Origin of the sequence: Pseudomonas sp. PDM25 (assembly GCF_019219045.1) — a bacterium.
Lineage (GTDB): Bacteria > Pseudomonadota > Gammaproteobacteria > Pseudomonadales > Pseudomonadaceae > Aquipseudomonas.
Genome location: NZ_JAHUWL010000010.1, coordinates 57,121 through 169,470, shown reverse-complemented (window position 1 = coordinate 169,470; position 112,350 = coordinate 57,121). Strand labels below are relative to the sequence as shown.

At 59.4% G+C, this 112,350-nt stretch carries 113 protein-coding genes and 2 pseudogenes (2 of these 115 cut by a window edge); 63 read left to right on the top strand and 52 right to left on the bottom strand.

Annotated elements, in window-relative coordinates:
* From KW848_RS20165 to KW848_RS20150, 4 genes are all read left to right on the top strand, one after another.
* Positions 1 to 392, top strand: partial view of an OprD family porin gene (locus KW848_RS20165; protein ID WP_218537857.1) — the final stretch only. 907 nt of this gene lie to the left of the window's left edge; only the last 392 of its 1,299 coding nucleotides appear in the window; its start codon lies off the left edge, out of view; its stop codon occupies positions 390 to 392.
* A gap of 180 nt (positions 393 to 572) precedes the next feature.
* Positions 573 to 1,397, top strand: a complete 825-nt coding sequence (locus KW848_RS20160) for an NAD(P)-dependent oxidoreductase (protein ID WP_218537856.1) — start codon at positions 573 to 575, stop codon at positions 1,395 to 1,397.
* A gap of 53 nt (positions 1,398 to 1,450) precedes the next feature.
* Positions 1,451 to 2,338 (top strand): SMP-30/gluconolactonase/LRE family protein, encoded by an 888-nt coding sequence (locus KW848_RS20155; RefSeq protein WP_218537855.1) that lies wholly within the window; start codon positions 1,451 to 1,453, stop codon positions 2,336 to 2,338.
* 94 nt (positions 2,339 to 2,432) lie between these two features.
* Positions 2,433 to 3,308, top strand: coding sequence for an aldose 1-epimerase (locus KW848_RS20150; protein ID WP_218537854.1), 876 nt, complete (start codon positions 2,433 to 2,435; stop codon positions 3,306 to 3,308).
* Here the strand turns inward: KW848_RS20150 and KW848_RS20145 are convergent.
* The 14 genes from KW848_RS20145 to KW848_RS31885 form a co-directional block, all read right to left on the bottom strand.
* On the bottom strand, positions 3,293 to 5,020 hold the full coding sequence (locus KW848_RS20145; protein WP_111452231.1) for a NahK/ErcS family hybrid sensor histidine kinase/response regulator: 1,728 nt from the start codon (positions 5,018 to 5,020) through the stop codon (positions 3,293 to 3,295). The genes KW848_RS20150 and KW848_RS20145 overlap by 16 nt on opposite strands.
* The gene (ercA, locus tag KW848_RS20140) at positions 5,004 to 6,167 is read right to left on the bottom strand and encodes an alcohol dehydrogenase-like regulatory protein ErcA (protein ID WP_074876193.1); all 1,164 of its coding nucleotides are present in this window, start codon (positions 6,165 to 6,167) and stop codon (positions 5,004 to 5,006) included. Before ercA ends, KW848_RS20145 begins: the two co-directional genes overlap by 17 nt.
* Positions 6,168 to 6,391: 224 nt before the next feature.
* On the bottom strand, positions 6,392 to 7,534 hold the full coding sequence (gene pqqE, locus KW848_RS20135) for a pyrroloquinoline quinone biosynthesis protein PqqE (RefSeq protein WP_218537853.1): 1,143 nt from the start codon (positions 7,532 to 7,534) through the stop codon (positions 6,392 to 6,394).
* Positions 7,512 to 7,784 carry a pyrroloquinoline quinone biosynthesis peptide chaperone PqqD gene (pqqD, locus tag KW848_RS20130; protein WP_111452228.1) on the bottom strand — a complete coding sequence of 91 codons (273 nt, stop codon included), beginning with the start codon at positions 7,782 to 7,784 and terminating at the stop codon, positions 7,512 to 7,514. The genes pqqE and pqqD overlap by 23 nt, the downstream gene beginning before the upstream one ends.
* Positions 7,781 to 8,533 carry a pyrroloquinoline-quinone synthase PqqC gene (gene pqqC, locus KW848_RS20125; protein ID WP_218537852.1) on the bottom strand — a complete coding sequence of 251 codons (753 nt, stop codon included), beginning with the start codon at positions 8,531 to 8,533 and terminating at the stop codon, positions 7,781 to 7,783. Before pqqC ends, pqqD begins: the two co-directional genes overlap by 4 nt.
* Positions 8,534 to 8,659: 126 nt before the next feature.
* The gene (gene pqqB / locus KW848_RS20120) at positions 8,660 to 9,574 is read right to left on the bottom strand and encodes a pyrroloquinoline quinone biosynthesis protein PqqB (RefSeq protein WP_218537851.1); all 915 of its coding nucleotides are present in this window, start codon (positions 9,572 to 9,574) and stop codon (positions 8,660 to 8,662) included.
* Positions 9,575 to 9,629: 55 nt separating this feature from the next.
* On the bottom strand, positions 9,630 to 9,701 hold the full coding sequence (gene pqqA / locus KW848_RS20115) for a pyrroloquinoline quinone precursor peptide PqqA (protein WP_003253598.1): 72 nt from the start codon (positions 9,699 to 9,701) through the stop codon (positions 9,630 to 9,632).
* A 255-nt stretch (positions 9,702 to 9,956) separates the two neighbouring features.
* Positions 9,957 to 11,477: an aldehyde dehydrogenase family protein gene (locus KW848_RS20110; RefSeq protein WP_008149755.1), complete on the bottom strand. Its 1,521-nt coding sequence runs from the start codon at positions 11,475 to 11,477 to the stop codon at positions 9,957 to 9,959.
* A 357-nt stretch (positions 11,478 to 11,834) separates the two neighbouring features.
* Positions 11,835 to 13,610: a PQQ-dependent methanol/ethanol family dehydrogenase gene (locus KW848_RS20105; RefSeq protein ID WP_111452224.1), complete on the bottom strand. Its 1,776-nt coding sequence runs from the start codon at positions 13,608 to 13,610 to the stop codon at positions 11,835 to 11,837.
* 274 nt (positions 13,611 to 13,884) lie between these two features.
* Positions 13,885 to 14,823, bottom strand: a complete 939-nt coding sequence (locus KW848_RS20100) for a quinoprotein relay system zinc metallohydrolase 1 (protein ID WP_218537850.1) — start codon at positions 14,821 to 14,823, stop codon at positions 13,885 to 13,887.
* Positions 14,824 to 14,839: 16 nt separating this feature from the next.
* Positions 14,840 to 15,601: a quinoprotein dehydrogenase-associated SoxYZ-like carrier gene (locus KW848_RS20095; protein ID WP_218537849.1), complete on the bottom strand. Its 762-nt coding sequence runs from the start codon at positions 15,599 to 15,601 to the stop codon at positions 14,840 to 14,842.
* Entirely contained in the window at positions 15,598 to 16,476 is an 879-nt protein-coding gene (locus KW848_RS20090; protein ID WP_218537848.1) for an ABC transporter substrate-binding protein, read from the bottom strand. Before KW848_RS20090 ends, KW848_RS20095 begins: the two co-directional genes overlap by 4 nt.
* Positions 16,477 to 16,479: 3 nt before the next feature.
* Positions 16,480 to 16,941, bottom strand: a complete 462-nt coding sequence (gene pedF / locus KW848_RS20085) for a cytochrome c-550 PedF (RefSeq protein WP_218537847.1) — start codon at positions 16,939 to 16,941, stop codon at positions 16,480 to 16,482.
* Between the two features lie 346 nt (positions 16,942 to 17,287).
* The gene (locus KW848_RS31885; RefSeq protein ID WP_256365221.1) at positions 17,288 to 17,410 is read right to left on the bottom strand and encodes a hypothetical protein; all 123 of its coding nucleotides are present in this window, start codon (positions 17,408 to 17,410) and stop codon (positions 17,288 to 17,290) included.
* Between the two features lie 158 nt (positions 17,411 to 17,568).
* Between KW848_RS31885 and KW848_RS20080 the strand changes: the two genes are divergently transcribed.
* From KW848_RS20080 to KW848_RS20055, 6 genes are all read left to right on the top strand, one after another.
* Positions 17,569 to 18,753, top strand: coding sequence for an ABC transporter substrate-binding protein (locus KW848_RS20080; protein WP_218537846.1), 1,185 nt, complete (start codon positions 17,569 to 17,571; stop codon positions 18,751 to 18,753).
* Positions 18,754 to 18,783: 30 nt separating this feature from the next.
* A complete protein-coding gene (locus KW848_RS20075; RefSeq protein WP_218537845.1) occupies positions 18,784 to 19,758 on the top strand; it encodes a YVTN family beta-propeller repeat protein in 975 nt (324 codons plus the stop codon).
* Entirely contained in the window at positions 19,755 to 20,486 is a 732-nt protein-coding gene (locus KW848_RS20070) for an ABC transporter ATP-binding protein (RefSeq protein WP_192409540.1), read from the top strand. Before KW848_RS20075 ends, KW848_RS20070 begins: the two co-directional genes overlap by 4 nt.
* Positions 20,483 to 21,274: an ABC transporter permease gene (locus KW848_RS20065; RefSeq protein WP_111452215.1), complete on the top strand. Its 792-nt coding sequence runs from the start codon at positions 20,483 to 20,485 to the stop codon at positions 21,272 to 21,274. The genes KW848_RS20070 and KW848_RS20065 overlap by 4 nt, the downstream gene beginning before the upstream one ends.
* 227 nt (positions 21,275 to 21,501) lie before the next feature.
* Complete coding sequence (locus KW848_RS20060; protein ID WP_218537844.1) at positions 21,502 to 22,059, top strand: PQQ-dependent catabolism-associated CXXCW motif protein; 558 nt, start codon at positions 21,502 to 21,504, stop codon at positions 22,057 to 22,059.
* A 56-nt stretch (positions 22,060 to 22,115) separates the two neighbouring features.
* Entirely contained in the window at positions 22,116 to 22,778 is a 663-nt protein-coding gene (locus KW848_RS20055; RefSeq protein WP_074876021.1) for a response regulator transcription factor, read from the top strand.
* A gap of 128 nt (positions 22,779 to 22,906) precedes the next feature.
* On the opposite strand, the gene nahK is transcribed toward KW848_RS20055, so the two are convergent.
* From nahK to KW848_RS20035, 4 genes are all read right to left on the bottom strand, one after another.
* Positions 22,907 to 25,501 carry a hybrid sensor histidine kinase/response regulator NahK/ErcS' gene (gene nahK / locus KW848_RS20050; protein WP_218537909.1) on the bottom strand — a complete coding sequence of 865 codons (2,595 nt, stop codon included), beginning with the start codon at positions 25,499 to 25,501 and terminating at the stop codon, positions 22,907 to 22,909.
* Positions 25,470 to 26,633 (bottom strand): nitric oxide-sensing protein NosP, encoded by a 1,164-nt coding sequence (gene nosP, locus KW848_RS20045; protein WP_218537843.1) that lies wholly within the window; start codon positions 26,631 to 26,633, stop codon positions 25,470 to 25,472. Before nosP ends, nahK begins: the two co-directional genes overlap by 32 nt.
* A gap of 267 nt (positions 26,634 to 26,900) precedes the next feature.
* Positions 26,901 to 28,085, bottom strand: a complete 1,185-nt coding sequence (locus tag KW848_RS20040) for a porin (RefSeq protein ID WP_111452210.1) — start codon at positions 28,083 to 28,085, stop codon at positions 26,901 to 26,903.
* A gap of 209 nt (positions 28,086 to 28,294) precedes the next feature.
* Complete coding sequence (locus tag KW848_RS20035) at positions 28,295 to 29,101, bottom strand: sulfite exporter TauE/SafE family protein (RefSeq protein WP_134097263.1); 807 nt, start codon at positions 29,099 to 29,101, stop codon at positions 28,295 to 28,297.
* Between the two features lie 160 nt (positions 29,102 to 29,261).
* Here KW848_RS20035 and KW848_RS20030 point away from each other — a divergent pair, with 160 nt between their 5' ends.
* Positions 29,262 to 30,125 carry an MBL fold metallo-hydrolase gene (locus KW848_RS20030; RefSeq protein ID WP_218537842.1) on the top strand — a complete coding sequence of 288 codons (864 nt, stop codon included), beginning with the start codon at positions 29,262 to 29,264 and terminating at the stop codon, positions 30,123 to 30,125.
* Positions 30,126 to 30,217: 92 nt separating this feature from the next.
* Here the strand turns inward: KW848_RS20030 and bkdR are convergent, their stop codons facing one another.
* On the bottom strand, positions 30,218 to 30,706 hold the full coding sequence (bkdR, locus tag KW848_RS20025; RefSeq protein ID WP_218537841.1) for a Bkd operon transcriptional regulator BkdR: 489 nt from the start codon (positions 30,704 to 30,706) through the stop codon (positions 30,218 to 30,220).
* A gap of 185 nt (positions 30,707 to 30,891) precedes the next feature.
* Between bkdR and KW848_RS20020 the strand changes: the two genes are divergently transcribed.
* The 5 genes from KW848_RS20020 to KW848_RS20000 all read left to right on the top strand — a co-directional run bounded on the left by KW848_RS20020 (position 30,892) and on the right by KW848_RS20000 (position 37,108).
* Positions 30,892 to 32,127 (top strand): 3-methyl-2-oxobutanoate dehydrogenase (2-methylpropanoyl-transferring) subunit alpha, encoded by a 1,236-nt coding sequence (locus tag KW848_RS20020; RefSeq protein ID WP_008149726.1) that lies wholly within the window; start codon positions 30,892 to 30,894, stop codon positions 32,125 to 32,127.
* 1 nt (position 32,128) lies between these two features.
* A complete protein-coding gene (locus tag KW848_RS20015) occupies positions 32,129 to 33,187 on the top strand; it encodes an alpha-ketoacid dehydrogenase subunit beta (RefSeq protein ID WP_008149725.1) in 1,059 nt (352 codons plus the stop codon).
* Positions 33,188 to 34,459 (top strand): dihydrolipoamide acetyltransferase family protein, encoded by a 1,272-nt coding sequence (locus tag KW848_RS20010; RefSeq protein WP_192409546.1) that lies wholly within the window; start codon positions 33,188 to 33,190, stop codon positions 34,457 to 34,459.
* Positions 34,460 to 34,462: 3 nt separating this feature from the next.
* Positions 34,463 to 35,845 (top strand): dihydrolipoyl dehydrogenase, encoded by a 1,383-nt coding sequence (gene lpdA, locus KW848_RS20005; protein ID WP_218537840.1) that lies wholly within the window; start codon positions 34,463 to 34,465, stop codon positions 35,843 to 35,845.
* Positions 35,846 to 36,088: 243 nt separating this feature from the next.
* A complete protein-coding gene (locus tag KW848_RS20000) occupies positions 36,089 to 37,108 on the top strand; it encodes a branched-chain amino acid aminotransferase (RefSeq protein WP_218537839.1) in 1,020 nt (339 codons plus the stop codon).
* 72 nt (positions 37,109 to 37,180) lie between these two features.
* Here the strand turns inward: KW848_RS20000 and KW848_RS19995 are convergent, their stop codons facing one another.
* Positions 37,181 to 38,095 carry a hypothetical protein gene (locus KW848_RS19995; RefSeq protein WP_218537838.1) on the bottom strand — a complete coding sequence of 305 codons (915 nt, stop codon included), beginning with the start codon at positions 38,093 to 38,095 and terminating at the stop codon, positions 37,181 to 37,183.
* A 147-nt stretch (positions 38,096 to 38,242) separates the two neighbouring features.
* Positions 38,243 to 39,148 carry a LysR substrate-binding domain-containing protein gene (locus KW848_RS19990; protein WP_218537837.1) on the bottom strand — a complete coding sequence of 302 codons (906 nt, stop codon included), beginning with the start codon at positions 39,146 to 39,148 and terminating at the stop codon, positions 38,243 to 38,245.
* A 105-nt stretch (positions 39,149 to 39,253) separates the two neighbouring features.
* Between KW848_RS19990 and KW848_RS19985 the strand changes: the two genes are divergently transcribed.
* Positions 39,254 to 39,862, top strand: a complete 609-nt coding sequence (locus KW848_RS19985; RefSeq protein WP_111452203.1) for a LysE family translocator — start codon at positions 39,254 to 39,256, stop codon at positions 39,860 to 39,862.
* Here KW848_RS19985 and KW848_RS19980 read toward each other — a convergent pair.
* Positions 39,859 to 40,623, bottom strand: coding sequence for a helix-turn-helix transcriptional regulator (locus tag KW848_RS19980; protein WP_218537836.1), 765 nt, complete (start codon positions 40,621 to 40,623; stop codon positions 39,859 to 39,861). The genes KW848_RS19985 and KW848_RS19980 overlap by 4 nt on opposite strands.
* 82 nt (positions 40,624 to 40,705) lie before the next feature.
* On the opposite strand from KW848_RS19980, the gene KW848_RS19975 reads away from it, so the two are divergent.
* Complete coding sequence (locus KW848_RS19975; protein ID WP_218537835.1) at positions 40,706 to 41,827, top strand: cytochrome P450; 1,122 nt, start codon at positions 40,706 to 40,708, stop codon at positions 41,825 to 41,827.
* A gap of 4 nt (positions 41,828 to 41,831) precedes the next feature.
* Here KW848_RS19975 and KW848_RS19970 read toward each other — a convergent pair.
* Positions 41,832 to 41,942: pseudogene (locus KW848_RS19970) on the bottom strand (MEKHLA domain-containing protein); the annotation flags it as partial.
* A 36-nt stretch (positions 41,943 to 41,978) separates the two neighbouring features.
* Positions 41,979 to 42,860 (bottom strand): LysR substrate-binding domain-containing protein, encoded by an 882-nt coding sequence (locus tag KW848_RS19965; RefSeq protein ID WP_218537834.1) that lies wholly within the window; start codon positions 42,858 to 42,860, stop codon positions 41,979 to 41,981.
* Positions 42,861 to 43,000: 140 nt separating this feature from the next.
* Here KW848_RS19965 and KW848_RS19960 point away from each other — a divergent pair, with 140 nt between their 5' ends.
* From KW848_RS19960 to KW848_RS19950, 3 genes are all read left to right on the top strand, one after another.
* Positions 43,001 to 44,032, top strand: coding sequence for a D-cysteine desulfhydrase family protein (locus KW848_RS19960; RefSeq protein WP_218537833.1), 1,032 nt, complete (start codon positions 43,001 to 43,003; stop codon positions 44,030 to 44,032).
* Between the two features lie 122 nt (positions 44,033 to 44,154).
* Entirely contained in the window at positions 44,155 to 45,393 is a 1,239-nt protein-coding gene (locus tag KW848_RS19955) for an S-type pyocin domain-containing protein (protein WP_218537832.1), read from the top strand.
* A gap of 23 nt (positions 45,394 to 45,416) precedes the next feature.
* Positions 45,417 to 45,725 (top strand): hypothetical protein, encoded by a 309-nt coding sequence (locus KW848_RS19950; RefSeq protein ID WP_223526475.1) that lies wholly within the window; start codon positions 45,417 to 45,419, stop codon positions 45,723 to 45,725.
* A gap of 77 nt (positions 45,726 to 45,802) precedes the next feature.
* On the opposite strand, the gene KW848_RS19945 is transcribed toward KW848_RS19950, so the two are convergent.
* The gene (locus tag KW848_RS19945; RefSeq protein WP_074875989.1) at positions 45,803 to 46,141 is read right to left on the bottom strand and encodes an FKBP-type peptidyl-prolyl cis-trans isomerase; all 339 of its coding nucleotides are present in this window, start codon (positions 46,139 to 46,141) and stop codon (positions 45,803 to 45,805) included.
* A gap of 251 nt (positions 46,142 to 46,392) precedes the next feature.
* On the opposite strand from KW848_RS19945, the gene KW848_RS19940 reads away from it, so the two are divergent.
* Positions 46,393 to 46,716 (top strand): protealysin inhibitor emfourin, encoded by a 324-nt coding sequence (locus tag KW848_RS19940; RefSeq protein WP_218537830.1) that lies wholly within the window; start codon positions 46,393 to 46,395, stop codon positions 46,714 to 46,716.
* Positions 46,717 to 46,819: 103 nt separating this feature from the next.
* Positions 46,820 to 47,893: a sensor domain-containing diguanylate cyclase gene (locus tag KW848_RS19935; RefSeq protein ID WP_218537829.1), complete on the top strand. Its 1,074-nt coding sequence runs from the start codon at positions 46,820 to 46,822 to the stop codon at positions 47,891 to 47,893.
* 5 nt (positions 47,894 to 47,898) lie between these two features.
* Here the strand turns inward: KW848_RS19935 and KW848_RS19930 are convergent, their stop codons facing one another.
* On the bottom strand, positions 47,899 to 48,363 hold the full coding sequence (locus KW848_RS19930) for a hypothetical protein (RefSeq protein WP_218537828.1): 465 nt from the start codon (positions 48,361 to 48,363) through the stop codon (positions 47,899 to 47,901).
* 100 nt (positions 48,364 to 48,463) lie between these two features.
* Positions 48,464 to 48,772, bottom strand: coding sequence for an RcnB family protein (locus KW848_RS19925; RefSeq protein ID WP_218537827.1), 309 nt, complete (start codon positions 48,770 to 48,772; stop codon positions 48,464 to 48,466).
* A gap of 230 nt (positions 48,773 to 49,002) precedes the next feature.
* Between KW848_RS19925 and KW848_RS19920 the strand changes: the two genes are divergently transcribed.
* The 4 genes from KW848_RS19920 to KW848_RS19905 all read left to right on the top strand — a co-directional run bounded on the left by KW848_RS19920 (position 49,003) and on the right by KW848_RS19905 (position 53,807).
* Positions 49,003 to 49,599: a LemA family protein gene (locus tag KW848_RS19920; protein ID WP_218537826.1), complete on the top strand. Its 597-nt coding sequence runs from the start codon at positions 49,003 to 49,005 to the stop codon at positions 49,597 to 49,599.
* A 24-nt stretch (positions 49,600 to 49,623) separates the two neighbouring features.
* Positions 49,624 to 51,546, top strand: a complete 1,923-nt coding sequence (locus KW848_RS19915; RefSeq protein ID WP_218537825.1) for a M48 family metallopeptidase — start codon at positions 49,624 to 49,626, stop codon at positions 51,544 to 51,546.
* Between the two features lie 158 nt (positions 51,547 to 51,704).
* Positions 51,705 to 53,009 carry an MFS transporter gene (locus tag KW848_RS19910; RefSeq protein WP_218537824.1) on the top strand — a complete coding sequence of 435 codons (1,305 nt, stop codon included), beginning with the start codon at positions 51,705 to 51,707 and terminating at the stop codon, positions 53,007 to 53,009.
* 21 nt (positions 53,010 to 53,030) lie between these two features.
* Positions 53,031 to 53,807, top strand: coding sequence for a substrate-binding domain-containing protein (locus KW848_RS19905; protein ID WP_218537823.1), 777 nt, complete (start codon positions 53,031 to 53,033; stop codon positions 53,805 to 53,807).
* On the opposite strand, the gene KW848_RS19900 is transcribed toward KW848_RS19905, so the two are convergent.
* Complete coding sequence (locus KW848_RS19900; protein ID WP_218537822.1) at positions 53,797 to 54,702, bottom strand: LysR family transcriptional regulator; 906 nt, start codon at positions 54,700 to 54,702, stop codon at positions 53,797 to 53,799. The two genes, KW848_RS19905 and KW848_RS19900, sit on opposite strands and share 11 nt — an antisense overlap.
* 294 nt (positions 54,703 to 54,996) lie before the next feature.
* On the opposite strand from KW848_RS19900, the gene KW848_RS19895 reads away from it, so the two are divergent.
* Positions 54,997 to 56,805 (top strand): monovalent cation:proton antiporter-2 (CPA2) family protein, encoded by a 1,809-nt coding sequence (locus tag KW848_RS19895; RefSeq protein ID WP_218537821.1) that lies wholly within the window; start codon positions 54,997 to 54,999, stop codon positions 56,803 to 56,805.
* Positions 56,806 to 56,960: 155 nt separating this feature from the next.
* Entirely contained in the window at positions 56,961 to 58,070 is a 1,110-nt protein-coding gene (locus KW848_RS19890; protein WP_218537820.1) for a DNA alkylation repair protein, read from the top strand.
* On the opposite strand, the gene KW848_RS19885 is transcribed toward KW848_RS19890, so the two are convergent.
* A complete protein-coding gene (locus tag KW848_RS19885) occupies positions 58,051 to 58,623 on the bottom strand; it encodes a cytochrome b (RefSeq protein WP_218537819.1) in 573 nt (190 codons plus the stop codon). The two genes, KW848_RS19890 and KW848_RS19885, sit on opposite strands and share 20 nt — an antisense overlap.
* A 181-nt stretch (positions 58,624 to 58,804) precedes the next feature.
* Between KW848_RS19885 and KW848_RS19880 the strand changes: the two genes are divergently transcribed.
* The 8 genes from KW848_RS19880 (at position 58,805) to KW848_RS19845 (ending at position 65,734) form a co-directional block, all read left to right on the top strand.
* The gene (locus KW848_RS19880; RefSeq protein WP_111452539.1) at positions 58,805 to 59,482 is read left to right on the top strand and encodes a thermostable hemolysin; all 678 of its coding nucleotides are present in this window, start codon (positions 58,805 to 58,807) and stop codon (positions 59,480 to 59,482) included.
* Positions 59,472 to 60,953, top strand: coding sequence for an AMP-binding protein (locus KW848_RS19875; RefSeq protein ID WP_218537818.1), 1,482 nt, complete (start codon positions 59,472 to 59,474; stop codon positions 60,951 to 60,953). The genes KW848_RS19880 and KW848_RS19875 overlap by 11 nt, the downstream gene beginning before the upstream one ends.
* Positions 60,950 to 61,624, top strand: coding sequence for a TenA family transcriptional regulator (locus KW848_RS19870; protein WP_218537817.1), 675 nt, complete (start codon positions 60,950 to 60,952; stop codon positions 61,622 to 61,624). Before KW848_RS19875 ends, KW848_RS19870 begins: the two co-directional genes overlap by 4 nt.
* Positions 61,611 to 62,420, top strand: coding sequence for an SDR family oxidoreductase (locus tag KW848_RS19865; protein ID WP_218537816.1), 810 nt, complete (start codon positions 61,611 to 61,613; stop codon positions 62,418 to 62,420). The genes KW848_RS19870 and KW848_RS19865 overlap by 14 nt, the downstream gene beginning before the upstream one ends.
* Positions 62,417 to 63,061 (top strand): tetratricopeptide repeat protein, encoded by a 645-nt coding sequence (locus KW848_RS19860; protein WP_218537815.1) that lies wholly within the window; start codon positions 62,417 to 62,419, stop codon positions 63,059 to 63,061. The genes KW848_RS19865 and KW848_RS19860 overlap by 4 nt, the downstream gene beginning before the upstream one ends.
* Positions 63,062 to 63,072: 11 nt before the next feature.
* Complete coding sequence (locus KW848_RS19855; protein WP_218537814.1) at positions 63,073 to 63,735, top strand: response regulator; 663 nt, start codon at positions 63,073 to 63,075, stop codon at positions 63,733 to 63,735.
* Positions 63,732 to 65,150, top strand: a complete 1,419-nt coding sequence (locus KW848_RS19850; RefSeq protein ID WP_218537813.1) for an ATP-binding protein — start codon at positions 63,732 to 63,734, stop codon at positions 65,148 to 65,150. The genes KW848_RS19855 and KW848_RS19850 overlap by 4 nt, the downstream gene beginning before the upstream one ends.
* A gap of 179 nt (positions 65,151 to 65,329) precedes the next feature.
* A complete protein-coding gene (locus tag KW848_RS19845; protein WP_256365220.1) occupies positions 65,330 to 65,734 on the top strand; it encodes a carbohydrate-binding module family 20 domain-containing protein in 405 nt (134 codons plus the stop codon).
* Between the two features lie 82 nt (positions 65,735 to 65,816).
* On the opposite strand, the gene KW848_RS19840 is transcribed toward KW848_RS19845, so the two are convergent.
* Positions 65,817 to 66,701, bottom strand: a complete 885-nt coding sequence (locus KW848_RS19840; RefSeq protein WP_192409569.1) for a LysR family transcriptional regulator — start codon at positions 66,699 to 66,701, stop codon at positions 65,817 to 65,819.
* 121 nt (positions 66,702 to 66,822) lie between these two features.
* Between KW848_RS19840 and KW848_RS19835 the strand changes: the two genes are divergently transcribed.
* The 3 genes from KW848_RS19835 (at position 66,823) to lldD (ending at position 71,487) form a co-directional block, all read left to right on the top strand.
* Complete coding sequence (locus KW848_RS19835; RefSeq protein WP_218537812.1) at positions 66,823 to 68,484, top strand: GMC family oxidoreductase; 1,662 nt, start codon at positions 66,823 to 66,825, stop codon at positions 68,482 to 68,484.
* 143 nt (positions 68,485 to 68,627) lie between these two features.
* On the top strand, positions 68,628 to 70,250 hold the full coding sequence (locus KW848_RS19830) for an MFS transporter (RefSeq protein ID WP_218537811.1): 1,623 nt from the start codon (positions 68,628 to 68,630) through the stop codon (positions 70,248 to 70,250).
* Positions 70,251 to 70,344: 94 nt separating this feature from the next.
* Positions 70,345 to 71,487, top strand: a complete 1,143-nt coding sequence (gene lldD, locus KW848_RS19825; protein WP_218537810.1) for an FMN-dependent L-lactate dehydrogenase LldD — start codon at positions 70,345 to 70,347, stop codon at positions 71,485 to 71,487.
* 57 nt (positions 71,488 to 71,544) lie between these two features.
* Here the strand turns inward: lldD and KW848_RS19820 are convergent, their stop codons facing one another.
* Positions 71,545 to 71,913, bottom strand: coding sequence for a DUF427 domain-containing protein (locus KW848_RS19820; protein WP_008151451.1), 369 nt, complete (start codon positions 71,911 to 71,913; stop codon positions 71,545 to 71,547).
* A 367-nt stretch (positions 71,914 to 72,280) separates the two neighbouring features.
* On the opposite strand from KW848_RS19820, the gene KW848_RS19815 reads away from it, so the two are divergent.
* The 6 genes from KW848_RS19815 to KW848_RS19790 all read left to right on the top strand — a co-directional run bounded on the left by KW848_RS19815 (position 72,281) and on the right by KW848_RS19790 (position 78,769).
* Entirely contained in the window at positions 72,281 to 74,512 is a 2,232-nt protein-coding gene (locus tag KW848_RS19815; protein WP_218537809.1) for a C1 family peptidase, read from the top strand.
* Between the two features lie 118 nt (positions 74,513 to 74,630).
* On the top strand, positions 74,631 to 76,580 hold the full coding sequence (locus KW848_RS19810) for a DNA topoisomerase III (protein WP_218537808.1): 1,950 nt from the start codon (positions 74,631 to 74,633) through the stop codon (positions 76,578 to 76,580).
* Positions 76,581 to 76,969: 389 nt separating this feature from the next.
* The gene (locus KW848_RS19805; RefSeq protein ID WP_218537807.1) at positions 76,970 to 77,491 is read left to right on the top strand and encodes a GNAT family N-acetyltransferase; all 522 of its coding nucleotides are present in this window, start codon (positions 76,970 to 76,972) and stop codon (positions 77,489 to 77,491) included.
* Entirely contained in the window at positions 77,449 to 77,790 is a 342-nt protein-coding gene (locus tag KW848_RS19800) for a hypothetical protein (RefSeq protein ID WP_218537806.1), read from the top strand. Before KW848_RS19805 ends, KW848_RS19800 begins: the two co-directional genes overlap by 43 nt.
* Positions 77,791 to 78,011: 221 nt before the next feature.
* Positions 78,012 to 78,341, top strand: coding sequence for a hypothetical protein (locus tag KW848_RS19795; RefSeq protein ID WP_008151464.1), 330 nt, complete (start codon positions 78,012 to 78,014; stop codon positions 78,339 to 78,341).
* Positions 78,342 to 78,466: 125 nt separating this feature from the next.
* Positions 78,467 to 78,769 (top strand): hypothetical protein, encoded by a 303-nt coding sequence (locus tag KW848_RS19790; RefSeq protein WP_111452523.1) that lies wholly within the window; start codon positions 78,467 to 78,469, stop codon positions 78,767 to 78,769.
* Here KW848_RS19790 and cynR read toward each other — a convergent pair.
* Positions 78,755 to 79,660, bottom strand: coding sequence for a transcriptional regulator CynR (gene cynR / locus KW848_RS19785; protein ID WP_218537805.1), 906 nt, complete (start codon positions 79,658 to 79,660; stop codon positions 78,755 to 78,757). The two genes, KW848_RS19790 and cynR, sit on opposite strands and share 15 nt — an antisense overlap.
* Positions 79,661 to 79,784: 124 nt before the next feature.
* On the opposite strand from cynR, the gene cynS reads away from it, so the two are divergent.
* Together cynS and KW848_RS19775 are read left to right on the top strand one after the other, a co-directional pair.
* Positions 79,785 to 80,252: a cyanase gene (gene cynS, locus KW848_RS19780; protein ID WP_218537804.1), complete on the top strand. Its 468-nt coding sequence runs from the start codon at positions 79,785 to 79,787 to the stop codon at positions 80,250 to 80,252.
* Positions 80,253 to 80,312: 60 nt separating this feature from the next.
* Positions 80,313 to 80,975, top strand: coding sequence for a carbonic anhydrase (locus tag KW848_RS19775; protein WP_192409576.1), 663 nt, complete (start codon positions 80,313 to 80,315; stop codon positions 80,973 to 80,975).
* A 65-nt stretch (positions 80,976 to 81,040) separates the two neighbouring features.
* Here KW848_RS19775 and KW848_RS19770 read toward each other — a convergent pair whose 3' ends face one another.
* The 3 genes from KW848_RS19770 to glsB form a co-directional block, all read right to left on the bottom strand.
* The gene (locus KW848_RS19770) at positions 81,041 to 81,391 is read right to left on the bottom strand and encodes a BON domain-containing protein (RefSeq protein WP_111452520.1); all 351 of its coding nucleotides are present in this window, start codon (positions 81,389 to 81,391) and stop codon (positions 81,041 to 81,043) included.
* A gap of 167 nt (positions 81,392 to 81,558) precedes the next feature.
* Positions 81,559 to 83,061, bottom strand: coding sequence for an aldehyde dehydrogenase family protein (locus KW848_RS19765; RefSeq protein WP_218537803.1), 1,503 nt, complete (start codon positions 83,059 to 83,061; stop codon positions 81,559 to 81,561).
* Positions 83,062 to 83,246: 185 nt separating this feature from the next.
* Positions 83,247 to 84,155 carry a glutaminase B gene (glsB, locus tag KW848_RS19760; RefSeq protein ID WP_008151482.1) on the bottom strand — a complete coding sequence of 303 codons (909 nt, stop codon included), beginning with the start codon at positions 84,153 to 84,155 and terminating at the stop codon, positions 83,247 to 83,249.
* A 388-nt stretch (positions 84,156 to 84,543) separates the two neighbouring features.
* On the opposite strand from glsB, the gene KW848_RS19755 reads away from it, so the two are divergent.
* From KW848_RS19755 to KW848_RS19745, 3 genes are all read left to right on the top strand, one after another.
* Entirely contained in the window at positions 84,544 to 84,747 is a 204-nt protein-coding gene (locus tag KW848_RS19755) for a hypothetical protein (RefSeq protein ID WP_008151484.1), read from the top strand.
* A gap of 57 nt (positions 84,748 to 84,804) precedes the next feature.
* Positions 84,805 to 85,320, top strand: a complete 516-nt coding sequence (locus tag KW848_RS19750; RefSeq protein ID WP_008151486.1) for a DoxX family protein — start codon at positions 84,805 to 84,807, stop codon at positions 85,318 to 85,320.
* A 120-nt stretch (positions 85,321 to 85,440) separates the two neighbouring features.
* The gene (locus KW848_RS19745) at positions 85,441 to 86,139 is read left to right on the top strand and encodes a dienelactone hydrolase family protein (protein WP_218537802.1); all 699 of its coding nucleotides are present in this window, start codon (positions 85,441 to 85,443) and stop codon (positions 86,137 to 86,139) included.
* 161 nt (positions 86,140 to 86,300) lie between these two features.
* Here KW848_RS19745 and KW848_RS19740 read toward each other — a convergent pair whose 3' ends face one another.
* The 3 genes from KW848_RS19740 to KW848_RS19730 all read right to left on the bottom strand — a co-directional run bounded on the left by KW848_RS19740 (position 86,301) and on the right by KW848_RS19730 (position 88,825).
* Positions 86,301 to 87,275: a nitrilase-related carbon-nitrogen hydrolase gene (locus KW848_RS19740; protein WP_218537801.1), complete on the bottom strand. Its 975-nt coding sequence runs from the start codon at positions 87,273 to 87,275 to the stop codon at positions 86,301 to 86,303.
* A 263-nt stretch (positions 87,276 to 87,538) separates the two neighbouring features.
* The gene (locus tag KW848_RS19735) at positions 87,539 to 88,471 is read right to left on the bottom strand and encodes a GlxA family transcriptional regulator (protein ID WP_218537800.1); all 933 of its coding nucleotides are present in this window, start codon (positions 88,469 to 88,471) and stop codon (positions 87,539 to 87,541) included.
* A 153-nt stretch (positions 88,472 to 88,624) separates the two neighbouring features.
* Entirely contained in the window at positions 88,625 to 88,825 is a 201-nt protein-coding gene (locus KW848_RS19730) for a YbdD/YjiX family protein (protein ID WP_111452512.1), read from the bottom strand.
* A 174-nt stretch (positions 88,826 to 88,999) separates the two neighbouring features.
* Here KW848_RS19730 and KW848_RS19725 point away from each other — a divergent pair, with 174 nt between their 5' ends.
* A complete protein-coding gene (locus KW848_RS19725; protein ID WP_111452511.1) occupies positions 89,000 to 89,485 on the top strand; it encodes an adenosine-specific kinase in 486 nt (161 codons plus the stop codon).
* 40 nt (positions 89,486 to 89,525) lie between these two features.
* Here KW848_RS19725 and KW848_RS19720 read toward each other — a convergent pair whose 3' ends face one another.
* Together KW848_RS19720 and KW848_RS19715 are read right to left on the bottom strand one after the other, a co-directional pair.
* Positions 89,526 to 90,866 (bottom strand): dicarboxylate/amino acid:cation symporter, encoded by a 1,341-nt coding sequence (locus KW848_RS19720; RefSeq protein ID WP_218537799.1) that lies wholly within the window; start codon positions 90,864 to 90,866, stop codon positions 89,526 to 89,528.
* A gap of 88 nt (positions 90,867 to 90,954) precedes the next feature.
* Positions 90,955 to 92,010, bottom strand: coding sequence for a tartrate dehydrogenase (locus KW848_RS19715; RefSeq protein WP_218537798.1), 1,056 nt, complete (start codon positions 92,008 to 92,010; stop codon positions 90,955 to 90,957).
* Between the two features lie 138 nt (positions 92,011 to 92,148).
* On the opposite strand from KW848_RS19715, the gene KW848_RS19710 reads away from it, so the two are divergent.
* Positions 92,149 to 93,072 (top strand): LysR family transcriptional regulator, encoded by a 924-nt coding sequence (locus KW848_RS19710; protein WP_218537797.1) that lies wholly within the window; start codon positions 92,149 to 92,151, stop codon positions 93,070 to 93,072.
* An 83-nt stretch (positions 93,073 to 93,155) separates the two neighbouring features.
* Here KW848_RS19710 and KW848_RS19705 read toward each other — a convergent pair.
* The 6 genes and pseudogenes from KW848_RS19705 to KW848_RS19680 all read right to left on the bottom strand — a co-directional run.
* Positions 93,156 to 93,389: pseudogene (locus KW848_RS19705) on the bottom strand (glutamine amidotransferase); the annotation flags it as partial.
* A gap of 185 nt (positions 93,390 to 93,574) precedes the next feature.
* Entirely contained in the window at positions 93,575 to 94,249 is a 675-nt protein-coding gene (locus KW848_RS19700; RefSeq protein WP_192409587.1) for a MarC family NAAT transporter, read from the bottom strand.
* A gap of 49 nt (positions 94,250 to 94,298) precedes the next feature.
* On the bottom strand, positions 94,299 to 94,877 hold the full coding sequence (locus KW848_RS19695; RefSeq protein WP_218537796.1) for a hypothetical protein: 579 nt from the start codon (positions 94,875 to 94,877) through the stop codon (positions 94,299 to 94,301).
* A 364-nt stretch (positions 94,878 to 95,241) separates the two neighbouring features.
* The gene (locus KW848_RS19690) at positions 95,242 to 96,072 is read right to left on the bottom strand and encodes a type 1 glutamine amidotransferase domain-containing protein (RefSeq protein WP_218537795.1); all 831 of its coding nucleotides are present in this window, start codon (positions 96,070 to 96,072) and stop codon (positions 95,242 to 95,244) included.
* 373 nt (positions 96,073 to 96,445) lie between these two features.
* On the bottom strand, positions 96,446 to 97,195 hold the full coding sequence (locus KW848_RS19685) for a creatininase family protein (protein WP_074877481.1): 750 nt from the start codon (positions 97,193 to 97,195) through the stop codon (positions 96,446 to 96,448).
* A gap of 62 nt (positions 97,196 to 97,257) precedes the next feature.
* Positions 97,258 to 98,571 (bottom strand): MFS transporter, encoded by a 1,314-nt coding sequence (locus KW848_RS19680; protein WP_074877483.1) that lies wholly within the window; start codon positions 98,569 to 98,571, stop codon positions 97,258 to 97,260.
* Between the two features lie 138 nt (positions 98,572 to 98,709).
* Between KW848_RS19680 and KW848_RS19675 the strand changes: the two genes are divergently transcribed.
* A complete protein-coding gene (locus tag KW848_RS19675) occupies positions 98,710 to 99,642 on the top strand; it encodes a LysR family transcriptional regulator (protein WP_218537794.1) in 933 nt (310 codons plus the stop codon).
* Between the two features lie 197 nt (positions 99,643 to 99,839).
* Here KW848_RS19675 and KW848_RS19670 read toward each other — a convergent pair whose 3' ends face one another.
* Positions 99,840 to 100,574, bottom strand: a complete 735-nt coding sequence (locus tag KW848_RS19670) for a FadR/GntR family transcriptional regulator (protein ID WP_218537793.1) — start codon at positions 100,572 to 100,574, stop codon at positions 99,840 to 99,842.
* A 259-nt stretch (positions 100,575 to 100,833) separates the two neighbouring features.
* Between KW848_RS19670 and KW848_RS19665 the strand changes: the two genes are divergently transcribed.
* Positions 100,834 to 101,940 carry a mandelate racemase/muconate lactonizing enzyme family protein gene (locus KW848_RS19665; protein WP_111452502.1) on the top strand — a complete coding sequence of 369 codons (1,107 nt, stop codon included), beginning with the start codon at positions 100,834 to 100,836 and terminating at the stop codon, positions 101,938 to 101,940.
* A gap of 62 nt (positions 101,941 to 102,002) precedes the next feature.
* Positions 102,003 to 102,986 carry an AEC family transporter gene (locus KW848_RS19660; protein WP_309140075.1) on the top strand — a complete coding sequence of 328 codons (984 nt, stop codon included), beginning with the start codon at positions 102,003 to 102,005 and terminating at the stop codon, positions 102,984 to 102,986.
* 250 nt (positions 102,987 to 103,236) lie between these two features.
* On the opposite strand, the gene KW848_RS19655 is transcribed toward KW848_RS19660, so the two are convergent.
* Positions 103,237 to 103,476: a DUF6124 family protein gene (locus tag KW848_RS19655; RefSeq protein WP_375154724.1), complete on the bottom strand. Its 240-nt coding sequence runs from the start codon at positions 103,474 to 103,476 to the stop codon at positions 103,237 to 103,239.
* A gap of 162 nt (positions 103,477 to 103,638) precedes the next feature.
* Here KW848_RS19655 and KW848_RS19650 point away from each other — a divergent pair, with 162 nt between their 5' ends.
* Positions 103,639 to 104,121: a GNAT family N-acetyltransferase gene (locus KW848_RS19650; RefSeq protein ID WP_218537791.1), complete on the top strand. Its 483-nt coding sequence runs from the start codon at positions 103,639 to 103,641 to the stop codon at positions 104,119 to 104,121.
* A gap of 186 nt (positions 104,122 to 104,307) precedes the next feature.
* Here KW848_RS19650 and KW848_RS19645 read toward each other — a convergent pair whose 3' ends face one another.
* Positions 104,308 to 104,976, bottom strand: coding sequence for a polysaccharide lyase family 7 protein (locus tag KW848_RS19645; RefSeq protein WP_111452497.1), 669 nt, complete (start codon positions 104,974 to 104,976; stop codon positions 104,308 to 104,310).
* A gap of 189 nt (positions 104,977 to 105,165) precedes the next feature.
* Complete coding sequence (locus KW848_RS32480; protein ID WP_375154725.1) at positions 105,166 to 105,459, bottom strand: DUF3616 domain-containing protein; 294 nt, start codon at positions 105,457 to 105,459, stop codon at positions 105,166 to 105,168.
* Positions 105,460 to 105,704: 245 nt separating this feature from the next.
* Here KW848_RS32480 and gfa point away from each other — a divergent pair, with 245 nt between their 5' ends.
* The 3 genes from gfa to KW848_RS19625 all read left to right on the top strand — a co-directional run bounded on the left by gfa (position 105,705) and on the right by KW848_RS19625 (position 106,927).
* Complete coding sequence (gene gfa / locus KW848_RS19635; RefSeq protein WP_111452496.1) at positions 105,705 to 106,283, top strand: S-(hydroxymethyl)glutathione synthase; 579 nt, start codon at positions 105,705 to 105,707, stop codon at positions 106,281 to 106,283.
* Between the two features lie 114 nt (positions 106,284 to 106,397).
* On the top strand, positions 106,398 to 106,553 hold the full coding sequence (locus KW848_RS19630) for a hypothetical protein (RefSeq protein ID WP_218537790.1): 156 nt from the start codon (positions 106,398 to 106,400) through the stop codon (positions 106,551 to 106,553).
* Positions 106,554 to 106,666: 113 nt separating this feature from the next.
* The gene (locus KW848_RS19625; RefSeq protein WP_223526500.1) at positions 106,667 to 106,927 is read left to right on the top strand and encodes a glycogen debranching N-terminal domain-containing protein; all 261 of its coding nucleotides are present in this window, start codon (positions 106,667 to 106,669) and stop codon (positions 106,925 to 106,927) included.
* 49 nt (positions 106,928 to 106,976) lie between these two features.
* Here KW848_RS19625 and KW848_RS19620 read toward each other — a convergent pair whose 3' ends face one another.
* On the bottom strand, positions 106,977 to 107,216 hold the full coding sequence (locus tag KW848_RS19620; RefSeq protein WP_218537789.1) for a DUF1652 domain-containing protein: 240 nt from the start codon (positions 107,214 to 107,216) through the stop codon (positions 106,977 to 106,979).
* A gap of 368 nt (positions 107,217 to 107,584) precedes the next feature.
* Between KW848_RS19620 and KW848_RS19615 the strand changes: the two genes are divergently transcribed.
* The 3 genes from KW848_RS19615 (at position 107,585) to KW848_RS19605 (ending at position 111,577) form a co-directional block, all read left to right on the top strand.
* A complete protein-coding gene (locus tag KW848_RS19615; protein WP_218537788.1) occupies positions 107,585 to 109,009 on the top strand; it encodes a GGDEF domain-containing protein in 1,425 nt (474 codons plus the stop codon).
* Positions 109,010 to 109,178: 169 nt separating this feature from the next.
* A complete protein-coding gene (locus KW848_RS19610) occupies positions 109,179 to 110,678 on the top strand; it encodes a DUF3300 domain-containing protein (protein WP_218537787.1) in 1,500 nt (499 codons plus the stop codon).
* 68 nt (positions 110,679 to 110,746) lie between these two features.
* Positions 110,747 to 111,577: a DUF2950 domain-containing protein gene (locus KW848_RS19605; protein WP_218537908.1), complete on the top strand. Its 831-nt coding sequence runs from the start codon at positions 110,747 to 110,749 to the stop codon at positions 111,575 to 111,577.
* A 161-nt stretch (positions 111,578 to 111,738) separates the two neighbouring features.
* On the opposite strand, the gene KW848_RS19600 is transcribed toward KW848_RS19605, so the two are convergent.
* Positions 111,739 to 112,350: the 3' portion of a cell wall hydrolase gene (locus tag KW848_RS19600; protein ID WP_192409745.1), read on the bottom strand. It continues 9 nt past the right edge of the window; only the last 612 of its 621 coding nucleotides appear in the window; the start codon falls outside the window, past its right edge; its stop codon occupies positions 111,739 to 111,741.

Sequence of the window (112,350 nt, the reverse complement as noted above, 5' to 3'; positions counted from 1 at the left end):
TTGTCGGCCTGCAAAAACTCACCGGCGACGATGTCTGGATGCGGGTCAACGGCACCAGCGGCGGCACCCTGGCCAACGACAGCTACAACTCCAGCTACGACAACGCCAAGGAACGATCCTGGCAGCTGCGCCACGACTACAATTTTGTGGCACTTGGAATTCCCGGCCTGACAATGATGAACCGCTACATCAGCGGCGATAACGTACACACAGGCAACATCACCGACGGCAAGGAATGGGGCCGCGAGTCAGAACTGGCTTACACCGTGCAGAGCGGCGTGCTGAAGAACCTCAACGTCAAATGGCGTAATGCGTCGATCCGTAAGGACTTCAGCACCAACGAATTCGACGAAAACCGCATTATCATCAACTACCCGATCTCGTTGCTCTAAAGGCGAACATCTTTTGCAAGGCTGACTCAACCACTGTGGCTAGGGGGTAAGGGATGACCCTCCGTCAATTTCAACCGATGCCGCGTTGACAACGGCCTGAGACCCTAACGATACTTCGATCTAGTCGTACGACAACCTACAACAAATTCAATAACAATGACTGCTTGTTCAGGGACTTCCATGACCATCAAAACTAACGCCCGCGCCCCTTTCAATCGTCTCCTCCTGACCGGTGCCGCCGGCGGCCTCGGCAAAGTCCTGCGCGAACGCCTGCGCCCCTACGCCAATGTGATTCGCCTGTCGGACATCGCCGACATCGCCCCGGCCATCGATGACCGTGAAGAAGTCGTGCCCTGCGACCTGGCAGACAAGCAAGCAGTCCATCAGCTGGTTGAAGGCGTGGACGCGATCCTGCACTTTGGTGGCGTGTCGACGGAGCACTCTTTCGAAGAGATCCTCGGCGCCAATATATGCGGTGTGTTCCACATTTATGAAGCCGCTCGCCGCCATGGTGTGAAGCGGGTGATTTTCGCCAGTTCCAACCACGTGATCGGCTTCTATAAGCAGGATGAAGTCATCGACGCCCACTCCCCTCGCCGCCCGGACAGCTACTACGGCTTGTCCAAGTCCTATGGCGAAGACATGGCCAGTTTCTACTTCGATCGCTACGGCATCGAAACCGTCAGCGTGCGCATCGGCTCCTCGTTCGCGGAACCGCTGAACCGCCGAATGATGAGCACCTGGTTGAGCTTCGGCGATCTGACTCAATTGCTCGAATGTGCGCTGTATGCCCCTGATGTCGGTCACACCGTGGTCTACGGCATGTCCGACAACAAGAACGTCTGGTGGGACAACCGTTTCGCCACCTGCCTGGGTTATGAACCTCAGGACAGCTCCGAAGTGTTCCGCGAAAAAGTCGAAGCCCAACCGATGCCAGCTGCTGATGACCCGGCACGGGTCTATCAGGGTGGAGCGTTTGTCGCGTCCGGCCCGTTCGGCGACTGAACCCGCGTACCTCACTTGATCCCGACAACAAAAACCCGAGGGGATGAGCTGTCATGCAAGCCGAATTGATTGTCGATGCGCGCAACGCAGTCGGTGAATGCCCGGTCTGGGTGCCTGAGGAAAACGCCCTGTATTGGGTCGATATTCCTGCTGGCGGACTTCAGCGCTGGAGCGCCGACACCGGCCATGTCCACGCCTGGAGAGCACCGCAGATGCTCGCCTGCATTGCACGTCACCGCGACGGCGGCTGGGTTGCCGGGATGGAAAGCGGGTTCTTTCATCTGCACCCGCATAACGATGGCAGCCTCGACAGCAATCTTCTGGCACCGGTCGAACACACCCGCACAGACATGCGCCTGAACGACGGTCGCTGTGATCGTCAGGGGCGTTTCTGGGCTGGCAGCATGGTGCTGAACATGGGCGCCAACGCTGCCGACGGCATGCTTTACCGTTATAGCGCCGGGCAACGCGGGCCAGTCGAGGCGCAGCTCAGCGGGTTTATCGTGCCCAACGGCCTGGGTTTCAGCCCGGATGGGCGGACGATGTACCTGTCTGACTCTCATCCCCTGGTCCAGCAAATCTGGGCCTTTGATTACGACACTGACAGCGGCACGCCGTCCAACCGACGGCTGTTCGTCGACATGAATCAGTTCGCTGGTCGTCCCGATGGCGCCGCGGTCGATGCCGAAGGCTGCTACTGGATTTGCGCCAATGACGCCGGGCTGATTCACCGTTTTACCCCCGACGGCCGACTGGACCGTTCCCTTGCCGTACCGGTAAAAAAACCGAGCATGTGCGCCTTCGGCGGCAGTCGCCTGGACACCCTGTTCGTGACCTCGATCCGCCCCGGCGACGACCATGACGAGCAGTCACTGGCCGGCGGTGTGTTCGCCCTCAATCCCGGGGTGAAAGGTTTGCCGGAGCCGTTGTTCAAGGCATAAACCCCGTGTAGCAGCTGCCCTGTGGTGAGGGGATTTATCCCCTCACCACAGGGCAGCAGGGCCCAGCGGTGTTCTTACATTAGAGTTCAATTGAATGACGCCAATGTTGCTGAACCTCGAAGACGAATTCATCCACCTCACCCTCGCCCCCGAACTCGGTGGCAGCATCGTCAACTGGAGTGTACGCGGCACGGGTCTGCCGCTGTTGCGCCACAGTGACGCTCACGCACTAAACACGGGTCTACCGGGCAAACTCGGCTGCTTTCCCTTGGCACCGTGGTCGAACCGAATTTCAGAAGGCGGTTTTGAATGCCCCGAGGGCTGGCTGGCCCTGACACCCAACAGCCTCACCGATCCCCTGCCGATTCACGGCAGTGCCTGGCAACAGCCGTGGCAGGTGGTTTCGCAGACGCGTGATGAAGTCGTCCTGCAACTCGACAGCACCACGCCCTTCGTCTATCGCGCCCGGCAACGATTCCATCTGAGCGGCGGCAAACTGAGCATTGATCTTAAGGTCACTCATCTGGCCGAAAGTCCTGCCTGGCATGGGCTCGGTTTACACCCTTACTTTCCGCGTACCACGGGCACCCAGTTGCAGGCGCAAGCCCGGCAGGTCTGGTTGTGTGACGGGACCAAACTGCCGACACACCTCAGTGCGGTGCCGGCCGAATGGGATTTCCAGTCACTCAAGACGTTGCCCGGCACATTGGTCGACAACGGCTTCTGCGAATGGGACGGCCATTGCCTGATCCGCCAGCCAGCGTTGGGTTATGAGCTGGAATGCCGGGCCACCGGCAGCGATTACTTCCTGCTCTACTGCCCGGTGGGCCTGGATTTTTTCTGTATCGAACCGGTGAGCCATCCGGTCAACGCGCATCACCTGCCCGGTCGACCGGGGTTGCGACTGCTGGAGCAAGGCGAGTCAGTAGAGCTCGGTTTCAGCCTGCACTATCGCTACCCCAGCAACTGACTCAGCACCGCACGCAACTTGCCGGGTTTCACCGGTTTGTTCAGCAGCGGTGCGTCGAGTCGCTGCAATGAGCGCCGACACTGATCCGTGCGATCGGCAGTGATGATCACTGCCGGAATCGCCTGGTGGTAATGCTCGCGCAAATGCCTGACCACGTCACAGCCCACCACCCCGTGATCGAGGTGGTAGTCCGCCAGAATCAGTTCCGGCGGTCGTCCCTGCAAGGCGGCCAGTGCGGAGAATTCATCGGTGGCCGTGACCACTTCGCAGCCCCATTGCCCGAGCAACGCGCTCATGCTTTCGAGGATGCTCACTTCGTTGTCCAGCACCAGCAAACGCCGGCCCGGCAATGGATTGCCGGTGCCGGGTTGTGGTGCCGCCAGGCTGATCGGCAGCGGAACCTCATGGGAAATCGGCACGTCGATGCTGAACATCGAACCGCGTCCTGGCAGCGAATGAACCCCGACTTTATAGCCGAGGATCTTGGCGATACGTTCAACGATGGCCAGCCCCAGGCCCACACCCTTGCGGTCGGCGGCGCGGCCGACGTCCAGTTGGTTGAACTCGAGGAAGATCGAATCCAGTCGGTCCGCCGCGATCCCGCGCCCGGTGTCCCAGACTTCCAGGCGCAGCATTTCACCCCGGCGTCTGGCCCCCAGCAGGATGCTGCCCTCGTCGGTGTAGCGGCAGGCGTTGCTGAGGAAGTTGCGCAGGATCCGCGTCATCAGGCGCAGGTCGGTGCTGATGGCGTAATCGCCCATATGCACCCGCAGGTTCAACCCTGCGGCCTGGGCCACTGACTGGAACTCCGAGACCAACGGCGCGAGCAATTCGTCGAGGCGGTACAGCGCAATGTCCGGTTTGACCGCGGCCTGATCGAGCCGGGAAATATCCAGCAAATCGGTGAGTAGATCTTCCGCCCCTTCCAGCGCCTGGTGCGTCCGCTCCACCAGCACCTGTTCGACGTCGGGAAGCTTGCGTTCGCGCAGGGTCGAGATCAGCAAACGCGCGGCATTGAGCGGTTGCAGCAGGTCATGACTGGCGGCGGCGAGGTATTTGTCCTTGCTGCGATTGGCGGCTTCGGCGGCATCCCGGGCGTCGCGCAAGGCTTGGGCAATCTGTTTACGCTGGGTGATTTGCTGTTGCAGGTTACGGTTGGCTTCCAGCAATTCGTCGGTGCGCGCGGTGACCCGCTGCTCCAGTTCGTCGTTGAGTTGTTGCAGACGTTGCTGGGCGAGTTTGCGTTCGGTGATGTCGGCGACAAAACCTTCCACCAGCCCTTCCTGATCAGGTTTGAGCAACAGGTTCATCAGCACGTCGACGCTGCTGCCATCCTTGCGCCGCAATTGGGTTTCGTAGCCAAGCAGACTGCGCTCGCGCTTGAGCATTTCACCGATGTTTTCCAGTTCTTGCGCGCCGTTGACAAACAGGTTGCTCGCCAGATCGGCCAGCGAAAACAGCACTTCCTGGGGATTGTCGTAGCCGAGCATCCGCGCCAGTGCCGGGTTGGCGGCGCGCATGCCTTCCAGGAGGCTGGCCTGGAAGATCCCGTGGACCGCGTTTTCGAACAGCCATTTATAGCGATTGCGCTCAGCTTCCAGCTCGTCGAGGCGCGCAGCCAGTTCCGGGTAATGACTCTTGCGCGCCGAATGGCTGCCTAATCCCAGTAACCCCGCCAGCGCCCGTTGCTGTTCGTCAGAGGGCTTCGCCATAGACGACCTCGACATCACGCTGACTGGACTCGCGCGGGTTGGTCAGGATGCACGGGTCGTGCATGGCGTGTTGCGACAGGAACGGAATGTCCGCCGTGCTGACCCCGTGCAATCCCAACGTTTCGTGGAAGCCGATGGCGTGTTTCAGCGCGATCAGGTGTTCCACCAGACGCCCGCAAATCTGCCGGTGATTCAAGCCACGGCAATCGATGCCAAAGGTCTCGGCGATCACCTTGAAACGCTCCGGTGCGGAGCTGTAGTTGAACGCCACCACGTGCTCCACCAGCACCGCGTTGCACAAGCCATGGGGCAAATCGAGGAAGCCACCGAGGCTGTGGGACATGGCGTGCACCGCGCCGAGGATCGCGTTGGAGAACGCCAGCCCGGCCTGCATGCTGCCGAGCATGATTTTCTCGCGCAAGGCGATGTCGTGCGGGTTGGCGATCATCTGCACCAGGTTGCCGTTGATCAGGCGCATCGCCTCCAGTGCATGGGGGTCGGTCAACGGCCCGTGACCGGTGGACACAAACGCTTCGATGGCATGCACCAACGCATCGATGCCGGTACAGGCCGACAGGAACGGGTCCATGCTCAGGGTGGTTTCCGGGTCGATCAGCGACACGTCCGGCACCACCGCTTTACTGACGATGGAGAACTTCATGCGTTCTTGCTGGTTGGAGATGATCACGAATTGCGAGACATCGGCCGAGGTCCCGGCGGTGGTCGGTATCAGGATCAGCGGCGGGCTGGGGACGCGGATGGTGTCCACGCCTTCGAATTCGAGAATGCTGCGCCCATGGGCGACGACAATGCCGATGCCTTTGCCGCAATCCATCGGGCTGCCGCCACCGACGGCCACGATCACATCGCAATGATTTTCCCGGTACAGATCGGCACCGAGCATCACTTCTTCGACCCGCGGGTTGGGCGAGACCGCGCTGTACAGGACGTACTCGATGCCCTGGGCTTGCAGGCTGGCCTCGACATCGGCGACCCAACCGGCGGCAATCACACCGGGATCGCTGACCAGCAGCACCTTGCGGGCACCAAAGGTTTTGGCGCAATTGCCGACGTTGTGCCGGCAGCCGGCACCAAAGATGATTTCAGGCGAAACGAATTTACGCAGTTGACTGAGACTCTGGCTCATTGGAAAGCCTGTTTTTATTGTTTTGGAAGGTAATGTCCACACTAAAGCATCCGGCGGTGAATGCAATCAGACCAATGGGTAGCAAGATCCTGTATCCACTGTAGATCCCCTGTGGGAGCGGGCTTGCTCGCGAAGGCGGCATTACATTCAACATTGATGTCGACTGACCCACCGCTTTCGCGAGCAAGCCCGCTCCCACAGGGGGACCTGTGTCAGCTCTTGATTTATCCGCGGTAGATCAGTCGCGAAGCCTTCTCGTTACGCAACGTCAGGTGTTCCATGCCCTGCCCCGGTGCGTCGGCTTCCTCGCGAGCCTTGAGAATCACACCGTGGTGCGGGGATTTGCTGCACACCGGGTCCGCGTTGGCGGCGTCGCCGGTCAGCATGAAGGCCTGGCAGCGGCAGCCGCCCAGGTCCTTGTGCTTTTCATCGCAGGAGCGGCACGGTTCCTTCATCCAGTCATCGCCACGAAAGCGATTGAAACCGAAAGAATCAGTCCAGATGTGCTCGATGCTGTGCTCGCGCACATTGGGAAACTGCACCGGCAACTGTCGGGCGCTGTGGCAAGGCAACGCCGTACCGTCGGGGGTGATGTCGAGAAACAGATTGGCCCAGCCGTTCATGCAGGTCTTGGGGCGTTCTTCGTAGTAGTCCGGGGTGACGAAGATCAGCTTGCACGGATGACCCTGCGCTTCAAGACGCTCGCGGTATTCGTTAGTGATGCGCTCGGCACGCTGCAATTGTTCGCGCGTGGGCAACAAGCAAACCCGGTTGAGCTCGGCCCAGCCGTAGAACTGGCACGTCGCCAACTCGACGAAATCCGCTTCCAGTTCCAGGCACAAGTCGATGATCTGCGCGATCTGGTCGATGTTGTGCCGATGGGTGACGAAGTTCAGCACCATCGGGTAGCCCTGGGCCTTCACCGCACGGGCCATCGCGAGTTTCTGGGCGAAGGCCTTGCGCGAGCCGGCGAGCATGTTGTTCACCGCTTCGTCGGCGGCCTGGAAGCTGATCTGGATATGGTCCAGCCCCGCGACCTTGAAATCGCGCACTTTCTGCTCGGTCAGGCCAATGCCCGAAGTGATCAGGTTAGTGTAGTAACCCATGTCCCGGGCGGCCTTGATCAGTTCGGCCAGGTCCGGGCGAACCAACGGCTCGCCGCCGGAAAAGCCCAGTTGCGCGGCGCCCATCTCCCGGGCCTCGCGAAACACCCGGATCCACTCTTCGGTGCTCAACTCTTCGCCTGACTGGGCAAAGTCCAGCGGGTTGGAGCAATACGGGCATTGCAACGGGCAACGGTAGGTCAGCTCCGCCAACAGCCACAGCGGCGGGCCCGGAGGCGAGTCACTCGATCCAGAATTGAGCATGGGCCACCTCCAGAAATGCCAGCACATCTTCGTCGATCCCCGGTACGCCGGGGAAACTCTCAGACAGTCGATCAATGATCGTTGCAACGCTACGCTGGCCGTCCACCAGTTCAAGGATCTGCCCAGCACTGACATTGAGTTTGATCATGCCTTCGGGGTACAGCAGGACGTGACAGTCCTGACGCGGTTCCCATTGCAGGCGAAAACCCTGACGCAGCGATGGTGATTGTTCGCGGTTGATCAGGCTCACAGGGCAATCCCCCGGTGCCAGACCCGCTCCGTGGTGACGCTGTGATACGGCGGGCGCTCCAGCTCGTAGGCCATGCTCATGGCGTCGAGCATGCTCCACAGCACGTCGAGCTTGAATTGCAGGATTTCCAGCATGCGTTGCTGGCCTTCGACCGTGACGTAGTGCGTGAGCGTGATGCGCAAGCCATGCTCGACATCCCGTCGCGCCTGACCCAGGCGAGTACGGAAATAGTCGTAACCGCCGACGTCGATCCACGGGTAATGGGTCGGCCAGGCATCGAGCCGGGATTGGTGGATCTGTGGCGCAAACAGCTCGGTCAGCGAACTGCTGGCGGCTTCCTGCCAACAGGCCCGACGGGCGAAATTGACGTAGGCGTCGACGGCGAAACGTACACCGGGCAGCACCAGTTCCTGGGAGAGGATCTGCTCGCGATCCAGTCCCACCGCTTCGCCCAGCCGCAGCCAGGCTTCGATGCCGCCCTCGCTGCCGGGTGCACCGTCGTGGTCGAGAATTCGTTGCAGCCATTCCCGGCGCACGTCGCGGTCCGGGCAGTTGGCGAGAATCGCCGCGTCCTTCAGGGGGATGTTCACCTGATAATAGAAGCGATTGGCGACCCAGCCTTGAATCTGCTCGCGGGTTGATCGGCCGGCGTACATGGCTTGGTGGAATGGATGATGGATGTGGTAGTAGGCGCCTTTGGCGCGCAGGGCCGCTTCGAATTCGGTGGGGGTCATTGGGGTGGCAGTCATTGCGGTTCTCCTGGAAGCTCTGCGGTGTCTGTTCTGGCGCCTTCGCGAGCAAGCCCGCTCCCACAAGGGGTCTTCGGTGTACACAAAACCCTGTGGGAGCGGGCTTGCTCGCGAAGGCGCCCTCCGCTACAGCTCAATACTCATGCCGTCATAGGCCACTTCGATCCCGCGCCGCTCCAGCAGCGCCCGCTCGGCGGAGTCTTCATCGAGGATCGGGTTGGTGTTGTTGATGTGGATCAGCACCTTGCGCTGGCGGGTGAAGCCTTCAAGGATGTCGAGCATGCCGCCGGGGCCGCTTTGCGACAGGTGACCCATTTCACTGCCCAGGTTCTGGCCGACGTCGCAGACTCGCATCTCGTCGTCGCGCCACAAGGTGCCGTCCAGCAACAGGCAATCGGCGCGTTGCATCCAGCTCAGCACCTCGTCGTCGACTTGGCCCAGACCCGGCGCGTAGAACAGCGAAGCACCGCTGCGCCGGTCTTCGATAAACAAGCCGATGGTGTCGCCCGGCTGCGGATTGCCGCGATTGGGCGAGTACGGCGGTGCGTTGCTGACCAAGGGGATCGCGCGAAATCTCAGGTGTGCACACGCTGGGATGCTGAAGGGCTCGCGGTCCAGTTCGACCGGTTGCCACTGCAACCCGCCGTTCCAGTGCTTGAGCATGGTGAACAACGGGAAGCCGCTGCTGAGGTCTTCATGGACCCGTTCGGTGCACCACACCGAATGCGGGCAGCCTTCGCGCAGGCTCAACAGGCCGGTGCAATGGTCGATCTGGCTGTCCAGCAGGACGATGCCGGCAATCGCGGTATCACGCACCCGGCGCGCCGGTTGCAGCGGCGCGAAACTCTCGAGTTGCGCGCGAATGTCCGGTGAAGCATTGCACAGCACCCAATCCACACCGTTGTCGCTCAGGGCAATCGAGGACTGGGTCCGGCGTTGGGCCCGCAGGCTGCCATTGCGCATCGCGGCGCACTGGCGGCAGTTGCAATTCCATTGCGGAAAACCACCGCCAGCGGCGGATCCGAGAACGCGAATGTGCATGGGCAATGCTCCAGAAGGCAGGCCCGGCCAACGCAACAGCTGGCCGGGAGATCAATCAGCGGTTGGCGAAATACATCGTCACTTCGAAGCCAATGCGCAGATCGGTAAACGCGGGTTTAGTCCACATGGGTCAATCCTCTTCTTGTGCCGGACGATTCCGGTAAAGCCATTAATGCACGGGGCGCCAGGCACCCGAATGCTACTTTCGAACGAGGTGGCGGCGTGCATTGGTAGGGGGTGTTGCGCGGTTTTCCAGTACACACAGAACCAATGTGGGAGCGGGCTTGCTCGCGAAAGCGGTCTGTCAGTCACATCAATATTGGATGTGCCGCCGCCTTCGCGAGCAAGCCCGCTCCCACAAGGGGGTGTGGTGCCTGTCAGGTTAGAAGAACCCCATCGGATTGATGTCGTAGCTCACCAGCAGGTTTTTGGTCTGCTGATAGTGGTCGAGCATCATCTTGTGGTTTTCACGGCCGACACCGGACTTCTTGTAGCCACCGAACGCGGCGTGGGCCGGGTAAAGGTGGTAGCAGTTGGTCCAGACACGCCCGGCCTTGATCGCCCGGCCCATGCGGTAGGCACGGTTGATGTCGCGGGTCCACAGACCGGCGCCGAGGCCGAACTCGCTGTCGTTGGCAATCGCCAGGGCTTCGGCTTCGTCCTTGAAGGTGGTGATACCCACCACTGGGCCGAAGATTTCTTCCTGGAACACGCGCATTTTGTTGTGGCCCTTGAGCAGGGTCGGCTGGATGTAATAACCCGTCGACAAATCGCCCTCAAGACGCTCGGCCGCGCCACCGGTGAGCAGCTCGGCGCCCTCTTCCTGGGCGATTTTCAGGTACGAGAGGATCTTGTCGTATTGCTGCTCGGACGCCTGGGCGCCGACCATGGTTTCGGTGTCCAGCGGGTTACCGCGCTTGATCTTGACGATCTTCTGCATCACCACTTTCATGAAGTCGTCGTAAATCGACTCCTGCACCAGCGCTCGCGATGGGCAGGTGCAGACTTCGCCCTGGTTGAAGAACGCCAGCACCAAACCTTCGGCGGCCTTCTCGATGAACTGCGGCTCGGCTTGCATGATGTCTTCGAAGAAGATGTTCGGCGACTTGCCGCCCAGTTCGACAGTGCTCGGAATGATGTTCTCGGCCGCACATTTCATGATGTGCGCGCCAATCGGGGTGGAACCGGTGAAGGCAATCTTGGCGATGCGCTTGCTGGTGGCCAGCGCCTCACCGGCTTCACGACCGAAGCCCTGAACGATGTTCAGCACGCCGGGTGGCAGCAAATCGGCGATCAGTTCAGCGAAGACCATGATCGACAGCGGCGTCTGCTCGGCGGGTTTGAGTACCACGCAGTTACCGGCAGCCAGGGCCGGGGCGAGTTTCCAGGCGGCCATCAGCAGCGGGAAGTTCCACGGGATGATCTGCCCGACCACGCCCAGCGGCTCGTGGAAGTGATAGGCGGTGGTCAGCTCGTTGATCTCGGCGGCACCGCCCTCTTGAGCGCGGATGCAACCGGCGAAGTAACGGAAATGGTCGGCGGCCAGCGGCACGTCGGCATTGAGGGTTTCGCGCACGGCTTTGCCGTTGTCCCAGGACTCGGTGACGGCGAGGATTTCCAGGTTCTGCTCGATGCGGTCGGCGATTTTCAGCAGCACCAGTGAGCGGTCTTGCGCCGAGGTCTTGCCCCAGGCGTCAGCGGCGGCATGCGCGGCGTCGAGGGCTTTTTCGATGTCCGCGGCGTTGGAGCGAGGGAATTCGGCGATCACTTCACCGGTGACCGGCGAGGAGTTGGTGAAGTACTCACCATTGACCGGCGCGACGAACTCGCCGCCGATGAAATTGCCGTAGCGCGGTTTAAACGTAACGATGGCGCCAGGTGTACCAGGTTGTGCGTAGATCATGGTGGGCCTCTGTCTGGGTCGATGCCTGTCGGGCAAACAGGCGATGAACCGATAGTAGAGAGCCCTGCGCGTCAGACGTATGCGCCGTTGGCAGGAGGACTCTCGTTATTTGGTAGTAGGTTTCACACAAATTCCCATGTGGGAGCGGGCTTGCTCGCGAAGGCAGCGGCACATCCAACATTGATGTGACTGACATACCGTTTTCGCGAGCAAGCCCGCTCCCACAGGGGTTATGCGATTGATCGTTCCCACGCTCCGCGTGGGAATGCAGCCAGGGACGCTCTGCGTCCCAGAGCGGACGCGGAGCGTCCGGTGAGGCATTCCCACGCAGAGCGTGGGAACGATCAGTGGCAGGTATCAGTGCTTGGCCACCAGGTCTTTCGGCAGCTTGAACGTCCAGAGCATGCCGCCTTGGTTGAAGTCCTTGATGCGCTTGGCCACTTCGCCGCCCCACAGCGGTACGGCACCACCCCAACCGGACAGCACCGAGACGTACTGTTCGCCGTCCATTTCCCAAGTTACAGGGGAGCCGAGTACGCCGGAGCCGGTCTGGAATTCCCAGACTTTCTCGCCGGTCTTGGCATTGAACGCCTGCAGGAAACCTTCCGGCGTGCCGGTGAACACCAGGTTGCCCTTGGTGGTCAGCACTCCGCCCCACAGTGGCGCGTAGTTCTTGTGGCGCCAGACTTCCTTGCCGGTTTTCGGGTCGATGGCGCGAAGCACGCCGATGTAGTCTTCATTCAACGGTTTGATGGTGAAACCGGCACCGAGGAACGCCGCGCCTTTCTTGTAGGCGATGCCTTCGTTCCAGATGTCCATGCCCCATTCGTTGGACGGCACATAGAACAGTCCGGTGTCCTTGTTGTAGGCCATCGGCATCCAGTTTTTCGCACCGAGGAATGCTGGTGCTACGAATACCGAACTGCCTTTGGCTTCGGTGCCCGGTGCGCCTGGACGGCTGGCTTCGTTGTAGATCGGCCGGCCGTCTTTATCCAGGCCGGTGGCCCAGGTGATCTTGTCCACGAACGGGAAGCCGCGGATGAATTTGCCGTTGGTGCGATCCAGCACGTAGAAAAAGCCGTTACGGTCAGCGGTCGCGGCGGCTTTGATCTCTTTGCCGCCTTCGGTGTAGTTGAACGAGATCAGCTCGTTTACGCCGTCATAGTCCCAGCCGTCGTGAGGCGTGCTCTGGAAGTGCCACTTGATGGTGCCGTCGTCCGGGTTCAGCGCCAGACGCGACGAGGAGTAAAGGTTGTCGCCAGGACGCAGGTGCGAGTTCCATGGCGCCGGGTTGCCGGTGCCGAACAGCAGCAGATTGGTTTCCGGGTCGTAGTAACCGCCCAGCCAAGGCGCCGCGCCGCCGGTTTTCCAGAGGTCGCCGGGCCAGGTCTTGCCGGCTTCACCGCCGGAGATGCCGTTCTCTACCGCTTTGCCGTCCTTGTAGGTGTAGCCCATGTGGCCTTCGACGGTGGGACGGGTCCACAGCAGGTCGCCGTTTTTCGGGTCGTAGGCTTCGATTTTGCCCACCACCCCGAACTCGCCACCGGCGACGCCGGTGATCAGTTTGCCGTTGATCACCAACGGCGCGGCGCTGATGGAATAGCCTTCCTTGTGGTCGGCGACTTTCTTGCTCCAGACGACTTTGCCGGTGTCCTTGTTCAAGGCCACAAGCTTGGCGTCGAGGGTGCCGAAGATCACCAGGTCGCCGTACAGCGCGACACCCCGGTTGATCACGTCGCAGCAAGGGCGGATGTCATCGGGCAGGCGCGCATCGTATTGCCAGAGCTTCTTGCCGGTGCGCGCATCCACCGCAAACACCCGCGAGTAGGAACCGGTCATGTACATCACGCCGTCCTTGATCATCGGCTGTGCTTGCTGACCGCGTTGTTTTTCACCGCCGAAGGAGAATGCCCAGACCGGCCGCAAATCCTTCACGTTGTTGACGTTGAGCGTGTCCAGCGGGCTGTAGCGTTGACCCTGGACGCCCAGACCGTTGGTGACGATCTGCTCCGGGTTCTTGGGGTCCTGGAGGATGTCTTTATCAGTGACGCCGGCCAATGCCGAGCCAGACAACAGCATGGCACTGAGCAGCACACTCAAGACGAAGGGTTGGCGACGTGCGGGTTGGGTCATGACGGCTACCTCTGCAGTTTTTTGTTATACCCGGTAAATTTTCCCGGTCTGGTGCAGATTCTTGGGCGCCGCCGCCCTTGGAACAATTGCCCGCAGTGCTGAGATTGCTAGTTCCTTAGTACCGGGTCGGATGAGATGGACACCGGATATATAGATCGACACTGGCCCCTGTGGGAGCGGGCTTGCTCGCGAAGACGGTGTGTCAGGCGACATCAATGGTGAAAGTGAGGGCCTCTTCGCGAGCAAGCCCGCTCCCACAGGGGATTTTTGTTGATCATTTGTTCGCGGCGGAATCGACTCGGGGCATTTGTGCGCGCTCGTAGCGCGGATACAGGTGACTGACACTGCGGATCAGCTCGTAACGACTCAGGCTGATCCCGGCAAACCGTTCGGGAATGGGGCTGCGGATCATCTCGGCCATATCACTGCCATTGGCGGCGCCATCGCGCATGAGCTGGTCGAGCCAGCTCAGGTAGTCGCGCATTTGCTCGAGCGGCTGTTGATCGCTGGCCACCGGTCCATGGCCGGGGACGATCAGCGTCCATGGCAAGCCTTGAAGCGTGGCGATGTCCGCCAGCCAAACCGACAGCCCCGGACTGTTGGGGGTGGTCAGCGCCCGTTGGTAAAACACCAGGTCCCCGGCAAACAGCACGCCGGTTTTCTGGTCGAGAATAGCCAGATCCGCGCCCGTGTGCCCACCCAGGCCCAGCAGACGCAGATCGTGATTCCCAAAACTTTGCACGCCGGGCGTCAGCGTCCGGGTCGGCAACACCACTTCGGTGCCGCGCATCCAGTCGCCCACCAGGCGATACATGTTCTCGGCCATGGCATCGCCCTGCTGATGCAACAGTTCGGTGGTGCCGGCCAACGCGCCGATCGGCACGTCAGTGAAGGCCTGGTTGCCGAGCACATGATCAGGATGATGATGGGTCAGCAGCACATCGATCACAGGTTTATCGGTGATCGCGGCAATCGCTTTGCGCATCGCTTCGCCGTAGCGTTTCGACGGCCCGGTATCGATCACCACCACACCCTGCTCGGTGACGATGAACGCGGTGTTGACGATGTTGCCGCCGTTGGCCTTGGCGAAATTATCGGTGCTGCCTTCCAGCAGCCAGGTGTCTTCGGCGATCTGTCGGGGCTTGATTGAGTACTCGAGATCGGCCAGGGCCGGCAGACTCAGGCTCATGAACAACAGCAGCATCCAGCGCATCACGCGCTCCTTTGGGTCAGGGTATGGCCGCATCGAATTGATTGCCGCTGTTGTCGCGCAGCATCAGGCGCGTCTGCCCTGCCCCTTCGATATCGAAGGCCAGGTTGGGGTTTTCACTGACGGCGGGAAACAACTCCAAACGGGCCAGCAGCTGATCGTTCTGATCCCGCAGTTCGGCATGGTTGATGAAGAATTCCGGGATGCCGCTGACCATGCCGTTGTCCATCGGATGCGCCACCTGCAAGCGCACACGGCTGAATTCACCACGGGGATAACGACCGCCCAGCACTTCGCCGATGTGCTCTTCCCAGCCCGGTTGAGTGCGCACCACACTCGGCGCCGTGCAACCACCGCCTGCCGCATCGATCAGCGTCGAGCCGACATGCCACAACCCATCACGGGTCAGCACTGCCGCGCGCAATGGCGTTGCCTGTTCGATACGGATGCGGATCGACAGCCAGGGCAGCACGCGGTCCAGCGGTTGGAAATCGACAATTTTCGGCAAAGGGTTGAGTTCAGCCCAGGCGAGGATTTTCACCACTTCGCCCTTGAACGATCGCGCATCGATTTCCAGCGGCACTTGCCGGGCGTCTTCAGCGAACGGTGGCGCCAGCAGCTTGACCCGCTCGTCGAACACGAACGGCGCATCGCCGAGCATTTGCTTGTGATAGAAGGCCCACATCACCGAGGGCACCGGGTCTTTGCCCGGGTCGATGTCCACCGCGTGCGCGGCGATGGGTAACCAACAGGCCAACAGACAAGCCGCTCGCCAGTTCACTGTTGATACATCTCGGGCACGTCATAGCGCAGGCCGTAATGGCCATAAATGGTCTTGACTGCGCCTTCGCGAATCAAGGTTTCCAACGCCTCTTCCACGGCATAGGCCAGTTGACGGTTGCTTTCGTGCACCGCCATGCCGATCTCCCAAAGCTGCTTGCCCATGTTCGGGTAGGCGTTCTCCGCCAGCGCCACTTGCGGGTCATTGGCTTCATGAACCTGCCAGTCGATCTCGCCGCGCATGGCCATGACGGCGTCGACTTCACCGGCCTTCATGGCCGCGAAAGCCTGGGGCACGCCGGGATAGTGGTGGGTTTTGCCGGCAAGCATGCCGTTGAACACCGAGGTCAGGTAGAACGACGGTACGCTGTCGACTTCGACGCCGATCGGGTGGTGCTCGAACACGGCGACGCTACCGACTTTGTCCAGCCGGCGACGGTCATAGGCAACCTGCCATTGTTCGTTCTGGTACGGCCCGAACATCACCACATGGCCGTTTTCCAGCTCACCCAGTTCATTGCGCTTCTGCGCGTAATCGCGGTCGTACGGCACGCGCATCATCAGATCGGCCAGTTGCAGGTCGTGCAATTGACTGGCGCGCCAGATGTAATCGCGCAGGTCGTCATCGAGCTTCTCGCCGGCGGGCGCCCAAATCAACGTCAGGTGCACGCCGAGTGCCTTGGCCAATGCCTCGGCGAGTTCGACATCAACGCCACGGGCCTGGCCGGCATCTTCAAAACTGTAGGGGGCGAAGTCCTTGTAGACCGCCACTTTGAGTTCCCTGGCGGCGATCATTTCGTCATAGGTACGGACCTGCGCCTGCACTGCCGGGCAGCACAGCAACACAGCACTGATCAACGCAGCGAGCAGGCGCATGGATTACTCCTCGACGTGAACGCTGTCCAGATAAGTGCGTACCGCCCACAAGGCTTCCTGGCTCAGGTAGTCGGCCATCTTCGGCATGTAGACCCGGCCGTCACGCACGGCGCCATGGCGCACGCGTTCGACGAACCACTCATCACCGGCATCAGCGACATCGAGCATGCGCAAATCAGGGGCGATGCCACCGGACTTGGCTTCCAGGCCATGACAGGCCGCACAGTTCTGGTTGTAAGCCGAGGAGCCGATTTCCAGGGCTTTGTCATGTTCCGGCGAGGTGCGGTAAGGGTTCACCGATGCCCAACCATCGGCATCGATCGGCACACCGGCGTCTTTGATCGGGGTCAGGCCTGGTGTTTCGACAGCCTGAGGGACCACGTTGCCGTGGGCCCAGACAGAACCTGCGCTGATAAAGCCGGCCAGCAGACCGGCAACGAGTAAGGCGTTGCGTTTTGTTGTCATTGTTATGCCCTCTTGATTGCACGCAAAACCTCTTTGAAGAGGCTATGGCACCCATCTTAGGAAGGGCTTCGCACAAGCCCCATGCTGCTTTGGTGGTCGCGGTCTAGTTCCTTGGTAGTAGGGCTTGTGGCCGTACGGAAAGTATTCCCGGCAACAAGCGATTGTTCAGGATGCGAACATGGAGGGTTGCAGCGGTTACCCGACGACTTGGGACAAGTGTGCCTGGTGCCCCACCACTGATCGTTCCCACGCTCTGGTGGGAATGCCTCAACGGACGCTCCGCGTTCGGCTCTGGAAGGGACGCAGAGCGTCCCGGGCTGCATTCCCACGCAGAGCGTGGGAACGATCATCGACCCGCAGGCGCGGGCAAGACCAGCAATGGCGCGGGACGCGGGCCGTGGAGCTTGTCGACGCCGATCAGGGTCAGGATCAGTAGCAACGGCAAGAGCAGCGCTTTGAGAATACGCATGATCAATCGCCTCCCGTGTGATGGCCGTTATTGCCCATGCTAAAACCGCGCCACCCCGGGCGAGTTACTACCTTGGTACTGGCTCACTGGTACTTTCTGCATATTTCCTTCTGCCTCACAGCGTTCCTATGCTGGCGCTACCTGTAATGGAGTGCCTTATGCGCCAGCTTGCCCCTTACGCCCTGATCTATCTGTTGGCGATTGCCTGCGCCGCCGGGTTGGCGACCCAGAGCCAGGCTGCGGACACGCCGTTGCAGGTGCAGATCGGCTACCTGGGCTATCGCCCTGATCCGGGCCCGTTGCTGTCGAACGTCATTCCCGAGCCGGTCGATGCCGGACTGCGTGGCGCCGAACTGGCCATCACTGACAGCAACAGCACCGGGCGTTTCCTCAACCAGAGCTACACCCTGGTCAGCGCCAACGTCGACAATCCGGATGCCCTGGTCGAAGCGGCCAAGGCTCAACATGAACAAGGTCTGCGCCTGTTTGTCGTCAACGCACCGGCCGCCAGCCTGCGCCGGCTCGCCGCTGTGCTGCCCGACAGCTTGCTGTTCAACGCCGGCAGCCCCGACGACAGCCTGCGCACCACCGACTGCCTGCCGAACGTGCTGCACAGCTTGCCGAGCCGGGCGATGCTCGCCGATGCGCTGGCGCAATTTCTGGTGCTGCGCAAATGGCAACGGGCGCTGCTGATCGTCGGCCCGACCCCGGACGATCAAGCCTATGCGGCCGCCCTGCGCCGCGCCACCAAACGCTTTGGCCTGAAACTGGTCGCGGAAAAAGCCTGGAGTTTCGACAACGATCAGCGCCGCAGCGCCCAGGCCGACATGCCGCTGTTCACCCAGACCGCCGAGTACGACGTGGTGCTGGTGGCGGATGAACGGGGCGATTTCGGCGAATACGTGCCCTACCAGACCTGGTACCCACGGCCGGTCGCCGGCACTCAGGGACTGACCCCGGTGGGCTGGCACAAAACCGTGGAAACCTACGGCGCTGCCCAGTTGCAGAAACGCTTCGAAGCCCTGACCGGGCGCTGGATGAATGACCGCGATTTTGCGGCCTGGATCGCCGTGCGCAGCATCGCCAGTGCCGTGAGCAAACTGCGTCAGGTCGATCCGGTGGCGATCCGTACGCTTGAGATCAGCGATCAATTGCCACTGGACGGTTTCAAGGGTCGCAAGCTCAGTTATCGGCCGTGGAACGGCCAGTTGCGCCAACCTATTCCCATCGTGCAGCCCCGGGCGCTGGTCAGCACGTCGCCGCAAGACGGCTTCCTGCATCCCTTCAACGAAATGGACAGCCTCGGTTACGACAAGGCCGAAGTCACCTGCCGTTTTCCCTGACCCGATAATTAAAACAACAAGGAATCCGCCATGCGCCGCACCCTGCTCTGCCGCTCCCTGCTTTTCTGGGCCCTGCTGCTTGCCGCCGGGCACGCCGCGGCCAGCACCGCTTGGGTCTCCAACGAAAAGGACGACAGCCTGAGCCTGATCGACCTACAGACCCTGCAAGTCACCGACACCCTGCCCGTCGGCCAGCGCCCGCGCGGTCTGCTGCTGTCCCACGACAACAAGCTGCTGTACATCTGCGCCAGCGACTCGGACCGGGTCCAGGTGATGGACGTGGCCACGCGCAAGATCATCAAGGAACTGCCCTCGGGCAAAGATCCTGAACAATTCGCCCTGCACCCGAATAATCGCTGGCTGTACGTTTCCAACGAAGACGATGCGCTGGTGACGGTGATCGACACCGAAACCTCCAAGGTGCTGAGCCAGATCAACGTCGGCGTCGAACCCGAAGGCATGGCCGTCAGCCCCGACGGCAAGTGGGCGGTGAACACCAGTGAAACCACCAACATGCTGCACTGGATCGACACCAGCACCCAGACCCTGGCGGACAGCACCCTGGTGGATCAGCGGCCGCGCTTCGTCGAGTTCACACCCGATGGCTCGAAGCTCTGGGCTTCGGCGGAAATCGGCGGCACCGTGACCATTCTCGACGTCGCCACCCGCAAGGTCCTCAAGACCCTGACCTTCCAGATCAAGGGCGTGCACCCGGACAAAGTCCAGCCGGTGGGGATCAAGCTCAGCGCTGACGGCAAGTACGGTTTCGTCGCCCTCGGCCCAGCCAATCATGTGGCGGTGATCGATGCCAAGACTTTCGAAATCCTTGATTACCTGCTGGTGGGGCGACGGGTCTGGCAGATGTCGTTTACCCCGGATCAAAAGCAATTGCTCGCTACCAACGGTGTCAGCGGCGACGTGTCGGTGATCGATGTCGACAGCCTCAAGGTGACCAAGTCGATCAAGGTCGGGCGTTATCCGTGGGGCGTGGTGGTGACCCCATGAACGCACTCGAAGTCAGCGAACTGAGTTTCGCTTATGGTGCAAAAGAGGCGTTGCGTCAGGTGAGTTTCAGCCTGGCACCTGGCCGTTTCGCGGCGCTGCTCGGGCCGAATGGCGCGGGCAAATCGACGCTGATCGCCCTGCTCACTCGACTCTACGATTTGCAGCGCGGTGACATCCGCGTCGGCGGCTGTTCGTTGCGCAACGCAGCGCGTCCGGCGCTCAAGCAACTGGGTGTGGTGTTTCAGCAAAGCACATTGGACCTGGACCTCAGCGTCGAACAGAACCTGCGTTATCACGCCGCGCTGCATGGCATGTCCCGGCGTCAGACCGGCCTTCGGGTCGACGCCGAACTGGCCCGTCAGGCCTTGACCGAACGCCGTCGCGAGCGGGTTCGCGAACTCAACGGCGGCCACCGTCGCCGAGTGGAAATCGCCCGAGCGTTATTGCATGAACCGCGCCTGCTGCTGCTCGATGAGGCCAGTGTCGGCCTCGACCCGGCCAGTCGGCTGGCGCTCAATCAACACATACGCAGCCTGTGCCGCGAACAGAACATCAGTGTGCTCTGGACCACGCATTTGCTCGATGAAGTGCAGCCCAGCGATGACTTGCTGATTCTCCATCAGGGCCGGTTGGTGGCCAGCGGACAGGCCGACGCGCTGAGTCTGGAACACGGCGGCGATCTCGGTTCGGCCTTCGCTCGACTGACCACTTCAGGAGCCGTCCAATGAATGCCTACTGGCAATGTTTCAGCGGCATCGTGCTGCGCGAATGGCTGCGTTTCGTGTTGCAGCGCACGCGGTTTCTCAGTGCGCTGGTGCGGCCGTTGCTGTGGCTGTTGGTGTTCGCCGCCGGTTTTCGTGCGGCACTCGGGATCGCGATCATCGAGCCCTACGACACTTACATTCCCTACGAGGTCTACATCATCCCTGGGCTGGCCTGCATGATCCTGCTGTTCAACGGCATGCAAGGTTCGCTGTCGATGGTCTACGACCGGGAAATGGGCAGCATGCGCGTGCTGCTGACCAGCCCCCTGCCCCGGACCTTCCTGCTGTGCAGCAAACTGTTGGCCACCTCGCTGATCTCGCTGTTGCAGGTGTATGCCTTTCTGGCGATTGCCTGGGTGTACGGCGTGCAGCCACCGGCCATGGGGCTGTTGATCGCCTTGCCGGCATTGCTGCTGGTGGCGTTGATGCTCAGCGCGCTGGGTTTGTTGCTGTCCAACGCGATCCGTCAACTGGAGAACTTTGCCGGGGTGATGAATTTCGTGATCTTCCCGCTGTTTTTCTTGTCCTCAGCGCTGTATCCGCTGTGGAAGATGCGCGAGTCCAGCGAGTGGTTGTATTGGCTGTGTGCGTTGAACCCGTTCACCCATGCGGTGGAACTGGTGCGGTTTGCCTTGTATGAACGCTTCAATCCGTTGGCGCTGGCGGTGTGCATCGGGCTGACCCTGGTATTCGCGCTGCTCGCCGTACTCACCTTCAATCCGCAACACGCCGCCTTGCGAAAATCCAACTGACAACACAAATCCCCCTGTGGGAGCGGGCTTGCTCGCGAAGGCGGAGTATCAGCCAATGTAAATGTTGAATGTGAAGCCGCCTTCGCGAGCAAGCCCGCTCCCACAGGGGGATTTGTGTTGAACAGGGAGAAATTACTACTTTAGTACTGGTTTTCCTGTCTATCGTCGCATTCCAATCGCACCGAGACTGGCATGTAATAGGTTCATAACTATAAGGATTGAACCCCATGCCGCGTGCCCGACGTCGTCTGCTGCGCCCTTCTCTCGCTGCGCTATCGCTGAGCCTGTTGCTGGGCGTCGCGCAGGCCGAAACACCGCTGTTTTCCGCCGACGGCTATCGCATCGGCCTGTACCGCAGCCCGACCCCGAATCAAGTACAGGGCGCCGGCATCATCGATACCGCCGCCCTGCAAACCCTGCTGACCCAGACACCGCGTCCGCTGCTGATCGACGTCTACCGCCGCCAATGGCTGCAAGGACGTTTCATCGAGGACCAGCCCCACGAAAACCTCCCCGGCAGCCATTGGCTGGCCAATACCGGTGACGGTGACCTGACACCCGACTGGCAGGACTATTTTGCGCGTAAGCTGAATACATTGACCACTGGTGATCTCGCGCAACCGCTGGTCTTCTACTGCCGCTCCGATTGCTGGCTGAGCTGGAACGCCGTGAAGCGCGCCGCCGCCATGGGCTATAAGACTCTGTATTGGTATCGCGACGGCCTGGACGCCTGGCAGGCCGCCAGCCTGCCCGTAACGCCCGCCCAGCCAGAGCCCTTCCCCTGACCTTTACGCGTGCGAGTTGTTGCCACACCCTAATCAAAATAATGAGGTGAAAGGCTATGTACAAAATTCTGATTGCCGACGATCACCCGCTGTTTCGCGAAGCCATTCATAACGTCATCAGCGATGGTTTTCCGGGCAGCGAGGTGATGGAAACCGCCGACCTGGACAGCGCCCTGGTGCTCACGCAGGAACATGATGACCTGGACCTGATCCTGCTCGACCTGAACATGCCCGGCATGCACGGCCTCAATGGCCTGATCAACCTGCGCAACGAAGCGCCGACCATTCCGGTGGTGATCGTCTCGGCCGAACAGGACAAACAAGTCGTGCTGCAAGCCATCACTTATGGCGCGGTGGGTTTCATCACCAAATCCTCGCCACGGGTGCAGATGACCGAAGCCATCCAGCAAATCCTCAACGGCAATGTCTACTTGCCGCCGGACATCATCCGCACGCAAAAAAGCGGTACAAGGCGCATGAACGACGCCCCGAGCTTCCCACCTGAACTGCTTCAGGCCTTGACCCGCAAACAGTTGCTGGTGCTCGAACGCATGACCAAGGGCGAGTCGAACAAACAGATCGCCTACACCCTGGAAATCGCCGAAACCACCGTCAAGGCCCACGTCTCGGCGATCCTGCGCAAACTCAATGTGCACAACCGGGTGCAGGCGATTTTGAGTGCCGGGGATATAGATTTCGGGTCTTACTTACGCCGCTGAGACCGAGTTGCCCCCTTCGCGAGCAAGTCGAATCGTCGCACCGCCGCTCCCACATTGGATCTGAGTCGCCTCGGTCAATTGTGGGAGCGGGCTTGCTCGCGAAGAGGCCCGCACAGGCACCAGAAGCCTCAAGGCCTGCCGAGCAAATGACTCATCGCAGTCTTGAGCTTCATCGGCCGCACCGGTTTGTGCATCAGGGTGTGGCCCAGTTCGCGGATCTGTTGTTTGAGTTCGTTGCTGTAGTTGGCGGTGATCATCATCGCCGGAATCGCCGAGCCGCGACGGGCGTTGATCCGGGCCACGGCATCGACGCCGTTCTGATCGTCATTGAGGTGATAGTCGGCGATCAGCAAGTCCGCCTCTTCGTGATAGTTGTCCACTTGCCGCGCCAGGTCCTCCTCGGACAGCGCCGTGACCACCAGACACCCCCACCCTTCGAGCAACGTGCGCATGCCGGCGCAAATGGCTGCGTCATTGTCCAGCACCCACACCCGCGCCCCACGCAGACGCTCGAGCATCGGCTCACTCATCAGCAAGCTCGGCAGCGCCTTGGGTGCCGTGGCGCTGAGCGGCACTTCAACCGAGAACATCGAGCCTTTGCCCGGCCATGAACGCACATGAATGCGATGACCGAGAATCCCGGCAATCTTTTCCACGATCGCCAGACCCAGGCCCAAACCGCGATCCTGATCGGGACGCTGCACATCACCGCGTTTGAATTCCTGAAAAATCTCCTCGAGGCGGTTTTCGTCAATGCCCATGCCGCTGTCCCAGACCTCGATCGACAGGCGCTGGTGTTGACGCCGGCAACCGAGCACCACACGACCGCTGTAGGTGTAGCGAATGGCGTTGCTCAACAGATTTCGAAGAATCCGCGCCAGCAACTGAATGTCGCTGCGCACCAATGCCGAACAGGGGATGAAATGCAGCTCCAGGCCTTCGCTGCGCGCCACCTGGGTGTACTCGGCCGCAAGGTTTTCCAGCAATTCGCTCAGGGCAAACGGCGCAATGTCGGCCTTGATCACCCCGGCATCCAGCTTGGAGATGTCGACCAGCGTACCCAGCAGGTTCTCCACGTCTTCCAGGGAATTGCTGACATTGCGCACCAAAATGGCATTGGCCACCGGCTCCCGCCGTTCGAGCAACGCGCTGGTAAACAGCCGCGCAGCATTGAGCGGTTGCAGCAGGTCATGACTGACGGCAGCGAGAAACTTGGTCTTCGACAGGTTGGCCTGTTCGGCCTCGAGCTTGGCTTCACGCAGGCGAGATTCCGCCCGCCGACGCTCGTCGATCTCGCGCAGCAACTGGTCATTGAGCGTAGTCAGTTCCGCCGTGCGTTCGCGCACCCGCAACTCAAGATTCTGATAGGCCTGGTGCAGCGCTTCGGCGGTGCGGCGGCGTTCGGTGATGTCGCGGATCAACACGAAAATCCCCACCACTTCCCCGGTGGCCAGGCGATTGGGCACGTAGGAGCGCAGCATGTAGCGCTCCTGATTGTTGATGTTGGTTTCAGCGACCTCGAACGTCACGCTCTCACCGGCCAGGGCCCGGGCCACGTAGGCTTCCAGGCGCTGGTAATGCTGTTCGCTGTGGACTTCGCGCAGGCTCTGCCCAAGCATCACGCCCCGAGGCCAGCAGTACCATTCTTCATACACCTTGTTGGTGAACTCGTAGACCAGATCGGCATTCAGGTAGGCAATCAGCGCCGGCACATGGTCGGTAATCAGGCGAATCCAGCGCTCGCTTTCGCTCAGCGCTTCGGCGTGTTGGTAGCGTTCGGTGATGTCGGTGAAGGTGTTGACGAAACCGCCAGTGGGCAACGGATGGGTGCGGATTTCCAGCACCCGGCCATCGTAGAGGCGCTGCTCGCATTCCTGCACGTGGCGCCCGTTCAGATCCCGACTGGCCGGGGTCAGCAAGTTCAACTCGCTGTCGCCGATCACTTCGGCAAACAGACGATGGGCCGCCACCGGGGCCAGGCCGCTGAGTTCGAGGAAACGCCGGTTCCACAACTCCAGAATGCCCTCGGCGTTGACCATGGCCACGCCTTGGGACAGGTTATCGACCGCCCGTTGCAACAAATGGGATTTCTGCGCCACCGCCTGCTCGCGGCGCACGGTTTCGCTGAGTTTGACGTCAGTAATGTCGGTGAACAGGATCACCCGCCCGCCTTCCTGGGTGGGGCGTTCGCTGACTTGCAACCAGCGACCGTCCTGCAGGCGATAGAGCAGGTTTTCGTCGGCATGCCCGCGCGGCTCCTCAGTGAACAGCCCGGTGGCGGACATCAGTCGCTTGACCTCGGCCAGGCGCATGCCGGCGTTGATCCGCACCCGGCTGTTGCTCCAGAACGCCTTGAAGCGGCTATTGAACAAGACGATTCGCTGGTCCGCATCGAACAGCACGAACGCGTCGGAAATGCTCTCGATCGCATCGATCAAATGCTGATGCGCGGTTTCCGCCCGCAGGCGTGCCTCGCTGAGCAAGTGATTGCCCGACTTGAGCTCGGCCATGGCCTGGTTCAAGGCATCGGTGCGCTCACGCACCTGCTCGGCCAGCACCACCGAATGCTGGAACGCCGCGTACGGGTCATTGCCGCGGGTGATGCCGGACTCGATCCGCTCGATCAGCGCGCCATTGATGCGCTGCAGTTTGTGGTTGTCGCGCTGCAGGCTGGCGATCTGGGCCTGAAGCTCAACGGTGTCCAGGGGACCGGCCTCGGGCAATGGCAACCCCGGTGAAGGTCTGGTTGATGTGCATGCCATTGAACTGTTCTCCGTAGGTGTTGAAACCCATCACCCGTTGGTCACGCAAAAACGATCCGATCTGCTCCAGACGGCCGCCGTCCTCCAGTTCCAGACGCCTGAGAAAGCAGTCGCAGCCGATGGTCAGCAACAGATCGCCGAGGCGCTCCTGCAAGCCTTCGAACAGGGTTTGCAGATTCGGCAGCATCGGGCCGGGCGTCATGACGGTGAGGACGATGCCGTTTTCCACCGCGCAGTAGAAACTCAGGCTCAGGTCCGGGTGAACCTGCTGGATCGCCCGCACGTAATATTGATCGTTGATCCGTACGGCCAAGGGGTGCGCAGCGAAGATCCGGTGATCGAGCTCCGCCACCGGCACACCGATGTGCCGGGCGTACTCCTCGGCGGCCGGCTCGGCATTGAGTTCAAAGACCCGACGCGAGGCGCTGTCGGCCCCGGTGACCACCAGTTTTTCTGCTCGGGGCAGGATGTGGTGGGTGGTGAAGACTTCAAAGTCGAGCCAGGTATTGACCAACACCACCACGGCCGCGCCGCTGTGGAACTCGCCATTGAAATAGACGTGGGTGTGGGTCAGGTAATTGTCGTCGCCGGCCGAACCGCCGAAATGCGGGATGTCGCCCAACGCTGCACTCAGGGCCGCGAGGACCATTTCTTCACGGCTGGACAAGCCATCGAGCAGAGTCAGGGCAAAGCTGTTGCCCTTGATCGGCGCCAGGGTGTTGCTGCGACAGCCACTGACCAGGCGCTCGACCATTTGCTGGGCGTCGATCAGGCTGAAGCGCTCCATCTCGCAGATCAGTTCGGCGTCGATGGAGAAATGCCGGTGGTCGAAGCCGACCGCGGTCACGCAGTTGCGGCCGTAGCCCAAGGGTGTGATTTCCCCGGCGCTGGTGCAACCCACCAGGCGAATGCCGCCGAAGCTTTGTTGCAAGGCCTGGCCCAGCGCCTGCAAGTCGTACTCGGCGGAACAGAAGAACAGCACGAAACCCAGGTGCGGATGCAACAGTTGTCGCGCCAGCTCCTGCGCCACTTGCTGGGCATCGGTGGCCTGGGACATGGCACTGACCACACCTTCACTCTGGACCTGCTGCATCGTCGCCTCCCGCAGGTGCGCATGTATGAGGTTCGAGTGTACGAAGCCTGTGAGCTGCTACGTATGCTACTTGGGTAGCGGTCAGGCGCTTCGATGGGATGAGAGTCTGCAATGAGTTCATGATGGCCGACGCTTTTGTGGCGAGGGGACTTGTCCCCGTTGGACTGCGCAGCAGTCCCCTCCGGTCGATGCGCAACCGAAGGGGGCCGCTTCGCGACCCAACGGGGACAAGTCCCCTCGCCACAGGTGAGCGGCGTTGCTACAGGGTTACCAGGTCAGCACCGCCCCCACCGCAAAGGTGTCGGTGTCTTCGTCCTGGGCATTGGTGTCGTGGCCGTTGATTGCGAACTGGTTGTACTCGGCCACCAGCTTGAGGTTGTCGTTGACGTCATGGAACAGCGCAATGCCGCGCGTTTCGTAGTCCGCGCCGCTGCCGACCACGCCATTGCCGTCATCGTTGGTCTTGCCATAAGACAAGGCCAAGCGGTTCTTGCCCAGTTTGTAGGAACCCTGCAGCAGGTAACCGTCACTGTCGACGTTGCGCAGAACCGGCTCGCCGGCGTTGTTGGTAAAGAACGGGTTGATGCCCTTGGCCTGGAAGCCGGAGCCGGTGAGGGACAAGCCGCCCATTTTCGCCTGCACGCCATAGCCGACGCCTTTGGAGGTGACGGACTGGACGGTGGAATCGGTATTGTCCGACGTCTGGTAGCTGCCGTTGACCCAGCTGTAAATCTTCGCCCCGGCGAGGTCGAACTGATAGGTGATCTCGCTCTCGGTCCGCGGGTTCTCCTGGTAAGCCTTGCCTGTCGGACTGCTGTCGTTGGTGTCCACCGGGTCCATGATCCCCACGGCCACCCGCAAACCCTCCATCACCGGCGTGCGGTAGGTGATCTGTGACGTCGGGAACGGGTACGGATAACCCGTGCCGATGTTGCCGAACGACACCCCGCCACCGTCCACCAGCCCCAGGGTATCGCTGACCTGGCCGTAACCGGCGAGCATTTCATCCAGCAGAATGTTGGAACGGGCGAACAGGCCAAAGTCCTTGCCGATCAGCACTTCGCCCCACTCCGGGTTGGCCACCGTGCCGTAGAACTGCCGCACGTCGATGGCGGTGTCGGTGCCGTTGGTTTCGCTGTCGTTGATGGTCACCCAGAAGGAGGACCGGGCGCCGAGCTTGAGGTCGTCGACCTGCTTGCTCATGTTGAAGCCCAGATAGTTGGGCAGAAAACCCATCTTCACCCGCGCCTGTCGCCGGTCGAACTGGTCGCCGGCACGGTCCACTTTGCTGTTCACATAGAAGGCGTTGATGTAGCCGTCGGTGGAAAACGTGGTCTGGTCCTTGTCGTACAACACGATCTCGGCTTGGGCCATCGAGCTCAAACCGAGGGTCGAAAGGCTGGCGATGAAGGCAGGCAAGAAACGATGCTTGATGTTCTTATTGTTGTGCATGACGCGCTCCGCAGCGGGGGACTGGATGTCGGAGGCGATTATCGAAAGCTGACCGGCGGCGTCATACGCTGCCTTGGAGGCGGTTTTGAAATGCTTTGGAGTGGCCGGTGATGCGCGACAAGTTCGGTGTAAGACCGTCCGTCGACGAGGCCCGGAACTTAAGGCGTACGCCTGTGGAACGGACTGGCGTCCACAGGAACCGGTACTGGCTATACGCCCGCTCTAAACAGCATGTAAGCGGCGACCACGACACAGATACTGGCGAAGCCGATCTGCAATCCCCGGGCCGGTACTCGCGCGCAAAGTCTGCGGCCAATGATCATGCCGACGATGCTCGCGACGATAAACGCCACGCCCAAACCGTCGATTCGCACCCCGGCCTGAAACGCGCCGATCACGCCGATGGCGGAAATCAGGCTGATGACCATCAAGGAAGTGGCGACGATTCCACGCATCTGCACGTCAGTCAGCTGCTTGAACGCCGGGACGATCAGGAAGCCGCCACCGACCCCGAGCAGCCCGGAGACCACACCGGTCACCGCGCCCAATGCCGCGAGGGTCGCGGTGCACTTGGCGGTCCAGGAAAAGCGCCCGGTCTGCTGGTCGAGCATGCAGTTCTTCTGGCCCCAGTTGGCGTGGCCGTGGTCGCTTGGACCTTCGTCCTGGCGCTCACGACGCAGCATCCGCCAGGCCACCATGACCATCAGCAGGCTGAACAGGATCATCAGGATTTTTTCCGGCAACTGATGGGCGAAGTAGATGCCAATCGGCGAAAAAATCGCCCCCAGCAGGGCGATCAGCAGCGCGGCCCGGTAGCGCACCAGGCCATGGCGCAACCCGTCAATGGCGCCGACAGCCGCCGCACTGCCCACCGCGAACAATGCGACCGGCGCGGCTTGCGTCATGGTCCAGCCCAACCCCAATACCAGCGCCGGCACCGCAAGAATGCCGCCACCGGCCCCGGTCAAACCGAGTACCAACCCCATCACTACGCCAAAAAAACTCGCCAGCAACATAAAACACTCGTGATCTGCAAAAAAGCCGGGAGCGCCCGGTATCGATGACTGACAGGATAGAGCCCGCGCAGTTTTTTTCATTAATTGAATTGATGCGGGCTGGTCAGCGCAGGGAAAATGAAACTACCCTCATGGCTTGTCCTAAAAGAAAACGGCCACCATGCCCGCCTTGATTGAAGCTTTTTTAGACCCTGCCTCTTCGACCTACAGCTACGTCATCTACGAGCACGATGGCGGGCACTGCGCCATCGTCGACCCGGTGCTCGACTACGACCCCGCCGCCGGGCGAACCGCCACCACCCAGGCCGACAAGATCATCGCCTTCGTTCGCCAACATCAGCTGCAGGTGCAATGGCTGCTGGAAACCCACGCCCATGCCGATCACCTGTCCGCTGCGCCTTATCTGCGGCGGGAACTGGGCGGAAAGATTGCGATTGGTCAGTCGATCAGCAAGGTTCAAGGGGTGTTCAAGACCCTGTTCAATCTTGAACCGGAGTTCTGTGTCGATGGTTCGCAGTTCGATCACCTGTTCGCGCCGGACGAATCGTTCAGGATCGGCAATCTCAAGGCCACGGCCCTGCATGTTCCCGGTCACACGCCAGCGGACATGGCTTATCTGATCGACAGCGATGTGATTCTGGTGGGCGATACGCTGTTCATGCCGGACGTAGGCACCGCGCGTTGCGACTTTCCCGGCGGCAATGCCAACCAGATGTTTGCCTCGATTCACAAGCTGCTGGCGTTCCCGGCCAGCGTTCGACTGTATGTCTGCCACGACTACCCGCCCGAGGGTCGTAAACCGCAGTGCATGAGTACGGTGGGCGAACAGCGCAAGAGCAACATTCACATTCATGACGGCATCGACGAAACCGCGTTCGTCGCCATGCGCACCCGGCGTGATGCGGGGTTGGGAATGCCGACGCTGTTGCTGCCGGCGATCCAGGTGAATGTGCGGGCGGGGAATTTGCCGCCGGCCGAGGGCAATGGCGTTACTTACTTGAAGATCCCCCTGAATAAACTCTGAGTTCGATCGTTCCCCCGCTCCGTAGCAACTGTCGTTGTGGCGAGGGGATAAATCCCCTCGCCACAACGACAGCTGCGACAGGGGATTTGCGTTTAGTTGTTGAGGGTCAGCCCATTCGCCGGCAACGGCAGCGCGGTTTTATAGCGCACTTGCTTGAGCGCAAAGCTCGAGCGGATGTTGGCGACGCCGGGGACTTTGGTGAGGAAGTCCATCATGAAACGCTCCAGCGACTGAATGGTTGGCACCAGCACCCGGATCAAATAGTCCGGGTCGCCGGCCATCAAATAGCACTCCATGACTTCCGGGCGATCCGAGATCGCCTCCTCGAAATGCTGCAACGCCTCCTCCACCTGTTTTTCCAGGCTGACGTGAATGAACACGTTCACATGCAGCCCCAGCAAATCGGCATCCAGCAGGGTCACTTGCTCACGAATCAAGCCCAATTCTTCCATCGCCTTGACCCGGTTGAAGCACGGGGTTGGCGACAGGTTGACCGAGCGTGCGAGGTCGGCGTTGGTGATGCGCGCGTTCCCCTGAAGGCTGTTCAAAATGCCGATATCGGTACGGTCCAGTTTGCGCATGAGACAAAACCACCTGTTTTTTATGTTTATGCAGATTTTTTATCCTCAAATGATCGCCAGCGCAACGAAACACAGAGAAATATTCTTCTTGGCCCGGCCTATGATTGTTGTAGGACAAGAATTCTTTCACCGAAGAATGACGGTCAGCTCACTACAAAAAATTCACAAGATCGAGCGTAGAAGCCATGAACCAAGCGTACGAACCGCTGCATCTGCACGTTCCCGAACCATCGGGCCGTCCTGGCTGCAAAACCGACTTCTCCTACCTGCGTCTGACCGACGCCGGTACGGTGCGCAAACCCCCAATCGACGTTGAACCGGCCGACACCGCTGATCTGGCCAAGGGCCTGATTCGCGTGCTCGATGACGAGGGCAATGCCCTCGGTCCTTGGGCTGAAGGCGTGCCGTCCGAGATCCTGCGCAAAGGCATGCGCGCCATGCTCAAGACGCGGATTTATGACAACCGCATGGTGGTCGCCCAGCGTCAGAAAAAAATGTCGTTCTACATGCAGAGCCTTGGCGAAGAAGCCATCGGCAGCGGCCAGGCCCTGGCGTTGAACGTCGATGACATGTGCTTCCCGACGTACCGCCAGCAAAGCATCCTGATGGCGCGCGAAGTGCCGCTGGTGGACCTGATCTGCCAACTGCTGTCCAACGAGCGTGATCCGCTCAAGGGACGTCAGCTGCCGATCATGTATTCAGTCAAAGACTTCGGCTTCTTCACCATTTCCGGCAACCTCGCCACCCAGTTCGTGCAAGGCGTGGGCTGGGGCATGGCCTCGGCGATCAAGGGCGACACCAAAATCGCCTCGGCCTGGATCGGCGACGGCGCTACCGCTGAATCCGACTTCCACACCGCCCTCACCTTCGCCCACGTTTACCGTGCGCCAGTGATCCTCAACGTGGTCAACAACCAGTGGGCAATCTCCACGTTCCAGGCGATTGCCGGTGGTGAAGCCACTACGTTTGCCGGTCGTGGCGTCGGTTGCGGCATTGCCTCCCTGCGGGTCGATGGCAACGATTTCGTCGCGGTCTACGCCGCCTCTGCCTGGGCCGCCGAACGCGCCCGCCGCAACCTCGGCCCGACCATGATCGAATGGGTCACCTACCGCGCCGGTCCGCACTCGACTTCTGATGATCCGTCCAAATACCGTCCTGCCGACGACTGGAGCTACTTCCCGTTGGGCGACCCGATTGCGCGTCTGAAGCAGCACCTGGTGAAAATCGGTCAGTGGTCCGAAGAGGAACACGTCGCCGTCAGCGCCGAACTGGAAGCCGAAGTGATCGCCGCGCAGAAAGAAGCCGAGCAGTACGGCACCCTCGCCGGCGGCCAGATTCCGAGCGCCGCGACCATGTTCGAAGACGTCTACAAAGAGATGCCGGAGCACTTGAAGCGCCAGCGTCAAGAGTTGGGGATCTGACATGAACGATCACAACAACAAAATCGAGTTGGAAACCGCCATGACCACGACCACCATGACCATGATCCAGGCCCTGCGCTCGGCCATGGATGTGATGCTTGAGCGTGACGACAATGTCGTGGTGTTCGGCCAGGACGTTGGCTACTTCGGCGGCGTGTTCCGTTGCACCGAAGGCCTGCAGAACAAGTACGGCACCTCCCGCGTATTCGATGCGCCGATCTCCGAAAGCGGCATCGTCGGCGTCGCCGTCGGTATGGGTGCTTATGGTCTGCGGCCGGTGGCCGAGATTCAGTTCGCCGATTACGTTTACCCTGCATCGGACCAGATCATTTCCGAAGCCGCCCGCCTGCGCTATCGCTCGGCCGGCGAGTTCACCGCACCGATGACCCTGCGCATGCCTTGCGGCGGCGGCATCTACGGCGGCCAGACCCACAGCCAAAGTATTGAAGCGATGTTCACCCAGGTCTGCGGTTTGCGCACGGTCATGCCGTCCAACCCTTACGACGCCAAAGGTTTGTTGATCGCCTCCATCGAAAACGATGACCCGGTGATCTTCCTCGAGCCAAAACGCCTGTACAACGGCCCGTTCGACGGTCACCACGAACGCCCGGTTACCCCGTGGTCGAAACACCCGGCCGCGCAAGTGCCGGACGGTTACTACACCGTGCCACTGGACGTCGCCGCGATCACCCGTCCGGGCAAGGACGTCACCATCCTGACGTACGGCACCACGGTTTATGTGTCGCAAGTGGCGGCTGAAGAAACCGGTATCGACGCTGAAGTCATCGACCTGCGCAGCTTGTGGCCACTGGACCTGGAGACCATCGTCAAGTCGGTGAAGAAAACCGGCCGTTGCGTGATCGTTCACGAAGCGACCCGCACCTGCGGTTTCGGCGCCGAACTGGTCGCCTTGGTGCAAGAACACTGCTTCCACTACCTGGAAGCGCCTATCGAGCGCGTCACCGGTTGGGACACTCCCTACCCGCACGCACAAGAGTGGGCGTATTTCCCTGGTCCGTCCCGAGTGGGCGCGGCTTTGCATCGGGTTATGGAGGTCTGAATGGGCACGCACGTTATTAAAATGCCGGACATTGGTGAAGGCATTGCAGAAGTTGAACTGTCTCAGTGGCACGTCAAAGTCGGCGACATGGTCGTCGAAGATCAGGTACTGGCCGATGTCATGACCGACAAGGCAATGGTCGACATCCCGTCGCCGGTGAACGGCAAGGTGATTGCGCTGGGCGGACAGCCTGGCGAAGTCATGGCGGTTGGCAGCATCCTGATCAGCATTGAAGTCGAAGGCGCGGGCAACGTTAAAGAGTCGGCTCAGCCTGCACCTGTTAAAGAAGCTCCGGTGGCGGCGCCGAAAGTTGCCGCTACTGTTGAAAGCAAACCGGTCGCCGCTGCAGCGCCGCGAGCGGCCGTATGCCAAGGCCCAATGGTCGCTCGCGAAGCTGATGAACGTCCGCTGGCCTCCCCGGCCGTGCGCAAACATGCGCTGGACCTCGGCATCCAGTTGCGTCTGGTGCGTGGCACCGGCCCCGCCGGCCGGGTGTTGCACGAAGACCTCGAGTCTTATCTGGCCCAGGGTCAGCAGCCGCAATCCACCGCTGCCGCTGCTTACGCCCAGCGCAATGACGAAGAGCAAATCCCGGTCATCGGCATGCGCCGCAAGATCGCCCAGCGCATGCAGGACGCCACTCAGCGCGCCGCTCACTTCAGTTACGTCGAAGAAATCGACGTCACCGCCGTGGAAGAACTGCGCGCTCATCTGAACGAAAAACACGGCGCGACCCGCGGTAAGCTGACCTTGCTGCCGTTCCTGGTCCGCGCCCTGGTTGTTGCCCTGCGCGACTTCCCGCAGATCAACGCCCGTTACGACGACGAAGCCCAGGTCATCACCCGCCTCGGCGCCGTGCACGTGGGCATCGCCACCCAAGCCGAGATCGGTTTGATGGTGCCGGTGGTCCGTCACGCCGAAACCCGCAGCTTGTGGGACAGCGCTCAGGAAATTTCTCGCCTCGCTACCGCTGCCCGCAATGGCAAGGCCAGCCGCGATGAATTGTCCGGTTCGACCATCACCCTGACCAGCCTCGGCGCCTTGGGCGGTATCGTCAGCACCCCGGTGCTGAACCTGCCGGAAGTGGCGATCGTGGGCGTCAACAAAATCGTCGAACGCCCGATGGTCGTCAAAGGCCAGATCGTGATTCGAAAGATGATGAACCTCTCCAGCTCCTTCGATCACCGCGTGGTCGATGGCATGGACGCGGCGCAATTCATCCAGGCCATCCGTGGCTTGCTCGAACAACCCGCAACCTTGTTTGTGGAGTAAGACATGCAGAATTTGAGCACCACGCTGCTGATCATCGGCGGCGGCCCTGGCGGTTATGTGACGGCGATTCGTGCCGGCCAGCTGGGCATTTCGACCATTCTGGTGGAAGGCGAATCCCTGGGCGGCACGTGCCTGAACATCGGCTGCATTCCGTCCAAGGCGTTGATCCACGTCGCCGAACAGTTTCACCAGACTCAGCATCACAGCCAGCACTCGGCGCTGGGCATCAGCGTGTCAGCGCCGACCCTCGATATCAGCAAGAGTGTCGAGTGGAAGGACGGCATCGTTGATCGCCTGACCACGGGCGTTTCGGCGCTGCTGAAAAAGAACAAAATCCAGGTTATTCAAGGTTTTGCGAAAGTCATTGATGGTAAAACCGTAGAAGTCGGCGACACGCGCATTCAGTGCGAGCACCTGGTGCTGGCCACCGGCTCGAAAAGCGTGAACCTGCCGATGCTGCCGATTGGCGGCCCGATCATCTCCTCCACCGAAGCCCTGGCGCCGACGTCCGTGCCGAAACGGCTGATCGTGGTCGGTGGCGGTTACATCGGTCTGGAGCTGGGGATTGCCTATCGCAAGCTCGGCGCCGAGGTCAGCGTGGTCGAGGCTCAGGATCGCATCCTGCCGGCCTACGACGCCGAACTGACGCAGCCCGTGCATGACGAGCTGAAAAAACTCGGCATGAAGCTTTACTTGAAGCACAGCGTTCAAGGCTTTGATTCTGTTAGTAATACACTTCAAGTTCTTGACCCGAATGGCGACACCTTGAACCTGGAAACCGATCAGGTACTGGTGGCCGTCGGCCGCAAACCGAACACCCAGGGCTGGAACCTCGAAGGTTTGAACCTGGACTTGAACGGCTCGGCGATCAAGATCGACAACCGCTGCCAGACCAGCATGCGCAACGTGTATGCCATTGGCGACGTGAGCGGCGAACCGATGCTCGCGCACCGGGCCATGGCTCAGGGCGAGATGGTGGCCGAACTGATCAGCGGTAAATCCCGCGAGTTCAACCCCACCGCCATCGCCGCCGTGTGCTTTACCGACCCGGAACTGGTGGTGGTCGGCAAGACCCCGGACGACGTCAAGGCCGCGGGTCTGGACTGCATCGTTTCCAGCTTCCCGTTCGCCGCCAATGGTCGGGCGATGACGCTGGAATCGAAAAGCGGTTTCGTACGGGTCGTAGCGCGACGTGACAATCATGTGATTGTCGGCTGGCAGGCGGTCGGTGTGGGCGTGTCGGAATTGTCGACGGCGTTCGGTCAAAGCCTGGAAATGGGCGCCCGGCTGGAAGACATTGCCGGCACCATCCACGCGCATCCAACGCTCGGCGAAGCGGTACAGGAAGCGGCGTTGCGAGCTCTTGGTCACGCGCTGCACCTGTGATTCAGAACAATTGATGGCGGCAGAGATGGCCCCATCGCTAGCAGGCTAGCTCCCACATTTGGAACGCGTTCTCCTGTGGGAGCTAGCCTGCTAGCGATTTCTTGAGGCCAACTCGATTTATCTGTCTGTCATCCGATAGTCCGGGCTGCGAAACAGGCCCGGAATGAAGTATTGTTGTCCCCATCCAGAAAAACGTCAGAAGCCTTGAACCGTTTCGGCGGTTGTTAAGCGATAGAGGGTGTCATGGGTAACGAAAGCATCAATTGGGACAAGTTGGGTTTTGACTACATCAAGACAGACAAGCGCTATCTGTCGCACTGGCGTAATGGCGAGTGGGACAAAGGCACCCTGACCAAAGACAATGTGCTGCACATCAGCGAAGGTTCCACTGCCCTTCACTATGGCCAGCAATGCTTCGAAGGGCTTAAGGCCTATCGTTGCAAGGACGGTTCGATCAACCTGTTCCGCCCGGACCAGAACGCCGCCCGCATGCAACGCAGCTGCGCGCGCCTGCTGATGCCACACGTGTCCACCGAGCAGTTCGTCGAAGCCTGCAAGGAAGTGGTCCGCGCCAACGAGCGTTTCATCCCGCCTTACGGTACCGGCGGCGCGCTGTACCTGCGTCCGTTCGTGATCGGCGTGGGCGACAACATCGGCGTGCGTACCGCCCCCGAGTTCATCTTCTCGATCTTCGCGATCCCGGTCGGTGCCTACTTCAAGGGCGGCCTGACCCCGCACAACTTCCTGATCTCCAGCTACGACCGCGCCGCCCCACAAGGCACCGGTGCCGCCAAGGTCGGTGGTAACTACGCGGCCAGCCTGATGCCAGGTTCCCAGGCCAAGAAAGCCCACTTCGCCGACTGCATTTACCTGGACCCGATGACCCACACCAAAATCGAAGAAGTCGGCTCGGCCAACTTCTTCGGGATCACCCACGACAACAAGTTCGTCACCCCGAACTCGCCGTCCGTCCTGCCGGGTATCACCCGTCTGTCGTTGATCGAGCTGGCCAAAACGCGTCTGGGCCTGGAAGTGGTCGAAGGCGACGTGTTCATCGACAAGCTGTCCGACTTCAAGGAAGCCGGTGCTTGCGGTACTGCCGCAGTGATCACCCCGATCGGCGGCATCAGCTACAAAGACAAACTGCACGTGTTCCACAGCGAAACCGAAGTCGGCCCGGTCACCCAGAAGCTCTACAAAGAGCTGACCGGTGTACAGACCGGCGACATCGAAGCGCCAGCGGGCTGGATCATCAAGGTTTGATTTGACGGGGCTTGATCCCAAGCGGCACATAACCCATCCATCGCTGTGGCGATGGGTGGGTTTTTTATTGCGTTAATGGCACGGGATGGAACCTTGCAGTTCTCGTATGCGTTCAAGCATGTTTTCTGGGCAATGTTGCTTTAGGGATTCCACGTCAATCGGCTTTGGTGGTGAAGCTAAAAACCGAGCAATGGCCTCCTTGTCAAACTCTTCAAAAATATAGAAGCGGCTAGGATCATAAAAGTACAAATCCTTGACGCCTTTATTAGTAGTAATTAGTTTTTTGTCAAAAAAGGCCGCCTCTAAGGCTCGAAGCGTGAGGCCAGATTGCCCGGGCTGATTGATCTCTATCAGCACGTCAGCATCAATTACCTTCTGAAGGTTTTCCTCATACGGCAATACTGAATCAGTATGATATTTCGATAGCGGGACGGATGACTCATCCTTCACGATTTGAAATTTAATGCTACAACCCAAGCTCTCAAGATCATTAGCCATACTTTCTATCAGGTGAGCGCGACCTTTATCCCTACCAAGAAAAAAACAAGTGATACGGGGGGATTGCTCCAGCCTTTCGGTATTCAGCTTTCTTGCTGCTTCTGCATTGAAAGGAAAGAACTGCTCCAGGTAATCGATACCAAACAAACGGCACTGGTCCGGGTCGAAGCTATAGATTTTGTCGAAAAGTTTTCTCATTTCATCGACAAAGGCCGCATCCACCAGATCTCTGATCAGAAGAACCTTTAAGCCTCTGAAAGTGCTGATAACACTAGGGTTTAATCCGCGTCTAACTTGCCCCTCATTACAGATCAGTATGTCTTTGGTACTTACAGATTTACTCGCATTGACCCACCTCCCTAGCCAGGCTGTTGACATAGTTAGCGGGATTTTTTTTTGAAGTGATCTTAGAGTGCGGTTGATTCTTTTGGCGTAAGCCGGAATGTGGAACATATGAACATCATGCTTTTCAGCAAGACCATCGATCATAATCTGCTCATATCGAGCTTTCCAGCCTAAAAAAAACACTCTCATATCATAGTTCTCAGGTGCATAGCACATTGCCATTTAGCAAGTAGTTTGACACAACACCCTCCAATTGGTGAAACCGGTTCACCACGCAAGTATTCGATAACATCAAGAACCTGCTGGTGTGTATTCATCCTGAGCAATGCGGGCAAACAACCACTCCACAAACACCCGAGTCTGCGCCGTCACGTCCGGCGCGACACCGTAGTAATAACGCGGCAATGGCATTCGCAACTCGGGCAACGGGCAAATCAGGCGACCGCTCGAGAGGTGGGTGCCCAGCAAAGAGGTCGGGCACAAGGCAATGCCCTGACCTTCCACGGCGGCCTCAAGCACTCGGTGCATGTGGTCAAACTGCCGGGTGACCTGAGTGGCTGACTGGCCTTGAGCAAAATGCAGGGCCCAGTTGTGCCAATCTTCGCGACGCGCCTTGGCGGTCAATAACGTGTGCCGGCTCAGGGACCTGAGGTCTTCAAGGGCCAGGCGCTCGATCAGCGAGGGTGCTGCGACCAGCAATAGTTCGTCTTCGAAGAGGACTCGCGCCTCAATCGCCGGCGCCCAATCGTCACGACCACGGCGAATGACGATGTCGAACCCGTCGCGCGCATGATCGGGTGCCTGGGTTTGGGTCATCACTTGCGGTTTGATGTCCGGGTGCTGCGCAATGAAATCTTCCAGTCTGGGCGCTAGCCAAAGCATCGCAAAGGATGGGCGGACATTGATCTTCACGGTCGGCAGCGACGCATGTTGCTTAAGCGCAGCTGCGGCGTTGGCGATCTGCGTCAACCCGGCACTGACCTGCTCATAAAAGCGCTGCCCGGCCGGCGTCAACACCGATTGACGGACACGCCGCTCAAACAGCAGCACACCCAGGTGCTCCTCAAGCAATTTGATGTGTCGGCTGACGGCACTGTGACTGACATGCAGCTCCTCGGCCGCCAGGCTGAAACTTTGATGGCGAGCAGCAACGGCGAAGGCGCGAACAGCATTAAGCGGCGGTAGTGGATTGATCATGTGTCTAATTTAGTCACATATGCGGCGCAATTAAAGCGTTTGTCACGCTCTCGTCGTCACGCCAATCTGCTCGCACGCAGCCAGCGCCACCTGACGGAGCAAGACATGAACAGCTACGGACTCTTTCTATTGTTTGCCACCCTGACCATTTTGAGTCCGGGGCCTGGCGTGGTCCTGACCCTGTCCAACGCGGTGCGCCACGGCTGGACCGGGGCCGTGCCGGGCATTCTGGGGATCGCGTCGGGTGCGTTTATCGTCGCCGCCATCAGCGCCACCAGTGTCGGCCTGATCCTCAGCACCTCCGCCAACGCCTTTACCGCGTTGAAATATGCAGGGGCCGCCTATTTGTTGTACCTGGGTTACAAAAGCTGGCGCTCGGCGGGTATCAATACGCTGCTTGAAACGCGCCCCTCAAGCCCGGGCTACCGCTTCCTCGAAGCGGCTTCGATCCAGTTCTTGAACCCCAAGGCGGTGTTTTTCTTTCTGGCGGTGTTCCCGCAATTCATCGACACCTCAGCGCACTTCTCCACCCAGTTTTTCAAACTGGTCGCTTCCTATGGCGTACTGGTGATCCTCGTGCATGGCAGCTATGCCTTGCTCGCCAATGCCGCCAAAGGCTGGTTGTCGAGCCCGAAGGGTTCCTGGCTGGCGGCGAAGGTCTCGGGTGTGACCTTCGCCGGTTTCGGCGTGCTGATGGCCTCGGCCAGTCGCTAAGGCGCAGAACCGGCGTTCGCGCGACGCCGGGGCTCGGCGAATGCGGGTTGTGCTGTCGATACCTGAATCGGCAGTTCAACAGCGAACCGGATGCTGAGTTCCTTGCGCCCCGTCGCCGTCAACGTCAGCGCGCGGCTGTCCAGGTCTTGAGTCACCCATTTGCGCGTGATCGCCGTTTGCAACAACGCCGCCCCCAACGAACCACCCAGATGCGGGCGGCGCATGCTCCAGTCCAGGCACGGGCAGGCAAAACGGCGGCGCATCGCGGTTAAATCCTTGACCTCGATACCCAACCCTTCAAACAACACCTCACCGCTGTCGCTCAGCTGATAGACCTGTTCATCGGTTTCCAGCAGCCACCCCGCTTCGATCATCCGGTCATGCAGCAGCACCGCCAGCGTGCCGGCCATGTGGTCGTAGCACGTGCGGGCGAATTGCAGGCGATCCGGGGTGCGCGAATTGAAGGTCGGCGCAGCGTTCTGGCCGATCACCATCAACGCTTCCAGCGCCTGGGCGACGCGCCTGTCCGTCAGGCTGTAATAGCGATGTCGGCCCTGTACGTGCAGCCGCACCAGCGCCAACTCCTTGAGTTTGGCCAGGTGCGCGCTGGCGGTGGAGGCACTGACTTCGGCAATCGCCGCCAACTCGGTGCTGGTGCGGGCGTGGCCGTCCATCAGCGAACAGAGGATTTTCGTCCGGGCCGGTTCCGCGATGGCCGCGGCCACGTGAGAGACGCCGATGTCGTACTGTTCTACGTTCATATTTCGCTCCCGGACGAATCAAGGCCCTTTCGAACTGGAGATAGTAGCAACACTTTTCCAAGCACAAACAAGGCTGCGACCCATGGACCCGATCATCGCTGCGACTCATGCCGATCCTTACCCCTATTACGCGCAACTGCGTGCGCAGGGTGGGTTGGTTTTTCACCAAGGACTGAACGTGTGGGTGGCGAGTAGCGCTCGATCCGTTGCGACCGTGCTGGCGCATCCTGATTGTCATGTCCGACCGTCCCACGAACCGGTGCCCAAGGCGATTGTTGGCGGGATGGCCGGCAAGGTCTTCGGTCAGTTGATGCGGATGAATGAGGGCGAACGGCAGCGCTGCCCGAGGTCGGCGATTCAGCCAGGGTTGGCGTCGATTGATGCCGATGAAGTCAATGCGCTGGTCGGCGCTCGCCTGATCACTGCGGGCGCCGACGGGTTGTACAAGGCGATGTTCCGCGGGCCGGTTTGCGTGGTGGCTGCATTGCTGGGGTTCTCTCCGGCTCAGGGCCGGGCTATCAGCGAGCTGACCGGGGACTTCGTCGCATGCCTGTCGCACCTTGGCGATCAGGCGCAACGGGATGCGGCGCACGTTGCGGCGGAACACTTGAGGGGCTATTTCGTTGAGCTGCTGGATGACCCGAGCAATCAGAGCGCCCTGCTCGCCGGGATCCGCCAGCGCTTCGCGGCAACCTCTGGCGACGCTGAAACGTTGATCGCCAACCTGATCGGACTGTTTTCACAGACCTATGAAGCCACCGCCGGGCTGATCGGCAATGCGCTGTTGGCGTTGATTCGAAACCCGTCGCTGCACAGCGAATCGACACCGGTTGACGACTTGATCGCTGAAGTTCAGCGCTTCGATCCGTCGGTGCAGAACACCCGCCGGTTTGTCGCTGCGCCTTGTGAAATCGAAGGGGTAAGCCTGAACCCCGGCGACGTGATTCTGGTGCTGTTGGCTTCGGCCAATCGTGATCCGCAGCTCAATGACCATCCCGACGTCTTTCTTCTTGATCGTCCAGACCGGCGTAGTTTCACCTTTGGGGCTGGACGGCATCAATGTCCGGGGCAGTTGTTGGCGTTGAGTATTGCCAGCGCTACATTGAAGGAGATTCTGACGATGAAGCCTGCTTTGGATCGCCTGACCTGGGATTACCGGCCTTCGCTGAACGGGCGTATTCCGCTGTTTAGCGATTTGCCGTAAGACCGATCAGCGTCCAGACGTTGCCTTCGTGAATCATGAAGGCATTGTCATCCCGATCCACCCGATAACCGCTGTAGCCATGAGCAATCCCGTTGGCCGTGACCTGCTCCAGCAACTCGAAACCCTGCTGAAAAATCCGCCTCCGCAACGGTCACGCCAGTCGCTGCGCAACAAAATCGATAAAGGCTTTCAACTTCGGCAGTGATTTTCGCGAGCGTGGATACACCATCTGTACCGGCTTGGGTGGCGGCGCATAGGCGTCCAGGATCCGCACGAGTTCGCCTTTGGCCAACGCCGCCGACACCAGGAAATCGGGCTGCATCAAAATCCCCTCTCCGGCCACCGCCGCCTGCAGCAGCACTTGGCCGTCATTGCTTTTCAGCACCGCTCCTTCTGGCCAGGGCACCTCGCTGGCGCCGTTTTGCAAAGGCCAGGCGAACCGGTTGTTCCAGGACGTGTGAGTGAGGATTCGGTGTCGGTGCAGGTCTTCGGGGGATTGGGGTTCCTGCCACTTTTCCAGGTACCGGGGCGATGCGCAGATCACCATTTGATACGGTGGCAATGGCTTGGCCAGCAGATTCACGCCGATCAGTTCGGAGATCCTGAACGCTAGATCGAATGAGGTCTCGTACAGGTCTACCACTTCGTTGCTCAGAATCAGCTCGACCTGGATCTGCGGATAACACTGCATGAACGCCGACACCAGAGGACCGACCAAAGACACGCCGAGGGTCATCGGTGCGGTGATTCGCAACAAGCCACTGGGCTCCGGGTTCGACGCCTCCACCCGGCTGAATGCATACTTCACCTGCTCCAGCGCCCGCTTGGCTTCTTCATAAAACAACCGCCCTTCCCCGGTGATGGATTGCCGTCGGGTGGTGCGTTGAATGAGCTGGGTGTTGAGGGTTTTCTCCAGGCTCTGGATATGCCGTCCAACCATGACTGCCGACATTCCGATGTCACTGGCCGCATCGGCAAAGCTGCCCGCCTCGACCACGGCGACGAAAACTTCCATTTGCCTGAGTTTGCTCATGACCATGCCTTGTGAAGGGAGGAAACGGAACGCTTGATTAAATACATCAGGTTAAAGGAGTAATAACCGGCAATGCGTTTATCACGAGAGCCGTTCTCCCTAGAGTCACATGATTAAAGGTGAACAACGAGGCTCCATCGATGCAAACCCTTCTGGACACGTCACTGAGTTCTTTTGCGCGGGCCGACCTCCTGCAAGGCTCCACGCCCATTCAGCGCGCCGAACGCCTCGAACACCTGCTGGGCTTGAAGCCACAGGGAATCGGCCTGTTTCTCAAACGCGACGATCATATGCTGATTGGCGGCGGCGGTAACAAACTGCGCAAACTCGAGTTCCACATCGGCGCAGCGCTGGCGGCCGGAGTCGACACGGTGATCACTGTGGGCGGCATTCAGTCCAACCATGCGCGCCTGACCGCCGCGGTGTGTGCTCGCCTGGGCCTTGCCTGTGGACTGATCCTGACCCGCGCGGTACCCAAAAACGATGTGGATTACGAACTCAACGGCAATGTTCTGCTCGACCAGTTGTTCGGCGCTCAGCTGCAGGTGCTTGCCGGGGGCAGCAACTCACTCGCCGTCGCCGAAACACGGGCCACGCAACTTCGGGATTCGGGGCGCAACGTGCTGGTGATTCCTACGGGTGGCTCAACGCCGCTGGGCAGTCTCGGGTATGCGCGCTGCGCAGCGGAGATCGCACAGCAAGAGACGGAACTCGGCCTCACCTTCAATCAGGTCGTGGTGCCCAACGGCAGCGCCGGCACCCACGCCGGGCTCGCGGCCGGCTTCCAGCTGCTGGGCCGAGGCACCTCGATCGTCAAGTCCTATTCGGTTTTGTCCGATCGAGACACGTCAGCGGCCAGAACCCGGCAATTGACCCAGGACGCACTGGCGCTGTTGGGCAGTAGCGCCGTCGTTCAAGCTGAAGAGATCGCCATCGACGGCAGTCAGTTGGGCGACGGTTACGGTCTGCCAACGCCAGCCATGCAGGAAGCAGTGCGCCTGATGGCTCGCGCCGAAGGCCTGTTGATCGACCCGGTGTACTCCGGCAAAGCGTTTGCCGGACTGTTGGCGGATCTCAGGCACGGACGTTACCGTTCTGGCGACAACGTGCTGTTCGTGATGACCGGCGGAACACCGGGTTTGTATGCCTATCGGGAGACCTTTCAGTCTTAGCGGTTAATCATCCCGCGTGAGCACTTCCAGCAATTCATAGAGTTACAGACCCGTCCTACATCTATCAAATGTCCTTTGATATAGCGTCCGCATCGTTTTCAAAAGATGAAACAAGGACGCTCATGTCTCGCAAAACAGGCATACCCAGGATTCAAAACCCACCGTCCGGCGACGGGCACCACGTCACCAGCCGCTACATGAACGCCACCGAACTGGCAGAGCGGGAAGCCAGACAAAAAACATATGACGACATGTTGGCCCGACAACAGGTATATGAAGACCGTGTCATAAGGCAACCTCAGCAACATGACCAGCCCAGCTCCATGGGTTGCGTATTCGCCAAAAGCTGCAACCTCCCCGACGGCGTAATCAACCACGACAATCCAACCGGGTTTGTCCCGGTCGAGAAATTGGCCGACTACGGAAAATTCTCGCTTTTAGGTGGCAGTGAAAGGGATGAAGCAGGAAACATACCTCTCAAAAAAATCAGTGGTAGCGCATTACCTCGCTCATTCGGAACACTGATTTTGGGTGGCGTAGGAGCTGCTGGCTCCGGGGCGGCTGCAAGCGGTGCAGGGGTAGTGACGGCTGGTGTTGTTGCTGGCGCTTTGGCGGGAGTCGTTGCGTTGCTCTGGCCATCGACGCTCGGGGACAGTTCCCTGTATTCGGAAGAACAGCTCAAATCACTCAAAGAAGGTCGCACCCGAGTTCGCCTGCATATTGAACAACAGGCCGATGGCACCTTGAAGGCATACGGATACAACACTCAAAAGCGCAGCGACTGGGAAATGATTCCTGTCGTGCAGTTCGTAGCTCAAGGCTCTCAGCAAGTGGCTGACTTTGGTAACGGGGCAACGCTGATATGGACGCCAGCCGTAGATCCGTCGAGCACTTCGGGAATCCCGCCGCTAGAAGGAGCTCCACAAGCTCCGCAAATCTGGATTTATCCGCCTACACCAGCGGCTGACAACATCATTGTTAACCCGATCTACCCGCCTGAGTACAAGGACTTCATCCTTGTTTTCCCGGCTGATTCCGGTATCAATCCTTTCTATATTGTCTTGGCACTGGAGTTCGATGCAGCCAGTTACCATGGTAAAACGGATACACCAGTCAAAAGTAAGGGCCCCTCCAATGGACAAGAAGCATTGGAGAACTCAGTGCAGGTGAAACCTACGTCACCACGCAGAATCGGCGTCGATCCAGACACAAATGAGCTTGTTGTCTTTGACCGTACGGGAGGGGATGTCTACCACGGCCACGTCAGGCCATGGGATAAACTCCACCAAGATATGAAAAATGCTCTGATCAAAGCTAAGAAAGTAGACAACAAGGGCAATATTCTGGGAGTTAAAAAGTGAGCCTTCACTATCAAGATCCATCAATGAGCCATGATGAAGCGACGACGCTTCTTGCAAGCGGCGTGGATACGAACATTACTGCAGCATTGATTTCCATCGGTCTGAATGAAGCTGACAGCACCTGGGCTCAGAACACTTGCCTTAAATACCTCGCAAGTGAGACCGAATCAGTTGCAGCATCCGCCATCACGGCTCTTGGTCATCTCGCTCGCCGTCATGGCGAACTGGATAAGAAAACGGTGCTGGCGACACTCGAAAAGGTGAAAAACAAATTCCCTTCCCTTGAAGGAATTATTGCGGACACGCTTGACGATATTGACGCATTCACCTGATCCGCCGGGGACCTCGAACGCACGAACATTATGACGAGGGGGCTGCCCTCGTCATAAAGCTGGTTTCAACTCACGCATCAATCATCCCGCGTCAGCACTTCCAGCAATTCAATCTCGAAAATCAGGTTCGAGTTCGGCGTGATCTTGCCCATGGTCCGTTCACCGTAGGCCAGATGCGCCGGTACCAGCAACTTGCGCTTGCCGCCGACCTGCATGCCCATAATCCCTTGATCCCAACCCTTGATCACCCGCCCCGTGCCAATCACGCACTGGAAAGGTTTACCCCGGCTGTAGGAAGAATCGAATTCAGTCCCGTCTTCCAGCCAGCCGCGGTATTGGGTAGTAATCAGCGCGCCTTTGACGGCGGCTTTGCCGTCGCCTGGCTCAAGGTCAATGATTTGCAACTCGTCGTTCATGATTCCTACTCGTTCACTGTCGCCCAGTGATTGGGGCGCGGACGGAGGTTTTCGCAGAAACCGGCGCGCAAGGCAATCCATGGAACCGAAAGACCGTCATCCGGCTCACATGAATAGCGACTTCGTATTCAGGAAAGGATGCTCTGATGACCGACTCATCACCGCCGTATAGTTTCACCCCGCCCTACATCCTCAACCGAATTGCGACACGGCTGGTCTGAAGTGGGCGTCGACCTGACGCCGGAGGAACAATGAAAACCTTGCCAACACTGGACGATAACGCGGTGGTCTGCGTCTCCCGCCAGGGCGGCTTAGCGGCAATCCACACCTTGACCCGCCCCCGAGAGATCGAATTCGCCCAATGCAATGCCGACCAACGCACCCGCATTTGTTCGTTGCTCGAGGGTTGCCTGCTGATGACGAGTTCATCCGCCGGTCGTGGCGATCAGCGTTTCTATCAAATCGAAGTGCGCTACCGCAGCGGCGAACAGGACGACCGGATGGTGATGAAGGTGCCTGAAGATCAGGCGCCAGGGGAATTGGTGCATTTGTGGGACAAAGGTGAACTGCTATAAGTTGGGCGCCCCTCGTAATAGGGGCTGATGATCGAGGGCCGTGTGAACTAACATAGGCACACCTCTCCCGATACGGCTGATACGCCACGATGGCGAAACCTGAATGAATGTGGACTGGACCAGCGCCGCCCTCGGCTCAGTGATGCTAGCCCTGATCGTCGCGTTGATCGGTCGCGAGCGCTCGCTGCAAAAGCAGCTGGCGGAGTATCGCGTGCTGATCACCAGCCTGACTGACGGACAAAATATCCATCAGGACGGTGACGCCGAACGCTTCAAGCGCAGCCAGTACTTCGCCCGTATCGGCACGTGGGACTGGGACGTCGACACCGACAAGCTCTACTGGTCGGACGCGATCTACGGCATGTTCGGCTTCAAGATCGACGAAGTAACGCCTTCCTACGCGCTGTTTTGCTCATGTGTTCACCCGGACGACCGGGCCAGGGTCCGGGCCGGGGAATTGCGTTGCCTGGCAACCGGCGACAACCATGACGAGGAATATCGGGTGGTCTGGCCCGACGGCACGATCCGCTGGCTTCGGGAAACCGGCAATGTGGTCAAGAACGACCACGATGCAACGATCAAGATGATGGGCGTGGTACGCGATATCACCGAGGAAAAAGCCTCCGCCAGCTACCTGCAACACCTGGCCCACTTCGACCCGCTGACCGGTCTGCCCAATCGTCTGGTGCTCGAGGAGCGTCTGTCCGAAGCACTGGAACAGGCGCGCATCAGCGCTACAAGGGTTGCGCTGGTGTTTGTCGACCTCAATGGTTTCAAGGCCATCAACGACCATTACGGCCATGCCGCCGGCGACCGGGTACTGATCACCACCGCCACCCGACTGAAGAAAATCCTGCGTTCAACCGATACCGTCGCCCGGATCGGTGGCGACGAGTTTGTAGTCATCCTTCAAGGCCTGCCCCAGGGCAACAGCCTGCAAGACGAAGCTCGCAGCATCTGCCAGAAAATCTTCGTCGAACTGTCACCACCGGTGACCATCGGTAATGATCAACGACACATCGGCACTAGCCTTGGGGTCGCGGTGTTCCCGGACCATGCGCCGAGCATGGACCGGTTGATTCATATTGCGGACCTGGCGATGTATGAGGCGAAGCGCAGTGGGAATAATCAGTATCGGTTGGGTGAACAATCGATGAGCCATAGCCGGGTTGATTGACCCGTTCAGTCCTTGCGCTGGCCGAAAGGAATGCCGTTGAAGGTGTGGGTGCAGCAATGGCAGTAAGGCGTCATGCGCTCGGCTGTCAGCTCAGGATTGACGATCCGCAAACGCCCCTGATCATCGACATACAAGCCGCTGAAGTAGCTCGAATCTCCCAATCGGACCTGCTCCTGCCTTTCGCTTTCATGCAGGGCCACCATCCAGAACACCGGTTCAGGCCGATCGAGGCGAGTAACTGCTTCGCTGAAAACCTCATCCCATTGCCTACCGACGCGGGACAACAGAAACCGGAACAACGGCGTGTAATCGAATCCGTGCCGGCGAGTTCCATGCATCGAACCCCGTGATGCATCGTTGTTGATTTCATTCTTGGTATTGCGCTGATGCCGGTAATGCCCGGTAATTTCGTTACGCCAGACACCCCAAGTGCGGGTATTGACCTTGCGGTAGAGGGGTTTCTTTTCCAACGGGTAGCTCCTGACATCCAGTCAATGAAATCGCCGCCGAGCTTTACCGGAACCGCACGCGATTTCAATCAGCCTTCAATGGCTAAATATTGCTGGCGGTTTAACGCTCCACCGGAGTGATATCAATAATCGTCCCATTGGTAATCATCACCATCATGTACTTGTCATTGATCTGCACCCACTGCGCCTGAGCCTTCGGGGCTTTCAGGCCTTTCTGCTTCCAGTTGGTCAAAGCTTTTTCGCTGCGCTGGTAAACGTCCGGGGCGCGGTCACCGACCACTAACTTCCGGGTGTTGTTGACCCCGGGCTGAACGGTTTTTTGCTGTGGGTCATCCGCTTGAACGATCGGGCTGATACCGGCAATGCCTGCGACAAGGGCGAGGCTGGCGATAAGGGTTTTGTTGTTCATCGGTGAACCTCCAGTAAATTCGTGGTACCCGATCTGGGACCGCAGTGACGCCCAATCATTCGAAAAAACGTCATCTAGGGACTGCCCGATGCCGCCGCTGCCGGGCACATCGCTGAGGCTCAATGCCGAAAATTCGAATCCAGGATCAAGCGAAGCGACCGGTAGCAGCCAAGTCCGCTGATTTCAGCTAACATCCCGCGCCCCATCCCGCACGCTGATAAGGACATCACATGGCAGCTTCCAGCGCCGTTATTCTGGTCATTCTGGCTATTTTCATTCTCTATGCCATTGGCGTCTTCAACGCCTTGGTCGCCCGCCGCAACCAATTCAAGAATGCCTTCGCCCAAGTGGAAGTTCAGCTCAAGCGTCGCTACGATCTGATCCCCAACTTGGTGGAAACCGCCAAGGGCTATCTGGCCCACGAGCGCGGCACCCTTGAAGCCGTCATCGCCGCGCGCAACACCGCACTGGCCGGACTCCAGGCCGCCCGGGCATTACCGGGTGATGCGGGCAGCATCGCGCAACTTAGCCTGGCGGATGGTGCGCTCAATAGCGCCATGGGGCGCCTGAACGTAACGATGGAGGCTTATCCCGATCTCAAGGGCTCGCAGAACATGCAGCAGCTCAGTGAAGAGTTGAGCAGCACCGAAAACAAGGTGGCGTTCGCCCGTCAGGCGTTCAACGATGCGGTGATGGCCTACAACACGCTCAAGCAGAGCTTCCCGGCTGTGCTGCTGGCCGCCACCTTCGGCCATGGCGCCGACGCCAGCCTGCTGGAATTTGCCGACAGCGCGGTGATTCAGGACGCTCCGAAAGTTTCTTTTTGACGCCCCTTATCCACGGACGGCCCCATGAATTTCTTTGAACAACAGCGCCAGGCCAAGCGCCGCACCGTGCTGCTCGTAATATTGATGACCCTGGCCGTGTTCAGCCTGATCGCCATCACCTGCCTGGCATTGACCCTACCAATGGAAGAAGTCCCCTACGTCCTGCGGCAATACCTGACCCTGGACTTGCGGCTCGTCACGGTGGTTTCGGCGGTCGTATTGGGCATTGTGCTGCTGGGCAGTGTGGCGAAATATTCCGAGCTCGCCACAGGCGGTAAAGTGGTCGCCCGGCGCCTCGGGGGCCGCTTGATCAATCACAGTGCAAGCACCCTGGAAGAACAGCGCCTGCTCAACGTGGTTGAAGAAATGGCGCTCGCCTCGGGCACCGTTGTGCCGTCGGTGTACCTGCTGCCGGAGCCCGGCATCAACGCCTTCGTCGCCGGTTTCACGCCTCAGGATGCCGTCATCGGCGTCACGCAGGGGGCGATCTCGCTGCTCTCGCGTGATGAGTTGCAAGGCGTGATCGCCCACGAATTCAGCCACATCTACAACGGCGATATGCGCCTCAATACCCGACTGATCGCCATCGTCCACGGGATTCTGGTGCTGGGCCTGACGGGCGGTTACATTTTGCGCAAGCTGGAAGACGTCGACAAAGTGGCGCCCCGTCGCTTGATAATGGTGCCTTTCGTCGTGGGCATGGTGCTGTGTGTGGTCGGGTTTGCCGGAAGCTTTTTTGGCAATCTGATCAAGGCATCCGTAAGCCGACAACGAGAATTCCTGGCCGATGCGACTGCGGTGCAGTTCACCCGAAACCCGCAAAGCATTAGCGGCGCGTTGAAAAAGATCGGCGGGTATGAACAGGGGTCGAACATCAAGGCGACCCGTGCCGCCGAATTCAGTCACTTGTACTTTGGCGCCGGCGTGTCGACGGCGATAGGTGGCATGTTGGCCACCCACCCTGAACTGAGTGAGCGCATCCGGCGCATTGATGCGCATTGGGACGGCAGCTTCCCGACAATCGAAGCACCGGCGCTGGCTGCGATGGACGTCGCAACGGTGTTGCCGCTGTCTGACGCCTTCAGTGATTTGCCCGCTGCCGCCACAGCGGTGCTCTACGACGTCCGCGCAGTGCAGGAATCGATCGCGATGATCGGCTCCCCACAGCCCGAGCACATCACCGAGGCTCGCCGGTTGCTGGAAGATATTCCGCAGGCGCTCAAACTCGCGGCTCGCAGTACCGACGGCGCCGAGGCGTTGCTCTATGGCCTGGTGTTATCGCCTTCCACGCCAGTGCTGGCGATGCAGCTCGAGACGCTGCAGCCACAGGTCGACAGCACGGTGTTCAATACCTTGGACCTGTTGCGCGAATCGCTCTCGACCCTAAACCCAGGATTGCGTTTGCCGCTGCTGGATCTGGCGATACCGAGCCTCAAGCAGCTCGGCAAAAAAACCTTCGCGGCGGTGAAACGTAACTTGAACCTGCTGATTGAAGCCGACCACGACATCGATTTGCTGGAGTGGACCCTTCTGCGTATCGTCGAGCGCAATGTTGATGGCGCGCCCGCCGTTCAATTCAAGTTCGGTTTGTTCCAGTGCGCCGATGAACTCACCGTACTGCTGGGTACCCTGGCCAACGCGGGCCAGCCAGACCCTAAAAACGCTTTAGCAGCCCTTGAATACGCCTGGGAAGGCCTGCCGTTCGAACGCGGGCACGAACTGCCGAGCGAACTGGAAAACCTCGAAGCGGCACTCAAGCGACTGCGTCACCTGATGCCTGAGGAAAAGCCCGCCCTGCTCAACGCCTTGGTTCGCTGCGTGGAGCATGACGGCAAGGTCACCGTGGCGGAAGCGCAATTGATGCGGGCGATCGCAGACCTGCTGGACTGCCCCATGCCGCCTGTGCTGTTTGCGCAACACGAAATCGCACCAACGACTACAGCTTGAGCCTCACGCCTGCGCACTCGTATTGATCCGTTTCACACATCAATGCATGCCAACAATGCAATTAACATATCGATCCCCCTGCTCCACTATCCGCCCCAATAAGAACCGTGCGCCGCGTCCAGGCGGTGCACGTCATAAAAGCGGTGGAGTACACGTCTATGACAGCATCAACCCAACGGCCCGCGACTTCCGGTCGCTCCCGGGCCAGTGCGATTTTCCGGGTCACCTCGGGCAACTTCCTCGAACAATTCGACTTCTTCCTGTTCGGCTTTTACGCCACGCAGATCGCTGCCGTGTTCTTCCCGGCCAGCAGTGAGTTCGCCTCGCTGATGATGACCTTCGCGGTGTTCGGCGCAGGCTTTCTGATGCGACCGTTGGGCGCCGTGGTACTGGGCGCCTACATCGATGATGTGGGTCGGCGCAAAGGGTTGATCGTCACTTTGTCGATCATGGCCAGCGGCACGATTTTGATCGTGCTGGTGCCGGGCTATGAAACCATCGGGTTGTTCGCCCCGGCCATCGTGTTGATCGGCCGCTTGCTGCAAGGCTTCTCGGCTGGCGCAGAAATGGGTGGCGTCTCGGTGTACCTCTCGGAGATCGCCACGCCCGGCAACAAAGGCTTCTTCACCAGTTGGCAGTCGGCCAGCCAGCAAGTGGCGATCATTGTCGCGGCGGCGTTGGGCTATGGCCTGAACCAATGGATGGCGCCAGCGATGATTGCCGACTGGGGCTGGCGAATTCCGTTTTTCGTCGGTTGCATGATCGTGCCGTTCATTTTTTTCCTGCGCCGCAACCTTGAGGAAACCGAAGCGTTCGCCGCCCGAAAACACCGCCCGAGCATGGGCGATGTATTTCGCACATTGGCGCAGAACTGGGTGATCGTGTTCGCCGGGATGATGATGGTTGCCCTGACCACCACCGCGTTTTACCTGATCACCGTGTACGCACCGACCTTCGGCAAGACCGTGCTGCACCTGAGCACGTCTGATGCGCTGCTGGTGACCTTGCTGGTGGGCGTTTCGAACTTCTTCTGGCTGCCGATGGGTGGCGCGCTGTCCGACCGCATCGGCCGTCGTCCGGTGCTGATTGCCATGGCCCTGCTGACCTTGGCCACGGCGTATCCGGCACTGACCTATCTGGTGCAGGCGCCAAGCTTCATCAACATGCTGTTGGTGCTGCTGTGGTTGTCGTTCATTTACGGTTTGTACAACGGCGCGATGATTGCCGCGCTGACGGAAATCATGCCGGTCGAAGTTCGGGTTGCCGGTTTTTCCCTGGCTTATAGCCTGGCCACGGCGGTATTCGGTGGTTTCACCCCGGCGATATCGACCTTCCTCATCCAGTACACCGGCGACAAGGCTGCGCCCGGTTACTGGATGAGTTTCGCCGCGCTCTGTGCCCTGTGCGCGACGCTGTATCTCTATCGCCGTTCGACCGGTCGCCTGCAATCGGCGATGTCCTGAATCCTTCCGGAGCACATGACCATGAAGAAGCTATTCAATTTTGCTGCCCTGACGTTGCTGGTCAGCCTGGGGCTGAGCACCGTCGCCCAGGCCGAAGAGATCCGCGTGATGACCTCTGGCGGTTTCACCGCGGCCTACAAAATCCTCGGTCCGAAATTCGCCGCCTCCACGGGTAACACACTGGACACCGCCCTTGGCCCTTCGATGGGCAAGGCGCCGGAAGCGATCCCCAATCGCCTGGCTCGCGGTGAAAAGGCCGACGTAGTGATCATGGTCGGCTACGCCCTCGATGACCTGATCAAGCAAGGCAAAGTCGATCCCGCCTCACGGGTCGAGCTGGCGGACTCGCGGATCGGCCTGGTGGTACGTGAAGGCGCGCCGAAACCGGACATCAGCTCTGTCGACGGCCTGAAAAAGACCTTGCTCGACGCGAAGTCCGTGGCCTATTCCGACAGCGCCAGTGGCGTATACATCGAGGAGCAATTGTTCAAACGGCTGGGCATTGAAGACCAACTCAAACCCAAGTCGACGATGGTCCCGAAAATCCCGGTGGGTTCGGTGGTTGCCACCGGTGACTATCAACTGGGCTTTCAGCAGGTCAGCGAGTTGCTGCCGGTGCCGGGCGTGAGTTTTGTGGCGAAGATTCCGGAATCGGTGCAGTCGGTGACGCGTTTCGCCGCCGGCATTCCGGTGGGGGCGCAACACCCGGCGCAAGCCAAGGCATTGCTGGAATACCTGGCCTCCACCGCCGCTCAACCGGATGTGAAAGCCACCGGGCTGGACTCAGTCAGCCGCTGACCTGGACTTTCATTTCCACCACCAGCCGTTCCAGTTCCAGTGCCGCCGGGGTCAAGGTGCGACCCCGGCGCTTGATCAAACCGACACTGCGCATCACCTGCGGATCGGTCAGCGGCACCCGTGTCAGGATCGGGTGATCCGCCGCCGGCATCGCCATCAACGGCACCGCTGCCACGCCCAACCCCGCTTCGACCAAACCGATCATCGTCGTCACATGCCGGGTTTCGCAGATGCTTGACCGCTGCGGCACGATACCCGTGAGCGCCTGATCCAGCAGAAAGCGATTGCCGGACGTCTTGTCCAGCGAGATGTAGTCCTGCTGATAAAACTCATCCCACGTCACGCTGGCGCGTGCGGCCAACGGATGATCGCGCCGGCACGCCACCACATAACCTTCCTGTACCAGCGGCTCGAACTCCACTTCCGCCTCCAGGGTGCCCATGAAACTCAGGCCGAAATCCGCCTCGCCGTTGACCACCGCACTCAGCACTTCGTGGGCGCTGGAATCGAGGACCTTGACCTTGATCCGTGGAAACTGCCGGTGGTAGTGCGCGATCACTCGCGGCATGAAGTAGTAAGCCGCGGAAGGCACGCAGGCGACGGTGACGTGACCGAGGCGGGTCGAGGCGACTTCGCTGATGCCCAGTAGCGCCACGTCCAGGTCGTCCAACAGACGCTCGACGCTCGGCATAAAACCGCGTCCGGCCTGGGTCAGGCTGACCTTGCGGGTGGTGCGCTCGAACAACCTCACACCGAGGGCGTCTTCGAGCTTTTCAATGCGCCGGCTCAGCGCCGGTTGGGAGATGCGCACCGTGTCGGCGGCCTTGCGAAAGCTGCCCTGCTCCACCACGGCGCGAAAGGCTTGCAAGTCGTTAAGGTCGAAGTTGATGGCCATGATGCGCACTCGGGAAGCGGGACAGATTGATCAGCCTATCGCATAAATGTAACTAATTAATGCAACATGTAACTATATTTTCGTCGCCCTTCAGGCCGCCTTCGCGAGCAAGCCCGCTCCCACATTTGTTTGTGGCGTGCAGAGATACTGTGTCCACCACAGATCTATTGTGGGAGCGGGCTTGCTCGCGATAGCGGTGGGTCAGGCAACATCGTTGTATGTTCATGGCTGACGCATGAAGCATCACCCTTTATCCTTGTCCCCCCGCCGTACCGAGTGAATGGAGTTTTTGTCATGCCCCATGAAGGCAACCTGTTGCAAGCCGCTGTCGTGTTTCTGTTCGCGGCGGTGCTCACCGTTCCCTTGGCCAAGCGCCTGCAACTGGGGGCGGTACTGGGTTATCTGTTTGCAGGGGTGATCATCGGGCCGTCGGTGCTGGGCCTGATTGGCAATCCGCAAAGCGTCAGCCACATTTCCGAACTCGGGGTGGTGTTGCTGCTGTTCATCATTGGTCTTGAACTGTCGCCGCGACGTTTGTGGGTGATGCGCAGATCGGTGTTCGGCGTCGGCCTGGCGCAAGTGCTGCTGACGGGCTCGGTGATTGGTGTGCTGGCGTTGTTCGTGTTCGGCCAACCGTTGAACAGCGCGATCGTGCTGGGCTTGGGCCTGGCGCTGTCGTCCACGGCGTTCGGTCTGCAAAGCCTGGCCGAGCGCAAGGAACTGACCAGTCCCCACGGGCGCTTGGCATTCGCGATTCTGCTGTTCCAGGACATCGCCGCTATCCCGTTGATCGCCATGGTGCCGTTGCTGGCGGGCGGCGATCACACCAGCAGCGCTGGGGAAGGCCTCAATCACGGCTTGCGCGTGCTGGGCAGCATCGCGGTGATGGTGATCGGTGGGCGATACTTGTTGCGGCCGGTATTCCGGGTGGTGGCCAAGTCCGGTTTGCCGGAAGTCTCCACGGCCACCGCGTTGCTGGTGGTGATGGGCACGGCGTGGCTGATGGACCTGGTCGGCGTGTCGATGGCGCTGGGGGCCTTCCTCGCCGGCTTGCTGCTGGCGGACTCCGAATACCGCCACGAACTGGAAGCGCAAATCGAGCCGTTCAAGGGATTGTTGCTGGGGCTGTTTTTCATCAGTGTCGGCATGGGCGCCAACCTGAGTCTGCTCCTGAGCGCGCCGATCACGGTGCTGGGCCTGACCCTGTTGCTGATCGCAATCAAACTGCCGCTGCTGTTTGTTGTCGGTCGGCTGGCGGGTGGTCTGGGCAAGGTCAGTGCGATTCGCCTCGGCATCGTGCTCGCGGCCGGTGGTGAATTTGCGTTTGTGGTGTTCAAGATCGGCCGCGACCAGGGCCTGTTCGAGCCGAACCTGTACGACTTGCTGGTGCTGACCATCACGCTGTCGATGGCGGTGACGCCACTGCTGTTGCTGGTGTGCGCGCGACTGGTCAGGCCAAAGGTTCAACCGGTGGTGGTGCCGGAGAAATTCCGCGAGATCGATACCGACACACCGCGCGTGGTGATCGCCGGCATGGGCCGCATGGGGCAGATCGTTGCGCGGATTTTGCGCGCGCAGAACATCAAGTTCGTCGCCCTCGACACCTCGGTGGAAACCATCGAACTGTCGCGCAGCTTCGGCGGTGTGCCGGTGTTCTACGGCGACCCGATGCGCCCGGAGATCCTCAGTGCGGCCAAGGTCGAGCAGGCGGAATACTTTGTCATCGCCACCGACGACCCGGACACCAACATCAAGACTGCCGAACTGGTGCATAAACTCTACCCGCACATCAAAATCATCGCCCGGGCGCGTAACCGTCAGCATGTGCATCGGCTGGTGGACCTTGGCGCCGAGGCCATTCGGGAAACCTATTACTCGAGTCTGGAAATGAGCCGGCGCACGCTGGTCGGCCTGGGGCTGACCCAGGCCCAGGCCGATGCGCGGATCAAACGCTTCAAGCATCACGACGAACAGGTGCTGGAGGCCCAGCATGCGGTTTATGACGATGCGGCGAAGGTCTTGCAGACGGCGCAGGAAGCCCGGGCGGAACTGGCGAGATTGTTTGAGTCGGATCAGTTGGAAGAACAATCAGGCAAGGCATAACTGATCGCCCCCACGCTCCCCCACAGCCGATCGTTCCCACGCTCTGCGTGGGAATGCCGCCCGGGACGCTCCGCGTCCCTTCGCAAGTCGTGACGCAGAGCGTCACAGGATGCATTCCCACGCAGAGTGGGAACGATCGACATAAGGAATCCACAATGGCTGCTGACCAACCCGCCCCCGCCCTGAAAGAAATCTTCAACGCCGACCGCCTCAAGCACATCGCCACCGAAATGACCGCCGTCTACCCCGCGTTCAACGCCAAGGCCTTCCTGAAACTGGCCAACGACGGGCTAGGCGAATTATCCATCATGCAGCGCATGGCCCGGGTCAGCGAGTGCCTGCACACCGTCCTGCCGTTGAACTATGAGGAAACGCTTGAACTGCTACGCGCCCTCGCCCCGCGGCTGAACAGCGGCTTCGTCAGCATCTCATTACCGCATTACGTTGCGACCTACGGCGGACATGCCTTCGAGCAGTCCATGGACGCCCTCAAGTACTTCACTGCGTTCGGCTCTTCGGAATTTGCGATCCGCTATTTCTTGCGCAGCGACATCGAACGCTCCCTGGCGGTCATGCATGAGTGGTCCCTGGACCAAAACGAACACGTCCGCCGCCTGGCCAGCGAAGGCAGCCGACCGCGCCTGCCATGGTCGTTTCGACTGGAACAGATTCAGGCTGACCCAACATTGGCGGCGGAAATCCTCGACAACCTCAAGGCCGACGACAGCCTCTACGTGCGCAAGTCCGTGGCGAACCATCTCAACGACATCACCAAGGATCATCCCGAATGGGTGCTGGACCTGATCGAAGGCTGGTCGCTGGACAACAAACACACGGCATGGATCGCCAAACACGCCCTGCGCAGCCTGATCAAACAAGGCAATCAACGCGCGTTGGCGATCATTGGCGCGGGCGGCAAGCCTGAGGTCGAGATCATCGATGTGAAGGTGCAACCGGCGGTGATTCGTCTGGGTGAAAAAATCACCCTGTCCTTCGCCGTGAAATCCACGGTCCAGGACAGTCAGCGACTGGTGATCGACTACGCAATCGATTACGTAAAAGCCAGCGGCAGCACGTCGGCGAAGGTGTTCAAGCTCAAGGCGCTGACGCTTCCCGGCAAGGCGACCGAATCCATCGTCCGGGGTCAGCACATCAAGGAACTCACCACCCGCCGGCATTACGCGGGTCATCACGCCGTGCACATTCTGGTGAACGGCGAGCGCCTGGCCAGCACCGGGTTCGAGATTACCGCTGACGCTGATTGACCGTATTAGCGGATCGACCGGGCAGCATGCGCGTCAGGGTGTTGTCACGGACCCAATAGTGATGGAACAACCCCGCCGCCGCGTGCAAGCCGATCAGCCAGTAACCGGCGCTGCCGAGCAATTCGTGCCAATGCTTGAACTGCTTCGCCAGGTCCGGATCGACGGCCACCAGCGATGGCAGGAAAAAATCAAAATAAGGCATCGGCTTGCCACCTGCCGACAGCATCAGCCAGGCCAATAATGGCGTGGCAATCATCAGCCCATACAATGCCAGGTGCATCAGGTGCGAAACGCCTGTCTGCCACACGGGTAACGCCGGCGTGATGGGCGGACGCGGGGCGAGCCGCCCGAGCAAGCGCACCCAGACCAACACAAAAATGCTGAACCCGAACAAGCCGTGCAGCCCCAGGAACAGGCTCTTCAACGCATGCCCGCGGGGCAACAGCCCTTTGATTTCGATGCAGGCATACACGCCAACAAACAGCGCAAGCATCAGCCAGTGCAAAGTGATCGAGAGTTTTCCATACCGGTGAGCGAGTGCATCGCGGGTCATAACAAGCCTCGTGAATATCATTGTGACTGGCGACTCATTCGCGCAGCCCGGGGCGACACCCTGCCCGCCCAGTCTTAAGACAATCTGAAGACAGGCCCGACCGATCTTTTGGCCTCCTTCAGGTTTCGTTAAGAAATGCCTCCGATACTCCTTCCACACTGACCTGGGGAGGCGTTTTCCAATGCCCGATTTTAACTGGAACATCCCTCTGCCCCTGCATTTCGGCCAAGCCGAAACCCCGCAGATGAGTTTGGCCAGAGCCCTGCCGGACGAGCCCCTGCGCCCCGTCTTCGAAGCCTTTATCCAGCAACGCTTCCGTAAGGCCCACGGTGCCGACATCCGTCATTTCATGCCGGAGCTGTTCGGCATGAACAACGCGTCAGGTGAACTGTGTGCAGTGGCCGGCGTGCGTCTGGCGAATAGCGAACCACTGTTTCTGGAACGTTACCTGGACGAACCGATCGATCCGCTGATCAGTGTCGCGGCCGATTGTGCAGTAGACCGCGCGGGTATCGTCGAGGTGGGCAACCTGGCCGCCACCGACACCGGCAGTGCGCGAATGAGCATCATCGCCATCACTTACCTGCTGGCCATGGGCGGCCTGGAATGGGTGACGTTCACCGGCAACATCGGCCTGGTGAACAGCTTCCACCGTCTGGGCTTGAAACCCGTGACCTTGTGCGCCGCCGATCCTGCGCGGCTGGGCGACGACCGCCATAGCTGGGGCAGTTACTACGAGAGCAAGCCCTGGGTGCACGTTGGCAACATCCGCGCCGGCTTCATCCATTTGCGCAATATCGGGATGTTCAATCGCTTGGGGTTGCCATCGTCCATCGAGGAATCCAGCCATGTCGCCTGAAATGGAGCGTTTCAAACAGACCCTGCGCAGCCATGCCGAACGTAAGTCCAATGCCATCGCCCTGTGGGGCGATCACCTGAAACTGGACTACGCCACGCTGTACGCAGAGGTGATGTATCGCCAGCAGCGTCTGCGCGATGAAAGCGTCAAGGTAATTGCACTGGCACTGGACAATGGCGTCGAAGCCATGCTCTGGGACCTGGCGGTGCTGTTTGAAGGTTTGACCTGCCTGACGTTGCCACCTTTTTTCAGCCCGGCTCAACGTAAACATTGCCTGAAGCAAAGCCAGGCCGCCCTGGTGATTGCCGAGCCAGCACTGGAAGGCGAATTGCAAACGGCCGGTTATGAGAAAGCCGGCGAGTTCTGGCGCCGTACCTTCAGCGGCCCAAGTCGGATGCCCGAAGGTACCGCCAAACTGACCTTTACCTCGGGCACCACCGGCACCCCCAAAGGCGTGTGCCTGAGCGCCGAAAGCATTCTGCGGGTCGCCCGCGAACTGGATCAGGCCAGCAAGCCCACCGATCCACAGCACCACCTCGCACTTTTGCCACTGGCGATCCTGCTGGAAAATATCGGCTGCTATGCGGCGCTGTACGCCGGCGCAACGCTGAGCCTGCCCAGTCAGAAAACCCTGGGTATTGAGGGTGCCAGCAGTGTGGATGTGCCGCGACTGCTCGGATGCCTGGCCACCCGTGCCCCCGAGAGTTTGATCCTGGTGCCGCAGTTGCTGTTGATGCTGGTCAGCGCCGCCGAGCAAAAAGCCTTCAGCCCCCACGCGTTGCGTTTTGCCGCGGTGGGTGGCGCACGGGTTAGTGAAGAATTACTGCTCCGTGCGCAACGGATCGGCCTACCGGTTTACGAAGGCTACGGACTGTCCGAGTGCGCGTCGGTGGTGTGCCTCAATCGGCCAGAAGCGCGCCGCCCTGGCAGTGTCGGCCGGCCCCTGCCCCACGTGGACATTCGCCTGGCCGACGACGGCGAAGTGCTGATCAAAGGATCGACCTTGCTCGGTTATCTCGGCGAGGCGCCGCACACCGATGAATGGTGGCCCAGCGGCGATCTTGGCGAGTTCGACCCCGAAGGTTTTCTCTACCTCAAGGGGCGCAAGAAACATCAATTCGTCACCAGTTACGGCCGCAATGTGAACCCGGAATGGGTCGAGGCCGAATTGACCCAACGCCGTCATATCGCCCAGGCCTTTGTCTACGGCGAAGCCATGCCGAGCAACCACGCGCTGCTCTGGCCCCATCGCCCCGATTGCACCGACGCAGAACTGGCCGCCGCCGTGGCCCAAGCCAACGAAGCCTTGCCCGATTACGCCCAGGTCCATCTGTGGACACGCCTGGATCAACCATTCACATCCGACAACGGTCTGCTGACCGCCAATGGCCGACCACGCCGGGACGCCATCGTCGAGCGTTACCGCTCGCAACTGACTGAAGCTGTCTTTTCAGAGGAATCTGCGTCATGAGCTTTTTCGACACATTGCAAGAAGCCACCCAGCAAGAACGCCACGAGCTGTTCAATCTGCCCATCATTCGCGACGCCCTCGAGGGCAAGGTCAGCCTGGAAAGTTACCGGGCCTTCCTGGCGCAAGCCTATTACCACGTGCGCCATACCGTACCGCTGATGATGGCGTGCGGTGCCCGTTTGCCGTCGCGCCTGGAATGGCTGCGTAAAGCGGTGTGCGAGTACATCGAGGACGAATACGGCCACGAACAATGGGTCCTCGACGACATCCAAGCCTGCGGCGGCGACAAAGAGGCCGTGCGCGACGGTCGTCCGTCCTTGTCGATCGAATTGATGGTCAGCTTCCTCTACGACCTGATTGCCCGGGGCAACCCGGTCGGCCTGTTCGGCATGGTCAACGTGCTTGAAGGCACCAGCATCGCCCTGGCCACTCATGCCGCCGACAGCATTCGCGAACGCCTGGACCTGCCGCAAAGCGCTTTCAGTTACCTCAGCTCCCATGGTTCGCTGGATATCGAGCACATGCACACCTATCGCCGACTGATGAACACCCTCGATGATCCGGCCGACCAGGCGGCTGTGATTCACGCCTCCAAGGTGGTGTACACGCTTTACACCGACATGTTCCGCGGTTTGCCACGCGATGGGGAGAACCTGCATGCGCCTGTCTGAGGCTCGCGTGGTACTGACCGGCGCCAGCGGCGGTATCGGGTTGGCGATTACTACCGCCCTGTGCGCCAGTGGCGCCCGGGTATTGGCCGTGGCTCGGCATCGGGAACCGTTGGCGCCTTTGCTCGAACGCTATCCGCAGCAGTTGTGCTGGATCGGCGCCGACCTGACGTTCCTCGCCGACCGCCGCAAAGTACTGGCCGCCGCCGAAGCCATCGGCGGCATCAACCTGCTGATCAACGCCGCCGGGGTCAATCACTTCGCCATGCTCGAGCAGCTCGATGACAGCGACATCAACGCCATGCTGGCAGTGAACATCAGCGCGCCGATCTGCCTGACCAAGTTATTACTGCCGTTGCTCAAGCAAGCTGAAAGCGCGATGGTGGTGAACGTCGGTTCGACCTACGGCTCCATCGGCTACCCCGGTTACGCCAGCTATTGCGCCACCAAGTTTGCCCTGCGGGGTTTTTCCGAAGCCCTGCGCCGGGAACTGGCCGACACCCGGGTCGGCGTTTTATACGTCGCGCCACGGGCTACCCGCACCAGCATGAACAGCCCGGCGGCACAGGCCTTGAATGACGCGCTCAAATCCAGTGTCGACGATCCTCAAAAAGTAGCCTCGGCGGTGATCCACGCGATTGCCGGAGACCACCGTGATTTGTACCTGGGTTGGCCGGAACGCTTTTTCGTGCGCCTGAACAGCCTGTTGCCAAACCTGGTGGATCGCGGCCTGCGCAAGCAGTTGCCACTGATCCGTCGCCTGAGTCAGAAGCCTGATAACGAGAATCTCAAGCCATGAAAAAACTCTTTGCTTGCTTGCTGTTGGGCGCCTTGAGCCACAGCGCCTGGGCGCTGGGCGCCGCCGATCAACAACGTCTCAATGGCATCCAGCAAAGCTGGGCTCATATTCAATACGAACTGCCGGCCGAGCAGCGCACCGCTGCATTCGAAAAACTCGCCGGCCAGGCGTCGGCGTTCACTCACGAACGCCAATCGGTGGCCGAAGCCTGGATCTGGTCCGGAATCGTCACCAGCAGTTGGGCCGGTGCCCAGGGCGGGCTCGGTGCGCTGAGCAAGGTCAAGGACGCGAAAGTCGACCTGGAGAAAGCCCTGGCCCTGGACCCAAAAGCCCTGCAAGGCTCGGCCTACACCAGCCTCGGCGCACTGTACGACCGCGTACCGGGCTGGCCCATCGGTTTCGGCGACGCCGACAAGGCCGAACAATTGCTCAAGCAGGCCTTGCAACTGAACCCGAACGGCATCGATAGTCTGTACTTCTGGGGCGATCACCTCTACCGTCAAAAACGCTACAGCGAAGCCCGGGGCGCCCTGCAAAAAGCCCTGCAAGCGGAGCCAAGGCCAGGCCGGGAAACCGCCGACGCCGGGCGGCGCAAAGAGATCGAAGCATTGCTGGCGGACGTGAACAAGAAACTCAACTGACAGGAGTCCGTGTGCGCTTATTACTGGTTGAAGATGACGTGGCCCTGGGCGAAGGCATCCATCAGGCCCTGGGCCGCGAAGGTTACACAGTTGATTGGGTGCAAGACGGCATCAGCGCCTTGCATTCGCTGCTCAGTGAATCCTTCGACCTGGCAGTGCTCGACCTCGGCCTGCCGCGCATGGACGGGCTGGAAGTGTTGCGCCGTCTGCGTGACAGCGGCTCCAACCTGCCCGTGCTGATCCTCACCGCGCGGGACGCCACCGAAGACCGTATCGCCGGGCTCGATGCCGGGGCTGACGATTATCTGATCAAACCCTTTGATCTTGCCGAACTCAAGGCACGTCTGCGAGCCTTGCTGCGGCGCAGTGCCGGCCGCGCGCAGATGCTCATCGAACACGCTGGCATCAGCCTCAACCCTGGCACCCAGCAAGTCAGTTATTTGGGCGAACCGGTCGCGCTGACGCCCAAGGAATATCAACTGCTCCACGAATTACTCTCGCCGCCGGGCCGGGTCATGACCCGCGATCACTTGATGCAGTTGCTTTACGGCTGGAACGAAGAAGCCGAAAGCAACACCCTGGAAGTGCACATTCATCATCTGCGCAAGAAATTTTCCACCGATCTGATCCGTACCATTCGCGGTGTCGGTTATCTGGTGGAGGAGCGTCGATGACGTCCATTCGGCACCGTACCCTGACGCTGATCATCGGCCTGATGCTCGCGGGTCTGGCGGTGATCAGCGTGTTCAACTGGCACGACAGCAACCACGAAATTGCCGAAGTCTATGACGCTCAACTGGCGCAGAACGCCCGGCTGCTGCAGGGTGTGATGCGCATGCCGCTGGCCAGCAAGGAACACGCCGAGCTGTATCAGGCATTCAACAGGGCCTTGGGCGAAGCGGCGCCAGGAAGCGATGGCCATCCTTATGAAAGCAAGATTGCCTTTCAGGTCTGGAATCGTAAGGGCGAAGTGCTGGTGCACACCGCCAGCGCGCCCTCCTTCACCACGCCCCCGTCGACACCCGGCTTCAGCGATGTGGTCGATCTGAATAACAACCACTGGCGCGCGTTCATGCTGGAAGACAAACCAACTGATGTGCGGATCTGGGTGGGCGAACGCGGCGATGTGCGGTCGGAGCTGGTGGACCGGATCCTGCGCCATACCCTGTGGCCCAATGTGCTGGGCAGCCTGATTCTGGTGGCGATGGTCTGGCTGGCCATTGGTTGGGGCCTCAAGCCCCTGGCCGATATGGCGGCGACGCTGCGCGCACGGCACAGCGGTTCTCTGGAACCGCTGCAACTGACCCCGCTGCCCAACGAGCTCGAACCGATGCAAGCGGCGCTCAATCGCATGCTCGCGCAGATTCAGGAAGTGCTCGGCCGCGAGCGGCGCTTTATCGCCGACGCCGCCCATGAAATGCGCACGCCCCTGGCGGTGTTGCGGGTGCATGCGCAAAACCTGTTGGAGGCCGGCACCGAACAAGAGCGCAGGGAATCCCTGGCGTTTCTGATTTCGGGCGTGGACCGAACCAGCCGTTTGGTCAACCAATTGCTGACCATGGCTCGCCTTGAACCCACAGCCGTAACGCCGGTGCCGCACACCATCGACCTGACTCAAACGGTGCGCGACAGCCTGGTTCAGCTCACGCCCTGGTTACTGAGCAAGAACCTTGAACTGGCCTTCGACGTCACTGACCGGCCCCTGAAAGTAATCGCTGACGCCGCCGCCATCGACATCGCCCTGAATAACCTGATCAGCAACGCGGCAAATTTCTCCCCCGCGCACGGCGTCATCACCGTGCAGCTGGATCAGGCTGACGGGTTTTATTTATTGAGTGTCGAAGATCAGGGACCGGGCATCGACGAAGCGGAACGCGGCCGGTTGTTCGAACGTTTTTACAGCCGAGGGAACGTCCAGGGGGCGGGATTGGGTCTGACAATCGTCAACACCATTGCGACTCGGCTGGGTGGACGAATTACCCTGGTCAACCGGCCGGAGGGCGGGTTGCGGGCAACGCTGTCGATTCCGGACGGCCAGTCCCGCACGCCTTTACAGCGCACCACGCGCGAATTGCCGCCGAATGCTTGAGTGATCACAAGCGGGGTCTCGCCAGATAATGCGCAACCAATGCCCAGCGCAAACTCGCCGTTAATCAGCAACGATTGAAGCTATCGCGAAGCGCTCTAAAGAACTGTCATATCTAACAGGTCACATTCAGTTTGGCCGGGGCTAAGCTGCGCCCACCGGAATGAATTGAGGTGTTCATCATGTCTCGCAATCACTACCTATTACCGCTGGGCGTTTGCTTGCTGGCAATGCTGCCCGTGTTCCGCGATGCCCTAGGTGTCACGTGGGAGCCCTTAAAAGACGAAGTGGAATTTCAATGCGATAACGGCAACACGGTGCCCGGCTACAGCGTCTATGTTGTCGGCAACCATCCGGAGTTAGGGAATTGGGATCCGGCCAAGGCCGTAAAACTCGACCCTAAACCCGCCCCTAACAACTCTACATGGACCGGCAAGGTACTTTTCCCAGGCACGGACGACGGCAAAAATGAGGAATGGAAGTGTATCGTGCGCAAAGAGAACGACCCGACCGACGTGAAGTGGCAGCCCGGCCCCAACAACACGGTGAAGTTGGTTTTCCGCACAAAGAGTATCGGCACATTCTGAGGCGTGAGTGAACATTAGGGAAAATGTATTCTCCCAAGATCAAAAGATCGGGCCACGTCAGGACGATCTTTTGATGTGTGTGTTATCCCATCAACAACCCCTGCTCGGCCTCACACAACCCCACCACGTAATCCCACAACACCCGCAACCGCACCGACTTGTGCAGCTCACGCCGCGTGCTGATCCAGTAGCTGCGCTGAATACTCTCATCCGGAAGCAACGGCACCAGGCCGGGGTCGGCGCTGGCCATGTAGCACGGCAGCACGGCGATCCCCAACCCGGAACGCGCGGCCTGTTGTTGAGCGATGACGCTGGTGCTGTGAAACACAACCTGCGGGTTGCGGCAGAAGCTGTTGAGGAACATCAGTTCCTGGCTGAACAGCAAGTCATCGACGTAGCCGATCCAGGCGTGGCGAGCGAGGTCTTCGCGGCTGCGCAGCGGTGGCGAACGATCCAGATACGCCTGGCTGGCGTACAGCGCCAATCGATAGTCAGTCAGTTTTCGCGTGACCAGCATGTCGGCGGCCGGGCGTTCGAGGTGGATGCTGATCTCGGCTTCGCGGTTGAGGATGCTGACGAAACGCGGCACCGCCACCAGTTCCACTTCCAGCCCCGGATAACGTTCGAACAAGCCGTTCATGCGGCTGGCGAGGAACATGATGCCCAGCCCTTCGGTCACGCCGACGCGGATCTTGCCTAACGGTGCGCTCGACTGAGTGATTTCTTCCTGAGCCAGCAAGGCGACGTTTTCCATGGCTTCGGCGTGTTTGAGCAACGCTTCGCCCGCCGGGGTCAGCTCATAACCCTGGGCATGCTGGACAAACAACGCCGTGCCGAGGCTCTTTTCGATGGCCTCGATGTGCCGGGCCACGGTGGCGTGAGTGGTGTTCAAACGGCGGGCAGCGGTGAGCAGACGCCCGCTGCGCTGCAACTCGAGAAAAAACCGCAGGTCATTCCAGTCGAACATGAACCGTCCTTGAGGTGGGGCTGTTTAAAAACGCACAGCGGCTGCGCAAAAACTAACATTCTTTTGACGAAAGCTAACAACTAGGATGACCGACAACAAGAACAACAACATGAGGTCACGGATGCAGACTTCCCTGGATGAATACGACTACATCGTGGTCGGGGCCGGCCCGGCCGGTTGTTTGCTGGCCAATCGGTTGTCGGCCAACCCGCAACATCGCGTGCTGCTGCTCGAAGCCGGCGGACGCGACAACTATGCGTGGATTCACATCCCCGTGGGTTACCTGTTCTGCATCGGCAACCCGCGCACCGATTGGTGCTTCAAGACCGAAGCGCAACCCGGCCTGCAAGGTCGCGCCCTGAGTTACCCGCGTGGCAAGGTGCTCGGCGGCTGTTCCTCGATCAACGGCATGATCTACATGCGCGGCCAGGCCGGCGACTACGACGGCTGGGCGGCTCAGGGCAATCCCGGCTGGAGCTGGAACGACGTGCTGCCGTTGTTCAAAAAGAGCGAAAACCATTTTGCTGGCGACTCGGAGTTTCACGGCGCCGCCGGTGAATGGCGGATTGAACGTCAGCGACTGTCGTGGCCGATTCTCGATGCCTTCCAAAGCGCCGCCGAGCAAACCGGCATCGCCAGCATCGATGACTTCAACCAGGGCGACAACGAAGGCTGCGGCTACTTTCAGGTCAACCAGAGGGCCGGTATTCGCTGGAACGCGGCCAAGGCGTTTCTCAAACCGATCCGCAACCGCCCCAATCTCACCGTGCTGACTGACGTCGAAGTCGACCGCGTGCTGCTGGAAAACGGCCGTGCGTCAGCGGTCAGTGCGCGTTGGCAGGGTCAGGCGAAAACCTTCAAGGCGCGCAAGGAAATCGTGCTGTGCGCCGGTTCCGTCGGTTCACCGAGCATCCTGCAACGTTCCGGGATCGGCCCTCGCCCGCTGCTGCAACGATTGGGAATCGGCGTTGCCCATGAACTGCCCGGCGTGGGTGGCAATCTGCAGGATCACCTGCAACTGCGCCTGATCTACAAACTGGAAAACGCCCGCACCCTTAACCAGATCGCCGGCAGCCTGTGGGGCAAGATGGGCATGGGCCTGCGTTACCTGTATGACCGCAGCGGCCCGTTATCCATGGCGCCGAGCCAACTCGGGGCCTTCGCCCGTTCGGGACCGGAGCAGACGTCGGCGAATCTCGAGTACCACGTTCAGCCACTGTCGCTGGAGCGTTTCGGTGAGCCGTTGCACGCCTTCCCCGCCTTCACGGCGTCGGTGTGCGATCTGCGGCCGCAAAGCCGAGGCCGCGTCGAGATTCGCTCCACCGATCCGCAGGAAGCACCGCTGATTCAGCCCAATTACTTGAGCCATCCGGAGGACTTGCGGGTGGCAGCAGACGCCATTCGCCTGACCCGCCGCATCGTCGCCGCACCGGCCCTGCAAGCGTTCAATCCGGTCGAGTACTTGCCCGGCGACAGCTTGCAGAGCGACGAACAATTGCATGAAGCCGCCGCCCGCATCGGCACCACGATTTTCCATCCGGTCGGCACCTGCCGCATGGGCAATGACGCGCACGCCGTGGTTGATGCGCAACTCAAAGTCCATGGCATCCCCGGCCTGCGCATCGCCGACGCCTCGATCATGCCGCGCATCACCTCGGGTAATACCTGTTCGCCTACGCTGATGATTGCCGAAAAGGCAGCACAACTGATCCTGGCCACTCCTGTAAACACTATCCCTGTGGGAGCGGGCTTGCTCGCGAAGGCGGCTTTACATTCAACATAGATGTCGACTGACCCACCGCTTTCGCGAGCAAGCCCGCTCCCACAGGGGATTTGTATTTGATTCACGGACATTGAGCTTTAACCCTGCAAGGAACACGCAACACCAGTGGAACAAAAAAAACAATCACTGTGAGGGATACCGATATGTCAGAACATGTTCAGACCCTGGAAGCCGTGCGCAGCGCGGGCACCAGCAAGGAAACCCAGAAAGTCATCTTCGCCTCGTCGCTCGGGACAGTCTTCGAGTGGTACGACTTTTTCCTCTATGGCGCCCTCGCGGCGGTGATCAGCAAACAGTTTTTCGCAGGGGTCAACGACACAACGGCGTTCATCTTTGCGCTGATGGCCTTCGCTGCCGGTTTCATCGTGCGGCCGTTCGGCGCGCTGGTGTTCGGCCGGTTGGGGGACATGATCGGGCGTAAATACACTTTCCTTGCGACCATCATTCTCATGGGCCTGGCGACGTTCTGCGTCGGGCTACTACCGACCTACTCAAGTATCGGCATCGCCGCGCCGATCATTCTTGTGCTGCTGCGCATGCTTCAGGGCCTGGCCCTGGGCGGTGAATACGGCGGCGCTGCCACTTACGTGGCCGAACATGCGCCGCTGGGTAAACGCGGTTTCCACACCAGCTGGATACAGTCCACCGCAACCCTCGGCTTGCTGCTGTCGCTGTTGGTGGTGCTCGGTTGCCGCTACTTCACCGGTGACCAGTTCGAAGTCTGGGGCTGGCGGATTCCGTTCCTGTTTTCGATCATTCTGCTGGGCATCTCGACCTGGATTCGCATGAGCCTGCACGAGTCGCCGGCGTTCGTGAAAATGAAAGAGGAAGGCAAACTCTGCAAGTCACCGCTGCGCGATTCCTTCGGCAAATGGGAAAACCTTAAAGTCGTACTGATCGCCCTGTTCAGCATCAACGCCGGACAAGCCGTGACCTTCTACGCGGCGCAGTTCTACGTGCTGTTCTTCCTCACCCAGTTCTTGAAAATGGACCCGGCGCTGGCCAACAGTCTGCTGATCGTCAGTGTGATCATCGGCGCACCGTTCTTCATCTTTTTTGGCTGGCTGTCGGATAAAGTCGGGCGCAAACCGGTGCTGATGATCGGCCTGCTGCTGGCGACTGCACTGTACTTCCCGATCTTCAAATCCATCGCCCACTACGCCAACCCGGCCATTGACCAGGCCAGCCGTCAGGCACCGATCACCGTGCTGGCGGACCCGGCCACCTGCACCTTCCAGTTCGACCCGGTGGGCAAGGCGAAATTTGATAGCCCTTGCGACAAGGTCAAAACCTTCCTGGTGAAACAAGGCCTGCCCTACAACAGCGAAGCTCTACCTGCCGGCAGCGCCATACAGGTGAGCGTCGGTGAAGTGAAACTCGAAGGCTACGATGAAGCGGCCCTGCGAGGCGCCGTGACCCTGGCGGGGTATCCGTCAAAAGCCGACATTCAGCTGATCAATAAACCGATGATCGTGGCGCTGATCGTCGCGCTGATCATCATCTCCGCCATGTGCTACGGCCCGCTGGCGGCGCTGATGGTCGAACTGTTCCCGACCCGCATCCGCTACACCTCGATGTCCCTGCCGTACCACATCGGTAATGGCTGGTTCGGCGGTTTCCTGCCAACGGTATCGTTTGCCTTGGTGGTGTACACCGGGGACATCTTCTACGGGCTGTGGTACCCGGTGGTGATAACCGGGGTGAGCCTGGTCGTCGGGATGATCTGTTTGCGTGAGACCAAGAACGTGGACCTCGATAAAAACTGAGCTCACCACAATCCTTGTAGTGAGGGGATTTATCCCCTCACCACAGGTAAGCTCGACGACATCGGCAGCCCCGCCATTCACAGACCGAGGCACCATGATCATTTCATCCGCATCTGACTATCGCGAGGCAGCACGTCGCAAACTCCCGCGTTTTTTGTTTGATTACATTGATGGCGGGGCTTATGCAGAGCATACGCTGAGGGCCAATAGCACCGATCTGACGGGCATCAGCCTGCGTCAGCGCATTCTGAAAAACGTCGAGACCTTGAGTCTTGAAACCACCCTCTTCGACCAACCGCTTTCAATGCCGATCATATTGGCCCCGGTCGGCCTGACGGGCATGTTCGCCCGTCGTGGTGAGGTGCAGGCGGTTAAAGCCGCGGAGAACAAAGGCATCCCGCTTTGCCTGTCAACGGTGTCGGTGTGCTCGATCGAGGAAGTCTCGGCACAAAGCCAACAGTCCATCTGGTTTCAGCTGTATGTGTTGAAGGACAGAGGCTTCATGAGAAATGCACTGGAGCGGGCGAAGGCCGCCGGTGTGAAAAACCTGGTGTTTACCGTGGACATGCCCACGCCCGGCGCCCGATACAGGGATGCACACTCGGGCATGTCAGGCCCTTTTGCATCATCGCGGCGAATGCTTCAGGCCATGACCAAACCCGACTGGGCATTCAACGTCGGCCTCATGGGACGTCCACATGACTTGGGCAATATCTCGAAGTACCTTGGCAAAGCCGTAACCCTCGAAGACTACATGGGCTGGTTGGCCAACAACTTCGACCCTTCGATCAGCTGGAATGACCTGGAATGGATTCGTGAGTTCTGGAAAGGCCCGATGATCATCAAAGGCATTCTCGATCCTCAGGACGCCCGGGATGCGGTCAGCTTTGGCGCGGATGGCATTGTCGTGTCGAACCACGGCGGGCGACAGCTGGACGGCGCGCTCTCCACCACCCGGGCATTGCCGCCCATCATGCAAGCCATCGGTAATGATTTGACGGTGCTGGTCGATTCGGGAATCCGCTCGGGACTGGATGTCGTACGGATGTTGGCGCTGGGCGCAAAAGGCGTATTGCTGGGGCGTTCCATGGCCTATGCGCTGGCCGCCGATGGTCAGCGCGGGGTGGAAAATATGCTGGATATCTTCGCCAAGGAAATGCGCGTCGCCATGACCTTGACCGGGGTAACCTCGATTAGTCAGATTGATGAATCCACGCTGGTGGGGGCTGTTCGATGAGTTGAACACCTGACCTTAAAACGCCGCGCCCATGCGCGGCGTTTTCGTTGATGCCTCTCACTCGACGTCTTTGAGCACCTCAAACGTGACTTGATCGGGATAGAACGCCATATAGCCACGAATCTGCTCTACCGACACTTTGGGGTCTTCATAGCTCCATACCGCGTTAGCGCCCTCATGTCCCGGGACTTGCAGACTGAAATAGCTGGCATCGCCCTTGTAGGGGCAATAACTCGTGTGATCGGTGCGGGCATAGTACTTTTCATCGATATCCTCCCGCGGGACGTAATACACCGGAGGATAGTTGGCCTCGAGCAACACCAGCGCCCGTGCGGAGGCGGCCACCTGGATACCGTGAAACTTCACAAGCAGGCAGCCCGGCTGCTCCGCAATGGTGATGACAGGACTAGGACCGGTGCTTTTCATGAAATACGTTCCTCATGACGGTGATGGACCTGCAGGTGTCCGCGATGGCGTCAAGCCAGACGCATCGGGTTATCGTTCATCGCGAGCAAGCTTTGCTCCTACAGGGGCACGCCGCGACCGCGGTTCATTAGGTATACCTCATGTTTTGCATTCACGACGGCTTCGCAGCCGAACGGGAGAAAGCCCCCTCGCCGGCCGTTCGATTCTGGACCGGATCAAGCACCAGATGCCGCATTAAGCAGGGCAAACACTCGAAGTCGGTAAAACATCGTCTACGATCAATAAGACCGTTGACCTCCCTGCTGCTCAGACAGGCAGTCGTGGCATGGCGTGGGGATTTGAGTCTCAGAAACTTGAGGGTCTCACCATGCCCGCCACACAGTTTTCCCTCGACCAGAAAATCATCACCCTCGACGCCCGTCCGGATCGCCTCGACTTGCGCGATCGTATTTTTACCCCACGGGTTCAGTCGCTGCCGCCCTCCTGGCCCGCCGACAAGGACATTGCTTGCGAACTCTCGGGTTACCTGGACAAAAACATGGTGCTCTACCAGGGCAGCGAAGGCGCGTGCACCGGGTTCGGACTGGCGGCGGTGGTCAATTTTCTGTTGTGGCGGCGAGACCGGGCCTCCACCAAAACGAGTCCGCGCCAGCTCTATCATCTGGCCAAACTCTATGATGAATGGCCGGGCGAGGACTATGTGGGTTCCAGTTGTCGCGGCGCGTTGAAGGGTTGGCACAAACACGGCGTCTGCGCGCAGGAACTGTGGCCCTATACCGTCAAGCCGGACGGATCGGTTCCAGCCTTTGAAGCACCGGCGGAGAATTGGGCAACGGATGCCATGACACGGCCGCTGGGGGTTTACTACCGCGTCGAGAAGGACGATGTCACCGCCATGATGGCGGCGTTGTATGAGGCCGGCGCGCTCTACGTCTGCGCCAATGTGCATCAGGGCTGGGCACTGATGCGGCCCAAAGGCAAAAAACAGCCGGCGGTGGAATTCCAGAGCATGTCTCAGCTGCCCGTCATCAAATGGCCGGCGGCCAGTGAGGGCGGTCACGCCTTTGCCTTGATCGGGTACACCCATCAGGGGTTCATCGTGCAGAACTCCTGGTCAACCGACTGGGGATTTTCCGGATTCGCCATCCTGACGTTCGAAGACTGGCTGGCCAATGGCACCGACGCCTGGACCGTGGCCCTCGGGGTACCGATCGAACGCGGCGCGTTATCGCAAAACGCACGCCCTTCAGGCTCCCGCAACGGCGCTCAATCACCGTTTCGTAGCGCGCTGTCGAGCTCAAGCGCCAAGCGCGAAGGGTTTTCCCTGTTCACCGCCAGCGCCTGCGAGCCCGATCGCAAAGGGCCGCCGCTGTTGACCAAGGATCAGGCTTACGGCCTGACCATCGTGATGGAAAACAATGGCAGCATCGGCCCTCGCCTTACCGACGTGGAAAACGTCCGGGCGGGCGTCAAACGCATCGTCTACGAGGCGCCTCGCGCCTGGTACGACAAGCTGCCGGCCACAAACAAACCCCCTGTGCTGCGCATCGCCGTCATGGCCCACGGCGGGCTCAATTCCGAGCAGGATTCGATCAATCGAATCTGTGCGATGGCGCCCTACTTCCTTGAAAACGGCATCTATCCGCTGTTTGTCACTTGGCGCACCGGGGTCCTCGAAACACTGGCAGACATCGTCCAGGACACCCTGCCCGGACTATTTCCCGAAGCCGGCAGCATCAGCGATGCATTGAAGGCGATCAAGGACAAAGCCGTGGAAGGCTTCGATCGCACGCTGGAACTGGCAACCAAAAAACCCGGCGGCGACCAGTGGAGTCAGATGAAACAGAACGCCGAAGCCGCCGCAGTCGCCGGCTTTACCCCGCGTGGGCTGGTGGAAATGGCGGAGAACCTGAAGAACCTGATTGCCGACATGGGCAAGAAAAACGTCGAGCTGCATTTGCTCGGCCACTCCGCAGGCTCCCTGATCAATGGCCACTTGATTCAACTGCTGTGGGCCAGGGGTTTGCCCACCGAAACATCGACGCTGATGGCCCCGGCCTGCACCCTCGATTTCGCCAACCAGACCTACCGCAAAGTCATCGAAGGTGGAGGCCTCAAGCGCAAGGATTTCCACATCCACCTCATGTCCGACAGCCGCGAACAGGATGACAACGTCATCGGCGTGTACCACAAATCCCTGTTGTACCTCGTTTCCCGGGCCTATGAAGAACTGCAACGCATGCCGCTGCTGGGCATGGCCAAAAGTCTGGACAAGCAGTACCAGGACTTCAGCAATCCCGATCTGGCGGAGTGGAACATCGCCGCCAAAAACATGACCGAACAGTGGAACCAGTTTTACTTTGGGAAAACCATTCCGGCCGGGTTTGCCGCAACGGGTCACGGGCTTCCCGAAGCGTTCGCGCAAACCCTGCATATCTTCAACGATCCGAAAATGAACTATGGCGCGGGCACCAAAAAAGACACCTCCCACGGCGGCTTCGATAATGATGTGAACGTAATTACCGCCGCGTTGCTGACCATTCTCAGGCGAGAGCCCGGCGCGAAGCTGGACCAACCGGTGGTTAACCTGAACTACTGAGGCGCCTGTGCAATGAATCGCAACGCACCGACTGTACATCCATACAGATAAAGATTGCCCCATCGCTCTTCAGCCGCCATTCTGTCCGCCTCTCGACAGTTGATGAGCGATGGTGGTTATGCGGCTGTACCTCTGTGAAAAACCTTCCCAGGCCAAAGACATTGCGGCCGTCCTCGGCGCCAGGCGTCGTGGCGACGGCTGCTGGCTGGGAACGGACGTCACGGTGACCTGGTGCATCGGCCATTTGCTGGAAACCGCGCCGCCCGACGCCTATGACACGCGTTACAAGCGCTGGGTGCTGGCGGATCTGCCGATCATTCCAGAGAAGTGGAAAATGACCGTCAAACCGCGTACGGCCAGCCAGTACAAAGCGGTCAAGCGCCTGCTCGGCGAGGCCAGCGAACTGGTGATCGCCACCGACGCCGACCGCGAAGGCGAGATGATCGCCCGGGAACTGGTGGAGCATTGCCGGTATCGCGGGCCGATCCAGCGGCTATGGCTGTCGGCGCTGGACGATGCGTCGATCCGCAAGGCGTTGGCAGCCCTGAAGCCGGGGGCCGAGACCTTTAGCCTTTACCATTCCGCACTCGGGCGCTCGCGGGCCGACTGGCTGATCGGGATGAACATGAGTCGGCTGTTCACGCTGTTGGGGCGTCAGTCCGGTTATCAGGGCGTATTGCCGGTCGGTCGGGTGCAAACGCCGACCCTGCGCCTGGTGGTGGATCGCGACCGCAGCATCGCCGATTTCGTGCCGGTCGCCTATTGGGCCATCGACGTGCAACTGCTGCACGACGGCACCACGTTCACCGCCCAATGGCGTGCAGCCTCCGAGGTTTGCGACGATCAGGATCGCTGCCTGAATCAGGCGTTGGCGCAGCAAGCAGCGGCGGCAATTGGCAGTGCGGCGAGTGCCCGGGTGATCAAACTGCGTACCGAGCGGATGCGCGAAGTGGCCCCCCTGCCCTTCGATCTGGGCACCTTGCAGGAAGTCTGCTCGAAGAAGCTCGGGCTCGGCGCCCAGGAAACCCTCGACATCGCCCAGGCCCTGTACGAAACCCACAAGGTCATCACCTACCCACGCAGCGATTGCGGTTACCTGCCCGTAAGTCAGCACAGCGAAGCACCGGGCATACTTGCCGCGCTGAGACAGGCGGATCCGGCGCTGAACGCCTTGAACGATTTCCTCGAGCCTCAGCGCCGCTCACGGGCCTGGAACGACGCCAAGGTCAGCGCTCACCACGGCATCATCCCCACCGCTGCGGCGAAAAACCTCGAGCGGCTGGCGGGCAAGCAGCGGGCGGTCTACACCCTGATCCGCGCACGTTACCTGGCGCAGTTTCTGCCCAACCATGAATACGACCGGACCCAGGCCGACTTCAACTGCGCCGGTGAAGCCTTGCGTGCCGTCGGCAAGCAGATCGTCGAGCCCGGCTGGAAACGCGCCCTGCCCGAGGCCCTTGCCCCGGCCAAGGGCCGCGAAGCACCGGCGCCGCAAACGCTGCCAGCATTGGCCGAAGGACGTGATTGCGCGGTGGCCGACGTCAAGCTCAAGGACCTCTGGACGCAACCGCCCAAACCGTTCACCGAAGGCGATCTGATCAAGGCGATGAAGAACGTCGCCAAACTGGTGGAAGATCCACTACTCAAACAGAAACTCAAGGACACCACCGGCATCGGCACTGAAGCGACCCGCGCCTCGATCATCCAGGGCCTGCTCGACCGTGGTTATCTGATCAAGAACGGCAAGGCCCTGGCCGCCACCCCGGCCGCGTTCAGCCTGATCGATGCCGTGCCGCGTGCCATCGCCGACCCCGGGACCACGGCAATCTGGGAGCAGGCGCTGGACATGGTGCAGAGTGGCGAGATGAGCCTGGAAGAATTCGTCACCAAGCAGGCCGCGTGGATGAGCAAACAGGTCGCCCGTTGCGCCGGCCTGAGCCTGACCATCAGCGGACCGGCAAGCCCCGCCGGGCGCGGTGCCACACCGTGGAAAAACAAACGCAAGCCCGCCAAACGCAAGCCCTCGACGGGCGCCAAACGCGCGGCAAAACCGGCGAGCAAGGCCTGAGGGGATTTCGAGCGAGCCCGAATGGACTATGTTCTTTGTGGGAGCGGGCTTGCTCGCGAAGAGGGAGTGTCAGTCAACATTCGTGTTGCTGGCACACCGCTTTCGTCGGAACGCCCGGAGCAAGATAATGCTGTTCACTTAAGAGAGTCTTGAATCAGAGAAACCTGTGGCGAGGGAGCTTGCTCCCGCTTGAGTGCGTAGCACTCACAAAAATCGGCAATGATTGTCAGATTTTTGGGGCTGCTACGCAGCCCAGCGCGAGCAAGCTCGCTCGCCGCAAAGGTACGCACGATCCAAGAGCGCGCCTAAGTGAACAGCATTACCCGAAGCAAGACAGCTTCCACAGCTTACCCGCCAGGCAACAGCCCTGCTTTCTGAGAGGTACGATCATGGCGACAATCAGCAGCCAGCCCTTAATTGAACTGCACGCCGCCCAGCGCGACGAACTGGAAACGATTGAAAACCTGATGCAGTTCTACCTGTATGACTTCAGCGAGTGGCTGCCGCTGAAGCTCGGTGAGCATGGCTTCTTCAACGCTCAGCCCAAACCGGGTTACTGGCGCAACCCCGCCACCAGGCCGTTTTTGATCAAGGTCGACGGAGAATTGGCCGGTTTCGTGACGGTGGATGACGAAACCCATCTTCACGGCGCCGAGTACAACATCGGCTACTTCTTTGTCAGTCGACGCTTTCGTGGCCAAGGCGTCGCGAAGTTTGCCGTTTCCACCCTCTTGAGCCGGTTCCCCGGTCAATGGCAAATTTTCCACCTCGACGTTAATCAGCCTGCGCAGCGGTTCTGGGCCCGGGTCCTGGCTGATCTCACCCATGGCGAGTTCACCCTGCATCAGCTGTCGGTAGACGGTTATCCTTGCACCGTTTACCGATTCCAGGCATCGCTGCCAGCGTCCTGACCGGCGCTTTCCCATTCGGCTTTTTAATTCCAAACGACTTTGTCCGACAATATGTAGTGAGCAAAAATAATCACTACAAAACCGTTGACGCCTCCGATTTGCCCTTGCATGATGCAGACGTCTCCCCGATCGGGAGTACAGGCAACACGTTTGAGCAAGCTCGTCTGACCGCCGAGCTGTTTTTCCCGGATACACGCTGCCCACAAGGCAGATTGAAGAAACTGACCTGGCCTGAACGTCCAGTACAAGGACGAGAAGCGCTGGCGATCAATCCTCATGAAGCTTGTGGCCGACCCTGAAAATGTCGGCAGTGGCCTGAAGGTTTTCGCTGCTTCTCCTCGTTGTGACGCTATTGCGTAGCAGTTATTCAACACGACTACATGCAACAGACGCGGGCCCCCGTCAATTTGGCGGCTGACCGCTGACGTCCTGGTTTCGGTGCCAGGGATCAACTAACCGATGGGCTACCTGTATTAGCGAATCAACTTTGAAAGATCACCAAATGGTCAAGGGGCTTACTATGAATCTGAACAATCAACCCACTATCGATGAACTGGCTCATTTGTTCGCTGCGCAAAAAGACAGCCATGACAGCCATATTCTGTGGATCAGCAAGTCGGGCCAGGTGCATATCGACTGCCTGTCGCCTCACGCCCATGAAGCGGAGTTCGACAAGAACAACCAGAACCTGCTCGCCCGACTGAAGATGTACCGTCGCGGCCAAGGCTATGTCGGCAAGAAAGCCGCGGCCGACAAGGACTTCATCGGTCATGTTCTGCAAACGCTGAAACAGGCGTGGGCCTCGATGCAGAACCAGAACGAAGTTCGGGTGATTGACCGGTTCTACTGATACCTCTACACCCCATCCATAAAAAGGCCCCGCTCGTCATATCGAGCGGGGCCTTTTTTGTTTGTCTCGTGCGCACCAAACAACGCTATCGTTAACCGTGTGCACTGGATCATTGGAGGTTTGTGATGAACATACAACTGACAGGCTTGCTGTTACTCGTAATGGCCAGTGCTGCCCATGCAAACAGCATCACTGGCGTGCCGTTGTTCGATGCGGACTGCCCCGGCAAAATCATCGTCCACGCGGATCAGGACGGCCCGGTGTTGATCAACAGCAAGGAAGCCGAGACCAAAGCCATCGACGATCGCCGATTCGAAGCCAGGGGTTCTGGCGTCGTCATCTCGATCCTCCTCTCCGATGACGACTCGGTCACGGTGTCCTCCACGGGCAAGGCGCCCAATGGTGTCTGCCAATTAGTAGAGGACTGAGGTCGTCGACTCACCCGCAGCCGCCCCCAACACCAGCTCCATAAACGCCACCGACGCTGCACTGTGATAGTTGTTTTTGCGTCGAAGCAGCGCGGCTCCTCTTTTGGGCGCCTCCCCCAATAACGGGATTTTGCGCAACGCCCGGTCCTCGGTGGCAATGGGCTCCGGAAGGATGGTGGCGATGGCCGTGTGCCGAATGACTTCCAGCAAGGTGCTCACCGAGTTGACCTCGATCACCACTTTCGGCGTGATCTGCTCCTGGGCAAAGTACTCATCAATGCGGGTGCGGGTCACGAAGTCCGGGGCCAGCAGCGCAAACTCCAGTTGCGCGACCTCTTGCGCGGACAATGCGACCTGGCTTTCGTATAACGGGTGATCGCGCCCCACCATGATGCCCAAGGTCTCGATAAACGCCGGGATCGACTCGATGTCGGCATTTCTGACCTGGGTAAACGCGATGGCGATGTCCAGTGAGTCATCTAATAGCCCAGCCTCGATGTCATCCATTGACAGCTCAAAAATCTGTAGATGGATGTTCGGATACCGCGCCACGTAATCGCGCACCAGAGGCCCCACCAGGTACGCCATGAACGTTGGGGTCATGGCCAGCCGCAAGGTGCCGCGGGACAAGTCCTTCACGTCATGCAGTGCACGTTTACCCGCCTCCAGTTCCACCAGCACCCGACGAGCGCATTCGATGTAGGCCTCTCCCGCATCGGTGGGTTTGACCGTGCGCGAGGTTCGGTCGAACAGGCTGACCCCCAGGGTTTCTTCCAGTTGCCGGATCTGTTGGGACAGGGTCGGCTGCGAAACGTGAAGCGCCTCGGCGGCGCGAGTGAAACCGCCATGGTCGGCGACCGCCAGCAAATAGCGCAAATGTCGGAGCAGCATGGGGAATCACCATCTATAGGCTGTGCTTATGCGCTGCATTGTATATCGGTCTTGGACGCTATGGATCGATCGGCAGAAGATGGCTCCACACCCAAGCAACATCACTCCCGACAGGAGAATCACCATGCAACAGTCCCACGCCTACAACGACCCAAGCCTGGCCCTGACCACGTCGATCCTCGATGCAAAAACGCGCAAAAACCTGTCCTGGCAGGATCTGACCGACGGCACCGGCCTCGGCCTGGCCTACGTCACTGCCGCCCTGCTCGGTCAGCACCCGCTGCCGGAAAGCGCTGCCAAGGTGATTGGCGAAAAACTGGACCTGGACGCCGACTCCGTGGCCCGCCTGCAGATCATTCCGCTGCGCGGCAGCCTCTCGGGTGTCCCAACCGACCCGACCATCTATCGCTTCTACGAAATGATCCAGATTTACGGCACCACCCTGAAAGCCTTGGTTCATGAGCAATTCGGCGACGGCATCATCAGTGCGATCAACTTCAAGCTCGACATGAAGAAAGTCGAAGACCCGGAAGGCGGCTCCCGCGCGGTGATTACCCTCGACGGCAAGTTCCTGCCACTGCGTCCTTTTTAAGTGAATACCGGCCCGCACGGATGTGCGGGCCAAACCCGACTCACCCATGAGGACATCGCAATGAAAGCGCTCATCGAAGGTTTTTTGAAGTTCCAGAAAGACGCCTTTCCGCAACGGACCGACCTGTTCAAACACCTGGCCACTACCCAGCATCCGGGCACGCTGTTCATCACCTGTTCCGACAGCCGTGTCGTGCCGGAGCTGCTGACCCAACAGGAACCCGGTGAACTGTTTGTGATCCGCAACGCCGGCAACATCGTGCCCTCCTACAGCCCTCACCCCGGAGGTGTGTCGGCCACGGTCGAATATGCGGTCGCGGTGCTCGGCGTCACCGACATTGTGATCTGCGGGCACTCGGACTGCGGCGCCATGACCGCCGTCGCCAAATGCACATGCATGGACCACCTGCCCGCCGTCAGCGGCTGGTTGCAACACGCCGAGTCAGCGAAAGTCATCAACGAATCCCGCCCTCACGCCAATGAAGCGGCGAAGGTGAGTTCAATGGTTCGGGAGAATGTCATCGCGCAACTGGCCAACATCCAGACGCATCCAAGCGTGCGCCTGGCTCAGGAGAAAGGCCTGTTGAATTTGCATGGTTGGGTTTACGACATCGAGACCGGTTCGGTCGACGCCCTGGACGCCAACAGCCACCGTTTTGTGGCGCTCGCCGAGTATCCGGACACCTGCGCCCTTCAAGCCCGATCCATAGAAGCAGCAGCCTGAAGTGTGTATCCATCGACGCAGCGCTCCCAGCTCACGGGAGCGCTGCACTGACACGATCGACCGGGTTATTTATCGTCGATCCTGGTTGACGATGGTGGCCGACGCTCAGGGGCCTCTTCCGCATTGGGTGGTTCTGGAATACTGCCTGGCCTGAACACGTGAGTCAGCAAGTCTCTGGCATCGACATCGACGACCCCCTGAACCGAACGGGTCAGAGCAACAGCCTGCTCACACTGTTTATGGGTGTTGACGCGACCGCTCAATGCCACCGTGCCCCCATGGGTTTTGACATGGATTTGCAGGCCAAGGCTGGGTTCGGCCATTGCCAGGGCTGACTTCACCCTGGCGGTAATCCACGTGTCGTGAACGCCCCTTTCCAGATCATGAGAGTATTGTTGGAAGGAATGAAGTTTCATGATGTAACCCTCTCTCCGTCATCAGATGCACTGCCCGTCCATTGGCTGTGCAGCCTTGATGCTCAGACGAGCGTTATGGACATCTGATTCGTTTTGGAGTGCTCGCCACGCCCCTACGGACGCACATTAAGTATAGTGCGGCTGTTGACCGGGGTCGTGGTGCTGGATCAGCGTTTGACCGACAGATCCGTCTGGGTCATGCGACTGCGGATCGTGAACACCCCATCTCCCGAGAGAATCGCGCTGCGTGCAAACAGGCGACCGCTCTCCCAGTTCGAAAGCCCCAGTTCCGGCTTGTTCAGCGCGTACTGTCCGTCGACCCAGCGGGTAATCCCGTTACCGACAAAAGGTGCGTTGACGGCGCTGTAGAAGCGTTCCTGAGCCGCGGCATCTTCACTGATCAGCGACACGGTGAACTGCGGGCTGTAGCGATTGAACAACGCGATGGCGCTGTCCAGGTCATCGACGATCTTCAGGCTGACTTCCGGGGTTTCTTCCCATTCCCACTCGCGGCCCAACTGATCCTCGGGCAGCGGTTCGGCCAACGCTTCGGTTTGATAGCCTTCGGCGCGGTACACCTCAACGCTGGCGGTCTGCCAATCGGTCGGCAAGTACGACTCGCTACCCTCGACGATGTGCAATTTGCAGCCCTGCCCGCGTGCGGTGCCGGCCTGTTGCAACGCGTCGAGGAACAGCGGCAGCAGTTCTGCGACACGGTCACGGTGAATCAGGCAGACGTTCATCGTGTTGCAGACTTTGCGATCCAGGGAGTTGCGCACTACAGCGGTAAAGCGCTGGGCATTGGCGTCTTTGTCGGCGATCAGCCAGGCACCCCCGGTGCCGTGCAGGCTGACGGCGGTGCCGGCCTGTTGGGCGATGCTGCCCAATTGACTGACGGCGCGACCCGAACCACGGGCCACCGCCAGCGACAGGCGTCGGTCGGCGAACATCGCCCAGCCGGCGGCGTGATTGACGCTTTCCACCAGCGACACCGCGCCGGTCGGCAACCCGGCATCGCTCAGTGCCGGATTCAGCGCATGGGCGACGATGGCTTGCGCGGTGCCCAACGCATCGCTGCCAATGCGCAGCACCGCCGTGTTACCCGTGCGCAACACACCGGCGGCGTCGGCAAAGACGTTCGGCCGGCCTTCGAAGACGAACGCGACGATGCCCAGGGGCGAGACCACTTGCTCGACTTTCCAGCCGTCATGCTCGACGCAACTGACCACTTTGCCACGCGTGGCGGACGCATCGCGCCAGGCCCTGAGGCCGGCGATCATGTCGCGGCGCATGCGTTCATCCGCCAGAAGCCGTGTGGTGGAGCGTCCACGGGCCTTGGCCCGCTCGATGTCGGCCAGGTTGGCGGCCTCGATCAAGGCCCAGCAGTCAGGGTTTTCCAGGCGTTGGGCGAAGCGATCGAAGAACTCGCTGATGGCTTGATCGGAGACCGCGGACAGTGCGCTGAAGGCCGCATCGGCACGCTCGATTGCAATGGCCGCCGCTTGCTGGTCAGCCACCGGGATCAGCAACAATTCGCCGCTGACCTGCTCCACCAGCAAATGGTCCCCGGGCTGAAAACGCGCGGCCAATTCGGGGCTGACCACAGTGACGCGGTTACCAGCGAAAGGGATCGGCGTGCCAGCGACTAGACGTTCGAGCGCAAGAGACATGAAGCGGTTTCACCATGCAGGGGGCGGCCGGAAAATGTATAGGAAAATCCCTGGAGCGTCATTAACCGCACGCCTGACCGGTGATCGAAAACCCGGCGGCCCTGCACCCGGCCCTCCTACGCTGAAAAAGGTGCATCAGCGTTTCCTGTTTTCCAGGGTGGCCGTCATGAGCCGCGGTACCGTGCCTAGAACACCGACCAGCCAATCCGCTGACTCAGCAACTCCAGCGCGGCCATGCCCGCGAGGGAGTTGCCGGCGGTGTTCAACTCCGGCGACCAGACGCACACCGTGAATTGCCCCGGCACCACCGCGACAATCCCCCCGCCCACGCCGCTCTTGCCGGGCAAACCGACGCGATAGGCAAAGTTGCCGGCTTCATCGTAGAGGCCGCTGGTGGCCATGATCGAGTTGACTTGCTGGGTCTGGCGGGCGGTGAGGATCTGTTCGCCGCTGTGCTTGCAGAAGCCGTCATTGGCCAGAAAACAGAACGCCCGCGCCAGATCCACGCAGCTCATGCGTAGCGCGCAATGGCTGAAGTAACTGCGCAGCACCGCTTCGACGTCGTTGTGGAAATTGCCGAACGACTGCATCAGATAAGCCATCGCAGCGTTGCGCGCGCGGTGCTGGTATTCGGACTCGGCCACCTTGCCATCCACCATGACTTGCGGGTTACCGGACAGTCGACGGACAAAATCGCGCATCGACAGTGCCGGCGCGGCAAAGCGTGACTGATTGATGTCGCAGATCACCAGCGCACCGGCGTTGATGAAGGGATTGCGCGGGCGCCCGCGCTCGAATTCCAGTTGCACCAGCGAATTGAACGGTTGGCCGGAAGGCTCGTGACCCAGGCGCTGCCAAATGGCTTCACCGGAGTGCTCGATGGCCTGCACCAGGCTGAACACCTTGGAAATACTCTGCACCGAGAACAGCGTATGGGCATCGCCGGCGCAATACAGCTCGCCGTCATTGCCATACACCGCGATGCCCAACTGATCGGCCGGCACCGTACCGAGGGCGGGAATGTAGTCAGCCACCTTGCCCTGGCCGATCAGGGGACGAACTGCGTCAAGGATCTCGTTCAACAGCGCTTGCATGCCGGGTTCCGAAGTCTCGCCCCATAGGATTGCGGGGACACAGACGCTAGACGCCAGCGGTCGAGGCCGGATCACAGTTTTCCGTGGCATTGGATAAACCCAATCTCCAATACCCCACTGATCCCCTGTGGGAGCGGGCTTGCTCGCGAAGGCGGTGTGTCAGCCAACATCATTTTTAAATGACACACCGCTATCGCGAGCAAGCCCGCTCCCACAAGAGATCAGTGGGTTACGTATCACAGTGTGTACAACGCGCCTCCCGACACACCCCACCCCTAAAACCCCACACCAAAGACACATCGCAGATACACCTGCTTGATGAACTGTGCCTGTCGATTGGCCACGCCGATCAAAGCGCTCAACTCACTCAATGCTACGGAGTATCACCATGTTCAAGCTCTCGACCTCTTCCTTGACCCTCGGCCTGATCATCGCTGGCGGCCTGGCCCTGTCCAACGTGGCTTCTGCCTCTGAGTCCGAGGCGTTCAGCATGAAACAACTGGCCCACGGCTACAGCCAGGTCCAGGCCGATTCGGCAGAAAAACCGGCGGAAGGTAAATGTGGCGAAGGCAAGTGCGGCGCCAGCGAGTAACCCTTTGCATGGGGCACCGCTGTGCCCCTCCTCCCTGACTGAACGGAGATCAAGCCCATGACCACCTCACTCTCATCGGCCGTGAAAGGCCTGCACCTGAACCTCGACCGTGCCGGTAGCTGGATTGCGCCGCTGACCCTGCGGGTGTTCCTCGCGTGGGAGTTCTTCGAATCAGGCCTGGAAAAATTCAATGGCGAAAACTGGTTCGCCGATATTCAGGACAGCTTCCCGTTCCCCTTCAACCACGTGCCGGCCACGCTGAACTGGGAACTGTCGATGTGGGCCGAACTGATCTGCGCCCTGGCCATACTGGTCGGCCTGGGGACACGGATCTCGGCAATCATTTTGATCGTGGTCACGGTCGTCGCGACTGCCGCCGTTCACTGGCCGGCCGATTGGTCTACATTGAGTGAGCTTGCTCAGGGTTACGCCATCAGCAACAAGGGGCACGGCAACTTCAAACTGCCGCTGATCTACCTCGCGGCCTTTATGCCGCTGTTGCTCTCGGGTGCCGGCAAGCTCAGCCTCGATGCGCTGCTGGCTCGAGTCTTCTGGCGTCGCGATAACCGCTGAAGGGTATTTGCAGTGGACGGTTTCGCCGAATGATGGAAACGTATGCAGGCGATGCCAAGCTTCAACACCACACACCCCAAGTATCCTTCACCCCACTCACTTGTGTAGACAGGAGCCACCATGAGCGTGACCACCCAATGGATCGAAATTGACAGCGCCGACGGTAAATTCGGCGCTTACCTGGCGATTCCGCACACCCGTAAAGGCCCGGGGATCGTGTTGATCCAGGAAATTTTCGGCGTGAATGAACACATCCGCTCGGTCGCCGAACAATACGCTGCCGACGGTTACCTGGTGATTGCACCGGACCTGTTCTGGCGCAGCGGCCACCGCATCGAATTGGGTTACGACGAGGCCGGCTGGAAACGCGCCGTCGAGTTGATGAACGCCACCGATGTCGGCAAGGCACAGGCCGACATCGAACTGGCCATCGACGCCTTGAAAGCCCAGCCGGGTCTGGACGGCGGGATCGCTTCGATTGGTTACTGCTTCGGTGGTCTGCTCTCGTACCACACCGCCGCCAATGGGCTGGTGGACGTGGCCATCGCCTATTACGGCGGCGGCATCCAGAATCATCTGGACCGCGCCGATGAAATCGAAGTGCCGCTGCTGATGCACTTCGGTGAACAGGACAGCCACATCCCACTGGAAGCCGTGGAGAAAATCGCCGAGCGCTTCGATACCAACGATAACGTGGAAATTGTCGTGTACCCAGAGGCCGAACATGGCTTCAACTGCTCGCATCGCGACAGCTACAACCAACGCGCAGCGGCTGAAGCCCATGGCAATACACTGATCTTTTTGGGTCAGGAACTGTAAGGCCAGACGAGTAAAAGGGGACTTCCATCGATCCGGTGGAAGTCCCCTTTTTTTGGTGTCTGTGATGGCCCCATCGCGGGCAAGCCATGCTCCTACAGGGAAATGCATTCCAATGTAGGAGCATGGCTTGCCCGCGATGGCGTCGACACGGTCTCAGCCGCTCAACGACTGGTTTCTTCTACCACCTCGTTCACCATCAACTTCGGATGAGCACTGCGTTCATGCACATGGCTCGTCGGTGTGCGATCTATCAGCAGGCTCAACAGTTCCGGACGGCTGTAGTGACCGCGCGAATCCATCATGCGTTTGCGCCTATCGATCAGGCTCATGTCGAGGTCGACGATCACCTCGCCTTCACCTTCGGTCAGCGAGCCCAGCACCACGCCGTCCGGGCTGATGATCGCGGTAAAGCAGCCACCGGAAATCGGGCCGATGGGGCAACCGGTGTCGGCCATGATTTGCGCCTGTTGTTCAGGGTTCAGCCAAGCGGTGGAGTTGACCACGAAGCAGGCCGCCTCCAATGCATGCTGGCGGATGCTGACTTCCATTTGTGAAGCGAACAAAGGCCCAGCAAACGATCCTGGATACATCGCCGCATGGATCTGTTCGCCATCGGCCATCAAGGCATAACGGGCCAGCGGGTTGTAATGTTCCCAGCACGCCAATTGGCCGATGCGCCCTACTGCGCTGTCGGTGGCACGCAGGCCGGAGCCGTCGCCCATGCCCCAGATCATGCGTTCGTGATAGGTCGGGGAAATCTTGCGCCGACGCTGAATCAGGGTGCCGTCGGCATCGAACAACAACTGCGTGTTGTACAGCGTACCGCCGTCACGTTCGTTGACGCCGATTGAAACCACCATGCCGGCCTGTCTGGCGGCGGCGCCGATAGCCTCGGTGGCAGCCGAAGGGACAGTGACGGCCTGATCCAGCAGTTTGAGGTGTTCGGCCGCCATTTCGAAAGGCGACTGAACGAACGAGAAGTACGGGTAATAAGGCACGATGGTTTCCGGGAACACGGCGAACTGCACGCCCTGCTCGCCGAGCTCGAGAATTTTCTGCACCACTTTGTCGACGGTGCCTTCACGGCTATAAAGAACGGGGCTGATTTGTACGGCGGCGGCTTTTACGAGGGTCATGGCGGTGATCTCATTGAGGGAATGGACTACTTCGAGATCAAAATTACGCCAATAATATTTAGACCGAAATGTCGAATACACCACCTTTTAGGACATCATGAAAATCTGCTGCGACGATTGATGAGTAACCTGTGGCGAGGGAGCTTGCTCCCGCTGGACTGCGCAGCAGTCCCCTTCTTTTTTGGGGTAAGGGGGTCGCTTCGCGACCCAGCGGGAGCAAGCTCCCTCGCCACAGGTTCGGTGTCACGTTTGACTGACTGGCATCATCCGCGATTGGCGCGTTGAATGACCTGCGGTGGCTGCCCAAAAGCGCGGATAAACGCCCGACGCATCCGCTCCCGATCGCCAAAACCGGTATCGGTCGCCACCACGTCGATGGGGTGCCGACCGGTTTCCATCATCAGACGCGCCGCCTCCACCCGCAGGTTTTCGATGGCCTTGGCCGGTGATTGCCCGGTTTCGGCATGGAACACACGGCTGAATTGCCGAGGGCTGAGGTTGGCGGCGCTGGCCAGTTCCTCGACTGACAGCGCGGACTTCAGGTTCTGTTTGGCATAGGTCAACGCGGCCTGGATGCGGTCGGTCTTGGGCTCCAGTTCGAGCATCACCGAAAACTGCGACTGCCCTCCCGCGCGTCGGTGGTACACCACCAATTGCCGGGCCACCCGCCGCGCCACTTCCGCGCCCAGATCCTTTTCCACCAGCGCCAACGCCAGATCGACACAAGCGCTCATGCCCGCGGCCGTCCAGATGTTGCCGTCGTTGATGAAGATCCGGTCTTCCTCGACCTTCACCTTCGGGTACGCCTTCTGCAGCGCCGGTGCATGGCACCAGTGCGTGGTCGCCCGTCGACCATCCAACAAACCGGCCTCGGCCAGCGCAATGGCGCCGCTGCAGATCGAGCCCAGACGCCGGGTGGTCCGGCTGGCGTTGCGCAAAAACGCCACCATGCCCGGCGATACTGGACGGATCAGGTTGTCGCCCATCACCAACAGCGTATCGAACGAGCGCTGGTCGAACGCCGTGGTTTCCACGCCAAACCCGGCGGAGGTCTGCACCGTACCGCCGTGCTCGGACAGCAAGGCAATGTCGTACGCCGGTTCGGCGGTGGCCATGTTGGCCAACTCGAACGTGGCGCACATGGCCAGGCCCAACACCTGAAACCCGGGGTAAACGATGAGTCCGATGGCGTGCATGGCAGTTGGCTCTTCTGACCTTAAAAGTGGTATGCCTGATTTAACAGCCACTGACGTTGCATCGCAAGATGATCGTCATTGCACGCTTTAGGGTACTGACGCTGACCGGTATCGGCGGCTCGGCCAATCTCGATGGGTTGAACGATGCGAGTTCTAGCAGCAACGGGTATTGCATTTGCCACGGCCGAAACGGGCCTCCTGACGCTCGCGGAAAAACGCCGAATAGCTCATGACCGGTTCGCCGGGATGATTGAGCGCCATTTGCGCAACGTAGTTATCGTAATCGGGTACGCCAACCATTAAACGCGCGCTCTGGCTGAAGAACTTCGCGACATGCTGCAGTTTGCGGTACATGGCAATTCTCTCTGTGCGTGTGGGATTGGCCCATGAAAGCGCACTGATGTATCTGCACTGTGTCAGCACCGGGGCCATTTGTATTTTCAAGTATCAACAGCGGTGACGCTCAACGCCCGGCTCGTTCTCACGCTAGGCTGAAGAGTAACGACATCGTGAAAGGAGGCGTTCGAGATGCAACTCATCACGTTGAAAATCGACAAACCGGAAGCGACCAACTTCATTTTCGGTCAGACCCACTTCATCAAGTCCGTCGAGGACATCCACGAAGCGATGGTCAATGCCGTGCCAGGTATCCGCTTTGGCGTGGCCTTTTGCGAAGCTTCCGGCAACTGCCTGGTGCGCTGGTCTGGCACCGATGCCGCCATGATCGACCTGGCCCGGAGCAATGCCCAAGCCATCGGCGCAGGCCATAGCTTCATCATTTTTCTCGCCGATGGCTTCTATCCCGTAAACGTGTTGAACGCCGTCAAAATGGTTCCAGAGGTGTGCCGCATCTTTTGTGCAACGGCCAACCCGACTGAAGTGATTCTGGCCGAGACGGACCAAGGGCGAGCGATTCTGGGCGTGGTGGATGGCTTCTGTGCCCGTGGCATTGAAGGCGAGGAAGACATCCTGTGGCGCAAGAACCTGTTGCGGCAGATCGGCTACAAACTTTGAGCAAAGCAGGCGCTGAGCATCACGTTCAGCGCCTCACACCTCACGCCTGAGAGGCTTTTTGGCGGCCTGGCAGCACGCGAGCGCCCAACGCCGAAGGAGCAGCGATAACCTCTGCGGGCTTCTCCCCTTCGACCTCACCGTTCAACGCCTTGTGCATTTTCACGGTGTCCAGCGCCCCGACCCATTTGGCAATGGCCATTGTCCCGACGCCATTGCCGATGGTGTTGGTGATTGCACGCGCTTCCGACATGAACCGGTCCACGCCCAACAGCAGCACCATGCCCGCCACCGGAATGGTGCCAAGGGACGATAAGGTCGCCGCCAGAATGATGAATCCCGAGCCGGTGACCCCGGCAGAGCCCTTGGAGGTAAACATCAGCACGGCCAGGACGATCAACTGATCCGTCAGGGTCAGCGGCGTGTTCGTGGCCTGCGCGATGAAGATCGCGGCGATGGTGTAGTAGATCGCCTGTCCGTCCGGGTTGAAGGTCAGGCCCGAAGGAATGATCAGGCCGGCGACAGGCTTGGAAACACCAGCCTTTTCCATCTTGGAAATCATCTGCGGCAGCACCGACTCCGAAGAGCTGGTGCCGAGGACGGTGAACAGTTCTTCCTTGATGAATTTCAAAAACTTCCACAGGCTGAATCCGCTGTAACGGCAGATCGGGCCCAGTACAAAAATCACGAACACCGCACAGGTCAGGTAGACACAGGCCATCAGCTTGCCGAGTGAGAACAGCGAGCCAAAGCCGTATTTGCCGATGGTGAAGGCAATCGCCCCGAAGGCGCCGATGGGTGCCAGACGCATGACCATGTTGACGATGCGAAACATGCCCTGCATCAGGCTGTCCAGCGTGTCGACGAACGCCTTGGCACGAGGCCCTACATGCGCCAGGGCAATGCCCAGCAGAATGGAGAACAGCAATATTTGCAGCACGTTGCCCTTGGCGAAGGCATCCACGATGGTGTCGGGGATGATGTTCATCACAAAGTCCATGAACGACGCATGCTTCACGGCGCTGGTGTAGGTAGCCAGGCTGGACGTATCCAGCGAGGCGACATCGATGTTCATGCCGGCACCGGGTTTGAACACGTCGACCACCACCAGGCCGACGACCAGTGCCAGGGTGGACACCACTTCGAAATAGATCAGCGCCCGAAAGCCGACGCGACCCAGCTCTTTCATGTTCTCCATGCGCGCAATGCCCGTGACCACCGTCAGGAAGATCACCGGGGCGAGGAGCATTTTGATCAGTTTGATGAACGCGTCGCCCAAGGGTTTGAGCGCTGTTCCGGTTTCGGGCACCAATACCCCGACGATGGCGCCGAGGATCACGGCGATGAGCACTTGTACGTAAAGTTTGCCGAATATTCTTTTCATGACAGGGCCCTGATTTTTTATTGTTGTCAGGAAATGCCAAGGGGCTCTGATCGGTGATCAGCCCCTTGGCGTTGTGCCGCCGCTTGAATCAGCGTTTGATCAACTCGATGACCGCATCCGTGATCTGGCGGGTGGTGGCCGTGCCGCCCAGATCCGGGGTGTGCAGACCGCTCTCGGTCACCGCCTCGATAGCCGACATCAGGTGCTTCGCCGCGGCTGCTTCGCCCAGGTGTTCGAGCATCATCGCCGCCGTCCAGAACGTTGCGATTGGGTTAGCCACGCCTTTGCCGGTGATGTCGAAGGCCGAGCCGTGGATCGGCTCGAACATCGAGGGGAATTTGCGCGAGGGGTTCAGATTGGCAGTCGGCGCGATGCCCAGGCTGCCGGACAACGCGGCGGCCAGATCGGACAGGATGTCGGCGTGCAGGTTGGTGGCGACGATCACGTCCAGCGTCGACGGTTTGAGCACCATGCGCGTGGTCACGGCGTCGACCAGTTCCTTGTCGATTTTGACGTCCGGGAAATCCTTGGCGACTTCATAGAAGATCTCGTCCCACAGCACCATGCCGTGACGCTGGGCGTTGGATTTGGTGACCAGGGTCAGGTGTTTGCGTGAACGGCTTTGCGCCAGTTCGAAAGCAAAACGGTGAATGCGCTCGACCCCGGCCCGAGTGAACACCGACACTTCGGTGGCGACTTCTTCAGGCAGGCCCCGGTGGACACGCCCCCCGTTGCCGGAGTACTCGCCCTCGGAGTTTTCACGCACCACCACCCAGTCGATTTGATCGCCATTGAGCAGCGGGCTTTTAACCCCTGGCAGCACGCGAGCCGGGCGCACATTGGCATATTGGTCGAAGCCCTGGCAGATCGGCAGGCGCAGACCCCACAGCGAAATGTGATCCGGCACGTTGAGCGCACCGACCGCGCCGAAGAAAATGGCGTCGAAGGTTTTCAGCTCTTCCAGGCCACCTTCAGGAATGTAGTAACCGTTTTTCAGGTAGTTATCCGAATTCCAGTCGAAGTGTTTGAAATCCAGTTCGAAGCCGGATTTCTTCGACAAGGCTTGCAGCACCTCGACACCCGCAGCGATCACTTCTACACCGATACCATCACCTGGAACTGCAGCAATTTTGTAGGTGCTCATCTATTAACTCCACTCTCGTCACGTTCTTGTTGTGCCTGTCGAACGGGGGTGTTCAATCAGGGTGTGAGCGGAGTATATGTAGTGAACAAATGAGCGTGAGTTACTCCAAATCACTACATAGATGAATTTGAGTTACCAATGAGCCAAACCCTGGATTTGTCTTTTTTCTACCTGCTGGCCAACAAAGGCAGCCTGGCGGCGACGGCTCGCGAGTTGGGCGTCACCCCGCCGGCCGTGAGCAAACGCCTGACCGCGCTGGAAGCACGGCTGGGCATACGTCTGGTCAACCGCACCACCCGCTCGATGAGCCTGACCTCGGAAGGTGAACTGTATTTTTCCCATGCTGCGCGCATCCTCACGCAGATCGATGAGGTCGAGCAGTTGATCAGCAGCAGCCGGGCGACACCTAAAGGCTTGATCCGCGTCAATGCTTCGCTGGGGTTCGGTCGGCGCTACATCGGCCCGGCTCTGGGTGCGTTCTTCGCGCAGTACCCGGAGGTGGAAATACAGCTGGAAATCAGCGACCACCCGCTCGACCTGACGACTCACGGGTTTGACCTGGGTATACGTTTCGGCACGCTGCCGGACGCCGCTTTCCATGCCCGCAAGATTGCGTCCAATCGCCGTCTGTTATGCGCCTCGCCCCTGTACCTGGAACAGCATGGCGTGCCCCAACGCCTGGCGGATTTACAGCAACACAACTGCATCTTCCTTCGCCAAAACGAAACGCCCTACGGCGTGTGGAGTTTCACCAACGGCGGGCGCACACAAAACATCAAAGTGCGCGGCGCGTTAGGCTGCAACGACGGTGAAGTGGCCCTGAACTGGGCGCTGGAAGGTTACGGCATTCTGCTGCGGGCCGAATGGGACATCGCCCGTTACGTGCGCAGCGGCCGCTTGCGCCTGGTGCTGGAAGATCAGACCCCCACCCGCGCCGATGTCTACGCCGTGTATCCACAACAATTGCACCTGTCGGCGCGAGTACGCCGCCTGATTGATTTTCTGGTCGAGCGTTTCAAGCACATCGATCATCTGGAAGAACCGGAATCCACGCGCGAATGAATAGGGTTGGTGGGCGACTGCTTTGGGCCAACAGGTGCCACTCAAACACATCACCTGATCGGCTGTTTTCTAGGACGAAGCGGTCACCGATGTTCCGCAGCCAACATTGACCTGAACTGAGAAATGATTTCCGAAGATAGCCCGGCACCTTCGAACACTGCGCAAGTGAAGCTAACGGGTGCAGGGCCTGGAGCAGTGATGATGCGGTCTGCAACCACAGCTACCGGACTGTTTCGATAGAGCGTGCCCCCTTCATAACCTACGGCATTCTGTTTTAAGAAATCAGCGCTGTTTGAAGTATGAGGAACCGTGTCGAGTCCCAGTCCGCAAAACCGGGTGTCAGTACCAATCCCACGCGTGCCATCAGTCAGAATCCTTTATGAGTGCCAATAACCAGTGGCGACAACAAATATACGTCAGGGGCCGGGATTTCAAGTCCTAGGAAAGCCGGACCGATTTGCCGAGAGCTATCCTTCGTGAAGAGCAATAAAGGCTCTCGAAATTACTGAGGGCGAAACAGGTGAGCATTACTGTCGATGATGGTTTGGATGATTTCCACCGAGCCATTAATGGCGAATTGCGCGCCCATGCATACCAGCAGGAAACCCATCAGCCGTGATATGGCATCAATGCCTGACTGTCCCATTATTCTCATGATTATTCCTGAGCCAAGCAGGCATACCCAAAGGATAAGAGCGGTAAACAGGAAAATTAACGGCGGGGCTGTTAATAAGACCCAGGCAGGAAATAACGTACTGTGTTTGATAGTGGCGGCGGAACTGATGATCATCGCAATGGTGCCAGGCCCGGCCGTACTGGGCATGGCCAGGGGAATGAAGGCAAAGTTCGGTTGTTCGCTTGCACCGCTGCTGGAAGCAGAGGGCTGAAGAGGCGGCGGAAACAGCATCTTCAAGCCCATGATGATGAGAATTCCTCCCCCGGCCATACGCAAGCCCGGTATAGAGATGTTAAATGCATCCATAACAAACGCGCCTACGTAGTAAGTCAACGTCATGATCAGAAAGACATAGAACGACGTCAGAAAAGCCTGTGTCTTTTTTTCCTTGTGACTCAGCCCCTTGCTCAAGGCGAGAAACAGCGCCACTGTCGTGGGAGGGTTAGTCAATGGCAGCAGCGCCAGCAACCCAAGGCCGATTGCATTGAACAGATCTGTCATGTCGAACTCAAGTCCTGTTGTTCGAGGCCACGTTTGTCGGCGAGCGTTGTTAGCGTGAAGTTTTGACCTTCAGGACTTCGGTATAAATGGCGTCAATCGTCTGACCCACCTGGAGCTTCTTCATCCTTTCCTGAAGCTTCGGGTCTTCGACTTTCAGGACCGTTGCTTTTCCCTCCGGCGGAAGCAAAGTCACCTCATGCTGTTGCAAGTCAATGCGAATGATCTTGGACGTAACCTTGACCTGGCGAACCGCTTCACCTCCGGGATTGGGATTGTCTTTGGTGGCACGGATGGACATGGATTCCTTGGTGACGCCCGGTGCACCGCCAACCTCGGTATCAAGCCTGTAAGCCACTGAACGAATCACATGAATATCGACCGTGTCGCCGACTTTCAAATTGTGCAGGTTCTTGGCCTGGTCGGTGAGCTGGATAGGCACTGGACTTTTGTCGCGACCTTCGATGGTGACTTGGTAGTTAGCGGGATCAACGGCCAATACACGGGAAACAATGTGCCCTTCCATCGTACTGCTTCCCAACGGTATATCGGCGGCATGTGCGGTCAGGCAGGCAGTCGAGAGAAGTGAAGCGAGGGCAATGGCGCAGGCAACGGAACGGATTGGTCTCATGGGGGAGCTCTTCCATAGAGTGTTTACATTACGAATCCTGCATACGGCTTTCTGGGGTGACTTGCCGTAGCCGATGGAATCGCATTGACCTCGGTAGCAATCACCAAAATCCAGTCAGCTCAGTTTAGCGTTCATTTGTGTATTGCAAATCTGCAAACCTAATGGCCTCCCTTCGGACCGAAGTCGGCGGATTGAAACGGCAGAGCCCGCATTACGAAGCCGCCCTTGGGCCTGGACGTAATGTGCGGGTGTCGTCTTCCGACACATAAGCTTGCAGTGTGTTGGGGTAGACGGTGGTGCTGGAGCCAAAGCAGCTCGCCCCCCAGCACCTACGGCCCGGCTCGCCCGGAACCGCCGCCCAGGATTACTTCAGTTTCGCCAGCATGGCCACGGCGACTGCCTTGGCCGACTGTGGGTTCTGGCCGGAAATGACTTCGCGGTCTTCGATCACATTCTCGCTCCATGGCTTGGCTTCGGAGAAGTTAGCACCGGCTGCTATCAGGCCATCCTGTGGGAACAGTTTCATATGGCCACCGCCGAGGAAACCTTTGGCCTGCTCTTCTTCCACGTCGGTGAAGGCGGTGACTTTGTAGCCCTTGTAAATCCAATTGGCTGGCGCTGCCGGCTGTTTGCCCGATTCCAGCGCGGAGACAAAAACGCGCGCATCCGGGATCGTCGACAACATGGCTATGGTGCCATGGCAGGTGAAGCCGGTGACCTTGCCTTTTTCATGGAAGTTGGTCAGCAGTTGGCCCAGTTGCTTGTCCTTCAGCAGATCCTGCATCGGGATATGGCCGCCAGGCACGAATACGGCATCGAACTTGTCGTAGCCGATTTTCTGAACCTGCGCGAAGCTGATTGCCGGCGAGCCGCTCTTCGAGGTCAGCTTCAGCGTGGCCAGTAGCGCGAGACTTTCCTGACGGGCCTTTTCATCGCCACCCCAGAAGCTCACATCATTGGATTTCTGGTCCGCGGTTGGCGCCTTGCCGCTAGGGGTGGCAAATACGACGGTTTGACCCGCCTCGATGAAGGTCTGCACCGGTTGCATTAATTCGTTCAGGAAGAAACCTGTTTGCATGACCTTGCCGTCTTTCAGGTCCAGTTGAGCCTGATCCGACAGTACAACCAATACCGTGCCGGCGTTGGCATAGTTAGCGGCGCCGGCTAGCAGGGCGGCAAAAATGGCTTTTTTCACGCGATTCTCCAGTAGGAATGGTTTGACGGAGCCATCTTATTACTAGAGCAGGCAGCGATAGAGCCCCTTAACAGACTTTCACTTATTACATTGGGTAATCAATATTTGGGGGGGTGCCGTCACTGAAGCGGATTTGTCTTGCGCCTTCCCGACCTGCTCCGCCGGCCCAGCCAACGGATAACCATCCGCATCAACGATCACCGAGCCTTGCACCCAACCGTCTTCTTTTGAGAAAAATAATCCGTCCCTTTTCTAACAGTACCGAGGTCTTTCAAGCGGGCATAAACGTCATGTTCAATCATGAAATCCCCTCAAACAGGACGCACCAACGCCCGGTTCTACCGGGCGTTGGCCAAGTTGAGAAGCCGCAGGTTCAGCCGGGCATTGATTCACGGCTGAAAGCGTCCAGCTCCCGCACCAGGCTCTGCGCTGCCAACATCACCAGTTCACGACCTTTTTCTGGCGTCGCCAGCGCCGGGTCCGAGCCCATGCGGCCATCGGGATGGCGTGCGCGGAAGTCCATCGCTTCGCGGATCGGGCCCCAAGGGGCGATCTGCGGCGAGTATTCAGCCGATTTGATCGAATCCGGATAGGCCCATTGTGTGACCGCAATCTCGGACGGCGTGGCGTGCACGCCGTGCCCCGTAGGGAACTGCTCGCGCGCAAGCTCCCCTACTCCCTCAAGGTCCCACCAATTGCACAACTTCAGCGCGAACCCTGCTGGGCGTCGAGCGAAGCTGGCTTCGGCGTAGAGCTCAGAGAACGCCGCCTCGATCGATGCAACGTTGCCACCGTGGCCATTGAGGAAGAGGATTTTTTCAAACCCGTGAGCGGCCAGCGAACGCACCCAATCTCCGATCGCCGCAATAAAGGTCGACGGACGCAGCGAGATGGTTCCAGGGAACCCAAGATGGTGCTGGGCCATGCCGATATTGAAGGTCGGTGCAATCAAGATGTCTGCGTTTTTTTGCGCTTCACCGGCGATGATTTCCGGGCACATCCAGTCGGTCCCCAGAAGACCGGTTGGACCGTGTTGCTCGTTCGAACCGATAGGGATCACGATGGTGCGGCTACGTTGAAGAAATTGACCGATCTCGGCCCAGGTCGACAGGTGTAAAAGCATTTGAGTTCTCACTTTTAAAGGGTTCCTTGCGGAACATGACAAAGGACGCGGGTGGCAACAGATCAACCCGCACTGTATTCCGGAATCGCGCCGTCACGGGTTTTCGGCTTGGTCGACAGGATCACCAACGCTGCGCACAAAAATACGCAACCCACGATAACGATGCCAAGATTCGCGCTGCCGGTTGCGGTTTTTGCCCAGCCGATCATGGCCGGCCCCCAGAAGCCGCCGGAAAGACCGATGGTATTAATCAAGGCAATGCCACCCGCCGCCGCCTCGCCCTTGATGTGTTCAGAGGGCATCGCCCACAACACGGTGTAGGCCATAAACATCATGGCGGTTGCCAGGGTCAGCAGGGCCAGCGCGGCCATCAGGTTGCCGTCGGCAAAGGGGTACACCAGCAGCAGGATCGCGCCGATCCCCGCAGGCACTGCACAGTGATAGCGTCTTTCACCGACACGGTCCGACCGGCGCCCTATCCAGTACATGCCGCAAGCGGCGGCGACATAGGGAATCGCGGCGTACCAACCCAGTTGCATGGTGTCATTGACGCCCTGGGCCTTGAGGATTGCCGGCAGCCAGAAACTCATGGCGTAGATCGAGAAGATGATGCAGAAATAGGCGCTGGCGAGAATGTAGATTTTCGGGTCGCGCAACACCGCACGGAACGAATGGACGCGCCCGGTCGATTCACCCAGCTCACTGGCCAGCAAGGCCTTTTCTTCATGGCTCAGCCAGCGCGCCTCAGCGGGTCGATTGGAAAGGATGAAGAAGGTCAGCACACCAAGGAAGACACACGGCAAGCCTTCAATCAAGAACATCCACTGCCAGCCGGCCAGACCGCCAACGCCTTCGAACGTGGTGATCAACCACGCAGACAGTGGGCCGCCTACAATGCCGCCAATGGGGCCGGCGATAAACACGATCGCAATGGCCCGCGCCATACGTTTCGGACCGTACCAGCAGGACAGGTAATAAATCATGCCCGGTGCAAAACCGGCTTCGAACACCCCCAGCAGAAAGCGCATGGCGTAAAACATCGGCACGTTGCGCACGAACAACATGCAGGCCGAGGTGATGCCCCAACACACCAGAATACGGCTGAAGGTTTTCCGTGCGCCGACCTTCGGCAGCATCAGGTTGCTCGGCAATTCGAACAACACATACCCCAGAAAGAAAATACCGGCGCCCGCGCCATAGGCCGCATCGGAAAGCCCAAGGTCATTTTGCATCTGCAGTTTGGCAAAGCCGACGTTGATCCGGTCCAGATACGCAAATACATAACAGATGAACAGGAGTGGCAGCAGCCGCCAGTTGAGCTTGCGGTAAAGGGCTGAAATGGCATCACTTCGTGCCGGCGTCTGAAGAATTGACATGCGAATCTCCCGTTATTCTTGTTGGTCTGCGTTCGTCCTCAAGAATGTTGCACCGGCATCTCAGGACCAGCAAGAGCAACTAAGTTCGTGTAGTGTTGCTCTACAGGCAACGCTACATCTCTGGAGAGAGTTCCCGGCATGCGCGAAATCAATCAACAAAGGCTGCGGTATTTTCATGAGGTGCTGACGCACGGATCCATTCGTGGCGCGGCCGACAGCATCAATACGTCGCCCTCGGTCATCACACGCCAGATCAAGCTGCTAGAAGAGGAAATCGGCGCAAAACTGTTCGAGCGCCAGGCACGTGGTGTTCAGCCCACCGAGGCCGCGGCGCACCTGCTGGAGTTCTGGCGCGGCTATCGATCGCACCAGGAGAAACTCGAAGATCAGTTGCAAGCGATCAAGGGCCTGCAGCAAGGCCATGTGCGCGTCGTCATCAGCGAGGGCTATGTCGATGCGTTGGTCGACAACGTACTCGCGCCGTTCTGCAAGCAGTACCCCAAGCTTGATGTGCGGCTGGACATCCTGCCCGTCGACGACGTCCTCAACGAAGTCGCCGAAAACCGTGCGCACATCGGCCTGGCGTACAATCCGCCGCCGCATCCGCACATCGACTATCGCGCGACGTTTTCGCAACCGGTGATGCTGTTGGTTCGCCCGGATCACCCATTGGCATTGCGAGGCGCGGCAGCAACCGTCGAGGATATCCTCGCCTGCCAACTGGTCCTGACGCCCACGACATTCGGTATCGGTCATGCGATCAAGATGCTCGAGTATGCCGAGAAAATCGAGATCCGCCCGGTACTCGTCAGCAACTCCCTCGCGGCGCTCAAGCGCATGGTGGAGGACGGCGGTTTTGCTTCGTTGCTCGGCGAATTCGCGGCCTATCGGGAAATCGCCAACGGCAGCCTGGCGGCGGTAACGATCGACCATCCGTTGTTTCTTGGGGTTGAAGCAAAACTGTTGGTGAAATCCGGTCGACCGTTGGCCGCCCCTGCTCAAGAGCTGCTGAACTGGATGTTGCAGCGCTTGCCGATGTTTGCGTCTGGTACAGGAGTGTCGAGTGCCTGACCTGAGCCCCACTTGAGGCTCAGTCCATCACCGAAGGAACGGGATGGATTTTTCGATATGCGCCTGATTATGTCCGCAGCGAACAGTTGACGTCTTTTGTCGGCCAACTGTTCGCCAACTCGTAGCGCCTCGCATGACTAAAGAACAACCTGCCTGCCTTGTAGAACAACGAGACAACACCCTTGCGGCAGAAACCATCAGAAAAATGTGATCTCGTAGCCGAATCGTGAGGCTGCATTGACGATATGTTCCCCCATGATCTGGCGTGCCGCCGTCGCATTTCGATCGATAAAAGCCTGCACGAGTTCTTCATGCTCCCCGCGCGCCGCGTGCGGAATGTTGCTGAACACCGGGCCGCGCCGCGCGAAGGTCATGGTGATCAGTGCGCGCATTGGCTCGAGCACTGTGCGAATCATCGTCTCGAGGTAGTCGTTGCCCGACGCTGCCGCAATGGCCCTGTGAAAATCGAGGTCGGCGTTGACGGTTTCCAGGGTCGGCTCGCCTTCGTAATGCATACGCAGGACCGCGGCCTGAATGATTTTCAGCTTGGCCGCAGTCATGTGCGTCGCGGTGAGCGCGGCGGCCTGGCTTTCCAGCACGGCCCGCACCTCAAACATATTTCGGATGGTGTTGTCACCGTCCAGCATCGGCGCACTCGCCTGCGGTGCCAAAGGCTCTGACGCTTGGGAGGCGGCGGAGACGAAGACGCCTACGCCCTGGCGAGACTGAATCAGCCCCTGCGCCCGCAGCGTGGCGATGCCCTCGCGCACCACGTTGCGGCTGACGCCGAAGTTCTGCGAGAGAAACTGTTCAGTGGGCAGACGGTCTCCCGGCCGCAGCCGCCCGGAAGCAATCTCGTCGCTCAGCGAGCGGGCGATGTGCTCGGCCAGATGAGGTCGCCGCGTTACGGGTTGCACATTCATTTCACTCATTCTTTTTCTCCCCTCACTTGTCTTCTTAATCTACATCAGAAGACTTGTTCCTCACAGTTGAAACTGAAATTCGCCAAACGCATCAATAATATTAACCAATAAAAACAAATACTTAATAACAACACAGACCGAAATCCACTAAACGACTCAGTTGTTCTGTTGAAGGACAACAGGATGTTATGTACGTTGCCCTCAACCTGGCACGGACGAATAAAAAAATCGCCGTGCCAGCTTCGCAACCCGCTCGAGGCGCAATCCTATGAAAATTGCCAGCATTGAAACCATTCCGCTTCGTATTCCCTTCACCACGGGTGGCCGGTCCGCCGGCGGGGTCTGGGGGCCGAAAGACCTGCAAATGGTCGACTCTCTCGTGGTCAAGATCACCACCGACGACGGTATCGTTGGTTGGGGCGAAACCTTCGGCTTCACCGCGATCCCTGCGGTAAAAGTGGTGATCGACACCATCCTTGCGCCTGAACTGATTGGCAGTGACGTTACCCGACGGGAGAAATTACAGGGTGACCTGCAGAAGAAATTTCACGTTTTCGGTCGCAGCGGCGCGTTTATCTATGGCCTCTCGGCGATTGACATCGCGCTGTGGGATATCGCGGGCAAAGCCGCCAAAAAACCGATCTACCAGTTGCTGGGCGGGAGTGAGGCCACGTCTCTTGCGGCGTATGCAAGCCTGATCCGATATGCAGATCCCGAACTCATCCGCGTCAATGTGCAGCGCGCGGTCAACAGCGGTTTCCGCCACCTCAAGTTGCACGAAGTGGATATCGACGTCATCCGCGCTGCGTGCGAGGCCGCTGGCCCCGGCGTGGAAATCACCCTCGACGTCAACGCTCCGTGGACGGTGCGCGAAGCGCTGGACATGACCGAGAAACTTCGCCCGCTGAACCTGCGCTGGATCGAAGAACCGGTGTGGCCGCCGGAAGACTACTCGGGGCTGGCAAGGGTGCGCGCGCACGGCGGCATCCCGGTTGCGGCTGGCGAGAATGCCTCGACGCTCATGGACTTCCAGCACCTGCTTGAGGCCGGCGCGGTGGATTTCGTACAGCCGAGCCCCGCCAAAATGGGCGGCATCACCGAACTGCAAAAAGTCTATGCACTGGCCAACGCCCATGGCGTCACCGTGATGGTCCACGCCTTTTATGACGGCCCCGGCCTGCTGGCGGCGGTGCATGGAAGTGCAGCCCTGGGCGGCGCCAAGTCACTGGTCGAATGGCGTTACTTCGATCTCGAAGCGCAACTCTATGGCGACGCCATCATCCCGCGTAACGGACGCATCGACGTACCGCAAGGACCGGGACTCGGCATCGAGCCAGACCAGGACGTCATCCGGGACTACCGCTTCAAACCTTGACCCCATAAGCCGCTGGCTCATTGCAGCGTTGATCGACGCCGACGTGTCGGCCTCGATCAGCCATGACGACATTCTTGATAAAAATAAACACGAGGATTGATGACATGTTAGACAGGATCGTAGGACCCATCTTGCCCGTCGCCTTTGTGATCGCGCTGGGTTACATCGCCGGCAAGCGCGGACGACTTACCCATTCGGACAGCCTGCTGATCAGCCGCCTGGTGCTGGGCTGGATATTCCCGGCGTTACTTTTTGTCGGGATGGCGAGCACGCCCCGTGAACAGCTCTTCGACTTCAAGTTCATCGTGGCGACATTCATCGGCATCATGGGCATGTACACGATAGCGCTGGCGATCGGCTGGTTCAGCACTCGCGATCTCAAGGTGGCAACGCTCAAGGGCTTCGTGAACGGTTATCCAGACGCCGCCTTCATGGGCATCCCTATCCTGGGTGCAATGTTCGGCGCGGGCAGCATCTACTCGGTGCTGGTACTGAACCTGGTCGCGAGCCTGGTGATGATCCCGCTGACGACCATGTTGCTCACCATCGCCGATGGAAAGGCCAGTGGCGGCCAGGCGTTTTTGTCGAGCCTTTCAGGGGCGGTACGTCGTCCGCTGATGTGGACGCCGGCCCTGGGGATTCTACTTTCCGTGCTGCAGGTCAAGTTGCCTCCGCTTGCGGCGGAGTCTTTCACCCTTCTCGGCAAAGCCACGCCCGGCGTATCCCTGCTGTGCCTGGGACTGATCATGTCGTCGGAGAAACTGAAAATGTCCGGTGAAGTCTGGGGCAACCTTGGGCTCAAGCTGCTCATTCACCCAGTGTTGATGTTCAGCGCCACGGTACTGCTCGGCACTCATGGCCTGTACGCGCAACAGATGATCCTGCTTTGCGCCCTTCCATCGGCGACGATCCCGGCGATGTTTGCGAACCAGACCGGCGCCTATCAAAGCGAAGCCGCGACCTCCATTCTGGTCAGCACCGTGCTGTCGATCGTGACGTTCTCCTTTGCGATCTACCTGATCGATGGCGGGCTTGCCGCTGCTTGACTGCGGGCTCGCGCAGGCGCCAGGCGGAAATCGCTGCGGCGGCAGAGACGTTGAATAAACGCGCTGGAGGCTGATACCACCACCATAAAAAACGGGACGCCAAGCGTCCCGTTTTTGCGAAAACAGATAGCACAAACAACAAGCAACCTGTGGCGAGGGAGCTCGCTCCCGCTGGCCTGCGCAGCAGGCCCATCTGTTGAACCCGTTTCGCCGCTCAGTGGAAACAATCCCTCTCACCACAGGTCAGCGACTACTTAGGCGGCTCAACCTTATCCAACACCCGGTTAGCCGTAATTTCCGCCACCATGATGCTGTTTGAAATGCCCAGCAAGGCATAACGCGACTCCCCCTCCAAATGATCCACCAACTGATGAACCATCACATCGACCGACGCTAGCGTCACGACCAAAAAAACCGCCAGGGTTTCGGCCGTAGCTTCTGGAAGTAAGGTGCTTTGGCCTCGATGTTCACCTTGAATGAAGCGTTTCACTGGCTTCCCTCTGCAAATGAATACGCAAAAATAATAGAACGGAGACACAGCCCTTCATTCACATTTGAGGTGGATGTCTGAATTCGACGGTGAAGCCAAACTGGGAACCACATATCAGGCTCTCTATACTGGCCTCCCAAGATGGTAGTTAGAGCGCAAAATATGCCCGTCACACCCAATCAAAATTCGCCAGTCATTTTGGTCCCGACTCAACAAAGCGACTTGGACAATCTTGTAGCCATTCGAATTGAAGCCATGCGCGAAAGTCTGGAGCGTGTTGGGCGATTTGATCCAGTGCGAGCGCGCGAGCGGTTTCTTAGCGGTTTTGAAGCCCACAACACACACTACATCGAGGTATCTGGAGAGAGGGTTGGTTTTGTAGTGGTCAAGCATCACCGCAATGAACTCTTGCTCGACCACTTGTATGTGAGACCGAGCGCGCAAGGATCAGGAATAGGCTCTGCTGTTCTCACTCAGATTTTCAAAGAGGCGGATGCGGATGCGCTCCCTATTAGAGTGGGTGCTCTCAAAGAAAGCGCTTCGAATCGCTTTTATACCCGTCATGGCTTCCAATTCGTCGAAAGCAGAGAATTCGACAATTATTATGTTCGTCAGAGCGTTCCGCCGGCTGGCCCAGCTTGCTAGCTGGATGTGATGCACCTCGACGTACGTTTTTACACACTCTGGGCCGATAGCTGCCCGTCGCGAAATGGTGCAATCGACGGTTGAGTTCACTGACAGCTAGCCACTTGGTAGCCGATCGACGAGGAAATCCACTAAAGTCTTCACCCTTCGGATCGGCGTACCAACGGTAGTGACCTAAAGAAGCGACTACATGTTGTGTTGGATCTCCAGCAACCTGAACGTCACTTTTCCGCCCTCGGTGGGATAGCCGGTGTTGTCCTGCACATATGCACCCGCTTTGAAATACAGTGGTTTGGTCTTCCAGCTCGGGTCGATGGTGGTTCTCCAGTTGTATCCTGCTGCGCTGATGCCCAGCGCGCCCTTCGGGCTGAGGTGGATCTGGTAGGAAAAGTTGCAGTTGAGCGGCACCCCCGTCGCAATGGTAATGACCTGGCCCTCTTCATCGTCGGGGCGCATGCGCACCTTGGCGACAATGTTTCCCGTCGAAGCCGAGGTTTTGTATTGGTACTCCAGCTTCACCATGGGGCTGTTGCTGTCCTTGTTGTGAATCTGACCAATCACGATCTTGCCGGTGCTGGGCACCTGATTCACGGTCAGACTCGCCCGCAGAATGTTATCCGCCGCTGAATACTGCCAGTTGCGCACCGTTCCATCGCTATAGGTTTCCCGCAACTCGCTGCGCGGGTAAATAGCGTTGGCCGTCCTGGAACCCGTCACAGGCGCCCAGAAAGAAAGGGTAGCGGCTTCAGAACTGAAATATTGGTCCTTGAAGCCTTGCGCCAATCGAGGCGTTTCTATGGTGGCCGGTGGGCTGCCTTCAGGGATGCTCAAATTCCAAGTGGCGAGGTCTATCATGTCAATAATCCTGTATGCGGGGAATGTTGCGGCCACAGTTGCGCTCGAACCGATGCTATTGAGCTGTGTCAATTGGGTCTGCTGATCAGGAAATCCGTGTGGCGGTAGATTGACGTCAAATGCTCGTCGAGGTGGTTATTGCAGGCTTTGTGCCTGCGGGTGCAGCCGTTCGTCGGCTATTTTGGAAGTTTATGGAACTAATCCGGCTTGCTTGGCAGCTGCAGCGAAGGGACCTAAGCCATCAGCGGTGGACGGGGCGTCGTTCAGCTCGGGGCCGATCTCCAACAACACGGCCCAGCCGCGTAGCACCGGTCCACGCAGCCCCAGCAGAAGGCGCGAGCCGATCATCACCAACCCTTCGATATCGAAGTCGTTGTCCTTACCCGGGATACGCAGGAAGTCGCGTAGCTGAGGATCTTCAGCATTGGCTGCGGCCAGGTCGTTACCGTGACGGCACCCGTTTTTTTGTGTCCCACCTTTTATCGCCCCTCACCCGCGCGCTGGCCCAAGCCGCGCTCAAGGCGTCATCGCCGACTATTCTGGAATCTGGGTACCCGACCGGTCGCACCGAAGGAGGTCGCTCGTTTATGCACTTGTCTTTTCGAAATCCGCCGCGATTCGATCTGATGCATGAAGGCAAATCGAGCCGCGTCGTCATCGATTTTCGATGAACTACCGGTCTGGGCACGGCCCAGGCACTCTGCCCACCCTGAAACGGAGACGCCAGCATGAGCACCTTGCAACTACACCCCGCACTGGACAATGGTATCCAACCCGCCGCCGCGAATTTCGCCGGTGGCACCCTGCAATGCCTGTGTGCGACCGACAAGGTCGAGGTCAAGATCGACGCACAAACGCTGCATAACCACGCGTGCGGTTGCAGCAAATGCTGGAAACCGCAAAACGCGACATTTGCCGTCATCGCCGTGGTGCCACGAGATAAGGTCAGCGTCATTGCCCATGGCGAAAAACTGGAGGTTGTCGACGAAACCGCAACCATCCAGCGCCACGCCTGCAAGCAGTGTCACGCCCATCTATTCGGGCGCATCGAGAACAAGGACCATGCGTTTTATGGCCTGGACTTCGTCCACACCGAGCTTTCGCCACAGAGCGGATGGGCTGCGCCGGGATTCGCGGCGTTCGTATCCTCCATCATCGAAACCGGTACGCCGCCAGCGCAAATGAAGGCTATTCGCGAGCGCCTGCGCTCGATCGGCCTGGAACCCTATGACTGCCTGTCCCCGGACTTGATGGACGCACTGGCGATTCACGTCGCCAAACAGAAAGGCCTGCTCCCCGCCGCCTGATCGATCGCCGCGGTTTTTTCCCGGGCCGCGGCGTCGATTCACCTTTGATGTTGTGCACGCCAAAATAATCAATTGGAACTATGGAAAGCGGACGCTGGAGCTACCAGATCCGTCATGCCCATAGGCCTATCTATAAAACCGCTTGTCGCGGCGTTAAACCTTGCCAAGATCGATGCGGCCGATCGCGAATACTTCGAACAGCAGATACGCCCCTTACTGACGCTTCCCGGCATTGAATTCATCGCAGAGATTGGTGATGGGGACAAGTGATACGTGACGTATTCGATAGACGTTTTTCAGCCAAGGTGATGGCGCAACGTTACGTCGACCTCTACCGGACACTTACCGATAGGGTTTGATTTCGTGGTGCCTTGAAATAGCCCATGAAAAATTCATCCAGCGTTCCTGAACAGCCTCAACCAAAGCCCTGCGCAAATGAACCCATTGCACACAGCTTGTATGTGCTGGTCGATCACAACACGTACCTGGTAGCCAACGCGTTTGGCGATATCGACGGTGGCGCCGTCGGCATGTTTCACCACGACACTCGGTTGTTATCCAAGTACCAATTGACCGTGGCGGGTCGGCGTCCATCGCTGCTCTCAGCAGCGGTCAGTCAGAGCGGCAACAGGGCCCGAATTTGATTCGGCTGGACGTGAAGCTCTAAATTGCCTGTCATCCAATAGAATTCTGTCAGCAAAGCTCCGCTTTCAAAGCCAACATTTCAACTCGTAGTTCGCCGATCAACTCCGCGATAGCTCGGCTGGACGTTAGTTTTTCGGTTCTAACGCCAGTGACCAATAATTGGACATGACCCGATGACGGTTCGAACACTTTTATCATGAGCGATCCATCTGGATTGGAGGTGCAGATGCAAGAAAGAGGCAGAAAACCACACTCAATGATGTGGCGAAGCTCAAGTATGGAAATCATGACTCACGTCCTCAAAGTCAAAGGTGGTTTGCGCTTCTGTTTAGTAATAATAGGCAACCCAGCCTCGAGCTGACCGAGATCGCGACCAATTGCATCAGCGGGGCAGCGACCGGCCAATTTCGGCCTCTCACGACTGACCGAAAATCGCCGATGAGAACAATGAGACATTCCTGATCGATTAAAGGCGTTCGCGTGAACATTTTTACCTGCTTGCGCAGCAGAAATCGGGAGGGAGTCTAATATTGAATTGCCATAGATCGGTCCATCCCCTATCTGCGTAAAGAGGCGAAGGACCATTGGCAGGTAGGTGTCTCTGGAGCCAACACCGGACCGGTGCTGACTAAATAGATTCAAAATTGGAGGGAACCATGAGCAATCTCATCGCCGGCGGCGAACCACCTGAAGCCGTTCGCCTCATGGTCAAGGTTTATGCTTACTTGCTGCTCGCAGGATTTGCGTTTGTTCCGGCCTATCTGATTGGCTATTTATACTTCTTCCAAGACCCCACCCTTACATTCGAGAACCACCTGTTCCATATCATTGCGATCACGGCAGCCACCTTGGCGGGCTTGTTTGTGACTTACGTCACGTGGCGCTGCTATCAGTCATCGGGAGATCCGCTGCTGCGATGGATGACGCTAGGTTTTCTCGGTTTTGTACTGATCTACGCGTTGCATGGTGCGTTCACCGGGCAAGCCCACCACAATATCTGGCTCTTCCTGCTGTATGGACCGGCCTCTCGTCTGGTCATGTCGATTCTGCTGTTAGTCGGAATGCTGTCGTACCACCGCCCGCCTGATGACGCGGACCAACGAATGAAGGCCCGCCCGTGGCTGACCTGGATAGGACTGTTCCTGTTGGTTGATGTGGCAGTGGCGTACGTCGCGAATTCACCGATCGCCGGCAATCTCTCGGTGCGCCTCTCGATGGAAGGTGGTGCCCTCATTCTTTCCACATTGACCGTGGTAATCCTCCTGCTGCGCCGTATCCGTTCGCCGCTGATGATGATTTTTGTCGTCTCGGTCACCGCGTTCGCGCTGTCATCGCTTGCCTTCATCCTTGCACGTCCGTGGAACCACATGTGGTGGCTCGCTCATGCGATCTTCGCCGGCGGGTTCTTCATGCTGAGCTATGGCGTCGTGCAAGCGTTCCTCACCACGCGGTCGTTCTCAAAGATTTACAGCCAAGAGGAGTTGATGGCGCGGCTTGCCGAAGCGATGGCGTATACCGAAAGCGCCTTGCAGGAACTGCAGCGCACCAATCAAGAACTCGGGCACCTTGCGGCCACCGATCCCCTGACTGGCGCTGATAATCGGCGTCGGTTCATGGAGCGGGTCGAAGTCGAAATGGGCCGGACAAAGCGCGGCGGTGAGCCGTTCTCCGTGTTGGCACTCGACCTGGATAATTTCAAGTCCATCAACGATCGCTTCGGGCATCAGGTGGGCGATGACATCCTCAAGGATTTCGTGGAGAAATGCCTCGATTCGATCCGCCCGTATGACGGCGTAGCCCGAGTGGGCGGGGAAGAATTCATGATTCTGCTACCGCAGACTTCGCTTGAGGGCGCGCACGTAATCGCTGAGCGACTGCGAAACACCGTCGCAAATAATTCTTTTCATGGCCTGCAGCGGTTAACCGTGGTCACCGTGAGCATCGGCGTAGCGCAATCCGGCCGCGACGGCGACACCATCGACGCCATTCTGCGTGCAGCCGATCAACGTCTGTATCACGCTAAACACGAAGGCCGTAACCGTGTGGTCACGACCATAGAAGCCAGCCTACAATCGCTGTGACAGCGTTGGCACCGATGTTCAGCTTTGTGCCACAGCATTGGGCGTTAGGTTGGTGATGTACCATTAAGCCACGGCATCGAAGCTGAGGTTTGCGGCTAGCAAAGCCGGCTTTCATCTCCTTGGCGTTGATCCACTCATTTCATGCCTGCCTGATCACAGGGAGGGAGCAATGCGTATCCCCTTGTTTTACGCGATGTCGGCTGCACTGTTCTTGAGCGGATCTGCGTGCCTTGCGCAAACCACGGGCGCGCCTCCCCCTGTCCCGACGAATACAGCCCCGACAACCCCTGCCGGAACGGCGCCCGTCACGGCACCGGCCAAGGATGCCGTGTTTACGCAGGAGCAGTTGGCCCAAATGCTGGCGCCCATCGCCCTTTACCCGGACCCGTTGCTGGCGCAGGTATTGATGGCGAGCACCTACCCCGGCGAAATCGCCGAGGCGGTGACCTGGTCCAAGGCACACCCGGACGCCAAGGGCGACGAGGCGGTCAAGCAAGTGGCCAGCCAGCCGTGGGATCCGAGCGTGCAGGCACTGGTCGCCTTCCCGCAGGTCCTGGCCACGCTGGGACAGGACCCGGTTTGGGTACAACGCCTGGGTGATGCCTTCCTCGCGCAGCCGGACGATCTCATGGATGGCGTGCAACGCTTGCGTCATCAGGCGCAAGCCGCAGGCAATCTTCAGAGCAACCAGTACCAGAACGTGACGGTGCAGAATGTTGCGACACCGGCACCCGCGCCCACCGCTCAGGCACCCGCCCCCGCGCCTGCCAGCAGCACGTCGACCATCATCATTCAGCCCGCCGATCCGCAGGTGGTGTACGTACCTGCTTATAACCCGACAACCACCTACGGCACTTGGGCCTACCCTGCGTCGCCGCCCCCGTACTACCCTCCGCCGCCCGCCTATTACCCCGGTTCGGCACTGATGGCCGGATTGGCGTTCGGGACCGGTGTGGCGATCATCGGCTCGCTGTGGGGAGACTGTGACTGGGGCAATAACGACATCGACATCGACGTCGATCGCTACAACAACATCAATCGCAACAACCAGATCACCAATAATCAAAACAAGTGGCAGCACAACGCCGTTCACCGTGATGGCGTTCCCTATCGAGACTCCCGGAGCCGTGGACAATACGGCCGGCAACTCAACGGTGCCAATCAGCGTGAGGCGTATCGAGGGGACGATGCCCAGCGCGCCCAGGCCCGTGAAAATGCCCGTAGTTCAATGGACAAACGCGGTATCGAACGACCTGCCACCAGCAACCGCCAGGCCCGTGATCAAGTGCGCAGGGCGCAGTCCGATGCCTCGGTCGGCAATCGGATGCAAGCCGGTGCGGACAGACCGAGGACGGCTGACCGGAGCCAGGGCACGGCCAAAAACATCCGTGAGAATCAGCAGCCCAGGAGAGAGAACGCTCAGGTGAATCAGCGCACAAAAGACTCTTCGCAGGTGCGCCAGACTGCGCAGAGGCAACCGGCCGCCAGTCGCGGCAGCGCCCGCGACAATGCCTTCGCCGGCGCGCGCTCCCCTTCCCAGTCCAACGCACAAGCACTTCGTGGCCGGACCAGCCAGGCATCCACCCAGCGCCCGAGCGCCGCGCGATCGGCCGGTCACCAGATCAGTCGGCCGTCCATGCCGGCGCGTTCAAGGGGGGGGCGTCGGTGAACAACTCTCTGCAAGTGAAGATCCTCACGGGCCTGCTGGCGATAACGGCCGGCTTGGCGTGGACGTGCATGGCAGCGGCACAGGAGGCATTTCCAACACCGGAAGAAGCTGCTGAGGCGTTCGTCAAGGCCTTGGGTACGGGAAAACCCGATCAGGTACGCCTGACAGAGCTGCTGGGCGATGACTGGCGCACCTACATTCCCCGCGAAGGCGTGCAGAGCAGTGATGTGGAGGCGTTTTTGAAGCAGTATCACGAGCAGCACAAGATTGAAAAACCCAGCGAGCGCAAGGCGATCCTGGCAGTCGGCAGTGACCACTGGACACTGCCTATCCCCATGACAAAAGGTACGAACGGCTGGCGCTTCGACATGAAGGTCGCCGGCGTCGAAATCCGTGCCCGTCGCATTGGCCGCAACGAACTGGACGCCGTGCAAGCGGCGCTGACCTATCACGATGCTCAGATGGACTATGCCTCAGTGGATCGTGACGGGGACGGCGCACTTGAATATGCGCAGAAAATCTTCAGCACCCCCGGCAAGCATGACGGCCTCTATTGGGCGGACGACGACAGCGGTCAGATCAGTCCGTTGGGGCCGTTGTTCGGCAAAGCCATCAACGACGAAGACTGGCATGGTTACCACTTCCGCATCCTTGATGCCCAAGGCCCGTCGGCACCAGGTGGCGCCTACAGCTACCGCATCGGCGACAAAATGAGCCGAGGCTTTGCCCTGATCGCCTGGCCGGCAAAATATGATGACACCGGGGTGATGAGTTTCATGATCAGTCATGAGGGACAGGTGTTTGAGAAAGACCTTGGCCCCAATGGCGAAAAACTGGCGAAGGCAATGAAACGCTTTGATCCGGATGACAGTTGGAAGGAGGTTTCTGAAGACCAGTAGCCATCCAGACGTTGATATCAGGTCGTTCTGGAAAATCACTTTCCGGCGTCGGCGAGGAGCGACCGGCGGACAAGCTGCTGGCATGAGTCGTGAAAAAAACGGAGGTTGGGAACAAGGCTGCAGCCTTTGCTACTTGAACGACACTGGCAAAAAGCGCCCCCCTACTTCGCCGTCCCGCCACGCGGCTTATAAAAAAGAAACATCGAGGTCTCGGCGGTCTTGATGTATTTCCTCGCCCAGGCAGGTTTCACTTTCCTGTCGTGGAAATACATCGCGCCGTGGGTTCGGTCGTTCAGTTGCTTGTTGAGCGCTTTGCGCGCGATTTCCTTGGCCATCGCGTATTGGGTTTCTTCCTGGACCTGATCCGAGCGTCCATCACACCACCACGAAAACTGACAATTTTTGCTTTCAGAACCCTGCTTGACCACGGCGCATACCGTGTCCGGAAAGCCCTCATGGCCCAGGCGGTTCATCACGACGCTGGCGACGGCTTCCATGTCGGCGGACGATTTTCCTTTGGACTCCCAATAGATGGAGCGGGACAGACAGGTGATTGCATCGTCCAGCGGCGACGCGCCGGCGGGATCGACGGCCTGAACTTCAGAGGTGGTGATGGTTTCGGACTTGGGCACAGGGACTTCGGTGCCCTTCTCCGCAGCTTTTTGTTCCAGGACCTCGGCCTTGTCCTCAGCCATTTCCTTTTTTTGCTCCTGCTCAGACGCGATGGCGTGGCCTGCGAAAAGGGTTATTGCCAAGCAGGTGACTATCCAGAC

Excerpts from the sequence above, each read along its gene's own strand:
- KW848_RS20160 (WP_218537856.1), top strand. The coding sequence starts at position 573 with ATGACCATCAAAACTAACGCCCGCGCCCCTTTCAATCGTCTCCTCCTG.
- KW848_RS20155 (WP_218537855.1), top strand. The coding sequence starts at position 1,451 with ATGCAAGCCGAATTGATTGTCGATGCGCGCAACGCAGTCGGTGAATGC.
- KW848_RS20150 (WP_218537854.1), top strand. The coding sequence starts at position 2,433 with ATGACGCCAATGTTGCTGAACCTCGAAGACGAATTCATCCACCTCACC.
- KW848_RS20145 (WP_111452231.1), bottom strand. The coding sequence starts at position 5,020 with ATGGCGAAGCCCTCTGACGAACAGCAACGGGCGCTGGCGGGGTTACTG.
- ercA (WP_074876193.1), bottom strand. The coding sequence starts at position 6,167 with ATGAGCCAGAGTCTCAGTCAACTGCGTAAATTCGTTTCGCCTGAAATC.
- pqqE (WP_218537853.1), bottom strand. The coding sequence starts at position 7,534 with ATGCTCAATTCTGGATCGAGTGACTCGCCTCCGGGCCCGCCGCTGTGG.
- pqqC (WP_218537852.1), bottom strand. The coding sequence starts at position 8,533 with ATGACTGCCACCCCAATGACCCCCACCGAATTCGAAGCGGCCCTGCGC.
- pqqB (WP_218537851.1), bottom strand. The coding sequence starts at position 9,574 with ATGCACATTCGCGTTCTCGGATCCGCCGCTGGCGGTGGTTTTCCGCAA.
- KW848_RS20110 (WP_008149755.1), bottom strand. The coding sequence starts at position 11,477 with ATGATCTACGCACAACCTGGTACACCTGGCGCCATCGTTACGTTTAAA.
- KW848_RS20105 (WP_111452224.1), bottom strand. The coding sequence starts at position 13,610 with ATGACCCAACCCGCACGTCGCCAACCCTTCGTCTTGAGTGTGCTGCTC.
- KW848_RS20100 (WP_218537850.1), bottom strand. The coding sequence starts at position 14,823 with ATGCGCTGGATGCTGCTGTTGTTCATGAGCCTGAGTCTGCCGGCCCTG.
- KW848_RS20090 (WP_218537848.1), bottom strand. The coding sequence starts at position 16,476 with ATGCGCCTGCTCGCTGCGTTGATCAGTGCTGTGTTGCTGTGCTGCCCG.
- pedF (WP_218537847.1), bottom strand. The coding sequence starts at position 16,941 with ATGACAACAAAACGCAACGCCTTACTCGTTGCCGGTCTGCTGGCCGGC.
- KW848_RS31885 (WP_256365221.1), bottom strand. The coding sequence starts at position 17,410 with ATGCGTATTCTCAAAGCGCTGCTCTTGCCGTTGCTACTGATCCTGACC.
- KW848_RS20080 (WP_218537846.1), top strand. The coding sequence starts at position 17,569 with ATGCGCCAGCTTGCCCCTTACGCCCTGATCTATCTGTTGGCGATTGCC.
- KW848_RS20075 (WP_218537845.1), top strand. The coding sequence starts at position 18,784 with ATGCGCCGCACCCTGCTCTGCCGCTCCCTGCTTTTCTGGGCCCTGCTG.
- KW848_RS20070 (WP_192409540.1), top strand. The coding sequence starts at position 19,755 with ATGAACGCACTCGAAGTCAGCGAACTGAGTTTCGCTTATGGTGCAAAA.
- KW848_RS20065 (WP_111452215.1), top strand. The coding sequence starts at position 20,483 with ATGAATGCCTACTGGCAATGTTTCAGCGGCATCGTGCTGCGCGAATGG.
- KW848_RS20060 (WP_218537844.1), top strand. The coding sequence starts at position 21,502 with ATGCCGCGTGCCCGACGTCGTCTGCTGCGCCCTTCTCTCGCTGCGCTA.
- KW848_RS20055 (WP_074876021.1), top strand. The coding sequence starts at position 22,116 with ATGTACAAAATTCTGATTGCCGACGATCACCCGCTGTTTCGCGAAGCC.
- nosP (WP_218537843.1), bottom strand. The coding sequence starts at position 26,633 with ATGCAGCAGGTCCAGAGTGAAGGTGTGGTCAGTGCCATGTCCCAGGCC.
- KW848_RS20040 (WP_111452210.1), bottom strand. The coding sequence starts at position 28,085 with ATGCACAACAATAAGAACATCAAGCATCGTTTCTTGCCTGCCTTCATC.
- KW848_RS20035 (WP_134097263.1), bottom strand. The coding sequence starts at position 29,101 with ATGTTGCTGGCGAGTTTTTTTGGCGTAGTGATGGGGTTGGTACTCGGT.
- KW848_RS20030 (WP_218537842.1), top strand. The coding sequence starts at position 29,262 with ATGCCCGCCTTGATTGAAGCTTTTTTAGACCCTGCCTCTTCGACCTAC.
- bkdR (WP_218537841.1), bottom strand. The coding sequence starts at position 30,706 with ATGCGCAAACTGGACCGTACCGATATCGGCATTTTGAACAGCCTTCAG.
- KW848_RS20020 (WP_008149726.1), top strand. The coding sequence starts at position 30,892 with ATGAACCAAGCGTACGAACCGCTGCATCTGCACGTTCCCGAACCATCG.
- KW848_RS20015 (WP_008149725.1), top strand. The coding sequence starts at position 32,129 with ATGAACGATCACAACAACAAAATCGAGTTGGAAACCGCCATGACCACG.
- KW848_RS20010 (WP_192409546.1), top strand. The coding sequence starts at position 33,188 with ATGGGCACGCACGTTATTAAAATGCCGGACATTGGTGAAGGCATTGCA.
- lpdA (WP_218537840.1), top strand. The coding sequence starts at position 34,463 with ATGCAGAATTTGAGCACCACGCTGCTGATCATCGGCGGCGGCCCTGGC.
- KW848_RS20000 (WP_218537839.1), top strand. The coding sequence starts at position 36,089 with ATGGGTAACGAAAGCATCAATTGGGACAAGTTGGGTTTTGACTACATC.
- KW848_RS19995 (WP_218537838.1), bottom strand. The coding sequence starts at position 38,095 with ATGATCGATGGTCTTGCTGAAAAGCATGATGTTCATATGTTCCACATT.
- KW848_RS19990 (WP_218537837.1), bottom strand. The coding sequence starts at position 39,148 with ATGATCAATCCACTACCGCCGCTTAATGCTGTTCGCGCCTTCGCCGTT.
- KW848_RS19985 (WP_111452203.1), top strand. The coding sequence starts at position 39,254 with ATGAACAGCTACGGACTCTTTCTATTGTTTGCCACCCTGACCATTTTG.
- KW848_RS19980 (WP_218537836.1), bottom strand. The coding sequence starts at position 40,623 with ATGAACGTAGAACAGTACGACATCGGCGTCTCTCACGTGGCCGCGGCC.
- KW848_RS19975 (WP_218537835.1), top strand. The coding sequence starts at position 40,706 with ATGGACCCGATCATCGCTGCGACTCATGCCGATCCTTACCCCTATTAC.
- KW848_RS19965 (WP_218537834.1), bottom strand. The coding sequence starts at position 42,860 with ATGAGCAAACTCAGGCAAATGGAAGTTTTCGTCGCCGTGGTCGAGGCG.
- KW848_RS19960 (WP_218537833.1), top strand. The coding sequence starts at position 43,001 with ATGCAAACCCTTCTGGACACGTCACTGAGTTCTTTTGCGCGGGCCGAC.
- KW848_RS19955 (WP_218537832.1), top strand. The coding sequence starts at position 44,155 with ATGTCTCGCAAAACAGGCATACCCAGGATTCAAAACCCACCGTCCGGC.
- KW848_RS19950 (WP_223526475.1), top strand. The coding sequence starts at position 45,417 with ATGAGCCATGATGAAGCGACGACGCTTCTTGCAAGCGGCGTGGATACG.
- KW848_RS19945 (WP_074875989.1), bottom strand. The coding sequence starts at position 46,141 with ATGAACGACGAGTTGCAAATCATTGACCTTGAGCCAGGCGACGGCAAA.
- KW848_RS19940 (WP_218537830.1), top strand. The coding sequence starts at position 46,393 with ATGAAAACCTTGCCAACACTGGACGATAACGCGGTGGTCTGCGTCTCC.
- KW848_RS19935 (WP_218537829.1), top strand. The coding sequence starts at position 46,820 with ATGAATGTGGACTGGACCAGCGCCGCCCTCGGCTCAGTGATGCTAGCC.
- KW848_RS19925 (WP_218537827.1), bottom strand. The coding sequence starts at position 48,772 with ATGAACAACAAAACCCTTATCGCCAGCCTCGCCCTTGTCGCAGGCATT.
- KW848_RS19920 (WP_218537826.1), top strand. The coding sequence starts at position 49,003 with ATGGCAGCTTCCAGCGCCGTTATTCTGGTCATTCTGGCTATTTTCATT.
- KW848_RS19915 (WP_218537825.1), top strand. The coding sequence starts at position 49,624 with ATGAATTTCTTTGAACAACAGCGCCAGGCCAAGCGCCGCACCGTGCTG.
- KW848_RS19910 (WP_218537824.1), top strand. The coding sequence starts at position 51,705 with ATGACAGCATCAACCCAACGGCCCGCGACTTCCGGTCGCTCCCGGGCC.
- KW848_RS19905 (WP_218537823.1), top strand. The coding sequence starts at position 53,031 with ATGAAGAAGCTATTCAATTTTGCTGCCCTGACGTTGCTGGTCAGCCTG.
- KW848_RS19900 (WP_218537822.1), bottom strand. The coding sequence starts at position 54,702 with ATGGCCATCAACTTCGACCTTAACGACTTGCAAGCCTTTCGCGCCGTG.
- KW848_RS19895 (WP_218537821.1), top strand. The coding sequence starts at position 54,997 with ATGCCCCATGAAGGCAACCTGTTGCAAGCCGCTGTCGTGTTTCTGTTC.
- KW848_RS19890 (WP_218537820.1), top strand. The coding sequence starts at position 56,961 with ATGGCTGCTGACCAACCCGCCCCCGCCCTGAAAGAAATCTTCAACGCC.
- KW848_RS19885 (WP_218537819.1), bottom strand. The coding sequence starts at position 58,623 with ATGACCCGCGATGCACTCGCTCACCGGTATGGAAAACTCTCGATCACT.
- KW848_RS19880 (WP_111452539.1), top strand. The coding sequence starts at position 58,805 with ATGCCCGATTTTAACTGGAACATCCCTCTGCCCCTGCATTTCGGCCAA.
- KW848_RS19875 (WP_218537818.1), top strand. The coding sequence starts at position 59,472 with ATGTCGCCTGAAATGGAGCGTTTCAAACAGACCCTGCGCAGCCATGCC.
- KW848_RS19870 (WP_218537817.1), top strand. The coding sequence starts at position 60,950 with ATGAGCTTTTTCGACACATTGCAAGAAGCCACCCAGCAAGAACGCCAC.
- KW848_RS19865 (WP_218537816.1), top strand. The coding sequence starts at position 61,611 with ATGCGCCTGTCTGAGGCTCGCGTGGTACTGACCGGCGCCAGCGGCGGT.
- KW848_RS19860 (WP_218537815.1), top strand. The coding sequence starts at position 62,417 with ATGAAAAAACTCTTTGCTTGCTTGCTGTTGGGCGCCTTGAGCCACAGC.
- KW848_RS19850 (WP_218537813.1), top strand. The coding sequence starts at position 63,732 with ATGACGTCCATTCGGCACCGTACCCTGACGCTGATCATCGGCCTGATG.
- KW848_RS19845 (WP_256365220.1), top strand. The coding sequence starts at position 65,330 with ATGTCTCGCAATCACTACCTATTACCGCTGGGCGTTTGCTTGCTGGCA.
- KW848_RS19840 (WP_192409569.1), bottom strand. The coding sequence starts at position 66,701 with ATGTTCGACTGGAATGACCTGCGGTTTTTTCTCGAGTTGCAGCGCAGC.
- KW848_RS19835 (WP_218537812.1), top strand. The coding sequence starts at position 66,823 with ATGCAGACTTCCCTGGATGAATACGACTACATCGTGGTCGGGGCCGGC.
- KW848_RS19830 (WP_218537811.1), top strand. The coding sequence starts at position 68,628 with ATGTCAGAACATGTTCAGACCCTGGAAGCCGTGCGCAGCGCGGGCACC.
- lldD (WP_218537810.1), top strand. The coding sequence starts at position 70,345 with ATGATCATTTCATCCGCATCTGACTATCGCGAGGCAGCACGTCGCAAA.
- KW848_RS19820 (WP_008151451.1), bottom strand. The coding sequence starts at position 71,913 with ATGAAAAGCACCGGTCCTAGTCCTGTCATCACCATTGCGGAGCAGCCG.
- KW848_RS19815 (WP_218537809.1), top strand. The coding sequence starts at position 72,281 with ATGCCCGCCACACAGTTTTCCCTCGACCAGAAAATCATCACCCTCGAC.
- KW848_RS19810 (WP_218537808.1), top strand. The coding sequence starts at position 74,631 with ATGCGGCTGTACCTCTGTGAAAAACCTTCCCAGGCCAAAGACATTGCG.
- KW848_RS19805 (WP_218537807.1), top strand. The coding sequence starts at position 76,970 with ATGGCGACAATCAGCAGCCAGCCCTTAATTGAACTGCACGCCGCCCAG.
- KW848_RS19795 (WP_008151464.1), top strand. The coding sequence starts at position 78,012 with ATGAATCTGAACAATCAACCCACTATCGATGAACTGGCTCATTTGTTC.
- KW848_RS19790 (WP_111452523.1), top strand. The coding sequence starts at position 78,467 with ATGAACATACAACTGACAGGCTTGCTGTTACTCGTAATGGCCAGTGCT.
- cynR (WP_218537805.1), bottom strand. The coding sequence starts at position 79,660 with ATGCTGCTCCGACATTTGCGCTATTTGCTGGCGGTCGCCGACCATGGC.
- cynS (WP_218537804.1), top strand. The coding sequence starts at position 79,785 with ATGCAACAGTCCCACGCCTACAACGACCCAAGCCTGGCCCTGACCACG.
- KW848_RS19775 (WP_192409576.1), top strand. The coding sequence starts at position 80,313 with ATGAAAGCGCTCATCGAAGGTTTTTTGAAGTTCCAGAAAGACGCCTTT.
- KW848_RS19770 (WP_111452520.1), bottom strand. The coding sequence starts at position 81,391 with ATGAAACTTCATTCCTTCCAACAATACTCTCATGATCTGGAAAGGGGC.
- KW848_RS19765 (WP_218537803.1), bottom strand. The coding sequence starts at position 83,061 with ATGTCTCTTGCGCTCGAACGTCTAGTCGCTGGCACGCCGATCCCTTTC.
- glsB (WP_008151482.1), bottom strand. The coding sequence starts at position 84,155 with ATGCAAGCGCTGTTGAACGAGATCCTTGACGCAGTTCGTCCCCTGATC.
- KW848_RS19755 (WP_008151484.1), top strand. The coding sequence starts at position 84,544 with ATGTTCAAGCTCTCGACCTCTTCCTTGACCCTCGGCCTGATCATCGCT.
- KW848_RS19750 (WP_008151486.1), top strand. The coding sequence starts at position 84,805 with ATGACCACCTCACTCTCATCGGCCGTGAAAGGCCTGCACCTGAACCTC.
- KW848_RS19745 (WP_218537802.1), top strand. The coding sequence starts at position 85,441 with ATGAGCGTGACCACCCAATGGATCGAAATTGACAGCGCCGACGGTAAA.
- KW848_RS19740 (WP_218537801.1), bottom strand. The coding sequence starts at position 87,275 with ATGACCCTCGTAAAAGCCGCCGCCGTACAAATCAGCCCCGTTCTTTAT.
- KW848_RS19735 (WP_218537800.1), bottom strand. The coding sequence starts at position 88,471 with ATGCACGCCATCGGACTCATCGTTTACCCCGGGTTTCAGGTGTTGGGC.
- KW848_RS19730 (WP_111452512.1), bottom strand. The coding sequence starts at position 88,825 with ATGTACCGCAAACTGCAGCATGTCGCGAAGTTCTTCAGCCAGAGCGCG.
- KW848_RS19725 (WP_111452511.1), top strand. The coding sequence starts at position 89,000 with ATGCAACTCATCACGTTGAAAATCGACAAACCGGAAGCGACCAACTTC.
- KW848_RS19720 (WP_218537799.1), bottom strand. The coding sequence starts at position 90,866 with ATGAAAAGAATATTCGGCAAACTTTACGTACAAGTGCTCATCGCCGTG.
- KW848_RS19715 (WP_218537798.1), bottom strand. The coding sequence starts at position 92,010 with ATGAGCACCTACAAAATTGCTGCAGTTCCAGGTGATGGTATCGGTGTA.
- KW848_RS19710 (WP_218537797.1), top strand. The coding sequence starts at position 92,149 with ATGAGCCAAACCCTGGATTTGTCTTTTTTCTACCTGCTGGCCAACAAA.
- KW848_RS19700 (WP_192409587.1), bottom strand. The coding sequence starts at position 94,249 with ATGACAGATCTGTTCAATGCAATCGGCCTTGGGTTGCTGGCGCTGCTG.
- KW848_RS19695 (WP_218537796.1), bottom strand. The coding sequence starts at position 94,877 with ATGAGACCAATCCGTTCCGTTGCCTGCGCCATTGCCCTCGCTTCACTT.
- KW848_RS19685 (WP_074877481.1), bottom strand. The coding sequence starts at position 97,195 with ATGCTTTTACACCTGTCGACCTGGGCCGAGATCGGTCAATTTCTTCAA.
- KW848_RS19680 (WP_074877483.1), bottom strand. The coding sequence starts at position 98,571 with ATGTCAATTCTTCAGACGCCGGCACGAAGTGATGCCATTTCAGCCCTT.
- KW848_RS19675 (WP_218537794.1), top strand. The coding sequence starts at position 98,710 with ATGCGCGAAATCAATCAACAAAGGCTGCGGTATTTTCATGAGGTGCTG.
- KW848_RS19670 (WP_218537793.1), bottom strand. The coding sequence starts at position 100,574 with ATGAGTGAAATGAATGTGCAACCCGTAACGCGGCGACCTCATCTGGCC.
- KW848_RS19665 (WP_111452502.1), top strand. The coding sequence starts at position 100,834 with ATGAAAATTGCCAGCATTGAAACCATTCCGCTTCGTATTCCCTTCACC.
- KW848_RS19660 (WP_309140075.1), top strand. The coding sequence starts at position 102,003 with ATGACGACATTCTTGATAAAAATAAACACGAGGATTGATGACATGTTA.
- KW848_RS19650 (WP_218537791.1), top strand. The coding sequence starts at position 103,639 with ATGCCCGTCACACCCAATCAAAATTCGCCAGTCATTTTGGTCCCGACT.
- KW848_RS19645 (WP_111452497.1), bottom strand. The coding sequence starts at position 104,976 with ATGATAGACCTCGCCACTTGGAATTTGAGCATCCCTGAAGGCAGCCCA.
- gfa (WP_111452496.1), top strand. The coding sequence starts at position 105,705 with ATGAGCACCTTGCAACTACACCCCGCACTGGACAATGGTATCCAACCC.
- KW848_RS19630 (WP_218537790.1), top strand. The coding sequence starts at position 106,398 with ATGCCCATAGGCCTATCTATAAAACCGCTTGTCGCGGCGTTAAACCTT.
- KW848_RS19625 (WP_223526500.1), top strand. The coding sequence starts at position 106,667 with ATGAAAAATTCATCCAGCGTTCCTGAACAGCCTCAACCAAAGCCCTGC.
- KW848_RS19620 (WP_218537789.1), bottom strand. The coding sequence starts at position 107,216 with ATGATTTCCATACTTGAGCTTCGCCACATCATTGAGTGTGGTTTTCTG.
- KW848_RS19615 (WP_218537788.1), top strand. The coding sequence starts at position 107,585 with ATGAGCAATCTCATCGCCGGCGGCGAACCACCTGAAGCCGTTCGCCTC.
- KW848_RS19610 (WP_218537787.1), top strand. The coding sequence starts at position 109,179 with ATGCGTATCCCCTTGTTTTACGCGATGTCGGCTGCACTGTTCTTGAGC.
- KW848_RS19605 (WP_218537908.1), top strand. The coding sequence starts at position 110,747 with ATGGCAGCGGCACAGGAGGCATTTCCAACACCGGAAGAAGCTGCTGAG.